107 protein-coding genes and 2 riboswitches (2 of these 109 only partly in view) are annotated in these 109,909 nt (G+C 69.1%); of the genes, 44 read left to right on the top strand and 63 right to left on the bottom strand.

What is annotated here, in order from left to right:
* Both AC1RGU_RS07085 and AC1RGU_RS07080 read left to right on the top strand, forming a co-directional pair.
* Positions 1–767: the 3' portion of a LysR family transcriptional regulator gene (locus AC1RGU_RS07085; protein WP_492695636.1), read on the top strand. The gene continues 160 nt to the left of window position 1, outside the view; 767 of the gene's 927 nt are visible here — the last part of the coding sequence; its start codon lies beyond the left edge, outside the window; its stop codon occupies positions 765–767.
* Between the two features lie 95 nt (positions 768–862).
* Positions 863–2,128 carry an MFS transporter gene (locus tag AC1RGU_RS07080; RefSeq protein WP_492695634.1) on the top strand — a complete coding sequence of 422 codons (1,266 nt, stop codon included), beginning with the start codon at positions 863–865 and terminating at the stop codon, positions 2,126–2,128.
* Here AC1RGU_RS07080 and mmsB read toward each other — a convergent pair.
* Genes mmsB through AC1RGU_RS07055 form a run of 5 tightly spaced genes read right to left on the bottom strand, consistent with a single transcriptional unit; the run spans position 2,113 to position 7,265 of the window.
* On the bottom strand, positions 2,113–3,009 hold the full coding sequence (mmsB, locus tag AC1RGU_RS07075; protein ID WP_062476455.1) for a 3-hydroxyisobutyrate dehydrogenase: 897 nt from the start codon (positions 3,007–3,009) through the stop codon (positions 2,113–2,115). The genes AC1RGU_RS07080 and mmsB overlap by 16 nt on opposite strands.
* A gap of 40 nt (positions 3,010–3,049) precedes the next feature.
* Positions 3,050–4,168: an enoyl-CoA hydratase/isomerase family protein gene (locus tag AC1RGU_RS07070; protein ID WP_492695632.1), complete on the bottom strand. Its 1,119-nt coding sequence runs from the start codon at positions 4,166–4,168 to the stop codon at positions 3,050–3,052.
* A 27-nt stretch (positions 4,169–4,195) separates the two neighbouring features.
* On the bottom strand, positions 4,196–5,350 hold the full coding sequence (locus AC1RGU_RS07065) for an acyl-CoA dehydrogenase family protein (RefSeq protein ID WP_095744914.1): 1,155 nt from the start codon (positions 5,348–5,350) through the stop codon (positions 4,196–4,198).
* Positions 5,347–5,745: a lysozyme inhibitor LprI family protein gene (locus AC1RGU_RS07060; RefSeq protein WP_492695630.1), complete on the bottom strand. Its 399-nt coding sequence runs from the start codon at positions 5,743–5,745 to the stop codon at positions 5,347–5,349. Before AC1RGU_RS07060 ends, AC1RGU_RS07065 begins: the two co-directional genes overlap by 4 nt.
* Positions 5,742–7,265 carry a CoA-acylating methylmalonate-semialdehyde dehydrogenase gene (locus AC1RGU_RS07055; RefSeq protein WP_095947476.1) on the bottom strand — a complete coding sequence of 508 codons (1,524 nt, stop codon included), beginning with the start codon at positions 7,263–7,265 and terminating at the stop codon, positions 5,742–5,744. The genes AC1RGU_RS07060 and AC1RGU_RS07055 overlap by 4 nt, the downstream gene beginning before the upstream one ends.
* A 152-nt stretch (positions 7,266–7,417) precedes the next feature.
* On the opposite strand from AC1RGU_RS07055, the gene AC1RGU_RS07050 reads away from it, so the two are divergent.
* Positions 7,418–8,326, top strand: a complete 909-nt coding sequence (locus AC1RGU_RS07050; RefSeq protein WP_062476442.1) for a LysR family transcriptional regulator — start codon at positions 7,418–7,420, stop codon at positions 8,324–8,326.
* A gap of 13 nt (positions 8,327–8,339) precedes the next feature.
* Here AC1RGU_RS07050 and AC1RGU_RS07045 read toward each other — a convergent pair whose 3' ends face one another.
* The 4 genes from AC1RGU_RS07045 to AC1RGU_RS07030 form a co-directional block, all read right to left on the bottom strand.
* On the bottom strand, positions 8,340–9,413 hold the full coding sequence (locus tag AC1RGU_RS07045) for a DUF4241 domain-containing protein (protein WP_492695628.1): 1,074 nt from the start codon (positions 9,411–9,413) through the stop codon (positions 8,340–8,342).
* A gap of 12 nt (positions 9,414–9,425) precedes the next feature.
* Positions 9,426–10,823, bottom strand: a complete 1,398-nt coding sequence (locus AC1RGU_RS07040) for a CoA transferase (RefSeq protein ID WP_492695626.1) — start codon at positions 10,821–10,823, stop codon at positions 9,426–9,428.
* A 106-nt stretch (positions 10,824–10,929) separates the two neighbouring features.
* Positions 10,930–11,568 (bottom strand): 3-oxoacid CoA-transferase subunit B, encoded by a 639-nt coding sequence (locus tag AC1RGU_RS07035; protein WP_056573812.1) that lies wholly within the window; start codon positions 11,566–11,568, stop codon positions 10,930–10,932.
* Between the two features lies 1 nt (position 11,569).
* Positions 11,570–12,373 carry a CoA transferase subunit A gene (locus tag AC1RGU_RS07030; RefSeq protein WP_062476435.1) on the bottom strand — a complete coding sequence of 268 codons (804 nt, stop codon included), beginning with the start codon at positions 12,371–12,373 and terminating at the stop codon, positions 11,570–11,572.
* A 93-nt stretch (positions 12,374–12,466) separates the two neighbouring features.
* Between AC1RGU_RS07030 and AC1RGU_RS07025 the strand changes: the two genes are divergently transcribed.
* On the top strand, positions 12,467–13,033 hold the full coding sequence (locus AC1RGU_RS07025) for a LuxR C-terminal-related transcriptional regulator (RefSeq protein WP_062476432.1): 567 nt from the start codon (positions 12,467–12,469) through the stop codon (positions 13,031–13,033).
* Positions 13,034–13,173: 140 nt separating this feature from the next.
* On the opposite strand, the gene AC1RGU_RS07020 is transcribed toward AC1RGU_RS07025, so the two are convergent.
* The gene (locus AC1RGU_RS07020) at positions 13,174–13,635 is read right to left on the bottom strand and encodes a GNAT family N-acetyltransferase (RefSeq protein WP_492685355.1); all 462 of its coding nucleotides are present in this window, start codon (positions 13,633–13,635) and stop codon (positions 13,174–13,176) included.
* Positions 13,636–13,824: 189 nt separating this feature from the next.
* Between AC1RGU_RS07020 and AC1RGU_RS07015 the strand changes: the two genes are divergently transcribed.
* Positions 13,825–13,971, top strand: coding sequence for a hypothetical protein (locus AC1RGU_RS07015; RefSeq protein WP_167395007.1), 147 nt, complete (start codon positions 13,825–13,827; stop codon positions 13,969–13,971).
* 16 nt (positions 13,972–13,987) lie between these two features.
* Here AC1RGU_RS07015 and AC1RGU_RS07010 read toward each other — a convergent pair whose 3' ends face one another.
* The 13 genes from AC1RGU_RS07010 to AC1RGU_RS06950 form a co-directional block, all read right to left on the bottom strand.
* Positions 13,988–14,953, bottom strand: coding sequence for a Bug family tripartite tricarboxylate transporter substrate binding protein (locus AC1RGU_RS07010; protein WP_492695624.1), 966 nt, complete (start codon positions 14,951–14,953; stop codon positions 13,988–13,990).
* 47 nt (positions 14,954–15,000) lie between these two features.
* Positions 15,001–15,381 (bottom strand): VOC family protein, encoded by a 381-nt coding sequence (locus tag AC1RGU_RS07005; protein WP_492695622.1) that lies wholly within the window; start codon positions 15,379–15,381, stop codon positions 15,001–15,003.
* A complete protein-coding gene (locus tag AC1RGU_RS07000; RefSeq protein ID WP_492695620.1) occupies positions 15,378–16,361 on the bottom strand; it encodes a hydroxymethylglutaryl-CoA lyase in 984 nt (327 codons plus the stop codon). The genes AC1RGU_RS07005 and AC1RGU_RS07000 overlap by 4 nt, the downstream gene beginning before the upstream one ends.
* Positions 16,358–17,533, bottom strand: a complete 1,176-nt coding sequence (locus tag AC1RGU_RS06995) for a CaiB/BaiF CoA transferase family protein (RefSeq protein WP_492695618.1) — start codon at positions 17,531–17,533, stop codon at positions 16,358–16,360. Before AC1RGU_RS06995 ends, AC1RGU_RS07000 begins: the two co-directional genes overlap by 4 nt.
* 110 nt (positions 17,534–17,643) lie before the next feature.
* On the bottom strand, positions 17,644–18,417 hold the full coding sequence (locus AC1RGU_RS06990; protein ID WP_447743447.1) for a hypothetical protein: 774 nt from the start codon (positions 18,415–18,417) through the stop codon (positions 17,644–17,646).
* Positions 18,417–19,115 (bottom strand): phospholipase D-like domain-containing protein, encoded by a 699-nt coding sequence (locus AC1RGU_RS06985; protein WP_487847245.1) that lies wholly within the window; start codon positions 19,113–19,115, stop codon positions 18,417–18,419. Before AC1RGU_RS06985 ends, AC1RGU_RS06990 begins: the two co-directional genes overlap by 1 nt.
* Positions 19,115–24,382 (bottom strand): DNA repair ATPase, encoded by a 5,268-nt coding sequence (locus AC1RGU_RS06980; RefSeq protein WP_492695616.1) that lies wholly within the window; start codon positions 24,380–24,382, stop codon positions 19,115–19,117. The genes AC1RGU_RS06985 and AC1RGU_RS06980 overlap by 1 nt, the downstream gene beginning before the upstream one ends.
* Before the next feature lie 12 nt (positions 24,383–24,394).
* Positions 24,395–24,940: a TFIIB-type zinc ribbon-containing protein gene (locus AC1RGU_RS06975; protein ID WP_062476404.1), complete on the bottom strand. Its 546-nt coding sequence runs from the start codon at positions 24,938–24,940 to the stop codon at positions 24,395–24,397.
* A gap of 14 nt (positions 24,941–24,954) precedes the next feature.
* Complete coding sequence (locus AC1RGU_RS06970; protein ID WP_062476401.1) at positions 24,955–27,123, bottom strand: flotillin family protein; 2,169 nt, start codon at positions 27,121–27,123, stop codon at positions 24,955–24,957.
* Between the two features lie 121 nt (positions 27,124–27,244).
* Complete coding sequence (locus AC1RGU_RS06965) at positions 27,245–27,889, bottom strand: OB-fold-containig protein (RefSeq protein WP_070059349.1); 645 nt, start codon at positions 27,887–27,889, stop codon at positions 27,245–27,247.
* A gap of 42 nt (positions 27,890–27,931) precedes the next feature.
* A complete protein-coding gene (locus tag AC1RGU_RS06960) occupies positions 27,932–28,291 on the bottom strand; it encodes a hypothetical protein (RefSeq protein ID WP_062476395.1) in 360 nt (119 codons plus the stop codon).
* Between the two features lie 2 nt (positions 28,292–28,293).
* Positions 28,294–29,016 carry a PspA/IM30 family protein gene (locus tag AC1RGU_RS06955; protein ID WP_492678311.1) on the bottom strand — a complete coding sequence of 241 codons (723 nt, stop codon included), beginning with the start codon at positions 29,014–29,016 and terminating at the stop codon, positions 28,294–28,296.
* A gap of 12 nt (positions 29,017–29,028) precedes the next feature.
* Positions 29,029–29,445 (bottom strand): YjfI family protein, encoded by a 417-nt coding sequence (locus AC1RGU_RS06950; protein WP_062476391.1) that lies wholly within the window; start codon positions 29,443–29,445, stop codon positions 29,029–29,031.
* A gap of 141 nt (positions 29,446–29,586) precedes the next feature.
* On the opposite strand from AC1RGU_RS06950, the gene AC1RGU_RS06945 reads away from it, so the two are divergent.
* A complete protein-coding gene (locus tag AC1RGU_RS06945) occupies positions 29,587–30,504 on the top strand; it encodes a LysR family transcriptional regulator (RefSeq protein WP_492695614.1) in 918 nt (305 codons plus the stop codon).
* 15 nt (positions 30,505–30,519) lie between these two features.
* On the opposite strand, the gene AC1RGU_RS06940 is transcribed toward AC1RGU_RS06945, so the two are convergent.
* Complete coding sequence (locus AC1RGU_RS06940; protein ID WP_062476386.1) at positions 30,520–30,897, bottom strand: DUF779 domain-containing protein; 378 nt, start codon at positions 30,895–30,897, stop codon at positions 30,520–30,522.
* Positions 30,897–32,417, bottom strand: a complete 1,521-nt coding sequence (gene adh, locus AC1RGU_RS06935; protein ID WP_492695613.1) for an aldehyde dehydrogenase — start codon at positions 32,415–32,417, stop codon at positions 30,897–30,899. The genes AC1RGU_RS06940 and adh overlap by 1 nt, the downstream gene beginning before the upstream one ends.
* Before the next feature lie 232 nt (positions 32,418–32,649).
* Here adh and AC1RGU_RS06930 point away from each other — a divergent pair, with 232 nt between their 5' ends.
* Together AC1RGU_RS06930 and AC1RGU_RS06925 are read left to right on the top strand one after the other, a co-directional pair.
* Positions 32,650–34,545, top strand: a complete 1,896-nt coding sequence (locus AC1RGU_RS06930; protein ID WP_492695611.1) for a sigma-54-dependent Fis family transcriptional regulator — start codon at positions 32,650–32,652, stop codon at positions 34,543–34,545.
* 56 nt (positions 34,546–34,601) lie between these two features.
* Complete coding sequence (locus AC1RGU_RS06925; RefSeq protein ID WP_492695609.1) at positions 34,602–35,432, top strand: class I SAM-dependent methyltransferase; 831 nt, start codon at positions 34,602–34,604, stop codon at positions 35,430–35,432.
* 7 nt (positions 35,433–35,439) lie between these two features.
* Here the strand turns inward: AC1RGU_RS06925 and AC1RGU_RS06920 are convergent, their stop codons facing one another.
* Positions 35,440–36,240, bottom strand: a complete 801-nt coding sequence (locus AC1RGU_RS06920; protein ID WP_492695607.1) for a DUF1266 domain-containing protein — start codon at positions 36,238–36,240, stop codon at positions 35,440–35,442.
* A 40-nt stretch (positions 36,241–36,280) separates the two neighbouring features.
* Positions 36,281–37,282, bottom strand: a complete 1,002-nt coding sequence (locus tag AC1RGU_RS06915) for a hypothetical protein (protein ID WP_492695605.1) — start codon at positions 37,280–37,282, stop codon at positions 36,281–36,283.
* Positions 37,283–37,612: 330 nt separating this feature from the next.
* Between AC1RGU_RS06915 and AC1RGU_RS06910 the strand changes: the two genes are divergently transcribed.
* The 3 genes from AC1RGU_RS06910 to AC1RGU_RS06900 all read left to right on the top strand — a co-directional run bounded on the left by AC1RGU_RS06910 (position 37,613) and on the right by AC1RGU_RS06900 (position 42,578).
* Positions 37,613–37,999 carry a DUF4259 domain-containing protein gene (locus AC1RGU_RS06910; protein ID WP_492695603.1) on the top strand — a complete coding sequence of 129 codons (387 nt, stop codon included), beginning with the start codon at positions 37,613–37,615 and terminating at the stop codon, positions 37,997–37,999.
* A gap of 220 nt (positions 38,000–38,219) precedes the next feature.
* A complete protein-coding gene (locus AC1RGU_RS06905) occupies positions 38,220–41,384 on the top strand; it encodes a hypothetical protein (protein WP_492740792.1) in 3,165 nt (1,054 codons plus the stop codon).
* Between the two features lie 150 nt (positions 41,385–41,534).
* A complete protein-coding gene (locus AC1RGU_RS06900; RefSeq protein ID WP_492695599.1) occupies positions 41,535–42,578 on the top strand; it encodes an RNA methyltransferase in 1,044 nt (347 codons plus the stop codon).
* Here the strand turns inward: AC1RGU_RS06900 and AC1RGU_RS06895 are convergent.
* Positions 42,571–43,323, bottom strand: a complete 753-nt coding sequence (locus AC1RGU_RS06895) for an alpha/beta fold hydrolase (protein WP_492695597.1) — start codon at positions 43,321–43,323, stop codon at positions 42,571–42,573. The two genes, AC1RGU_RS06900 and AC1RGU_RS06895, sit on opposite strands and share 8 nt — an antisense overlap.
* A 238-nt stretch (positions 43,324–43,561) precedes the next feature.
* On the opposite strand from AC1RGU_RS06895, the gene AC1RGU_RS06890 reads away from it, so the two are divergent.
* Positions 43,562–45,160 (top strand): OpgD/OpgG family glucan biosynthesis protein, encoded by a 1,599-nt coding sequence (locus AC1RGU_RS06890; RefSeq protein WP_492695595.1) that lies wholly within the window; start codon positions 43,562–43,564, stop codon positions 45,158–45,160.
* Positions 45,161–45,185: 25 nt separating this feature from the next.
* Here AC1RGU_RS06890 and AC1RGU_RS06885 read toward each other — a convergent pair whose 3' ends face one another.
* The 3 genes from AC1RGU_RS06885 to AC1RGU_RS06875 form a co-directional block, all read right to left on the bottom strand.
* On the bottom strand, positions 45,186–45,680 hold the full coding sequence (locus AC1RGU_RS06885; RefSeq protein WP_492695593.1) for a pentapeptide repeat-containing protein: 495 nt from the start codon (positions 45,678–45,680) through the stop codon (positions 45,186–45,188).
* 134 nt (positions 45,681–45,814) lie between these two features.
* A complete protein-coding gene (locus AC1RGU_RS06880; RefSeq protein ID WP_492695591.1) occupies positions 45,815–46,045 on the bottom strand; it encodes a hypothetical protein in 231 nt (76 codons plus the stop codon).
* Between the two features lie 170 nt (positions 46,046–46,215).
* Positions 46,216–46,629, bottom strand: coding sequence for an FKBP-type peptidyl-prolyl cis-trans isomerase (locus tag AC1RGU_RS06875; RefSeq protein WP_307694011.1), 414 nt, complete (start codon positions 46,627–46,629; stop codon positions 46,216–46,218).
* 136 nt (positions 46,630–46,765) lie between these two features.
* Here AC1RGU_RS06875 and eat point away from each other — a divergent pair, with 136 nt between their 5' ends.
* Genes eat through AC1RGU_RS06855 form a run of 4 tightly spaced genes read left to right on the top strand, consistent with a single transcriptional unit; the run spans position 46,766 to position 50,966 of the window.
* Positions 46,766–48,172: an ethanolamine permease gene (gene eat / locus AC1RGU_RS06870; protein WP_492695589.1), complete on the top strand. Its 1,407-nt coding sequence runs from the start codon at positions 46,766–46,768 to the stop codon at positions 48,170–48,172.
* Between the two features lie 9 nt (positions 48,173–48,181).
* Positions 48,182–49,576: an ethanolamine ammonia-lyase subunit EutB gene (locus AC1RGU_RS06865; protein ID WP_492695587.1), complete on the top strand. Its 1,395-nt coding sequence runs from the start codon at positions 48,182–48,184 to the stop codon at positions 49,574–49,576.
* Complete coding sequence (eutC, locus tag AC1RGU_RS06860) at positions 49,573–50,388, top strand: ethanolamine ammonia-lyase subunit EutC (protein WP_492695585.1); 816 nt, start codon at positions 49,573–49,575, stop codon at positions 50,386–50,388. Before AC1RGU_RS06865 ends, eutC begins: the two co-directional genes overlap by 4 nt.
* Positions 50,385–50,966, top strand: coding sequence for a peroxidase-related enzyme (locus AC1RGU_RS06855; protein ID WP_062474448.1), 582 nt, complete (start codon positions 50,385–50,387; stop codon positions 50,964–50,966). The genes eutC and AC1RGU_RS06855 overlap by 4 nt, the downstream gene beginning before the upstream one ends.
* Positions 50,967–50,988: 22 nt before the next feature.
* Here the strand turns inward: AC1RGU_RS06855 and AC1RGU_RS06850 are convergent, their stop codons facing one another.
* From AC1RGU_RS06850 to AC1RGU_RS06840, 3 genes are read right to left on the bottom strand one after another with little or no spacing between them, the layout of a single operon-like run.
* Positions 50,989–52,752: a phosphoethanolamine transferase gene (locus AC1RGU_RS06850; protein WP_492695583.1), complete on the bottom strand. Its 1,764-nt coding sequence runs from the start codon at positions 52,750–52,752 to the stop codon at positions 50,989–50,991.
* 57 nt (positions 52,753–52,809) lie between these two features.
* Positions 52,810–53,385 (bottom strand): phosphatase PAP2 family protein, encoded by a 576-nt coding sequence (locus tag AC1RGU_RS06845; protein ID WP_070059370.1) that lies wholly within the window; start codon positions 53,383–53,385, stop codon positions 52,810–52,812.
* On the bottom strand, positions 53,372–54,082 hold the full coding sequence (locus tag AC1RGU_RS06840; RefSeq protein WP_492695581.1) for a phosphatase PAP2 family protein: 711 nt from the start codon (positions 54,080–54,082) through the stop codon (positions 53,372–53,374). Before AC1RGU_RS06840 ends, AC1RGU_RS06845 begins: the two co-directional genes overlap by 14 nt.
* Positions 54,083–54,220: 138 nt before the next feature.
* Between AC1RGU_RS06840 and AC1RGU_RS06835 the strand changes: the two genes are divergently transcribed.
* Positions 54,221–54,895 (top strand): response regulator, encoded by a 675-nt coding sequence (locus tag AC1RGU_RS06835; RefSeq protein ID WP_062474437.1) that lies wholly within the window; start codon positions 54,221–54,223, stop codon positions 54,893–54,895.
* A complete protein-coding gene (locus tag AC1RGU_RS06830) occupies positions 54,892–56,250 on the top strand; it encodes a sensor histidine kinase (RefSeq protein ID WP_492695579.1) in 1,359 nt (452 codons plus the stop codon). The genes AC1RGU_RS06835 and AC1RGU_RS06830 overlap by 4 nt, the downstream gene beginning before the upstream one ends.
* Positions 56,251–56,270: 20 nt before the next feature.
* Here the strand turns inward: AC1RGU_RS06830 and AC1RGU_RS06825 are convergent, their stop codons facing one another.
* The 3 genes from AC1RGU_RS06825 to AC1RGU_RS06815 all read right to left on the bottom strand — a co-directional run bounded on the left by AC1RGU_RS06825 (position 56,271) and on the right by AC1RGU_RS06815 (position 58,386).
* Positions 56,271–56,693: an acyl-CoA thioesterase gene (locus tag AC1RGU_RS06825; protein WP_070059373.1), complete on the bottom strand. Its 423-nt coding sequence runs from the start codon at positions 56,691–56,693 to the stop codon at positions 56,271–56,273.
* Positions 56,690–57,526, bottom strand: coding sequence for a DMT family transporter (locus AC1RGU_RS06820; protein WP_492678263.1), 837 nt, complete (start codon positions 57,524–57,526; stop codon positions 56,690–56,692). The genes AC1RGU_RS06825 and AC1RGU_RS06820 overlap by 4 nt, the downstream gene beginning before the upstream one ends.
* Before the next feature lie 77 nt (positions 57,527–57,603).
* Positions 57,604–58,386 (bottom strand): SDR family oxidoreductase, encoded by a 783-nt coding sequence (locus AC1RGU_RS06815; RefSeq protein WP_159272254.1) that lies wholly within the window; start codon positions 58,384–58,386, stop codon positions 57,604–57,606.
* Positions 58,387–58,526: 140 nt separating this feature from the next.
* Here AC1RGU_RS06815 and AC1RGU_RS06810 point away from each other — a divergent pair, with 140 nt between their 5' ends.
* Positions 58,527–60,230, top strand: a complete 1,704-nt coding sequence (locus AC1RGU_RS06810; RefSeq protein WP_062474428.1) for an electron transfer flavoprotein-ubiquinone oxidoreductase — start codon at positions 58,527–58,529, stop codon at positions 60,228–60,230.
* A gap of 56 nt (positions 60,231–60,286) precedes the next feature.
* Here the strand turns inward: AC1RGU_RS06810 and AC1RGU_RS06805 are convergent, their stop codons facing one another.
* Positions 60,287–61,348, bottom strand: coding sequence for a hypothetical protein (locus AC1RGU_RS06805; RefSeq protein WP_492695578.1), 1,062 nt, complete (start codon positions 61,346–61,348; stop codon positions 60,287–60,289).
* A gap of 65 nt (positions 61,349–61,413) precedes the next feature.
* Between AC1RGU_RS06805 and denD the strand changes: the two genes are divergently transcribed.
* The 4 genes from denD (at position 61,414) to AC1RGU_RS06785 (ending at position 65,356) form a co-directional block, all read left to right on the top strand.
* Entirely contained in the window at positions 61,414–62,430 is a 1,017-nt protein-coding gene (denD, locus tag AC1RGU_RS06800; protein ID WP_070059377.1) for a D-erythronate dehydrogenase, read from the top strand.
* Positions 62,431–62,485: 55 nt separating this feature from the next.
* Positions 62,486–63,460 carry a TRAP transporter substrate-binding protein gene (locus tag AC1RGU_RS06795; RefSeq protein WP_139706933.1) on the top strand — a complete coding sequence of 325 codons (975 nt, stop codon included), beginning with the start codon at positions 62,486–62,488 and terminating at the stop codon, positions 63,458–63,460.
* 80 nt (positions 63,461–63,540) lie between these two features.
* Entirely contained in the window at positions 63,541–64,053 is a 513-nt protein-coding gene (locus AC1RGU_RS06790) for a TRAP transporter small permease (RefSeq protein ID WP_354346484.1), read from the top strand.
* Between the two features lie 10 nt (positions 64,054–64,063).
* On the top strand, positions 64,064–65,356 hold the full coding sequence (locus tag AC1RGU_RS06785; RefSeq protein ID WP_062474420.1) for a TRAP transporter large permease: 1,293 nt from the start codon (positions 64,064–64,066) through the stop codon (positions 65,354–65,356).
* Positions 65,357–65,392: 36 nt separating this feature from the next.
* Here AC1RGU_RS06785 and AC1RGU_RS06780 read toward each other — a convergent pair whose 3' ends face one another.
* On the bottom strand, positions 65,393–66,172 hold the full coding sequence (locus AC1RGU_RS06780) for an AraC family transcriptional regulator (protein WP_492695575.1): 780 nt from the start codon (positions 66,170–66,172) through the stop codon (positions 65,393–65,395).
* Between the two features lie 108 nt (positions 66,173–66,280).
* Here AC1RGU_RS06780 and AC1RGU_RS06775 point away from each other — a divergent pair, with 108 nt between their 5' ends.
* From AC1RGU_RS06775 to gcvP, 8 genes are all read left to right on the top strand, one after another.
* Entirely contained in the window at positions 66,281–67,474 is a 1,194-nt protein-coding gene (locus tag AC1RGU_RS06775) for an MFS transporter (protein WP_492695573.1), read from the top strand.
* 260 nt (positions 67,475–67,734) lie between these two features.
* Positions 67,735–68,226, top strand: coding sequence for a L,D-transpeptidase Cds6 family protein (locus tag AC1RGU_RS06770; RefSeq protein WP_492695571.1), 492 nt, complete (start codon positions 67,735–67,737; stop codon positions 68,224–68,226).
* A gap of 96 nt (positions 68,227–68,322) precedes the next feature.
* The gene (locus tag AC1RGU_RS06765; protein ID WP_492695569.1) at positions 68,323–68,859 is read left to right on the top strand and encodes a hypothetical protein; all 537 of its coding nucleotides are present in this window, start codon (positions 68,323–68,325) and stop codon (positions 68,857–68,859) included.
* Between the two features lie 163 nt (positions 68,860–69,022).
* Positions 69,023–69,520: a hypothetical protein gene (locus AC1RGU_RS06760; protein ID WP_307583950.1), complete on the top strand. Its 498-nt coding sequence runs from the start codon at positions 69,023–69,025 to the stop codon at positions 69,518–69,520.
* Between the two features lie 83 nt (positions 69,521–69,603).
* Positions 69,604–69,990 (top strand): hypothetical protein, encoded by a 387-nt coding sequence (locus tag AC1RGU_RS06755; RefSeq protein WP_095947434.1) that lies wholly within the window; start codon positions 69,604–69,606, stop codon positions 69,988–69,990.
* A gap of 61 nt (positions 69,991–70,051) precedes the next feature.
* Positions 70,052–70,142: riboswitch (glycine riboswitch) on the top strand.
* Positions 70,143–70,154: 12 nt separating this feature from the next.
* Positions 70,155–70,259, top strand: a riboswitch (glycine riboswitch).
* A gap of 47 nt (positions 70,260–70,306) precedes the next feature.
* Positions 70,307–71,488: a glycine cleavage system aminomethyltransferase GcvT gene (gene gcvT / locus AC1RGU_RS06750; RefSeq protein WP_492695566.1), complete on the top strand. Its 1,182-nt coding sequence runs from the start codon at positions 70,307–70,309 to the stop codon at positions 71,486–71,488.
* 71 nt (positions 71,489–71,559) lie between these two features.
* On the top strand, positions 71,560–71,931 hold the full coding sequence (gene gcvH, locus AC1RGU_RS06745; protein WP_062474411.1) for a glycine cleavage system protein GcvH: 372 nt from the start codon (positions 71,560–71,562) through the stop codon (positions 71,929–71,931).
* A gap of 58 nt (positions 71,932–71,989) precedes the next feature.
* Positions 71,990–74,899 (top strand): aminomethyl-transferring glycine dehydrogenase, encoded by a 2,910-nt coding sequence (gcvP, locus tag AC1RGU_RS06740; RefSeq protein ID WP_492695564.1) that lies wholly within the window; start codon positions 71,990–71,992, stop codon positions 74,897–74,899.
* A 31-nt stretch (positions 74,900–74,930) separates the two neighbouring features.
* Here gcvP and AC1RGU_RS06735 read toward each other — a convergent pair whose 3' ends face one another.
* The 3 genes from AC1RGU_RS06735 to AC1RGU_RS06725 form a co-directional block, all read right to left on the bottom strand.
* A complete protein-coding gene (locus tag AC1RGU_RS06735; RefSeq protein WP_062474407.1) occupies positions 74,931–75,179 on the bottom strand; it encodes a hypothetical protein in 249 nt (82 codons plus the stop codon).
* Between the two features lie 108 nt (positions 75,180–75,287).
* A complete protein-coding gene (locus AC1RGU_RS06730; RefSeq protein WP_492695562.1) occupies positions 75,288–76,199 on the bottom strand; it encodes a DUF3014 domain-containing protein in 912 nt (303 codons plus the stop codon).
* Between the two features lie 142 nt (positions 76,200–76,341).
* A complete protein-coding gene (locus AC1RGU_RS06725) occupies positions 76,342–77,460 on the bottom strand; it encodes a DUF2855 family protein (RefSeq protein WP_492695560.1) in 1,119 nt (372 codons plus the stop codon).
* Positions 77,461–77,510: 50 nt separating this feature from the next.
* Between AC1RGU_RS06725 and AC1RGU_RS06720 the strand changes: the two genes are divergently transcribed.
* The gene (locus AC1RGU_RS06720) at positions 77,511–78,131 is read left to right on the top strand and encodes a TetR/AcrR family transcriptional regulator (protein WP_492695558.1); all 621 of its coding nucleotides are present in this window, start codon (positions 77,511–77,513) and stop codon (positions 78,129–78,131) included.
* Here the strand turns inward: AC1RGU_RS06720 and AC1RGU_RS06715 are convergent.
* From AC1RGU_RS06715 to AC1RGU_RS06695, 5 genes are all read right to left on the bottom strand, one after another.
* On the bottom strand, positions 78,106–78,783 hold the full coding sequence (locus AC1RGU_RS06715; RefSeq protein ID WP_492695556.1) for an alpha/beta hydrolase: 678 nt from the start codon (positions 78,781–78,783) through the stop codon (positions 78,106–78,108). The genes AC1RGU_RS06720 and AC1RGU_RS06715 overlap by 26 nt on opposite strands.
* 39 nt (positions 78,784–78,822) lie before the next feature.
* On the bottom strand, positions 78,823–79,863 hold the full coding sequence (locus AC1RGU_RS06710; protein ID WP_492695554.1) for an NAD(P)H-dependent flavin oxidoreductase: 1,041 nt from the start codon (positions 79,861–79,863) through the stop codon (positions 78,823–78,825).
* 103 nt (positions 79,864–79,966) lie between these two features.
* Complete coding sequence (locus AC1RGU_RS06705) at positions 79,967–80,464, bottom strand: hypothetical protein (protein ID WP_492695552.1); 498 nt, start codon at positions 80,462–80,464, stop codon at positions 79,967–79,969.
* Positions 80,465–80,471: 7 nt separating this feature from the next.
* Positions 80,472–81,773, bottom strand: a complete 1,302-nt coding sequence (locus AC1RGU_RS06700; protein ID WP_062474398.1) for a UDP-N-acetylglucosamine 1-carboxyvinyltransferase — start codon at positions 81,771–81,773, stop codon at positions 80,472–80,474.
* Between the two features lie 157 nt (positions 81,774–81,930).
* Entirely contained in the window at positions 81,931–82,848 is a 918-nt protein-coding gene (locus tag AC1RGU_RS06695; protein ID WP_095947426.1) for a protein NO VEIN domain-containing protein, read from the bottom strand.
* A 111-nt stretch (positions 82,849–82,959) separates the two neighbouring features.
* On the opposite strand from AC1RGU_RS06695, the gene AC1RGU_RS06690 reads away from it, so the two are divergent.
* Complete coding sequence (locus AC1RGU_RS06690; protein ID WP_492695550.1) at positions 82,960–83,679, top strand: hypothetical protein; 720 nt, start codon at positions 82,960–82,962, stop codon at positions 83,677–83,679.
* 3 nt (positions 83,680–83,682) lie between these two features.
* Here AC1RGU_RS06690 and AC1RGU_RS06685 read toward each other — a convergent pair whose 3' ends face one another.
* Positions 83,683–84,000 (bottom strand): hemagglutinin, encoded by a 318-nt coding sequence (locus AC1RGU_RS06685; protein ID WP_492695548.1) that lies wholly within the window; start codon positions 83,998–84,000, stop codon positions 83,683–83,685.
* A 91-nt stretch (positions 84,001–84,091) separates the two neighbouring features.
* Between AC1RGU_RS06685 and AC1RGU_RS06680 the strand changes: the two genes are divergently transcribed.
* On the top strand, positions 84,092–84,331 hold the full coding sequence (locus AC1RGU_RS06680) for a DUF7661 family protein (RefSeq protein WP_492695546.1): 240 nt from the start codon (positions 84,092–84,094) through the stop codon (positions 84,329–84,331).
* 11 nt (positions 84,332–84,342) lie between these two features.
* Here AC1RGU_RS06680 and AC1RGU_RS06675 read toward each other — a convergent pair whose 3' ends face one another.
* The gene (locus tag AC1RGU_RS06675; RefSeq protein ID WP_492695544.1) at positions 84,343–84,612 is read right to left on the bottom strand and encodes a hypothetical protein; all 270 of its coding nucleotides are present in this window, start codon (positions 84,610–84,612) and stop codon (positions 84,343–84,345) included.
* Between the two features lie 107 nt (positions 84,613–84,719).
* Between AC1RGU_RS06675 and AC1RGU_RS06670 the strand changes: the two genes are divergently transcribed.
* The 3 genes from AC1RGU_RS06670 (at position 84,720) to AC1RGU_RS06660 (ending at position 88,865) form a co-directional block, all read left to right on the top strand.
* Positions 84,720–86,816 carry a S8 family serine peptidase gene (locus AC1RGU_RS06670; protein WP_492695542.1) on the top strand — a complete coding sequence of 699 codons (2,097 nt, stop codon included), beginning with the start codon at positions 84,720–84,722 and terminating at the stop codon, positions 86,814–86,816.
* Between the two features lie 101 nt (positions 86,817–86,917).
* Complete coding sequence (locus AC1RGU_RS06665) at positions 86,918–87,169, top strand: cell division protein FtsQ/DivIB (protein WP_307694038.1); 252 nt, start codon at positions 86,918–86,920, stop codon at positions 87,167–87,169.
* Positions 87,170–87,260: 91 nt separating this feature from the next.
* Positions 87,261–88,865, top strand: coding sequence for a phospholipase D-like domain-containing protein (locus tag AC1RGU_RS06660; RefSeq protein WP_492695540.1), 1,605 nt, complete (start codon positions 87,261–87,263; stop codon positions 88,863–88,865).
* On the opposite strand, the gene AC1RGU_RS06655 is transcribed toward AC1RGU_RS06660, so the two are convergent.
* Complete coding sequence (locus tag AC1RGU_RS06655; protein WP_492695538.1) at positions 88,856–89,827, bottom strand: LysR family transcriptional regulator; 972 nt, start codon at positions 89,825–89,827, stop codon at positions 88,856–88,858. The genes AC1RGU_RS06660 and AC1RGU_RS06655 overlap by 10 nt on opposite strands.
* Positions 89,828–89,955: 128 nt before the next feature.
* Between AC1RGU_RS06655 and AC1RGU_RS06650 the strand changes: the two genes are divergently transcribed.
* Both AC1RGU_RS06650 and AC1RGU_RS06645 read left to right on the top strand, forming a co-directional pair.
* Entirely contained in the window at positions 89,956–91,176 is a 1,221-nt protein-coding gene (locus AC1RGU_RS06650; protein WP_492695536.1) for a M20 aminoacylase family protein, read from the top strand.
* 42 nt (positions 91,177–91,218) lie between these two features.
* Positions 91,219–92,211 carry a Bug family tripartite tricarboxylate transporter substrate binding protein gene (locus AC1RGU_RS06645; protein ID WP_492695534.1) on the top strand — a complete coding sequence of 331 codons (993 nt, stop codon included), beginning with the start codon at positions 91,219–91,221 and terminating at the stop codon, positions 92,209–92,211.
* 16 nt (positions 92,212–92,227) lie between these two features.
* Here the strand turns inward: AC1RGU_RS06645 and AC1RGU_RS06640 are convergent, their stop codons facing one another.
* Positions 92,228–92,428: a hypothetical protein gene (locus AC1RGU_RS06640; RefSeq protein ID WP_062474379.1), complete on the bottom strand. Its 201-nt coding sequence runs from the start codon at positions 92,426–92,428 to the stop codon at positions 92,228–92,230.
* 155 nt (positions 92,429–92,583) lie between these two features.
* On the opposite strand from AC1RGU_RS06640, the gene AC1RGU_RS06635 reads away from it, so the two are divergent.
* Entirely contained in the window at positions 92,584–92,874 is a 291-nt protein-coding gene (locus AC1RGU_RS06635; protein ID WP_062474377.1) for a hypothetical protein, read from the top strand.
* A 114-nt stretch (positions 92,875–92,988) separates the two neighbouring features.
* Positions 92,989–93,876, top strand: coding sequence for an amidohydrolase family protein (locus tag AC1RGU_RS06630; RefSeq protein ID WP_447743372.1), 888 nt, complete (start codon positions 92,989–92,991; stop codon positions 93,874–93,876).
* Positions 93,877–93,897: 21 nt separating this feature from the next.
* Here the strand turns inward: AC1RGU_RS06630 and AC1RGU_RS06625 are convergent, their stop codons facing one another.
* The 12 genes from AC1RGU_RS06625 to AC1RGU_RS06570 form a co-directional block, all read right to left on the bottom strand.
* Positions 93,898–94,653, bottom strand: coding sequence for a tRNA-uridine aminocarboxypropyltransferase (locus AC1RGU_RS06625; protein ID WP_492695532.1), 756 nt, complete (start codon positions 94,651–94,653; stop codon positions 93,898–93,900).
* Positions 94,654–94,709: 56 nt separating this feature from the next.
* The gene (locus AC1RGU_RS06620; RefSeq protein WP_492695531.1) at positions 94,710–95,933 is read right to left on the bottom strand and encodes a DUF1501 domain-containing protein; all 1,224 of its coding nucleotides are present in this window, start codon (positions 95,931–95,933) and stop codon (positions 94,710–94,712) included.
* 14 nt (positions 95,934–95,947) lie between these two features.
* Positions 95,948–97,543, bottom strand: a complete 1,596-nt coding sequence (locus AC1RGU_RS06615; protein ID WP_492695529.1) for a DUF1800 domain-containing protein — start codon at positions 97,541–97,543, stop codon at positions 95,948–95,950.
* A 115-nt stretch (positions 97,544–97,658) separates the two neighbouring features.
* Complete coding sequence (locus AC1RGU_RS06610; protein WP_492695527.1) at positions 97,659–98,333, bottom strand: DsbA family oxidoreductase; 675 nt, start codon at positions 98,331–98,333, stop codon at positions 97,659–97,661.
* A 47-nt stretch (positions 98,334–98,380) separates the two neighbouring features.
* Positions 98,381–99,802 carry an MFS transporter gene (locus tag AC1RGU_RS06605; protein WP_095744853.1) on the bottom strand — a complete coding sequence of 474 codons (1,422 nt, stop codon included), beginning with the start codon at positions 99,800–99,802 and terminating at the stop codon, positions 98,381–98,383.
* A gap of 49 nt (positions 99,803–99,851) precedes the next feature.
* Positions 99,852–101,753, bottom strand: coding sequence for a bifunctional sugar phosphate isomerase/epimerase/4-hydroxyphenylpyruvate dioxygenase family protein (locus AC1RGU_RS06600; RefSeq protein WP_492695525.1), 1,902 nt, complete (start codon positions 101,751–101,753; stop codon positions 99,852–99,854).
* 141 nt (positions 101,754–101,894) lie between these two features.
* Complete coding sequence (locus AC1RGU_RS06595; protein WP_492695523.1) at positions 101,895–102,671, bottom strand: alpha/beta fold hydrolase; 777 nt, start codon at positions 102,669–102,671, stop codon at positions 101,895–101,897.
* Complete coding sequence (locus AC1RGU_RS06590; RefSeq protein ID WP_369647519.1) at positions 102,668–103,909, bottom strand: multidrug effflux MFS transporter; 1,242 nt, start codon at positions 103,907–103,909, stop codon at positions 102,668–102,670. Before AC1RGU_RS06590 ends, AC1RGU_RS06595 begins: the two co-directional genes overlap by 4 nt.
* Positions 103,906–104,346 (bottom strand): carboxymuconolactone decarboxylase family protein, encoded by a 441-nt coding sequence (locus AC1RGU_RS06585; protein WP_159272283.1) that lies wholly within the window; start codon positions 104,344–104,346, stop codon positions 103,906–103,908. Before AC1RGU_RS06585 ends, AC1RGU_RS06590 begins: the two co-directional genes overlap by 4 nt.
* On the bottom strand, positions 104,343–105,557 hold the full coding sequence (pcaB, locus tag AC1RGU_RS06580; RefSeq protein WP_492695521.1) for a 3-carboxy-cis,cis-muconate cycloisomerase: 1,215 nt from the start codon (positions 105,555–105,557) through the stop codon (positions 104,343–104,345). Before pcaB ends, AC1RGU_RS06585 begins: the two co-directional genes overlap by 4 nt.
* A gap of 16 nt (positions 105,558–105,573) precedes the next feature.
* Positions 105,574–106,407: a shikimate dehydrogenase family protein gene (locus tag AC1RGU_RS06575; RefSeq protein ID WP_492695519.1), complete on the bottom strand. Its 834-nt coding sequence runs from the start codon at positions 106,405–106,407 to the stop codon at positions 105,574–105,576.
* A gap of 30 nt (positions 106,408–106,437) precedes the next feature.
* Positions 106,438–107,361 (bottom strand): shikimate dehydrogenase family protein, encoded by a 924-nt coding sequence (locus AC1RGU_RS06570; RefSeq protein WP_492695517.1) that lies wholly within the window; start codon positions 107,359–107,361, stop codon positions 106,438–106,440.
* Positions 107,362–107,560: 199 nt separating this feature from the next.
* On the opposite strand from AC1RGU_RS06570, the gene AC1RGU_RS06565 reads away from it, so the two are divergent.
* The 3 genes from AC1RGU_RS06565 to AC1RGU_RS06555 form a co-directional block, all read left to right on the top strand.
* Positions 107,561–108,355 (top strand): IclR family transcriptional regulator domain-containing protein, encoded by a 795-nt coding sequence (locus AC1RGU_RS06565; protein WP_056573982.1) that lies wholly within the window; start codon positions 107,561–107,563, stop codon positions 108,353–108,355.
* Positions 108,356–108,429: 74 nt separating this feature from the next.
* On the top strand, positions 108,430–109,437 hold the full coding sequence (locus AC1RGU_RS06560) for a Bug family tripartite tricarboxylate transporter substrate binding protein (protein ID WP_492695515.1): 1,008 nt from the start codon (positions 108,430–108,432) through the stop codon (positions 109,435–109,437).
* Between the two features lie 26 nt (positions 109,438–109,463).
* Positions 109,464–109,909, top strand: the 5' portion of a protein-coding gene (locus AC1RGU_RS06555) for a response regulator (RefSeq protein ID WP_062482520.1). Its footprint extends 220 nt past the window's final position; only the first 446 of its 666 coding nucleotides appear in the window; the start codon lies at positions 109,464–109,466; its stop codon lies beyond the right edge, outside the window.

The raw sequence follows: 109,909 nt of genomic DNA, 5'->3' as shown, positions 1-109,909 counted from the left end.
AGCGCAAGTCGGTGCCACCGCAGTTCAGCACCACGGGGCTGCGGCTGTTGCAGCTGGCCGACACCGCGCTGCCGCTCGTCGAAGAGGCCGAGCGCGACGTGGCGCGGCTCGCGTTGGGGCGCAGCGGGCAGCTGCGCATCGTGGTCGAGTGCCACACCTGCTTCGACTGGCTGATGCCCGCGATGGACGCCTTCCGCCAGCGCTGGCCCGAGATCGAACTCGACATCGTCTCGGGCTTCCACCCCGACCCGATCGCGCTCGTGATGCAGAACCGTGCCGAGGTGGCGATCGTCTCCGAGCAGGACCCCGATGAAACGGTCGACTACCACGCGCTGTTCCGCTTCGAGATCGTCGCGCTGCTGGCCAACGACCATGCGCTGACGGCCAAGGCGCACCTCACGGCCCGGCACTTCGCCGACCAGACGCTCATCACCTACCCCGTGCCCGACGAAATGCTCGACATCGTGCGCCAGGTGCTGGCGCCCGCCGGCGTCGAGCCCGCGCACCGGCGCACGACCGAGCTCACGGTGGCGATGCTGCAGCTGGTGGCCAGCGGGCGCGGCGTGGCCACGCTGCCGCTGTGGGCGGTGCAGAATTACCTCGACCGCGGCTACGTCACGGCGCGCCGCGTGGGCGCCCGGGGCCTGACGGGGCGGCTGTACATGGCCTGCACGCAGGCGACGTCGGCGCGGCCCTGGCTGGACGACTTCGTGCGCGTCACGCGCGAGAGCTGCTTCAAGAGCCTGCCGGGGATCGAATTGCTGTGAGCCCTGCGAGTCCGAGGGCGGGAGGATCACGTCCGAATCCGGCCAGTGCGTGGTGGTGCACGGCCTGAAGATCGACCACCACCACGGACCGCCCCATGACCTCTCCGAAGACCCTCGACGCCCCTGCCATTCCACGCCCCCGCTTCTTCCACGGCTGGCTCGTGGTCGCCGGCGCCTTCGCCGTCATGTTCGTGGGCTTCGGCTGCGCCTACACCTTCAGCGCCTTCCTCGATGCACTGCAGCGCGACTTCGGCGCCTCGCGCGGCGAGGTGTCGCTGGTGTTCTCGCTCGCGGGCTTCCTGTACTTCGGGCTGGGCGTGTTCAGCGGCCCGCTCGCCGACCGCTGGGGCGCGCGGCGGCTGGCGGTCGCGGGCATGGTGCTGGTCGGCCTCGGGCTGGTGCTCGCGGGGCAGGCGCGCAGCCTGACGCAGATCTTCTGGGCCTATGGGCTCGGCGTCGGCCTCGGCGTGGGTGCTTCGTACGTGCCGGTGCTGGGCGCGGTGCAGCGCTGGTTTGTGCGCCAGCGCGGCTTCGCCTCGGGGCTGGCTGTGAGCGGCATCGGCGTGGGCACGCTGGCGATGCCGCCGCTGGCCTCGTGGCTCATCGATACGCTGGGCTGGCGCGACGCCTACCTGGCGCTCGGCGTGCTTGCGGCCGTGGTGGGCGTGGGCATGGCGCTGCTGGTCGAGAACGATCCGCGCGCACGCGGCCTCGGGCCCGATGGCGAGCCACCGCAGGCGCAGGCCGCCACCGCGCTGCCGCCCGGCGCCTCGGTGCGCGAGGCCGTGGGCTCGGGCCGTTTCGCGGGGCTGTACGCGGCCTGCCTGATCAGCTCGTTCGGTTTGTTCGTGCCCTTCGTGCACCTGGTGCCCTACGCGCTCGACCACGGCGTGGCCGCGTCGTCGGCGGTGCTGCTGCTCGGCGCGATCGGCGTGGGCAGCACGGCGGGCCGCTTCTTCCTGGGCGGGCTGGCCGACCGCATGGGCCGCGACCATGCGCTGCCGCTGATGTCGGCGGGCATGGCGTTGTCGCTGGTGGTGTGGGCCGTGTCGGGCGGGTTCTGGGGGCTGGCCCTGTTCGCCTTCGCCTACGGCGTGTTCTACGGCGGCTTCGTGGCGCTGCTGCCCGCGCTGGTGATGGACTGGTTCGGCGGGCGCCACATCGGCGCGATCATCGGCATCCTGTACACCAGCGTGGCCATCGGCACGCTGATCGGGCCGAGCGCCGCGGGCTTCGCCTTCGACCTCACGCGCAGCTACCTGCTACCGATCCTCGTGGCGATCGGCGCCAACCTCGTGGCGGCCGGCCTGCTGCTCGCGATGGCGCGACGCGGCCGGCGCGCCGTTCAGCCGGCTTTCTGAACCAGCTTCAGCACGCTCGAGAAATCGAGCGCGCCGTGGCCGGCGAGGCTGTGCGCCGCGTACAGGCTGCGTGCCAGGCCGCCCAGCGGCGTGGCCGCTCGCACGGCGGTGGCGTTTTCCTGCGCCAGGCCCAGGTCCTTGAGCATCAGGTCGGTGCCGAAGCCGCCGGCGTAGTTCTTCGAGGCCGGCGCCGCTTCCATCACGCCGGGCACGGGGTTGTACTTCTCGAGCGCCCAGTTGCCGCCCGAGCTGCGGCGCATGATTTCGGACAGCACCTTCGGGTCGAGCCCGTTGGCCACGCCCAGCGCGAGCGCTTCCGAGGTGCCGATCATCAGAATGCCGAGCAGCATGTTGTTGCAGATCTTGGCGGTCTGCCCCGCACCGGCCGCGCCGGCGTGGAAGATGTTCGCGCCCATCTTCTCGAGCACCGGGCGCGCGCGCTCCAGGTCTTGGGTGTCGCCGCCGACCATGAAGGTCAGCGTGCCGGCAATGGCGCCGCCGGTGCCGCCCGACACGGGTGCATCGATCATCGCGACGCCCTTGGCGGCGGCGGCCTCGGCCACCTTGCGCGAGGTGGCGGCGGCGATGGTGCTGCTGTCGATCACGAGCGTGCCGGCCTGGATGCTGTCGAGCAGGCCGGGCTTGCCGGCGCCGCCGAGGAACAGGCCCTCGACATGCGCACTGGCGGGCAGCATGCTGATCACCACCTCGGCGCCGGCCACGGTCTCGGCGGCCGACTTCGCGATGGGCAGGCCTTCGGCAGCGAACTTCTTGCAGGCTTCGGCCGAGAGGTCGAAGGCGCTGAGCGTGTGACCTGCCTTGTGCAGGTTCAGGGCCATCGGGCCGCCCATGTTGCCCAGGCCGATGAATGCGATCTTCATGTGTCTTGTCTCCGTTGTTCTGTGCAGGGAATGGGGCCGATCAGGTCAGCGAGGCCAGTTCCGCCGGCATCTCGCCGCGCGGACGCAGGTGGTCTTCGACGAAGGCCGGCGTGATCTCTTCGAGCGTGGCGGGATTCCAGCGCGGGTTGCGGTCCTTGTCGACCAGCACGGCGCGGATGCCTTCGGCGAAATCCTTGTTCGCGCAGAAGCCCAGCGACGCCCAGTACTCGAGGCGGAACACCTCGGCCAGCGACATGCGCGGCACGCGCTGCCAGAGCTCGAAGCTCAGCGCGATGGAGCTCGGCGCGCCCTTGGTGAAGGTCTTCGATGCGGTCTGCAGCCACGCGTCGTCGCTTTGCACGTCGCGCAGGCGCTTGGCGATGTCGAGCAGGTCGTCGCCGGCCATCAGCGCGTTGATCGTGTCGTAGTGCTCGCGCACCTTCGAGGCGGGCATTTCGGCGCCCTCGCCCGCCTGGGCCAGGATGCGCGACAGCGTGGCACGGTCGGCCTTGGCGTCGCCGCCGGCCCACTGCGTGGCCGCGATGGCCTCGATCACCGCGCCCTTGCGCTCCTGCGGCACCAGCACGTCGGCCAGGCCGCAGAAGATGGTGTCGTGCGCGTTGATGTTGGCGGCCGTGAGCGCCAGGAACAGGCCCGTGCGGCCCGGCGTGCGGCGCAGGAACCAGCTGCCGCCCACGTCGGGGTACAGGCCGATGTTGATCTCGGGCATGGCGATGCGGCTTTGCAGCGTCATCACGCGGTGCGAGGCGCCCGCCAGCAGGCCCACGCCGCCGCCCATCACGATGCCGTGGCCCCAGCACAGGAAGGGCTTGGGGAAGGTGTGGATCAGGTGGTCGAGCTCGTACTCCTCGCGGAAGAAGTCTTCGGCGTAGGTGTTGCGTTCGGGGCCGCAGTCGAGCAGCGTCTGGTACAGCTGGCGCAGGTCGCCGCCGGCGCAGAAGGCCTTCTCGCCCGCCGCGTCGAGCAGCACGCCGACGATGCCGGCGTCGGCCGCCCACTCGCGCAGCTTGGGCGTGAGCAGGCGCACCATGTCCACGGACAGCGCGTTGAGCGAAGCCGGCGCATTGAGCGTGGCCACGGCAAAACGCTGGCCGCCGGCGGTCTTGATTTCGTTGAAGAGAACTACGTTGTCGGTCATTGTTTTCAGGTCCTGGGTGCGGCGAGGTCAGCGGATGTCGCTGTCGCCTTCCAGCAATTTTCGCGCAACGATGACGCGCATGATTTCGTTGGTGCCTTCGAGGATCTGGTGCACGCGCGTGTCGCGCACCAGGCGCTCGAGCGGGAACTCGCTCAGGTAGCCGTAGCCGCCGTGCAGTTGCAGCGCGTCGTTGCAGACATTGAAGCCCGCATCGGTCGCGAAGCGCTTGGCCATCGCGCAATAGGTGCTCGCATCCACATGGCCCGCGTCGAGCTTGCTGGCGGCCAGCCGCACCATCTGCCGCGCGGCCACCAGCTCGGTCGCCATGTCGGCCAGCTTGAACTGCAGCGCCTGGAAGCTCGCGATCGGCTTGCCGAACTGCTGGCGCTCGTGCAGGTAGCGGCGCGCCGCGTCGAGCGCGCCCTGCGCCGCGCCCACCGAACAGGTCGCGATGTTGATGCGCCCGCCGTCCAGGCCCTTCATGGCGATGCGAAAGCCCTCGCCTTCCTTGCCCAGCAGGTTCTGCGCGGGCACGCGCACGTTGTCGAAGTTGATGGTGCGCGTGGGCTGGCTGTTCCAGCCCATCTTGTGCTCCTTCTTGCCGTAGCTCACGCCCGGCGCGTCGGCCGGCACCGCGAAGGCCGAGATGCCGCTGGCGCCCGCGCCGCCCGTGCGGGCCATGAGCACCAGCACGTCGGTCGAGCCGGCGCCGGAGATGAAGGCCTTGTTGCCGTTGATCACGTACTCGGCACCTTGCAGTTCGGCGCGCGTCTTGAGCGACCCCGCGTCGGAGCCCGCGCCGGGCTCGGTCAGGCAGTACGACGCCAGCTTGCGCCCGCTCGTGAGGTCTTCGCCCCACTGCTGCGCCACCGCATCGGTGGCCCAGGTGCCGAGCATCCACGTCGCCATGTTGTGGATCGTGATGAAGGCCGTGGTCGACGGGTCGACCGCGGCCATTTCCTCGAACACCAGCGCCGAGTCGAGCCGCGGCAGGCCCAGGCCGCCGATGCGCTCGGGCGCGTACAGGCCGCAAAAGCCCAGCTCGCCGGCCTTGGCGATGGCTTCGCGCGGAAAGACCGCCTCGGCGTCCCACTGCGCGGCGTGCGGTGCGAACTCGGCCTGCGCGAAATCGCGCGCGGTCTGCGCAAAGGCGTTCTGTTCTTCGGACAGTTCGAAATTCATGGTTGACGACCCTTCCAGAGGTCCAGTTCGGCGGTGCGTTTGCGGGTCGATTTTTCCAGGCACGCGTTGAACACCAGCGGCCAGATCGAGCCGCCTTCGTTCGCCTTCGCAGCCCGCTTGCACCCGGGGTCGCGGCCCTTGAGCCAGGTCCGCTGTTCGGTGCGCAGCGCGACGCGCATCTGCGGCGAGAGCGTCTTCATCACCTCGCCGTAGCGGATGTTGAGCTCGGCGTCGGCCGCGCGGAAATCGCGCAGCGCGCAGTCGTTCATCTGCTGCTGGTTGCCGTTGGGGTTGCAGTCGACCGGCTCGTCGGAGCCGGCCGCCCGCGCCCCGCCGGCCAGCAGGGCAAGCGCCGCCGTGGCGGCCCAGGCTGCGACGCGAAGCCCCTGCCTCACTTGAGGCTGATCGTGGTGTTGACGCCGTGCGAGACGGTGCTGTCGTCGAACCAGCGTGCCGTCACGGTCTTGGTCTGCGTGTAGAACATGATGACCTGCTTGCCGTACGGGCCCAGGTCGCCGAGCTTGGAAGCGCGCGAACCGGTGAACGAGAACATCGGGACCGGCACCGGGATCGGCACGTTGATGCCGACCTGGCCCACGTCGATGTCTTCCTGGAAGCGGCGTGCCGCGGCGCCCGACTGCGTGAAGATCGCCGTGCCGTTGCCGTTCGGGTTGCTGTTGATCAGGTCGATGGCCTCGTCGATCGTCTCGGCGTCGGCGATGCACAGCACGGGGCCGAACACTTCCTGTTCGTAGATCGTCATGCCGGGCTTCACGCCGGTGAAGATCGTCGGGCCGACGAAGTTGCCCTTCTCGTAGCCGGGCACGGTGGGCTTGCGGCCGTCGAGCACGAGCTTGGCGCCGTCGGCTTCGCCGCGTTCGATGAGGCTGTTCACGCGGTCGTACGCTGCGCACGACACCAGCGGGCCCACGTCCACGCCCTTTTCAGTGCCCGCGCCGATCTTCAGCGTCTTCGCCTTCTCGATGAGTTCGGGCACCCAGTTGCGCGCCTCGCCCACCAGCACCGCGACCGACACGGCCATGCAGCGCTGACCGGCTGCACCGAAGCTCGCGCCGGCCAGTGCGTTGAGCGTCTGCTCCTTGTTGGCGTCGGGCATCACGATGGCGTGGTTCTTCGCGCCCATCATGCATTGCGCGCGCTTGCCGGCCAGCGTGGCGCGGTTGTAGACGTGCGTGCCGACCTTGGTCGAGCCGACGAAGCTGATCGCCTTGATGTCCTTGTGGTCGCAGATGCCGTTGACGACCGCTTCACCGCCGTGCACCACGTTCAGCACGCCGGGCGGCACGCCGGCTTCGAGCGCCAGTTCGCACAGGCGCATCGTGACCATCGGGTCTTGTTCGGAGGGCTTGAGCACGAAGGTGTTGCCGGTGACGATGGCCATCGGGAACATCCACAGCGGGATCATGGCGGGGAAGTTGAACGGCGTGATGCCGGCGCACACGCCCAGCGGCTGCAGCAGCGTGTAGGTGTCGACGCCGTTGGCCACGTTGTTGGCCAGCTCGCCCAGTTGCAGGTTGCCGATGTTCGAGGCGTGCTCGACCACTTCGAGGCCGCGGAACACGTCGCCTTCAGCGTCCGGCAGCGTCTTGCCCTGCTCGGCCGTGAGGATCGCGGCCAGCTCGCCCATGTTTTCGCGGATGAGCTGCTGCAGCTTCAGGAAGATGCGGGCGCGCGCGCCCAGGGGCGTCTTGCGCCAGGTCTTGAAGGCTTCCTTGGCGGAGGCCACGGCGGCGTCGAGTTCGGCTTGCGTGGCGAAGGGCACGCGGGCCAGCACCTGCTGCGTGGCCGGGTTGACGACGTCGCGCCATTCGGTGGTCTTCGATTCGACGAACTTGCCGCCGATCAGCAGCTTGACGGTGGCGACCTGGGTCGAGGGGGTGGTGGTGGCGTCCATGGGGGTTTGTCTCCTGTGAATACGGGACCGGTTCGAACCGGTGCAGCCTGCATCCTAGCTTTGCAGATTTGCCATGACAATAGACAAATATGCGTCATCGCTTTGCAAAAATGCAAAGCACCGCATCCCACCGCACACAAGGCCGGACGCACATGGACTGGGACAACCTGCGCTACTTTCTCGAACTCGCCCGCTCGGGCACGCTGATGAGCGCGGCGCGCCGGCTGGAGGTCGACCACACCACCGTCGCGCGGCGCATCCAGGCGCTCGAAAAAGAGGTGGGCGCACCCCTCTTTTCGCGCGAGGCCGGCGGCCACCGGCTCACCGAGGCGGGTCGCCGGCTGCAGCCGCAGGTCGAGGCGATGGAGAGCGCCTTCCAGGCCGTGGAGAGCACCGCGCCGGCGTCGCAGGAAGGCTTGTCGGGGCTGGTGCGCATCGGCGCCACCGAGGGCTTCGGCACCGTGGTGCTGGCGCCGCAGTTGGCATTGTTCGCGGTGCAGCACCCGAAGCTCACCATCGACCTGCTCGCGATGCCGCGGCTGGTGCACCTGTCGCGGCGCGAGGCCGACATCGTGATCTCGCTCGAGCGGCCGGCGCGCGGGCCGGTGGTGGTCACCAAGCTCACCGACTACACGCTGCGCCTGTACGCCTCCAAGCAGTACCTGGCCGCGCACAAGCCCATCAAGACCCGCGAAGACCTGCGCGGCCACACCTTCATCAGCTACGTGGACGACCTGCTGTTCAGCAAGGAGCTGCAGTACCTGGACGAACTGCACCGCCCCGACAGCTTTGCGCTGCGCAGCACCAGCGTGCTGGCGCAGCACCGGGCGGTGGCGGCGGGTGCGGGGATTGCGGTGCTGCCGGCGTTCATCGCGCAGGACGACCGCGCGCTCAAGCCGGTGCTGCCCGACGCGGCGAACTTCACGCGGACCTTCTGGATGTCGATGCCGGCGGAAACGAAGCACCTGGCGCGCATGCAGACCGTGTGGGAATTTCTGCGCGCGACGGCCACGGCGCAACAGCAGGTGCTGTTGCCCGACAGCGCGGCGAACGCCAGGTGACCGGTTCGCGCGCTCAGGAAAACAGGCGCTTCAGGAACCCAGGCTTGGCCGCCGGCGCCGGTGCCGGCGCCGCCGCCTTTTCGAGCAGCTCGATCAGCCCTTCCACGCGCGGCTTCTTGAGCCGGCGCGCGTAGTCGATGTAGCTCTCTTCCTCGTCCATGCGATAGAACTGCGGCGGCATCGGCAGTTGGCCTGGCAGCGCCGCCAGCAGCACGCGCAGCGCGTCCAGCTGGTTCATGCGGATGGCGCTCATGATCGCGGTCTCGCCGAGCGAAGGGACGATCTCGTTGGGCTGCGCGAGCCCGCTGGCGAGCAGGGGCTGGATCGCCGTTGCATCGCCCTGGACCGCCGCCGCGCCCTGCGCCTCGAGCGCCGCCAGTTTCTCGGGCGAAAGGCTGGCCACATAGGCGTCACTGCGCTTGTCGTCCTCGTCGCGCGCGTCACCGCCCTGCATGACCATGAAATCGGTCACGAGCGCCACGGGCTCGCCCGCGGCGTCGAGCGCCCAGAAGCTCGGGTAGCTGCCGTCGCCCCAGCCGGCGCTGAAGATCAGCACGTTGTTCGCGTTGCCCGTGCCCAGCGGGTAGTGGTCGGCGATGTCGGCCGAAGCGAGGTCGGCGCCGAGCACGTCGTCGTAGTAGCTCACGTACTCGGGGTTGGTGGCGGACTCGCGCGCCTCGCGCTCGGCCATGGCCTTGGCGCCGTCGGCGTCCATGAAGCAACCGACGCCGGCATCGACCGGGTAGCCGTAGAACTCATCGCTGCCGAGTTCGTCCTGCGATTGCCCTTCGAGCAACGCCGCCTCCCAGTGCAACTCGCTCGCCTGCAGGCTGCCGCGCTCACGCAGCCACAGCACGGCCAGCGCATGGCGGCCGCCGCCTTGCAGCACCTCGACGGGGAATGCGCCCCGCCCGCTCACGCTGCGAACGAAAGGCTCGCGCTCGGGTTGCACCAGCGGATCGCAGGCCACGATGCGGCCGCTCGTGAGGTGCAGGGCCCCGCAAGGCTGGCGCTGCAGATGCCGCGCGCGCAGCGCCTCGTCGTCAAGAAAAATGCTCTGGAGGTTGTCGATGTCTAGATAGGCCATGCGCCCAGTTTCTCATCCCCCGGCAGCGGTGGGCCACACCGGCGGATGGCTGCCCGGCGGCATCGACGGCCGTGGCCAGGCGGCCGGCGTGCGCGACAGCTGCGCGCTGTGGCGCACCGCCGCCAGTTCGCCGAAGCCCGAGGCCGAGGTCTCGACGTAGGGCGCGACATCGGCCCGCGCAATCGACAAACCGCCATCCACGCGGCCCAGCCCGCGCAGCCACTGGCCAGTCTGCGCCAGCGACACCTGCACATGCCAGCTGCCGCCCTCCTGCTGTTGGCGCCACAACGCGGCCGCGGCACCGAGGGCGATCAGGTAGCCGCTGGCTTCGTCGAGGATCTGCATCGGCATCGGGCGCGGCTTGCCGTCGCCCGCGGCCTCACCCTCCGCATGGTTGAAGCCCATGGCGGTCTGCACCAGCGAATCGAAGCCGCGCCGCCCGGCCCACGGCCCCTGCGTGCCATAGGCCGTGAGCGAGACGCAGACGATGCCCGGCCGCTCGCGCGCCAGCGCCTCGGGGCCAAAGCCCAGCGCCGCGATGCCGCCGGGGCGGTAGCCCTGCACGAAGACATGCGCATCGGCGACGAGGCCGTGCAGCACGGCGCGACCTTCGTCCGTGCACAGGTCCACGTGCGTCGAGAGCTTGCCCCGGCTGGTGTCGGCGATGGATTCGATGTTCGGCAGGTTCGGCGAATTGACCAGCATCACGTCGGCGCCATAGGCCGCCAGCGCCCGGCCGCCGACCGGTCCCGCGAGGATGCGCGTGAGGTCGAGCACGCGCAGGCCTTCGAGCGGGCGCTGGTCGCCCCGCAGCGGCGGCAGCGCGCGCGGCGGTGCATCGCCGATGCGCTCGATGGTGAAGAGCGGCTGCGCCGCGATCGCCTGCCCCTGCGGCGTGGCGTCCCACTCGTCGAAGCGGCGCAGCGCGGTCGCCACCAGGCCTTGCGCGGCGGCGGCCGTTTCGAAATCGATCGCGCGCCAGCCGGCCATCGCGGCCTCGGCGTCGGCGCGCGTGGCGTTGGCCGGGTCCAGCTTCATGAGGCACAGCGCGCCTTCGCGGTGGTGCTTGAAGTTGGCGTGGATGCGCACCCAGCCGTCGGCGCAGCGGTACACGCCCGAGAAGGTGTCCCACAGGTCGGGCACGCGGCCGTCGAGGCTGAACCAGCCCGTGCAGTCGAGCGCGGCGTGCAGCGTGTCGACCGCCACCTCTTGCCGCGCCACGCCGCGCCGGTGTCCCAGCTCGCAGGCCGCGAGCGCTGCGGCGGCGATGCTGGCCTGCGCCGCGAGGCCGACCGCAAAGGACGACGGCAGCACCGGGTCGGCACCCGTGAGCCGCGCGAAAGCCAGCGCCTCGGCGGGCAACCCCGCCAGTTGCCAGAGACCGGCCAGGACTTCTTCACTCGTTGCCATGCGTCGCCCCTTCAGGGAAGAAAAAGAAGAAATGAAAAAGGCAGGGTCCGCTTGCGCGGCCCTGCCCTTGTTGTTGTCGTTGCGTTCGCGACCTTGTGCGGATGGCTTACTGGATCAGCTTCGCACCGGTCTTGGCCTGCAGCGCGTCGAAGCTCACGCCCGGCGCCAGCTCGATCACCTTGAGGCCCTCAGGCACGACGTCCATCACGGCCAGGTCGGTGATGATGCGGTCGACCACGCCCACGCCGGTCAGCGGCAGCGAGCACTGCTCGAGGATCTTCAGGTCTTCGGTGCCGTCCTTCTTCTTGGCGACGTGTTCCATCAGCACGATCACGCGCTTCACGCCAGCCACGAGGTCCATGGCGCCGCCCATGCCCTTGACCATCTTGCCGGGGATCATCCAGTTGGCGAGGTCGCCCTTGGCGCTGACCTGCATCGCACCGAGGATCGACAGGTTGATCTTGCCGCCGCGGATCATCGCGAAGCTGTCATGGCTGCCGAAGATGGCCGAGCCGGGCAGCGTGGTGACGGTCTGCTTGCCGGCATTGATGAGGTCGGCGTCGACGTTGTCTTCGGTCGGGAACGGGCCGATGCCGAGCATGCCGTTTTCGCTCTGCAGCCAGACTTCCTTGGTGCCGGTGTGATTGGCCACCAGGGTCGGAATGCCGATGCCGAGGTTGACGTAGAAGCCGTCTTCGAGTTCTTGCGCGGCGCGGGCCGCCATCTGGTCTTGGGTCCAGGGCATCTCAGGCTCCTTCTTTCTTGTTGACGGCCTTCACGGCCGATTCGCTGCCGGCGGCGGCGGCCTGGGCGATGGCGGTCTGGGCCTCGACCTTGGCGGCGGCGGCATCGACCGAGGCGCTCACGGTGCGCTTCTCGATGCGCTTCTCGGGCGTGGCGTTGAGCACCAGGCGGTGCACGTAGATGCCCGGCAGGTGGATGTCGTCGGGGGCCAGCTCGCCCACTTCGACGATCTTCTCGACCTCGACGATGCAGACCTTGCCGGCCATGGCGGCGGCGGGGTTGAAGTTGCGCGCCGTGAGACGGAAGCGCAGGTTGCCGGCCTTGTCGGCCACGTCGGCCTTGACCAGCGCCACGTCGGGCACCAGCGAGTGCTCCATGACGTAGGTCTCGCCGCCGAACTCGCGCAGTTCCTTGCCTTCGGCCACTTGCGTGCCCACGCCGGTCTTCGTGAAGAACGCCGGAATGCCCGCGCCGCCGGCGCGCAGCTTCTCGGCCAGCGTGCCCTGGGGCGTGAATTCGAGGGCGAGTTCACCGGCCAGGTACTGGCGCTCGAACTCCTTGTTCTCGCCCACGTACGACGCGATCATCTTCTTGATCTGGCGCGTCTCTAGCAGCTTGCCGAGGCCGAAGCCGTCGACGCCCGCGTTGTTCGAGATGACGGTGAGGTTCTGCACGCCGGAATCCTTCAGCGCGTCGATCAGCGCTTCGGGAATGCCGCACAGGCCGAAGCCGCCGACCGCGAGCGTCTGCCCGTCGGCCACGACCCCCTTGAGTGCCGCGTCTGCGGAGGGATAAATCTTGTTCACTCGGGCTCCTTGATGGGTGGTGGAGAGTGGGTGGGAAAGGCTTCAACGATACTACCTACTCGTATACGTAGTATTTCGTAATGGTGACACCCGATGCCCGAGATCGATTACCGGCTGGCTTTTGAACATGCACCCGTCGGCATGGTGGTCTCGAGCAACCGCACCATCGTCGCCTGCAACCAGCGCGTGTGCGAAATTTTCGGCGCGGAGCCCTCTGCATTGGTCGGGCATTCGTTCAGCATCCTGTACCCCAGCGTGGCGGAGTTCGAGCGCATCGGCAAGCGCATGGAGCCCTTTTTGAACGCCAGCGGCCACTACGCCGACAACCGCATGATGAAGCGCCTGGGCGGGCTGCACGGTGCGCTGGCCGGGGAGACCTTCTGGTGCCACGTCACCGGCCATGCGATGAACCGCGCGGCGCCGCACGAAGCCGGCATCTGGACCTTCGAGGACCTGGGTTCGCGACGCGCGGTGAAGGCGGAGCTCACGCCGCGCGAGCGGGAGGTGGCGGCGCAGGTGATGCGCGGGCTGACTTCCAAAGAGATCGGGAAGGCTCTGGGCATCAGCCATCGCACGGTGGAGCTGCATCGGGCGCGGTTGATGCGCAAGTACGCGGCGGCGACGACTGCGGAGCTGGTGCAGAAGTTGATTGCGGGGTGATTCCTTCAGGGCGCGTGCACAGGCCACCGGGTACTTCCCTCCGCGAATGTCCCCCGGGGCTTCGCCCCTCCTCCTTGATTTCGCTGCGGGAAGCACCCAGTGTCCTGCGCACACCGAGTGCGGTCGTGGTGCGGGGCGCGCTAGAGCACCATCTCCATGCGGACCAGATCCCGCAGCGGAATGCCGTTCTGCTTCGTCGCCTTGCCCCAGCGGCGCACGAAGTAGTCGACGTCGACCCCGACGATGCGAAAGCCGAAGCGCTGGTAGAAGGCCAGCTCGCGCAGGCTGCTGTTGCCTGTGCCGACTTCGAGCCGGTGCGCGCCGCGCTGCCTGGCAAGAGCTTTCGCCTTCTTCAGCATCGCGGTGCCGATGCCCTGGCCCTTGTGGGCTTCAGCCACGGCGATGTTCATGATTTCCCACGTGTCGACGCGCGTGGCCATGAGCACCATCTGGCCGACAACCTCGCCGGCCTGTTCGGCCAGCCATTGCTCGCCGCGCAGCAGGTACTTTTCGATCTCGGGGCGCGGGCCGTCCGCGTCGAACAGGAGCGGCCAGGGCACGGCGTCCGCCGGGGTGGCCGTGCGCATCGTCAAACCCTTCATGCGAGTGTTTCGTTCTTTCCGTTGCATGACTCCATTCTGAGTTCTGGGCAGAAGTTCCCTGCCAGAGGCCCCGGATCGTTGCGAAAACGGAAACGCCGTGTCGACAAAACCCATGCGCCATCGCCCATCGAGAGGCCTATCGTGGAACCCACGCGAACACACCGTTCGCCCCACACAGGAGCAGACACCATGTCCACACCCCTTCATTCGGAAAAGAACCTCCTTCAGCAAACCAGGCTGTCCGTGGCCCAGGCCCGCGCGCTGGCCGGGCACCAGGTGCCCGTGGCGCTCGGCCTTGCGGCGGTGATCCTGTCGGTGCTGGGCGTCAAGCCCTGAGCCTGGCCGGGGGCCTTCACTCCGGCTTGATGTCGGCGCCCTTGATCACCTTCGACCAGGCTGCGAGTTCCTGGTCGACGAACCTGCCCAGCGTGGCCGGGTCCATGTAGGTCGCGAAGGCGCCCTGCTCGTCCACCTTCTTGCGGAAGGCCTCGCTCTCGACGATCTTCCTGATCTCGGCGCTGAGCTTGTTCACCACCTCGGGCGGCGTCTTCGCCGGGGCGAACACCGCGAACCACGACTCGACCTCGTAGCCCGGCAACCCGGCCTCGGCCGAGGTCGGCACGTTCGGCATCGACGCGTGCCGCTTGCTGCCCGTGTACGCCAGCGCCTTGATGCGCCCGCCCGCGAAGTGGCCGATGACCGAGGGCGGCGTGGTGATGAAGATGTCGACATTGCCCGCCACCAGATCGTTGATGGCCGGCCCCGAGCCCTTGTAGGGCACGTGCGTGGCCGGCTGCTTGGTCTGGCGCGACAGCAGCTCGCCCGCGATGTGCTGGATCGAGCCGTTGCCCGACGAGGCGTAGAACAGGCCGCCCTCCTTCTTCCTGCCGTACTCGATGAGTTCCTTCATCGAGGTCACCGGCAGCTTGCCGCTCACCGCGACCACGTGCGGCGCGCGCATCACCATCGCCACCGGCACGAAGTCTTTGGTCGGGCTCCAGCGCAGGTTCGGGTACAGCGACGGGTTGCCAACGTGGTAGCCCGAGTACTGCAGCAGCAGCGTGTAGCCGTCGGGCGCGGCGCGGGCCACGAACTCGGTGCCGATGTTGCCGCTGGCGCCGGGCTTGTTGTCGACCACGACCGGCTGGCCCAGCGCGCGCTGCAGCGGGTCGGCGACCAGCCGCGCCATGATGTCGGTGGAGCCCGCGGGTGCCGTGGGCACCACGAAGGTCAGGGGTTTGGAAGGCCAGGTGTCGGCGTGCGAGGCGGCAGCGGCCAGCGCGAGGCCGACCGCGAGCAGGCGGTGAGCGGGTTTCATGGGTTTGTCTCCGGTGGTTTTTGTGGACTGTCTTCAGGCTGTGCGCGTCAGGGGGCCAGCTCCGAAATCTCGATGAGATTCAGGTCGGGGTCGCGCACGTAGACCGAGCGGATGCGCGACGTGGCGCCCGTGCGCATCACGGGGCCCTCGAGGATCGGCACGCCCTGCGCTTGCAGCCGCGCAATGACTTCTTCGAGCGGCACGCTGGCGATGAAGCACAGGTCGAGCGAACCGGGCGTGGGCAGCTCGGCCTTCGGCTCGAACTCGTGGCCCTTCACGTGCAGGTTGATCTTCTGGTGGCCGAAGCGGAAGGCCTTGCGGCCGGCGCCGAAGGTTTCCAGCGTCATGCCCAGCGCCTCGATGTAGAAGCGCACGCAGGCTTCTTCGTTGGCGGTCGTGAGCACCAGGTGATCCAGGTGGTCGATCATGCGTTCTCCTTCTTGATGGGGCGCGCCTTTGCGCGTTCGACGATGGCGTTGAAATCGGCCGGCGGCGCATGCCGCGTCAGCCGGTGGCCGGCGCGCGAGACCTGACTCGACAGTTCGTGCAGCACGAGCGACTCGAGTTCAGCCGCAACGCCGATCAGGCCCTCAAGGTCCATGCCGGTGTCGTAGCCCATGCACTGCAGCATGTGGACCACGTCCTCGGTCGCGACGTTGCCCGTCGCGCCCGGCGCATAGGGACAGCCGCCGATGCCGCCGAGCGACATGTCGAGCCGGCGGATGCCCGCCTCGACCGCGGCGATGGTGTTCACCAGGCCCATGCCGCGCGTGTTGTGGAAGTGCGCCGTCCATTCCAGTGCCGGGTGCCGCGCGCGCACGGCCTCGCACACGGCTTGCACTTGCGTGGGATAGGCCATGCCGGTGGTGTCGCACAGCGTGAGGCCCTGCACGCCCAACGCCGCGAAGCGGTCGATCCATCCGAGCACCGTTGCCAGCGGCACCTCGCCTTCCATCGGGCAGCCGAACACGCAGGAGAGCGACACGTTCACCGGCACCCTCGCCTGCCTCGCCAGCGCGATCACCTCGGCCAGTTGCGCGAACGACTGCTCGCGCGTCATCCGCAGGTTGCTGAGGTTGTGCGTCTCGCTGACCGACATGACGATGTTGAACTCGCCAATGCGGCTTTCGAGCGCGCGCTCGGCGCCGCGCACATTCGGCACCAGCGCGGTGTAGACCACGCCCGGCCGGCGCGCGATGCGCTGCATCACTGCTTCGCCGTCGCGCAGCGCGGGAATCGCCTGGGCCGAAGTGAACGAAGTGACCTCGATCTTGGCGTAGCCGAGCGTGCCGAGCCGGTCGATCAACGCGACCTTGTCGTCCGTGGGGATGAAGCGGCTTTCCATCTGGAAGCCGTCGCGCGTGGCGACCTCGTTGATGAACAGCCGCGTGCCGTTTCCGGTTTTCATACGGTGGCCTCGCTGTCGGTGGCGCGCACCGGCCAGCCGGCGCCCTGCAGGTCCGCCGTGTGCTCACCCAGGCGCGGCGCCGCATGCGCAATGCGCCCCGGCGTGGCACTGAGCTTGGGCACCACGCCCGGCACCTTGAGCAGCGCACCGTCGGAGCCACGCGCTTGCACGATCATCTCGCGCGCCAGGTACTGCGGGTCGGTCGCGATGTCGGCCACCGTGTAGATGCGCCCGACCGGCACGCCCGCCGCGTCGAGCACGGCCAGCACCTCGTCGCGGCTGCGCTGCAGGGTCCAGGCTTCGATGGCGGCGTCGATCTCTTCGACACGCAGCACGCGGCCGTCGTTGTGCACGAGCCCTGCGTCGTTCTCGAGGTCCGCCCGGTCGATGGCGCGCATCAGCCGGCGGAAGATGCTGTCGCCGTTGCCCGCCACCAGCACGTAGTGGCCGTCGCTGCAGCGGTAGGCGTTGGTCGGCGCGATGCCCGGCAAGGCGCTGCCGGCCCGCTCCCGCACGGCGCCGAAGGCGTCGTACTCGGGCAACAGGCTTTCCATCACGTTGAAGACCGACTCGTAGAGCGCCACGTCGATGAACTGGCCCTCGCCGCCGTGCGCCGTGCGGTGGTGCAGCGCCGTGAGCACACCGATCACGCCATGCAGCGCGGCCAGCGTGTCGCCCAGCGAGACGCCTACGCGCACCGGCACCCGGCCGGGCTCGCCGCTGAGGTAGCGCAGCCCGCCCATCGATTCGCCGAGCACGCCGAAACCCGGCTTGTCGCGGTAGGGGCCGGTCTGCCCGTAGCCCGAGATGCGCAGCATGATGAGCCGCGGGTTCAGCGCATGCAGCTGCTCCCAGCCCAGGCCCCAGCCTTCGAGCGTGCCGGGTTTGAAGTTCTCGATGAGCACGTCGGCCTCGAGCGCCAGCGCGCGCACGGCCTCCTGCCCTTCGGCGCTGCGCAGATCGAGGCACACCGAGCGCTTGTTGCGCGACTGCACCTCCCACCACACCGAGGTGCCATCGCGCAGCAGCCGCCACTTGCGCAGCGGATCGCCGACGCCGGCGGGCTCGACCTTGATCACGTCGGCGCCGAACTCGGCGAGCGTCTTGCCGGCGAATGGGCCGGCGATGAGCTGGCCGAGCTCCAGCACCTTCAGGCCTTCGAGTGCGTTCATCTTTGTCTGTCTCCAGGTGGGTTGCCCCGACTCTAGGAACAGATGGCGATGAACGGAATTGCTCGGATGGCAGCAGGCCTTCGCGAAACGCGAAGACCCTGCGGTGCGCCCTACTTTTTCTTCAGCGTGGACGCAGGCCTGGCAACCACCAGCGGCTCGGCCGGCGTCTTCACCCAGCCGCGCAGCATCACGCCCAGGCAGATGCCGGCCGCGAAGATGAGCCAGTACACCCACGAAGGCAGGTTCTCCACACCGCTGTGCAGGTTCATGCCGAAGGCCGCGCCGACGGCCATGAGCGGAAAGGTCAGCGCGGCGATGGTGTTGAGCTTGTGCTGCGCACGGCTCATCTCGAGGGCCGAGTGCGCCTGCGCCTCGGCGGCGCGTGCGAGCCGGTAGTCGAGCGACATGCGCGTGTCGGCCAGCAGCAGCTCGAAGCCGCGTGCGATCTCCACCGCGAGGTCGCGCTGGTCGATGAGCATCAGGTCGCCCTTCACCGCATCGCGCGCGGCCTGCAGCGTGTCCTGCATGTTCCGGGCGGCGCGGGTGAGCGGGATCAGCGGCCCGAGGATCTGGAACAGGTCTTCCGAGGTCTCGGCGGCCTGGTGGCGGATCTCGAAGGTGCTGAACGCCGCGCGGTAGCTTTCGAGCAGCTTGGCGAGCGCGCGCTCGCCGGGGTTGTTGCCCTTGTGCAGCCACGCGCCGTCCGGCTTGCGCAGGAACACGATGGGCTTGCGTTCGGCGCCGGTGCCCGAGGGCGGCTCGTGCAGGATCACCATCAGATGCTCCTGCTCGTGGATGATGCGCTGCGCGCCGTAGGTGCTGCCGCCCAGCCGCTGCTGCATGGCGGCGGGCAGTTCCCAGTCGTAGTCGATTCGTCTTGGCATCAGGGGGCCTGCAGTTCTTTCCACAAGGTGTCGAATTCGTCCGCGAAGCGGCGCACCAGCGGCGGGTCGTTGCTCAGCACCAGGTTCTCCTCGTTGTACTCGCAGGCGCTGCGGGTCCAGTTGTAGCTGCCGTTGAGCAGCCGCGCGCCGTCGAAGATCGCGAACTTGTGGTGCATGTGGGCCTCGGTGCGGTCCACCGCCACCGGAATGCCGGCCGCGCGCAGCTGGCCGACGTCGCTGCCGCGGTCGTATTCCTTGTCGTTGTCGGTGATGAAGCGCACCGTCACGCCGCGCCGGTGCGCCGCCAGCACCTCGGCGGTGATGCGGTCGTCCGAGAGCGTGAACACGCACAGGTCGACCGCGCGCTTCGCCGTTCTCAGCTGCTGGTTGATCGCCTGCAGGCAGGCGGTGCCGGGGCTGAAGTAGGCCTGCGAGCGCACCGTGACGCTGTCGGGCGATCGGCCGGTGTCGATCGCGCGCACCACGCCTTCGAGCCACTTGAGCAGCGACAGCTGCTCGGGGTCGGCGGTGCGCGAGCGCACGAGGTCGAAGGCGCGGTTGCGCAGCTGACGCAGGCCGTCTTCGGGGGGCGAGGCCTCGCGCAGGGTGTGGACCAGCACGCGGCGCTCGTCGTCGCTCAAACGCGCGTCGACCATCGTCGCGTCGAGCTGGGCCAGCAGTTCGGGCAATGCGGACATCACTGATCCTTGTCGGTTTTGGGCGGAGATGGCGGCGGTGCCACACGCTTGGGCGCGGCCCGCGTGGCCTGCACCTCGGCGGCGAGGCGCTCCATGTCCTGCTTGATCGAGCGGTCGAGTTCGAGCCGACGTTCGGTGGCGGTCACCAGCGGCAGGATCAGCTCGCGGTAGGTCACGGCGATCTGCAGCATGGCATCGGCCAGGCGCTGGCTCTCGTTCGGCCCCTCTGCGACAGGCTTGGGCTCGGGCTTGAGCGCGTCGACCGCGCGCGCCACGTCGAGCATGCTGCTCGCGATGCGCTGGCTGCCGTCCACGTCGGCGCCGCCGAGCTTGCGCTGACGCACGAACTCGTCGCAGATGGCGGTCCAGCGGGCGCTCTCCTCCGGCGTCGGGCTGCCGAGCAGCTGGGCCAGGCGCAGCAGGTTTTCTTCCGCGCCGGTGGTCAGCGTCTGGGCCTCGCCGCGGTAGTGGTCGCGCAGCAGTGCGTCGAGCTCGTCGTCGCGCATCAGCGGCGTGATCTTGCCCGCGAGCTTGGTCATGTTGCGGTAGCTGCCCTGCAGCTTGAACGGCGGCGCGGTGCGGTAGCTCTCCTGCTGCGCAGCCGAGGCGATGTAGGCCAGGTTGACCTTCAGCAGCAGGTCTCGCGCGCGGAACAGGCGCTGCAGCAGCGCCTTGATCTCTTCCAGCTCGACCGAACTGTAGGCGTGCGAGAGCGCGCTGCTCGGCACGTCGTGGCCCTGCGCCATCTTCACCAGCAGCTGCACGTCCTTCGGATCGCGCGAGGCCAGCGGCATCAGCGTGGGGTTGGAGGTCAGGCTGTTCTCGATGTACGAGAGCGCGAACGCCGCCTCGCGGCCCGAGAGCACGTCGCCCAGGTTGTAGATGTCGGCGCGGTTGGCCAGCATGTCCGGGATCTTGAACACGTCGCCCGACTCGGTGTAGGGGTTGCCCGCCATCACGATCGCGAAGCGTTTGCCGCGCATGTCGTAGCTGCGCGGCTCGCCGTTCCACACACCCTCGATGCGGCGCGTGCCGTCGGCCAGCGCGATGAACTTCTGCAAAAACTCGGGGCTGGTGTGCTGGATGTCGTCCAGGTACAGCATCACGTTGCTGCCCATGGCCAGGCCCAGGTTGAGCTTTTCCAGCTCCTGCCGCGCGGCGCTGTTGGGCGCGTTCACCGGGTCGATGGCCGTGACGCCATGGCCGAGCGCCGGACAGTTGATGCGCACGAAGATCAGGCCGAGCCGGTCGGCCACGTACTCCATGAGCGTGGTCTTGCCGTAGCCGGGCGGCGAGATCAGCAGCAACAGGCCCATGCGGTCGGTGCGGCTGCCCTCGCCCGCCGAGCCGATCTGCTTGGCGAGGTTGTCGCCGATGATGGGCAGGTACAGCTCGTCGATCAGCTGGTTGCGCACGAAGGTCGACAACGGCTTGGCCTGGAACTGGCTCAGCTTGAGCCGCGCCTTCTCGCGCTCGAGCAGCTCGTGGCGCAGGCCGTGCAGCGCCTCGTAGCCCGGCACCGCGTGCAGGGTGTGGAACAGGAAGCGGCGCCAGAAGTCGTTGAGGTTCAACGTCAGGCGCCCTTCGGCGACGCGCGGGTGCTCGCCGCGCAGACCCTCGACGGTGCGGTCGAGCGCCGCATTGACGCGGGTGCGCTGCAACGGCATGGCCAGCACGCTGGCCGCGTCGTCGGTCCAGTCGACCGATTGCGGCGCCTGGTGCGTCGCGTACGCGCGCACCCAGTCGCGCGCCAGGCGCCAGCGCTCGGCCGGCGGTGCGGCATCGAGGTCGTGCTGCCACGCGTCGCGCCGGCCGCCGCGCTCCAGCTCGCGCAGCAGCGCCGCCGCAAGGTCTTCGCCTGCACCCGACACGGCCCAGGTCTCGCCGCCATGTGGGCCGGCAAGTTCGCGCACGAGGTATGCGGCGGCCTGGTCGCACAAGGTGGTCACGCGGCCGTCGTGCGCGTCGCGTGTTTCGTCGTTTGCGGTGTCGGCCACGGGCAGCAGGTCGGGCACCACGTCGCGGGCGAAGTGATTCAAGGCACGCGCGATGTCGGCTTCGAGCTGCTCCAGCGCATCGCGCCGGCCGAACAGCGCCAGCATCTGCATCGCGGCCCGTGCGCGGCGCAGCATCGATTCGCGGTGCGCGATCAGGTGGCCGTGCTGCCAGTAGAGCAAGGCCAGCGCGCGTTCGGTCGGGCCCCAGGCGAGCAGGCCCGCCTGGTCCTGCATGCCGACGAGCGCGCCCAGCAGGCGCATCGCGTCGTCGTCATGGACGCCCTTCTGGTAGCCCTCCTGGTAGCGCGCCGCGGCGAAGCGGCGCACCATGTCGAGCAGCTGCGGGTGCAGCGGGTCTTCGGCCAGCAGCGTGAGCACCTCGGCCCACGTGCGCTCGGCCTTGCCGTCGAGCAGCGCCTCCAGCAGCCGGCCGGCGAGGTATTCGGCGCGCGACAGCTCGGGGGTCTCGGACACCAGCGACTGGTCCCAGTAGCGCTGCAGCGGCAGCAGCCGGGGTTCATCGACCGGGCTCTGGTAGTCGGTGCCCGTCACCTGGTAGGCCATGCCCTCGTCGCGGGCCACGAGCGTCAGGTCGACCGGCTGGCGGTGCACGGTGAAGGCGTGGCGGCCCAGGCGCAGCGTGTCGCCGCCCTCGCTCACCAGCTCGCGCTTGTCGCGGATGGAACGCAGCGCCTGGTCGCGCGCGGTCTTCAGGCGGGTGTCGAGTTCGTCGGCCGGCACCGCGGCGCCCAACGTGCGCAGGTCGGCGATCAGCGTGTGCAGCTTGCCGATCATCGGGTCGGCCGCGAAGTAGCTGTGGACCTGCGTCAGGTCGCCGAACTGCGCGATGCGGCGCGGAATGCCGTCGAGGATGCGCCCTGCCGCGTCGACCACGCCCTGCGCGCGGCGCTGCCGGGCGTCGACCAGGCTCTGGCGGCGCGCGGACAGCGCCTCGTACACGGTCTCGCGCTTTTCGGCGATGTCGGCCAGGAAGTCTTCCTGCTCGGCGAAGCGGCCTTCGATTTCCTCCAGCTGGGCCAAGAGGCGGGTGAGCGCGTCGTCGCACTTCTCGGGCGTGTCGGCGAACTCCAGCGCGTTCTCGACCGCCTGGCTGAAGAGCTTGAACTGCGCGCCGAATTCGGCACGCGCCTCGGTCGCGCCCAGCGACTTGCGCCGCGCGCGCGCATCGGCGCGCATGCGGTTGATGTCGGCGTAGATCAGCGAGATGCGGTCGAGGATCGACGTGCGGATCACCGCGTCGCCGCCCGGCAGGCTGCCCAGCTGCTCGGTCAGCAGGTCGAGGCCGGCGGCCTGCTCGTCGAGCGTGGCCAGCATCTGCCCAAGCGCGGGCGAGGTAGCCAGGTTGGGCAGTTCGAGCGCGAGCTTGTCCAGCGCCTGGCGCTGGCCGTGGAAGGCCGTGTCGGCCGCCAGGAACTGCATCGCGCGCTCGCCGATGCGCTGCTGCTCGACCTCGAGCGCGGCGTCCATCGCGGCGATGCGTGGCAGGTCGGCGTATCGCAGCTCCTTGAGCATCTGCAGCGCGCCGCGCCGTTCGCGCAGCCGACCCAGCGCCTTCACGAAATCGTCGGGCGCGCGCCAGAGGGTGCTGGCAATGTCGACCAGCAGCGCATGCTGCTCGTCTTCCGCGCGGACCAACGCACGCGCGGTTTCGCGGCGGATGGTGTCGACCTTTTCGAACTCGGCCAGCGTGCTGCGCGCCACCTCGGCGATGCTGCGCAGCTCGCCCATGAGGCCGGTGGCCTCGGGCGCGTCGAGCCAGAAATAGGCGTCGCTCACGCGGGTGCACTGGCGGATCAGGTCTTCGTAGGCGGCGCGCGTGGGCGCCTGTTCGCGCACCGCGCGGGCGATGCCCATGAGATCGCTCACGCCGCGCACCAGCTCGGCGTTGCCGATCTTGCCGAAGAAGCCGGTGGCGGGCGGCTGCGCGCTCACGTGCTCTTCGCTGGCGAACGGCGTCTGCCACAGCTGCATCGGGTGCACGCGCGTGGGCTCGCCGTCTTCGCCGTTGAACACCAGGATGCGGCCGTCGGCAAAGCGCGCGTAGCCGTTGGCGATGATCGGCGTGGCGAGCTTCTTGTCGATCAGGTTGTAGTTGAACAGCGCATAGCGCCCGGGCTTCGGGTCGTAGAAGACATAGGCCACGTCCTCGCCGTTGGGCGAGCGCAGCATGCGCTTGAAACGCAGGTTTTCCACCACCTCGGCCGGCAGGTCGAAGCGCTTGTACTCGCCCGACTGCAGGTAGTAGCCACCCGGAAAGATGATGCCGTGGTCTTCGGGCAGTTGCACGCAGGAGCCGCCGATGGCGTCAATGCGCTCGACCTGCTGCGTGCGGATGTTGAACACCAGGTAGCGCGTGACCTGCTCGCGGTAGGGCTTCACGCGCAGCAGGATCAGCATGCCCAGCTTGGCCCAGGCGATCTCGGCGTCGGTGAGCGACTGGCTCTTGTCCTCCACCGGCTCGCTGTAGATGCCCAAGCCGGTCTCGGTGTTGTTCTCGATCTTGACCGTGAGGTCGCCGCCCAGCGTCTCGACGAACACCGTGTCGAGCACGTTCACGTGCGGGTGCTTGCCGCCGACGTGGTCTTCGCGCGTGGCCACGGTCCACTCGAAGTCGTGGCTCGCGGGCAAGGCGATGTCGCGCTCGCCGCGGTTGTCGATGTAATTGATGTTGCCGTTGCGCTCGATGGCCCAGCGGAACACGCGCACGTCGTGCAGCTGCTGGCCGATCTGGAACGAGGCCAGAAGCTTGTCCTGCGTGACGCGCAGCTGCAGCAGCGTGGCCTGCTTGTAGTAGGCGTAGAGCTCGCGGAAGTCGGAGGCGAAACGCGCGTCTTCCAGGAAGGTGCCGGCCAGCGGCACGGGCTGCAGCTCGTCGTTCTCGGTGGCGGCCTCGCCCGGCGATGCGAGCCGGTACAGGCCGAACACGTCGCCCACGGCCGTTTCCTTGCGCAGGCCGATGAAGACGTTGTAGCCGAACAGCAGCAGGTCGCCGATGCGCACGATGTCGCGCGCCACGGCGTTGTTCTCGGTGCGCGCGCGGGTGCGCAGGATCAGCGCCTGGTCGGAGCGGCCGAACTCGGCCAGCCGCTGCTCGTTGAGCGCCTGCGTCTTCTTGAGCAGGCCCTCGCCCTGGGTTTCGAGCCGCTTCTTCAGCAGGTCGTAGCTGCCGCTGCCGGAGACCAGCGCTTCGGTAGGGTCGATGGGGGCCTGGGCGCCGGGCGGCGCTGCGGTGTCGTCGGTGGGTTGCATGGATCGGCGCGGTCAGTCCGCGCGCAGCAGTGCGAGCAATTCGTCGCGGTGAGGCTGGGTGTCGAGCCAGGCGCGGATGCGGTCCAGCTCGTCGATGCAGTCGTCGCCATAGCGGCGGCGCAGCGCGGCCAGGCGCGCCTCGCGCACCTCCTCGGTCTGCAGCCGGCGCTGCCAGCCGTCGGACAGCAGCTCGTCGAGCCGGCCGGCCAGGCCACGGCTCACGAGGGCGCGCCATTCGCCCTGGTCGAACCAGAGGTTCTGGCAGGCCACGCAGCGGTCGATGCGGAAGTCAGGCCCCGCGCTCACGCGCAGGCGCTGCATCAACCGCTCGCATTCCGGGCAGTGGCGCACGGCGGCGACGTCGAACACCTCGATCACCTCGTCGTCGACCTCATGCGGCACGCGCTTCGGGTCGGCGGCCTTCCAGCTGCGCCAGTCGTCCATGTCCATCACCATGCCGTGGCAGTCGCCGCACTGCACGCCGAGCAAGGCTTCGGCGAGCGCGACGGGCTGCATCGCGGCATGGGCGGCGCAACTGCACTTCAGGTTCGGGTTCATTGCGCGCCCCCGGCTCAGTTGCGGAAGGAGGAGATCAGGTTCTGCAGCGCCGACTTCTGGCTTTCGGTGCCGTCGTTGGCGATCTTGCTCATCAGCGAGGCCACGCTGAGGTTCTGGATTTCGCCCGACGAATTGCCCAGCGCGCCGACGATGTCGCGCAGGTCCTTCACCACGTCACGCTCGCCCGAGAGTTGCTCCTTGAAGGCGACCTGCACCGCCTGGCTCTTGGAGATGACACCGTCGATGCCCTTGCCCACGGAGAGCGAGCGCACGAAGCTGTCGAAGTAGTCGCCCGAGCCGCCCACGATGTCGATCTTGGCGTTGGCGAGCGCGGTGCCCAGCACGTCGGCCTGTTCCTTGGCGATGGAGGTCTGCGCGTCGATGCCCTTCATGGTTTCGATGTGCGACTTTTCCAGGCGCATGCGGAACTCTTCGTGGTCGCGGGTCTCGGGGCTCATGGACTTCATGGCCTCGAACTTCTCGTGCAGACCCTTGGCCTCGGCGTTGAAGCGCGCTTCGATCACCTGCGCATCGGCCTGGCCCGACTTGAGCGTGGCCTCGGCGTCGGCCGTGCGCACGTTGACTTCGGCGAGGCCCAGCTTTTCCTTGCCCGAGGCCTCGGCCTCGAACTTGGCGCGCATGCCGGCGGCTTCGGCCTGCGAACGGGCTTCGATGACCTGCGCGTCGGCCTGGCCGGCCTTGAGGATCGCGTCGGCATCGGCCTGGCGCACATGCACGTCGGCCAGGCCCAGCTTTTCCTTGCCCGATGCTTCGGCTTCAAAGCTTGCGAGCTTGGCCTGGGCCGTGGCAATTTCGACCTTGGCGGCGGCCAGGCCTGGTGCGGCGGAAATGGCTTCCACGCCCTCGGCTTCGCGCTTCTTCGATTCGGCGTCACGCTCGGCCACCTTGAGCTTGGCGTCGGCCAGCGTGAGTTCTTCGGCGGCCTTGTGGCGGGCGCGCTTTTCCTGCGTTTCGGCGGCCTTCACGTCGAGCACCATCTTCTCTTCGGCCTGGCCCTCGGCCATGATCACGACCGACTTCTTGGTGCGCTCGGCCTCGGCCACCACGCGCAGTTCCTTGATGGCCTCTTCCTGTTCGGCCACGGTGCGTTCGACCACGATGCGCTCGCGGATCACGTCGGCAATGGCCTTCTTCTGCACTTCGACGGCCTTGTCCTTCTCGATACGCTGCAGGGTCACTTCCTTCTCGCGATCGACGATCTCGAGGTCGCGGGCACGCGTGACCTTTTCTTCCTCGATGGCCACCGCGCGCTTGCGGTTGTTCTCGGCCACTTCCTTCTCGCGCTGCACGTTCTCCTGCTGCACCGAGACCGACTGTTCGGCCATGAGGCGGGCGGTTTCGGACTTGGTGCGCTCTTCGGACTGGATCTTGGAGGTCTCGGCTTCTTCGCGGGCGCGCACGCTGGCAATTTCACGCTGCTGGCGCGCGGTGGCGTCGGCCTGCTGGCGCTCGAGCTCGAGCAATGCCTCTTGCGTCTCGACGTTCTTCTTCTTGATCTGCATTTCCTCGTTGCGACGCAGCTCGTTGGTGCGCACGTGCTCGACCGCCGTCAGCTCGGTGATCTTCTTGATGCCCTGCGCATCGAGGATGTTGTTGGCGTCCAGCTCCGACAGCGGGGTCTGCTCGAGGTAGTCGATGGCGGCGTCTTCGAGCACGTAGCCCGAGAGGTCATTGCCGATCTGGCTGATGATCTCGTCGCGGAAGCCGTCGCGCGCCTGGTACAGGTCGACGAAGTCCATCGACTTGCCCACGGTCTTGAGCGCTTCGGAGAACTTGGCGGAGAACAGCTCTTCGAGCGTCTCGTGGTTGGAGGCCCGCGCACAGCCGATGCCCTGCGCCACCTTCAGAACGTCGTCGGCGGTCTTGTTGACGCGCACGAAGAACTTCACCTTGATGTCCGCGCGGATGTTGTCGCGGCAGATGAGGCCTTCGTTGCCCGAGCGGTCGATCTCGATGGTCTTGACCGAGATGTCCATCAGCTCGGCCTTGTGGATGATCGGGTAGACCATGCGGCCGGTGAAGGTCACCTCGGGCTCGGCGCGCAGCGTGTTCACGATGAGTGCGTGGCCCTGTTCGATCTTGCGATAGAACTTGGCGAACATCGCGAACAGGCCGAGGATGACGACGGCCAGTATGACCACGGCGAAGATGATGGGCTCCATTTTTTCTCCAGATGCTTTAAGAGCGAGCGAACGAACTTGGGTGAGGGATGCACGCGAGCAGAAGGTGTGAGTGAATCCGGCGTGGCCGATGAACGGACATGGCGGGTTCGTTCACGCCTTCTCAGACGATGTCTTCGTGCGCCGCGATGAGGTAGCGCGCGGCCACCTCGTCGTATTCGAGGATGAGCGCGTGCGAGCCGCGCTTGAGGGCGTTGGGCGTGGGCGCCCAGACGCGGATGTTGAGGCTGGCGCCGCGGCGCGCCACTTCGGCGCGGCCGTCCTTCTCGTTCACCACGCCGGTGACGACGCGGCAGACCTGGCCCACCAACGCCGCATTGCTCACGGCCGTGTGGCTCACGAAGAGGCCCTTGAGCGGGCGGATGGCCACCGCCGTCACCGGGATGGCAAGGGCCGCGCTGACCACCAGCAGCACCGTGCCGGCCACCAGCTTGAGCACCATCGTCGGCACCAGCGGCAGCAGCCACTCGCCGCCCAGGCACGAGAGCGTCCAGGCCACGAGCACCAGCAGGCTCACGGCCACCGAGAACGGCACGCCGTTCAGGCCGAAGGCGACCACGTAGCTCGCGATCTGGCCCATGTCGCTGGTGTCGCCATCGGCATGCGTCTGCAGGTCGACGTCGATCCCGCTGCTCTCGAAGTCGACCATGCCGACCACCGCGAGCACCCAATAGATCACCACGACGCCGAGCAGCACCGTGTAGATCGCGGTGGGGTACCCCGTCACCGCTCCCATGAAATCGCCCATTGATCCTCCCGCGTGCGGGTTGGTTGTTGTTCTCTTTTCTTCTTACCTGCCGCCCGGCTTCTTCGTGCCGGTGTTCTTCTTGTTCGCCTTGCCTGCAAAGGCAATCAGTTCGCGCGTGGCCCTCTCCTTGATGGCCAGGCGGTCGTCGGGTGACAGACCATACCGCGCCGCCAGAAATTCGTAGTCGGCCGTGTTCAACGACACCGTGAGACGCGGCCGCTTCGGCTTCGAGGTGGTCGCCAGGCCCAGCACCTGCCGGATCTGGTCGGGCGTGGACACATGCTGCTCGAAGGCCGCGGTGCGCACGGCCTCGAGCACGGCCTCTTCCACGTCGAAGGCCACCTGGACCGCGCGGATCGCCTCGTCCGAGCCCTGCCAGCGTACCGGCTTGACCCGCACCATCGTCACTCCTGAACCGGCTTGGACGGTTCGGACGGCTTGGCCTGCCGGGCGCGGATGCGCTCCATCACCTTGCCGGTGCGGTCGGCGTCGTTGCCGATGCCTGCCGCAGCCAGCTTCTTCTCGAGCGCGCTGTGGCCGAACTCGTCTTCCAGCTGCTGGCCCGCCGCCATGCGATCGGACAGGTCTTCGTGGCGCGAGCGGATGCGCTCCAGCGACTCGCGCGCGCTGGCCAGGCGCGAGCCGCCGCTGCCGATGTTCTCGGAGATCGACTGCGTGGCGCGGTAGACGCTCTCGGTGGTCTTGGCGATGCCGATCTCGCGCTCGTGCTCGCGGATGCGCGCCTCGGCCGACTTGATCAGGTCCTTGAGCCGCGACACCTGCAGCGCGTACGAGGCGTGAGCCTTGGCCTGCTCCTCGAGCTCCTGCTCGAGCGTGCCGACCTTGGCCGCCACATCGAGTGCGAGGCCTTCCTGGGTCTTGTTGAGCGCTTCGAGCGCCAGGCCTTCGTAGCGCGCGACCTCGCCCTTCAGGCGTTCGATTTCGCGGGCCGACTGCATCTCCTTGGCCATCACGCCGGTGAGGTCGCCCTTGGCCTTCTCGATGCTGTGCTTGGCGTCGATGATTTCCTGCTCGTAGATGCGCGTGGCATTGCTGTCGATCACGCTCTCGCCGATTTCGCGGGCGCTGCCGCGCAGCAAGGTGACCAGCTTCTTGATGACTGTCATGGTGATCTCCGCTTAGTTCAGGAATTCGGACAAGGCGTCGAGCGCATCGAGCGCGTTGTCGCTCAGCACGGCCACTTCGCGTGCGATGTCTTCGACGCTCGCGTTGCGCCCGAGCGCGCCGGTGAGCACGTAGCGTCCGCCCACGCGCCCGAAGGACGACAGCGGGACCGACGGGTTGAGGTCGAGCAGCGATTCGAGCAGCTCGGTGCGCCGCGCGGGCTTCACGTCTTCTTCGGTCCAGAGGTAGCAGATGCAGATGATCTGCATGTCGGAGCTGGTGACGAAGATCGGCAGCTCATCGCGCCCTTCGATGCTCACCTGCACCACCGGCGTGCTGCCCGGAATCGGCTGCAGCTGAACAGACAGCCCGCCCATCGCGGCGCCGGCCAGCACATCGAGGCCTTCGAGTTGATCCAGCAGTGATTGCATACCTCTCCTTTGGGTTGTCTACCGTGGGAAGCGCGCGATGCTTCGATGGATTCACTATAGGTGCAGCGACATAACATGTCAAAAATTCTTTTAACCCATGCGCATGACTTTCGGCACTGGCGCGCTCTCTAGAATCCGCCGATGGCCAGCACCATCAACCCCGCGCGTGTCGATTTCGTGACGCTGCGCCTGTTCTGCGCCGTGGCGCAGTCGGGCAGCATCACCAAGGGCGCGGAAGCGTGTCACCTCGCGCTCTCGGCGGCGAGCCGGCGCCTGTCCGACTTCGAAGCCGCCACGGGCTCCAAGCTGCTCGAACGCAGCGCCCAGGGCATCGCGCTCACACCGGCCGGGCATGTGGCGATGCAGCATGCGATGCGCCTCTTCCAGGGCTTCGAGCAGTTCAGCAACGAGCTGGGCGACTACGCCAGCGGCGTGCGCGGCCACGTGCGGCTGTGGGCCAACATGTCGGCACTGACGGAGTTCCTGCCGACCACGCTGGCGGCGTTCCTGGGACAGCATCCCGATATCCGCGTCGAGGTCGAGGAACAGCTCAGCGGCGACATCGTGCGCGCGCTGGTCGATGGCCTCGCCGACGTCGGCGTGTTCGCCGAGAACACGCCCGCCTACGGCCTCGACGTCGCGCCCTTCCAAACCGACGAGCTCGTGGTGCTGTGCGCCAGGCCGCATCCGCTGGCGCGCCTGCGTGCGAAGCAGGTCGACTTCAAGATCTGCCTGGCGCACGAGTTCGTGGGGCTGAACCGCAGCAGCTCGCTGCTCGAGCTGACCTCGCGCGCGGCCGAACAGGCCGGCATTCCGATGCGGCTGCGCGTGCAGGTGCGCAGCTTCGATGCGATGTGCCACATGATCGCGGCCAACCTCGGCATCGGCGTGGTGCCACTCGCCGCCTGCAAGGCGCAGGTGGCCGCGCTCGACCTGAAGGTGGTGCACCTCAAGGACGCGTGGGCCACGCGGCGCCTGCTGATGGCGACGAAGACGGGCGCGGCGCTGACGCCGGCGACGCAGCTGCTGGTGCGGCAGCTGCTCGCCTCGTCGAACTGACGACCGGCCGGGGCCCTACCCCGCCGCCTCCGCCTCGAGCACCGCCCACTCCGCCTCCGTGAACAGCCGCGAGCGCGTCAGGAAGCGCACCCCCAGCGGCCCTTCCAGCGAGAACATCCCGCCGCGCCCCGGCACCACGTCGATGATCAGCTGCGTGTGCTGCCAGTACTCGAACTGCGGCCCGCTGATGTAGAACGGCATGCCGCCGATGCGGCCCAGCAGCCGGTCGTAGTCGCCCACGATGAACTCGCCCTGCGCGTAGCACATGGGCGCGCTGCCGTCGCAGCAGCCGCCCGACTGATGGAACATCAGCGGGCCGTGCCGTGCGGCGAGGTCGTCGATGAGCGCGAGCGCCGCATCGGTCGCGGTGACGCGCAGGACCTCGCCGGTCATCAGAAGAAGCCCAGCTTGTTCTCGCTGTAGCTCACGAGCAGGTTCTTGGTCTGCTGGTAGTGGTCGAGCATCATCTTGTGGTTCTCGCGTCCGATGCCCGATTGCTTGTAGCCGCCGAAAGCCGCGTGCGCCGGGTACTGGTGGTAGCAGTTGGTCCACACGCGCCCCGCCTGGATGCCGCGGCCCATGCGGAAGGCGCGGTTCATGTCGCGGCTCCACACGCCGGCGCCCAGACCGTAGAGCGTGTCGTTGGCGATCGCCAGCGCTTCTTCCTCGTCCTTGAAGGTGGTGACCGACACGACCGGGCCGAAGATTTCCTCCTGGAAGATGCGCATCTTGTTGTGGCCGCGGAACACGGTCGGCTTCACGTAGTAGCCGTCGGCCAGGTCGCCGTCGAGTTGCTGGCGCTCGCCGCCGATGAGCACCTGCGCGCCCTCCTGCCGGCCGATGTCCAGGTACGACAGGATCTTTTCCAGCTGCTCGCTCGAGGCCTGCGCGCCGATCATGGTGGCCGCGTCGAGCGGGCTGCCCTGCTTGATGGCGGCCACGCGCTTCAGTGCGCGCTCCATGAAGCGGTCGTAGATCGACTCTTGAATGAGCGCGCGGCTCGGGCAGGTGCAGACCTCGCCCTGGTTCAGCGCGAACATCGTGAAGCCTTCGAGCGCCTTGTCGAAGAAGGCGTCGTCGCGCTCCATCACGTCGGCAAAGAAGATGTTGGGCGACTTGCCGCCCAGCTCCAGCGTGACCGGAATGAGGTTCTGGCTCGCGTACTGCGAGATCAGCCGGCCGGTGGTGGTCTCGCCGGTGAAGGCGATCTTGCCGATGCGGTTGCTCGACGCCAGCGGCTTGCCCGCCTCCACGCCGAAGCCGTTGACCACGTTGAGCACGCCCGGCGGCAGCAGGTCGCCGATGACCTCCAGCAGCACCAGGATCGACACCGGCGTCTGCTCGGCGGGCTTGAGCACCACGCAGTTGCCGGCTGCCAACGCGGGCGCGAGCTTCCACACGGCCATGAGGATCGGGAAGTTCCACGGAATGATCTGGCCGACCACGCCGATGGGCTCGTGAAAGTGGTACGCGAAGGTCTCGTGGTCGATCTCGCTGATGCCGCCCTCCTGCGAGCGCACGCACGAGGCAAAGTAGCGGAAGTGGTCGATGGCCAGCGGCAGGTCGGCGGCCATGGTCTCGCGGATCGGCTTGCCGTTGTCCCAGGTCTCGGCGGCGGCCAGCATGGCCAGGTTCTCCTGCATGCGGTCGGCGATGCGGTTCAGGATGTTGGCGCGCTCGGTGGTCGAGGTGCGGCCCCAGGCGCCCTTGGCCTTGTGGGCGGCGTCGAGCGCGCGGTCGATGTCGGCGGCGCTGGAGCGCGGCACTTCGCAGAAGACCTTGCCGGTGACGGGCGTGATGTTGCCGAAATACTGGTTCTCCACCGGCGCGACCCATTCGCCGCCGATGTAGTTGCCGTAGCGCTTCTTGAAAGGCACCGCGGTACCGAATTTGCCCGGTTCGAGCATGTCCATGGGTTGTCTCCGTTGGGTAAGGTGTGAACGGGCGCCGCGACATGCGGCGGCCCGCACAGGCACCGCAAGCGGCATACCCGCGCGGATCGGGACAATCCCCAAGCCCCGCGCCACAGGGGCGCGGCCCGCGCAGAGGGTTTCCATTCGCAATCTGCGACAGATGGGCGCGACGGCGGCGACTACGATGTCGCACAAGGCGAATCGCCGGCAACCCCCGTCCACGGAGTCACGCATGACGAGTGAAGCTTCCGCGCCATCGGTCAGCGTCGCGCAGGCGCGCGAGCTGTTCTTCGCGCAAGGCCGCGACCCGGCCCCGTGGATCGCGCCGCACATCTCGCGCTCGTGGCAGCGCAGCCGGCCGGTCGATCCGCACTGCATCGACCCGACGCCCATGGCGCCTTCGCTGCTCAACGAGCGGCGCGAGCAGGCGATGCGCCTGCTCAGCTGCGCGCAGCCCGAACTCGACGGGCTCGCCGAGCATGCGGTGGGCAACGGCTGCATCGTCGCGCTGTCGGACGCGAGCGGCCTGATCCTCGAAGAGATCGGCAGCCCCGACTTCCTGCCCAAGGCCCAGCGCGTGGCGCTGCAGCCCGGCGTGGAATGGTCGGAGAGCCACCGCGGCACCAACGCCATCGGCACGGCGCTGGCCGAGCGTGTGGCGCTGATGGTGCTGGGCGGCGAGCACTACCTGGCGCAGAACGGCCGGCTGGGCTGCGCGGCGGCGCCCATCTTCAGCGGACGCGGCGAGCTGGCCGGCGCGCTCGACATCTCGGGCGAGACCGCGCGCGTGAACCACCACGCCCTGGGCCTGGTGCGCATGGCGGCGCAGCAGGTCGAGCACCGCATGCTGCTGGCCGAGGCCTCGGGCCACGTGCTGCGCTTCCATGCGCGGCCGGCACTGATCGGCACCGCACGCGAAGGGCTGATGGTGATCGAGGGCGGGCGCATCGTGGCCGCCAACCGCGTTGCGCTCGACTTGTTCGGCCGTTCGTGGGAGGGCCTGCTCGACCTCGACGCCGAAGAATTCCTGGGCGCGCAGTGGCCGCGCATGGAGCACCGGCGCAGCCTGCTCACGCTGCCGGGCGGGCGGCAGATCGCAACGGTCATGGAGCGCACGGGCACGGCGAACAGCGGCACGGGCCGCTCCGGCGCGCGGCAGGTGATGACCGCGAACGCCGCCCCCGTCGACAACGACGACGTCGTGCGCCCGCTGCTGGCGCGCGCCGTGCGCGTGCTCAACGAAGGCGTGCCGGTGCTGGTGAATGGCGAGACCGGCAGCGGCAAGGAGGTGTTCTCGCGCCGCCTGCACGCCGCCAGCCGCCGCAGCGCGGGCCCGTTCGTGGCGGTCGACTGCGCCTCGCTGCCCGAGACGCTGATCGAGGCCGAGCTGTTCGGCTACGAAGAAGGCGCCTTCACCGGCGCGCGCCGCAAGGGCATGCCGGGGCGCATCCGCGAAGCGCACGGCGGCGTGCTGTTTCTCGACGAGATCGCCGAGATCCCGCTCGCGCTGCAGACGCGCCTGCTGCGCGTGCTCGAAGGCCGCGTGGTGACGCCGCTGGGCGGCGGCCAGGGCGTGGCGGTCGATTTCGATTTGATTTGCGCCACGCACGCCGGCCTGCCCGCGCTGGTCGAGGCGGGGCGCTTTCGCGCCGACCTGATGTACCGCGTGGCCGGCTTCACCGTCGCCCTGCCCGCGTTGCACGAACGCGCCGACCGGCGCGCGCTGATCGCGCGGCTGTTCCTCGAATCGGGCGGCGCCGCCAAGCACCTGTGCCTGGAGAACGACGCGCTCGAACGGCTGGCCGCCTACCGCTGGCCCGGCAACGTGCGCGAGCTGCGCAGCGTGCTGCGCGCCCTCGTGGCGCTGGCCGACCCGGGCGATGCGGTGACGGCCGATGCGCTGCCCGCGCACCTGCAAGACGCCGCCCCCCTCGCTGACTTCAACGAAGCCACCCTGTCGCAACCCGATGCACCCCTGCAGACCATCACGCGCCACGCCATCGATGAAGCCCTGCGCGCCTGCGACCACGACGTGGCGCGCGCCGCCCGTCGGCTCGGCGTGCACCGCAGTACCGTGTACCGCCACCTCGCGCGCCAGCGCCCGCCCGCGGGCAACACCAAAGACTGACTTGCCCGCACGCGCGGGAGCGGCCAGACTTTGCGCATGGCCCTGCCCCCGCATTCATGACCACCGGCAAATCCGCGCGCAAGCTCTCGGCCGTGCCGTCCACCTTGCGGATTCCGCTGGCCGCGCGGGCTTCGGGCGATGCGCTGTTTCCGCAGATGGCCGTGCGCGACGCCTACGCCGCCGGCATCCTCGAGCAGATCCGCGACGACGACCACGCCCTGCCCGACGACCGCACGACCATCTACGGCATCCTCGCGCGCACGCGGCGCTTTCGCAGCCTGGCGCAGGACTTCCTCCAGCTGCACCCGGGCGCGCGCGTCGTGAACCTGGGCTGCGGCCTGAGCCACTACTTCCAATGGCTGGACGACGGCAAGTCGCGCATGACCGACGCCGACCTGCCCGAGGTGCTGGCCCTGCGCCGCGAGCTGCTGCCCGAAACGCACCCGCGCCACGACCTGCGCGAACTCGACCTCACGGCGCCCGACTGGTGGGAGCAACTCGGTCTGCCGCGCAAGCGCCAGGCGCAGCCGGTCTTCCTGTTCACCGAGGGCGTGCTGATGTACCTCACGCCCGAGCAGGTGAACGCCGTGTTCACCACCTTCGGCGAGCGCGCGCCTGCGGGCTCGGTGCTGGCCTTCGACGCGATGTGCTGGCTGGCCGTGGGCCGCGCGCGCCAGCATCCTTCGGTGCGCGCGACCGGCGCGGAGTTCCAGTGGGGCCTGCGCCGGTACGAAGACCTCACGCAGCCCCATCCGCGCCTGCACCTGGACGGCACCTACCGCGTGATGGAGGGCATCGGCTGGCCCTACACGCTGTTCGCGCCGATGGTGCTGTTCTTTCTCGGCGTGCCGATCTATGCGGTGTACGCGCTGAGGGCGAAGGACTAGGGCTGCGTCAGGCGAAAGGCACGCTGCGCCACGGGCTGCGCGTGTCGCTCAGCAGCAGGCGGTTGGTGCGCAGCAGGTGCTCTTCGCGCGCATCGGAGTACTGCCAGATCAGGCCCGCCGCGATGTACGCGGCGCTCACCTGCGACCAGCTGGCATAGGCCGCGCGCACCTGCGATGCCAGGCCGCCAGCAAAGTCCGCGAACTCCGCGCGCTCGATGTAGCCCAGCTGCACGGCCCAGCGCGACAGGTTGGCCAGGCGCACCGCGTCCCAGGCCACAAGGTTCGTCAGCTGATCCGGCGCCACGCCGAAGTGCTTGCGCAGGGCGCTGACCCAGCTCTGGCTGCCGGTCATCAGCTGGCTCAGCTCGGCGCTCGAGTGCCCGGTCTGCGCGGACAGCGCCCGCATGTCCAGGTGCTCGCGCGCCTTGATCTGGAAGAACGCGGGAAACCACGCGTCCATGACCAGGCGCAGCACGCCCGGCGTGGATTGCACCGCCGCATCGATTGCACCGATGGCCTTCCAGGCCGGCAGGTACTTCGCGCGCTGCCCTTCCTCGGTCAGCCAGCGCGCGGTCTGCTCGAAGCTCGCGCGGTCGCTCACGTTCCACACCTGCGCGATGCCTTCGCGCAGGGTGTCGTTGTCCTTGCCGGTGAGCACCGCGTTCACGCAGTCGCCGTTGAAGGCCGACAGCGGCGTGCTCAACGTGACCAGCCATTGCTCCTGCGCGGGAAGCGCGGGCGCAGCGGCGTCGAACTTGAGCTTGTCGTTGTCGAGCATCGCGTGCGCGAGCGTGTCCTTGAACCCCATGAAAACTCCCCCGAAATTTGTTGAATGCCGCGCGGGCGGATCAGGCCTTCGATTGCAGGCGCGCGATCTCCTGCTGCAGGAACGCAAGGAACGGTGCGCGCAGCGATTCCTTCATGTGCGCGGGCAACGCCATCGGCGGGGTCGAGCCCGTCAGCAGCTGGTCGCCCTTCTCTCCGATCTGCAGCGCACGCACCTCCACCCGCTCCAGCGCGATGCGCAGCGGCGACTCCATCAGGTCCTTGCCGTACAGCGCCTGCGCGGTGAGCGCCACGCCGTAGGGGCCGCCGAACAGCGGAAAGTCGGCCAGCGCGAACTGCAGCGTCTCGCCCGCGGGAATCTGGAACTTGTCCGTCACCTTGCCCAGCTTCTTGGCGAGCTTCGGGTTGGCGGGGTCGAGCAAGGTGTCGGTCGCGCCGTGGTCGGCCACCAGCTCGGCCAGCGTCCAGACGCGCTGCTGCGCCTGCCGCTGGCTGCCGTTTTCCGCGTGGTACGCGAGCACCGCCGCGACCGTCGGCGCCAGCAGCTCGCCGCAGCGTTTGAGCAGCACCGGCTCGGGCGCGTCGGCCACGCCGGACCAGTCTTTCCACGCCTTGAAGCGCGCGAGCAGCGTCGAGACGAACGAAGGTGCATCGTCCGCGCGCGCAGGCAAGGCATGGCCCTGCGCCGGTGGCGGTGCGGCTGACAGCACGGTGAAGTCGTCCTGCACGTACACCGCCTGGTCGGTCAGCAGCAGCCCTTGCGAGGTGCGCTTGCCGCTGAGCCGGTTCATCGCGTGGTAGCCCAGGAAGAAGAGCGGAATCTCGTCGCCCAGCCACGGCCTGGGCAGGTACATCTGCTCGACCGCCTGCGCGAACACCTGCGGCGCATCCTCGTGATCGGGGTGGTCCGCCTGGTCGGGCAGGAAGGCAAAGGCCGACAGGTCGGCATGCAACGGTGCCTGCACCTGTTGCTGCACGCGTGTGCGCAAGGCATCGCCGTGGCGCGCGCGTTCGGGCGGCAACGCGCCCAGGTGATCGGTGAACGACGAAAAAACGAATGACATGCTGAATCTCTCCCTGAAACCGTGGTTGTGAATGGGTAAGCGGCCCGGCATCTGCTTCCGTGGGCCATGCACGGCAGATCGGCCGTGACCGCGGCGTGTCCTGGAAGGACACCGCCGCAACGCCGGCCCAAGGGAAGTGTTCCCCGGCGGCTCACGGACTGGATGATCACGCGCCCCCATGTCAGGAGCGCGGCCATGCTACTGGGAAGCGTCGCCTGGCATTCTGACGAATTCTGCGAGGCCGCGCGATCACGAGATTCGCGCCGCTAGCATCACCGCATCTTCAAACCGTGGCCGCACCGCGACACGCCACACACGGGAGTCAAACGAATGGGTACATGGTCGACAGCAGGCTTCGGCAACGACGAGGCACTCGATTGGCTGGCGGAACTGCAGGAAGCCGATGACGCGCTCGCCTTCATCCGCGAGACGCTGGATTCAGGTTCGACCGAAGGCACCGTCGCCGCGGCCGAAGTGCTGGCACTGCTCGCCGGACACGGCAGCGCCGATGCACACCCGGACGCCGTCGACTGGTGCGCCGGCAAGGCCGCGCCGCCCGCCGACCTGCGCAAGGCTGCCGCCGACGCGCTGCAGGCCATCCTCGACGACCCCGATGCAGACGGGCACGACACCTGGGCCGAGCTGGGCGAGGACGACGAGGACTACCTCGCGTGGCTCGCCAACCTGAAGAGCCTGCAGGTCCGGCTGCGCGGCTGACCCGCGCTGAACGCGCCCGGCGTTCCGGCCAAAGCGTGCGCCGTGTTACGTAACGAGTGGCGACAGCTGCCCGTTTTGCACCATTGGCCTGACAGGGCCATTCGCACAAAACTCTTTTTGAATCAACGAGATACGGCGTTTTCGGCCCGTCGCTGACGGATGAAGTCGAAGGCGGCACGCATGTTGCCCTCTGTAGTCATTTATTTGACGAGGAGGCCGCATGACCACCACCGTATCGCCGATCGCTTCGATCCCCGCCGCCGCCGAAAGCGGCGCCCCCGTGGTGCTTGCACAGGCCAGCGTCACCCCCCTGGGCCCCGTCGGATCGGGCGCCCCCATGGCCGCGCCCGCCGGGCCGACCAGCCTGGGCACCCTGTCCAACGCCACGCCCGGCACGGTCGTCATGCGCGACGGATTTCGCATGCCGGTGGACGGCAACCAGACCCTCATCGCCGGCGACCGCGTGATCGTGCCCGACGGCGGCCAGGCCAACGTGCTCTTCCCCGGCTCGGCCACCAACAAGGCGCCGCTGGCCGGCGTGTTTGCGGGCGGCACCGACGCCACCATCACCTCGACCAAGCTGTCCAGCGGCCTGGAGCAGGTGAACGTCGACGTGGCCGCGGGCAACCTCGATGTCACCTCGCCCGACAGCGACGCGGAAGCCGCGGCGCTCGCCGTGAGCAAGAAGACTGCGGCCGGCAGCGGCATCGGCCTGGGTGAATTCGCACTCGGCGCGCTGGGCGCCATCGGCTTGGGCGCCGCGCTGAGCGGCGGTGGTGGCGGCGACGGCGGCGGGTTCCCACTGTTCGTCTCGGGCATCGGCGACAGCGACGCGGATGCCGATTCGGATGCCGATGCAGACGCCGACGCCGACTCGGATGCAGACGCCGATGCCGATGCCGATTCGGACGCCGACGCGGATTCGGATGCAGACGCCGACGCTGATGCGGACGCCGATTCGGACGCGGATGCCGACGCCGACGCAGACCACCTGCTCGATCCGGGCGACGGCCTCGCCGGGCACCTGCTGGGCGCCCTCGACAACGCGCTCGGCCTGGGCGGCGGTGCGACCAACGTGCGCAGCGCCTCCGGCTCGTCGGGCACGCTGGCCTCGCTGATGCCCGTGGCCGACGGCCTCACCGACCTGGTCGACGACCTGCTCTCGCCGGTCACCGGCGATGAGTTCAAGCCCAACGATCCCAACGAGTTCGAACCGGTGGACAACGCGGTCGAAAACATTGCCGTTCACGTGGGCGGCGTGCTGACCCCCGTGGTCGACGGCCTGCTCGGCGATGGCCTGACCGACGCCCTCGTCGGCTCGCTGATCGGCCAGGTCGACTACCTGACCGACGCGCTGGGCAATGCGCTGGAGAACGTGCTGGGCAGCGAAGGCCTGCTCGGCGGCATCACCACCCCGCTGGGCCTGGACGGCCTCGTGGACGACCTGCTCGGCACGGACGGTGTCGTCGGCCAGGTGCTCGAGGGGCTGCTGGGTGACGGCAGCCTGCTGGGCAGCGTGCTCGGCGAAGACGGATTGATCGGGCAGTTGCTGGGCGATGACGGGCTGCTGGGAGGCGTGCTGGGCGATGGTGGTTTGCTGGGCGGCGTGCTCGGCGGCGAAGGCGGCCTGCTGGGCGGTGTGCTGGGTGACGACGGCCTGTTGGGCGGCTTGCTCGGTGGCGATGGAGGCCTGCTCGGCGGTGTGCTGGGCGATGACGGCCTGCTGGGTGGTGTCCTCGGCGGGGAAGGCGGCTTGCTTGGCGGCGTGCTGGGTGACAACGGCCTGTTGGGCGGCTTGCTCGGTGGCGATGGGGGTCTGCTCGGCGGCGTGCTGGGCGACGACGGCTTGCTGGGCGGTGTCCTCGGTGGCGAAGGCGGCTTGCTCGGGGGCGTCCTGGGTGACGATGGCCTGCTGGGTGGCGTCCTCGGCGGCGAGGGCGGCCTGCTTGGCGGCGTGCTGGGCGACGTCGGCCTGGTCAACGGCCTCCTCGGCGACGAAGGCATCCTGGGCGGCGTGCTCGGCGGCGACGGCGCCCTGTCCGGCCTGCTCGGCAGCGAAGGCCTCACCGGCGGACTGCTCGGTGGCGACGGACTCGTGGACAGCCTGCTCGGTCCCGACGGCGCGGTCGGCTCCCTGCTGAACGCGACCCCGCTGGCCGGCCTGCTCGGCGGCGAAGACGGCTTGCTCAGCGGCCTGGTGGGCGATGACGGGCTCCTGGGTGGCGTCCTCGGTGACGACGGCCTGCTGGGCGGTGTGCTGGGCGACGACGGCATCCTCGGTGCCGAAGGCCCGGTCGGCGGCCTGTTGAATGGCGTCCTCGGTGGCGACGGTGGCGGCCTGCTCGGCGGTGTGCTGGGTGACGATGGTTTGCTGGGCGGCCTGCTCGGCGGTGACGGCGGCCTCCTGGGTGGCCTGCTCGGCGGCGACGGTGGCCTGCTCGGCGGTGTGCTCGGTGACGACGGCCTGCTGGGTGGTGTCCTCGGTGGTGAGGGAGGCCTGCTCGGCGGCTTGCTGGGTGACGAAGGCCTGCTGGGCAGCCTGCTCAGCGGCGGCGACGGCGGATTGCTTGGCGGCGTGCTGGGTGATGACGGCTTGCTGGGCGGTGTCCTCGGCGGCGACGGCGGTTTGCTCGGCGGCGTGCTCGGTGACGACGGCCTCCTGGGTGGTGTCCTCGGCGGAGACGGCGGCTTGCTCGGCGGTGTGCTGGGTGACGACGGTCTCCTGGGCGGCGTCCTCGGCGGTGACGGCGGTCTGCTCGGCGGCGTGCTCGGTGACGACGGCCTGCTGGGTGGTGTCCTCGGTGGTGACGGTGGTCTGCTCGGTGGCGTGCTGGGTGACGATGGCCTGCTGGGCGGTGTCCTCGGCGGCGACGGCGGTCTGCTCGGTGGCGTGCTGGGCGACGACGGCCTGCTGGGTGGCGTCCTCGGCGGCGATGAAGGTGGCCTCCTCGGCGGCGTGCTCGGTGACGACGGCCTGCTGGGCGGCGTCCTCGGTGGCGGCGAAGGCGGCTTGCTCGGCGGCATCGTCGGCGAAGACGGCCTCGTGGGCAGCCTGCTCGGCGGCTTGCTCGGAGGCAAGAGCCCCGTCGCGGACATCCTGGAGCCGGTGTCGTCGGTGCTCTGCCATGCAAGCGATGCCGTGGCACCGGTCGTGGCCGAGGCCACGCAAGCCGCATCCGGCGCCGCGGTGCCCGCGGCCGACATCCTGGCCGGCGCCAGCTCGACAGTTGCCCCGGTGGTCGCCGAGGTGGTGAACACCGTCGAGCACGCGGTCACGCCGCTGGTGTGTGAGGTCGTGGCCCCGATCACCAGCCTGCTCGACCACAGCGGCACAGGCTCCGCGCTGGCGCCCGTGACGAACATCCTGCACGGCCTGCTGGGCTGACCGAAGGCGGGAGAGGCCGGCAGCGGCCCTCCCCATCGCACGCTTTCTCGCGCACCGAAGGCGCGGCGCCCGCCCCGGCGCGCCGCGCCTTCGCATGCCTGCCGTGCACAATCGGCGCTCCCCCGAGCCCCCTTTTGCCCCACGCCGCGCATGCGAATCCACGAACTGAAACGACGACTCCGCGAGGCCGGGGCCGGCCCCAGCCACGAGCAGCGCATCCTGCGGCTGTGGTCGCATGCGCTGCCGCGCAACAGCGGCAGGCGCCTGCCGGCCACCTTCTTCCCGTCGTCGCTGATGGAGGCCCTGCCGGCCATCGAGGCCGAACTGGCGGGCCTGGCGCGCATCCATGCGGTTCACCCTGGCGCCGACGGCTCCGAGCGGCTGCTCGTCGCACTGGCCGATGGCCAGACGGTCGAAAGCGTGCTGCTGCCGCGCGACGGCCTGTGCGTGTCGTCGCAGGTCGGCTGCGCCGTCGGGTGCCAGTTCTGCATGACGGGCCGCGACGGCCTGCTGCGCCAGGTCGAAAGCGCCGAGATCGTTGCGCAGGTCGCGCTCGCGCGCCTGCGCCGGCCCGTGCGCAAGGTGGTGTTCATGGGCATGGGTGAACCGGCCCACAACCTCGACAACGTGATCGAGGCCATCGATCTGCTCGGCACCGTGGGCAACATCGGCCACAAGAACCTGGTGTTCTCCACCGTCGGCGATCCGCGCGTGTTCGAGCGGCTGCTGCAGGCGCGCGTGCGGCCCGCGCTGGCGCTCTCGCTGCACACGACCAATGCCGAGCTGCGCCGCAAGCTCCTGCCGCGCGCGCCGAACCTGACACCCGAAGCCCTCATCGACGCGGGCGAGCACTACGCCCGCGCCACCGGCTACCCCATCCAGTACCAGTGGACGCTGCTCGAAGGCGTGAACGACGGGCCCGAGGAAGTCGAAGGCATCGTTCGGCTGCTGTCGGGCAAGTACGGCGTGCTGAACATGATCCCGTTCAACACGGTGGAGGGCGTGGCCTTCGGCCGCCCGTCGCGCGAGCGCTGCGAGCAGATGGCCCGCACGCTGCACGAACGCGGCATCCTCACGAAGCTGCGCTACTCGGCCGGCCAGGACGTCGACGGCGGCTGCGGCCAGCTGCGGGCGCGCGCGGCCGAAGTGCGAGTGACGGTGCCGATCCGCCGCGCCGACGAGCGGCTCAGCTGAGCGAGGCCATCCAGTCCCACACCGCGCCGGGCGCCTCGACCATCACGTTGTGGCCATGCGGGCCCAGGTCGCGGGCATCGGGGTCGAGGGAGCGGGTCTGCTCGAGGGTGACCAGCGCATCGTGGCGGCCCTGGCCGAGGTGAATCGGGCAGCGTGCCAGTCCGACGAGTTCAGACAGCGGCGGCTTGCCCACGGCATTGGCGCGCGGGTCCATAGCGAGGCGCCATCCCTCGTCCTCTTGCGTCACGCCGCGCGCCACGACGGGCGCCGTCGCGTCGGCGATCGCGGCCAGGCCAGAGACCTTCAGGTAGCGGTCAACTGCCTCTTCTTTCGTCGCGAAACGCTTGGTAGGCTGCGTCGCCAGCGTCTCCATGCGGCGGACTTCTTCATCGCTCCATCCGACCTTGATGCCCGCCGCGAACACCGCGTGCGGCACGACGCCAAACCATCCCGTCGCGAAAGCCAGGCCGATCACGCCGCCCAGTGAATGGCCGAGCACCACGAGGCGGCCTTCCGGCTGCAGATGCGGCAGCACCGCGCGCGCCACAGTGGCGGCGTGCTGGCCGATGACATAGGAAGCCTGCCGGTCCGACGCGCCGTGCCCGGGCAGGTCGAGCGCCAGCCAACGGCCGCGCCATCGCGCATCCGCCTGCGCGCACAGCGGCGACCACACCGCGCCTGTCGCGCCCATGCCGTGCAGCAGCACCAGCAGGTCCGGGCCTTCGCCGCCTTGTTCCGTGTACATGTCCTTTGTCTCCTGGCACTTTCGATGGCGCGAGAATACCCGGCGACGCACCGAAAAGGGCCCGACCGGCACCCGCTGCCGCAAGACAGCGCGGGGCCTTGTCCGGCCCCGTTTGCGCGGAATGGCTGACGCGCCGTACCCTGTGGTCCGGGGCATGCTTGGCGTTGTTTTCCCCCGTCTCCCCGACGCTTCTCTTTTCCCTTCTCCTCCAAAGGCTTTCGCCGCCCCTCAAGAACCCATGCTTGATCGCCGATCCTTCCTCGCCGCCGGCAGTGCCGCCGCCGCACTCGCCGCCCTGGGACTGCCCGAAGAGGCGCTGGCCGCCAACGGCCTGCAACTGAGCCAGCCAGCGCCCTTCTCCTTCGATGCGCTCGTCGCGCAGGCCAAGCGCCTCGCGGCCCGCCCCTACACCGCCGCCGCGCCGCTGGCGCCGCAGGTGCTGGAGCGCATCGACTACGACGCGCACGGCAAGATCCGCTTCGACCCCGCCAACGCCCTCTTCCGCGACGGGCCCGGCGCCTTTCCGGTCACGTTCTTCCACCTCGGCCGCTTCTTCCAGACCCCGGTGCGCATGCACGTGCTGGAGACCGCCGGCGGCGACAGCTTTGCGCGCGAGGTGCTCTACAGCCCCACGTACTTCTCGATGCCCGCCGACAGCCCCGCGCGCGCCCTGCCCGAGGGCGCGGGCTTCGCGGGCTTTCGCCTGCAGGAAAGTCGCCTGGGCGACCAGGGCAAGCTCGACTGGCAGAAGAACGACTGGGTCGCCTTTCTCGGCGCCTCGTACTTCCGCGCCATCGGCGAGCTCTACCAGTACGGCCTGTCGGCGCGCGGCATCGCGCTCGACGTCGCGGTGCCCGACAAGCCCGAGGAGTTCCCGAACTTCACGCGCTTCTATTTCGAGACACCCGCTGCGGGCAACACCACCTCGATGACCGTCTACGCGCTGCTCGAGGGGCCGAGCGTCACGGGCGTGTTCAAGTTCGTCATGCAGCGCGGCAAGGCCGTGATCATGGACATCGACGCGCGCGTTTTCCTGCGCCGCGACGTGTCGCGCCTGGGCCTGGTGCCGCTCACGTCGATGTACTGGTACTCGGAGACCATCAAACCCACCGCCATCGACTGGCGCCCCGAGGTGCACGACTCCGACGGCCTCGCGATCTGGAACGGCGCGGGCGAACGCATCTGGCGCCCACTCAACAACCCCACGCAGACCCGCGCCTCCGCGTTCGCCGACACCCGGCCGCGCGGCTTCGGCCTGTTGCAGCGCGACCGCAACTTCGATCACTACCAGGACGGCGTCAACTACGAGAGGCGCCCGAGCCTGTGGATCGAACCGTTGGGCGACTGGGGCGAAGGCTCGGTCCAGCTCATCGAGATCCCGACCGACGACGAGATCCACGACAACACCGTCGCCTTCTGGGTGCCCAAGGCCGATGCAAAAGCCGGCGCGAGCTACAGCCTGCAGTACCGGCTGCACTGGACCGACCAGGAGCCCTTTCCGTCACCGCTCGCGCGCTGCGTCGCCACCCGCATCGGCCGCGGTGGCCAACCGGGCCAGCCGCGCCCGCAGGGCGTGCGCAAGTTCATGGTGGAGTTCATCGGGCAGCCGCTCACCACGGTGCCCTTCGGCGTGAAACCCGAACTGGTGCTCACCGCGCCGCGCGGCAAGTTCTCCTACGTCTTCGCCGAAGCCGTGCCGAACGGCGTGCCGGGCCACTGGCGTGCGCAGTTCGACTTCACGCCCGAGGGCACGGAGCCAGTAGACATGCGGCTGTATCTGAAGAACGGGGATCAGACGTTGACGGAGACCTGGCTGTACCAGTACCAGCCGGGGTGAGCGGGAGCGGCTGCATCCTGCAGCCTCAGTTAATGCGCGCGTTGGTCAGCTGCATGTCTTCGAACTGACTGCCCGTGAAGTCGACCTGCTCGCCCTGCAGGTTGGTCGCACTCACTTGCGTGCCTCTGCACTCGAGCAACTTCAGACCTGACCAATGGCTCGCATCGAAGTTCAGTTCGGTCCAGTTGCATCGAGTGAAGGTGCAATCACTGAGCGTGCTGGCCTTGAGCTGCGACGCACTGAAAGTACAGTCGATGAAGGTGCATCCGCTGATCGCGATGCGCTCCATGTCGCACTGGCTGAAGGAGCAACCGCTGAACTGGCATGCGGTCCAGACGGCGTCCTGAAAAGTGGTCGATGTGAAGCTGCTGCCGCTGAAGGCGCTGGACGAGAAGGTGATCAAGTTCAGGTCCAAGCCAGCGTAGGCATTGCCGTCGCTCTGGCCAGAAAGACCCGCTGGCGCACCGCCTGCGCCTTTTCGCCACTTGTCGTGGTCCTCGATGATTTGTTTGGCGCTCATGGTGCCCTCAACCTATCCGACCGCACATGACGAAACACACGAACGCCCAATAGAGCCCGCAAAGCACGACGAGGAGCGCAAGAACCACCCACAGGATGGTTCCAGCCACCGATCCTGGCTTTTTCTTTTCCTGCTTAGCCATGTTGGGCAACTCCCTGCGCATCGCGGCCGAGATCGGCAGCCTCGCTCGCGCCCAGGTTGAGTGCGTCGGGGCTCATGAGCAGCAGCTCGTACTCGAACAGGCGGTTGACGCCTTCGCGCCCATACAAACGAACCGGCTCGAGCGCCGGACGCCCCAGAAACACCGGAATGGCGGTGCTGTTGATGTCGAGCGTGCGCGTTGGCGCTGCACTGAATGCGGACATGTGTTCCTCCCAGAACCCGCTCCTGTGGATCAGGGGTCAGGCCGCGGATTGTGGGAGGCCCATGCGCGCAAAAACAGGGGGAAAGAATCGGGCAACTATTGCGTGGCGAGCAGCGTGACGGACTGCACGCGTCGCTCATTGCCCAGGCCGGTCCTGACCGGCCCCGGCCGCTATCGCTTCGTGACCGACACCAGCTCGACTTCGAAATTCAGCGTCGCATTCGGCGGAATCAGGCCGTTGCCCGCACCGCGCGCACCGTAAGCAATCGACGCCGGGCAGGTCAGCTTGGCCTTGCCGCCCGGCTTCATCTTCTGCACGCCTTCGGTCCAGCACGGGATCACGCCGTTGAGCGGGAACTCGGTGGGTTCGCCGCGCTTGTACGAGCTGTCGAACTCCTTGCCGCTGTCGGGGAAGGTGCCGCGGTAGTGCACCTTGACCACGTCGGTGGCGGCGGGCGATGCGCCAGTGCCTTCCTTGAGCGACTGGTAGATCAGGCCGCTGGGCGTGGTGACCGCCGCGGACTGCGCAAAGGCTGCGGGAATGGCAAGGACGGACACGAGCGCGGCACAGACAAATGACTTCACGAAACACCTCGGTGGTTGAAAAGCTGCCGATTATGGACAGCCCCGGTGAAGCCGCCTGTACGCCGATGTATCCGATGGAACGGCCCTTGCTTTGGGAGGGGTGCACTGTCACCATCCGCCCAGAGAGGAAGCCCCCATGCGCTCCAACGACGCTCCGCCGGCCCCCGTCGCCGGCACCGGTCATCTCAAGAAAGTCCTCGGTCCCGTCCAGTTGTGGGGCATCGCGGTCGGCCTCGTCATCTCGGGTGAGTACTTTGGTTGGAGCTACGGCTGGAACACGGCCGGCACGCTCGGCTTCCTGGTCGCCACGGTGCTGGTGGCGACGATGTACACGACCTTCATCTTCAGCTTCACCGAGCTCTCGACCGCCATCCCGCACGCGGGCGGCCCCTTCGCCTATGCGCGGCGCGCCTTCGGGCCGCGCGGCGGTTTCGTGGCGGGCTTCGCGACGCTGATCGAATTCGTCTTCGCGCCGCCAGCCATCGCGCTGGCCATCGGCGCCTACCTCAACGTGCAGTTCCCGGGCATCAACCCGAAGTGGTTCGCGGTGGGGGCCTACGTGGTCTTCATCGGGCTGAACTGGATCGGCATCGGCATCGCGGCCGCGTTCGAGCTGTTCGTCACGGTGCTCGCGATCTTCGAGCTGCTGGTGTTCATGGGCGTGGTCGCGCCGGGCTGGTCGATGGCGAACTTCGTGGCCAACGGATGGGCCGGCGGCAATGTGCTGAACGGCGCGGCGGTGTCGGGCATCTTCGCGTCGATCCCGTTCGCGATCTGGTTCTTCCTGGCCATCGAGGGCGCGGCCATGGCGGCCGAAGAGGCGCGCGATCCGCACCGCACGATTCCGCTGGCCTACACCACCGGCATCGTCACGCTGGTGCTGCTGGCGTTCGGCGTGATGATCTTCGCGGGCGGCGTGGGCGACTGGCGCCAGCTCGCGAACATCAACGACCCGCTGCCACAGGCGATGAAGGCGGTGGTGGGGGCCAACAGCGGCTGGCTGCACATGCTGGTGTGGATCGGCCTGTTCGGCCTGGTCGCCTCGTTCCACGGCATCCTCATGGGCTACTCGCGCCAGATCTTCGCGCTCGCGCGCGCCGGCTACCTGCCGGCCTACTTCGCCGGCCTGAGCCCGCGCTTCGACACGCCGCACCGCGCCTTGCTGGCCGGCGGCGTGGTGGGCATCGCCGCCATCTTCAGCGACGAGTGGGTGCAGTTCGGCGGACAGACGCTCACGGCCAACATCGTGACTATGGCCGTGCTCGGCGCGATCGTGATGTACCTGATCTCGATGGCCGCGCTGTTCAAGCTGCGGCGCACCGAGCCCGACCTGCTGCGCACCTACCGCGCGCCCTTCTACCCCGTGTTCCCGGCCGTCGCGCTCGGGCTCGGGCTGGTGTGCCTGGGCGCGATGGTCTGGTTCAACCCGATGCTCACGGTGCTGTTCCTCGTGCTGATGGCGGCCGCCTACGGCTACTTCCTGCTCACCTCGGCGCAGCGCGATGCCGCCGCGCCGGACGCGATGCTGTCTTCCACGCCCTGACAAACAAAGATGCGCTATCGCACCACCATTGCCGGCCAGGGCTTCGCCTTCGACGATCTGCGGCAGGTGCTCGCCTGCGCCAGCCCCGCGCGCTCGGGCGACTACCTCGCGGGCCTCGGCGCTGCCACCGCGCAGCAGCGCATGGCGGCGCGCCACGTGCTGGCCGACACGCCGCTCAAGCAGTTCCTCACCGAGGCGCTGATTCCCTACGAGCAGGACAACATCACGCGGCTCATCATCGACACGCACGACGCGCAGGCCTTCGCGCCGGTGGCACACCTCACGGTCGGCGACTTCCGCAACTGGCTGCTGTCGGAACAGGCCACCACAGAGGCACTCGCCGCGCTCGCACCAGGCCTCACGCCCGAGATGGTGGCGGCCGTGTCCAAGCTCATGCGCAACCAGGACCTGGTCGCGGTCGCGAAGAAGTGCCACGTCGTCACGCGCTTTCGCGACACCATCGGCCTGCCCGGCCACCTGGCCGTGCGCCTGCAGCCCAACCACCCCACCGACGACCTGCGCGGCGTGGCCGCCTCCACGCTCGACGGCCTGCTCTACGGCGCGGGCGACGCGGTGATCGGCATCAACCCCGTGTCCGACAGCCTGCCGGTGCTCGGGCGCCTGCTGCACATGCTCGACGAGGTGATCCAGCGTTTCGAGATCCCCACGCAAAGCTGCGTGCTCACGCACGTGACCAACACGCTGAAGCTCGCCGAGGCCGGCGCGCCGGTGGACCTCGTGTTCCAGTCGATCGCCGGCACCGAGAAAGCGAACCTCTCGTTCGGCGTGACGCCCGCGCTGCTCGACGAGGCCCACGCCGCGGCGCAGTCGCTCGCGCGCGGCACCGTCGGCAACAACCTCATGTACTTCGAGACCGGCCAGGGCAGTGCGCTCTCGGCCAACGCCCATTTCGGCGTCGACCAGCAGACCTGCGAGGTGCGCGCCTATGCGCTGGCGCGGCGCTACCGGCCGCTGCTCATCAACACCGTGGTCGGCTTCATCGGCCCCGAGTACCTGTACGACGGCAAGCAGATCATCCGCGCCGGGCTCGAAGACCACTTCAGCGGCAAGCTGATGGGCCTGCCGATCGGCTGCGACATCTGCTACACCAACCACGCCGAAGCCGACCAGGACGACATGGACACGCTGCTCGTGCTGCTGGGCACGGCGGGCATCAACTTCATCATGGGCATCCCGGGCGCCGACGACGTGATGCTCAACTACCAGAGCACCTCGTTCCACGACGCCCTCTTCCTGCGCGAGACGCTGGGTCTGAAGCGCGCGCCCGAGTTCGAGGCCTGGCTGCAACGCATGCAGATCACCGACACCACCGGGCGGCTCGCACCGCCCACGGCCAACCGGCTGTTGAGCGACATGGGCGGGCTCTCCGCGCTGGCGCCATGAGCGATTCGCCCGTCACCCCCAACCCCTGGGCGCAATGGCGCGCCGCCACGCCCGCACGGCTCGCACTCGGCCGCGCCGGTGCCGGCATGCCCACCGACGAAACGCTGCGCTTCGGCTGGGCCCACGCGATGGCACGCGACGCGATCCATGCGGCGCTCGATGTCGACGCGCTCGACGCCGCGCTGCGCGCCGACCAATGGCACGTGAACCGTGTGCGCAGCCGCGCCCCCGACCGCACCACCTACCTGCGCCGCCCCGACCTGGGCCGCCAGCTCGATGCCGAAGACGCCGCACGCCTGCGCGACGGCCGGCCCGCGGGCGGCTGCGACGTCTGCCTCGTGATCGGTGACGGCCTCTCCTCACTCGCCGTCGCCCGCCACGCCGTGCCGCTGCTCGCCGCGCTGCGCCCGCAGTTGCCGCCCGGCACGCGCGTGTCGCCCGTGTTCATCGCCACGCAGGCGCGCGTGGCGCTGGCCGACGAGCTGGGCGAAGCGGTCGGCGCAGCGCTGTCGGTCATGCTGATCGGTGAACGCCCGGGCCTGAGCTCGCCCGACAGCCTCGGCATCTACCTGACCCATTCGCCACGCCGCGGCCGGCACGACGCCGAACGCAACTGCATCTCGAACGTGCGGCCCGAGGGGCTGTCGTACGCGCAGGCCGCCTTCAAGCTCGCGTGGCTGGTGCGCGAGTCGCTGCGCCGGGGGTTGAGCGGTGTGGGGCTCAAGGATGAGAGCGACCTGGCGGTGCTGGCTGCAAGCCCGGACGCCGTTGCCTATGATCCCGGGACCGATCCCCAGGAGACAAGCAGATGAACGCCCCCCGCTACCCCCTCGCCGAACTGAAAGACCTGCCCGACGACATCCGCACCGCGATCCTCGCCGTGCAGGAAAAGGCCGGCTTCGTGCCCAACGTGTTCCTCGGCCTTGCGCGCCGCCCCGCCGAGTGGCGGGCCTTCTTCGCGTACCACGACGCGCTGATGCTCAAGGAAGAAGGCTCGCTCACCAAGGGCGACCGCGAGATGATCGTCACCGCCACCAGCGCGGTCAATCAATGCCTGTACTGCGTGGTGGCGCACGGCGCGTTGCTGCGCATCTACGAGAAGAAACCGCTGGTGGCCGACCAGGTGGCGGTGAATTACCGCAAGGCCGACATCACGCAGCGCCAGCGCGCGATGCTCGACTTTGCGATGAAGGTCTGCGAACGCTCGCACGAGATCGACGACCGCGACTTCGGGCCGCTGCACGCGCACGGCTTCGACGACGAGGACATCTGGGACATCGCGGCCATCACCGCCTTCTTCGGCTTGAGCAACCGCCTGGCCAGCTTCAGCGGCATGCAGCCGAACCCGGAGTTCTTCCTGATGGGCCGGCTGCCGCGCGAAAAGAAGTAAGAAGCCGAAGCTGCGGGCGCGCTCAGGCCTTGCCGCGGCACGAGGCCAGCGCGTCGAGCGCGGGCTTGTAGGTGGGCGTGGTCACGTCCATGAGGCCCAGCACCGTGTGATAGAGGTTGTCGTGCGTGAGCGGCGCGTCCAGGCCCGCCTCCATGCACGAGCGCGAGAGCTTGCGGCGCTCGCTCATGCCGTCGCCGAACCAGGTGACCATGGGCACGTGCTTTTGCGCATCGGGCGCGAAGCTGTAGGGCACGCCGTGCAGGAACAGCCCGTATTCGCCCAGCGACTCGCCGTGGTCGCTCATGTACAGCAGCGCCGTGTCGTACTGCTTCGATTGGGTCTGGAGCCAGTCGATGGTCTGGCCGAGGAAGTGGTCGGTCTGCGCGATCGAGTTGTCGTAGACGTTCATCAGCTCGGCATGCGCGCACTCGGCCAGCGCGTTGGTCTTGCACTCGGGCGTGAAGCGCTTCAGCTCGGGCGCCGAGCGCTTGTAGTAGGCCGGGCCGTGGCTGCCCATCTGGTGCATGACGAGCACGACGCCCTTGGCGCGGCGCTCGGCGGGCAGCGCGGCGATGCGTTCGTCCAGCCCCTTGAGCATCACGTTGTCGAGGCACTCCTCGCCGTCGCACAGGGCCTTCTTGGTGGCCGCATCGAGCCCGTCGAAGGCCGAGGCGTTCGGGATGCGCGCGCACACGCCCTTGCAGCCGGCCTGGTTGTCGAGCCAGAACACGGCCAGGCCCGAGGCCTGCAGCACGTCCATGAGGTTCTCGTACTCGTCCTTGCGCGACTCGTAGCCGCTCTTGCCCAGGGGCGAGAACATGCAGGGCACCGAGGCCAGCGTGTTGGTGCCGCACGAGCGCACCTCGCGGTAGCTCAGCACGTTGCGCTTGGCGAGCTCGGGCGTGGTGTCGCGGGCGTAGCCGTTCAAGCCGAAGTGGTCGGACCGCGCGGTTTCGCCCACCACCACGACGAACAGCGGCGGGCGCTTCTGCGCCGCATAGCTCGCGCCCAGCGCCGTGCCTGCGGTGATCGGGATCAGCTTGCTGCTGCGCTTGAACATCGGCTTGAGCACCACGGCGCCGGCCGAGTACAGGCTGGCGATCGGGTTCATCATGTAGCGCAGGTGCACGTTGTTGCGCATCAGCGGCGCGAGCTGCCGGTTCATGGCCACGGCCGTGACCACCGCCACGACGGCGGCCAGCACCAGCAGCAGTGCGTTGCGCCAGACGTGCGACAGCAGCCCCATCGACACGATGCGCACGCGCCAGATCGCCCAGGCCGCGGGCAGCACGACCACGAGCACGTTGAAGGCCATGCGCCCGCTCAACAGGTCGCGCGCTTCGTTGGGGTCGGTCTGGAACGCGTTGGCGATCATGCTCGGGTCCATCACCACGCGGTACTGGAGCATGTAGTGCTGCGCCACCGCGGCGATCACGACCACGAGCAGCCACAGCGGCTTCATCCAGCGCGACCAGGCCGTGAGCGACAGCATCGCCACGGTGCCGCAGAAGGTGAGCATGCCCAGCGCGGCGATGGTCGGCATGTAGGTGCTGGGCGCGCCGCCCAGGCGGGCCAGGTCGTTCAGCAGCGGCCAGTTGGCGGTGAGGCCGAGGTACAGGCTGAGCCAGACGATCACCTGCCGCGTCGAGCGGGGCTGCGAGATCCAGCGGTCGATGCGTTGCCAGAAAGTGCCGGCGGCGCCCGCATCCGACAGCGGCGCGGGGCGGGATTCAGACCGGCTGGGAGCACGCGCCAGCAGCGCGGAGTCGAGACGCGAAACAGACATGCCGCCAATGTAGGCAGCGTGCCTGAAGAGAGCCTGAACAGTTCATTCAGAGCGCATTCAGGCTCGGCCGATGCGCGCGCGGCGCAGCAGACGCAGGCGCGGGCTGCGCGACACCGCGCGGCCGGCGGGGCGGCTGATGCCGCGCTCCACCACGATCGAGACCAGCGCCGCCAGGATCGCGGCGGCCGTCACGTCGGTCGGGAAATGCAGGCCCAGGTACAGCCGGCTCCAGGCCACCACCACCGCCGCCACCAGGGCCAGCCGCATCGGCGTGCGCCATGGCAGGCACCACAGCGAGAAGGCGGCAGCGAAGGTGCCGGCCGCATGCAGGCTGGGGAAGCCCGGGCGCGCACCCTGCGGCACCCACTGGATGCCCAGGCCGTAGAACGCGGGCCGCGGGAACGGCAGCACCGAGCGGAACACGTTCACCACCAGCCACACGACGAGCACGCTGACCAGTGCGGTGAAGAAGGCGTGGCGCCAGCGGCGATCGAAGGCCGCTGCGGCCGCGATGGACAGCGCCAGCAGGGTCGGCAGCACGTCGGACGCGAACATCGCGAACCGCAAGCTCCACGCCGGCGCGGAGGCCGAGGCGTTGATCCAGCTGAACAGGGCGAAATCAAGGGCTTGCATGCAGGGGCGCGGTGCGCTCGATGGGAGGAGACGTGCGGCGGCGCGTCGCCACCAGCTCGATGAGGAAGCCGACGCTCCAGCAGACCCAGGCGGTCCACAGCGTGTGGCTCATGTAATGCGCGCCGCGCATCTGCTGCGCCACGCCCAGAACGAGCCCGGCGACCAGCGCCACGCACAGCCACACGATGGCCCCACGCGGCGCTACATGCCGCAGCACGAAATACCCGCCGAGGTAGGCAAAGGCGGCCGACGCATGGCCGGCCGGGAAGCAGCCGCCCGGCCCGCCGTCGTCCTGGCCCCAGGCCCAGTGCGACACGTAGCGCGCCACGCCGCCGAACTCCTTCAGGTCCCAGGGGCAGCTGGTGTCGCTCGCGTGCTTGATCAGGCTCACGGCCAGCACCGAGGCCAGCACCGTCAGCGCCAGCTGCACGCGGGCGCCCGTGCCCAGGCGCCGCAGCACGCCCACGGGCCAGCGGATGGCGGCGAACAGGCCGATCACCAGCAGCCAGCTGAGGTTTCTCGCGCCCTCGTGCATCACGTGGACCAGGAAGGGGTTCTCGCGCCAGGGAAAGCCCATCGGCGTGCCGGCCAGGCGGGCCAGCGGCAGGTCGCCGCCAAGGGCGTCCCAGATCATCAGCAGGGCCAGGGCAAGCAAGGTCAGGGCTCCGAGACGGAGATGCGGGGTACGACGGGTCATGAAGAAAAACAGGCCTCGGAACAGACTGGCGCGAGCCTACGCACGCGGGATGAACCCAGTCTGAAGCGACCTGAACGATTCCTGACGCGATCGCCAGAGGGGCGGCGCTAGACTTCGAGTTTTTGTAAGGGCCACCGCGTGCGAATCTTGCTGGTCGAAGATGACAGTTCGTTGGCAGACGCGGTCTGCAGCTACCTCGTCGCCAAGGCGTTCGTCGTCGACGTGGCCCCCAGCCTGGCCGAGGCGCGCGGCGCCCTGCTCTCGGTGCAGTACGCGGCGGTGCTGCTCGACCTGCACCTGGGCGACGGCGACGGCCTCTCTTTGCTGCCGCAGGTGCGCGCGCTGCGCGAGCCGCCCATCGTCATCGTGCTCACGGCCCGCGACCAGGTCACCGACCGCATCCGCGGCCTCGATGCCGGCGCCGACGACTACCTCATCAAGCCCTACGACCCGGCCGAGCTGCTCGCGCGGCTGCGCGCCGTGGAACGCCGGCGCAGCGCCAACACCTCGCCGGTGCTGCAGCTGGGCACGCTGGAGATCGACCTGGCGCACGACCGCGTGCGCAAGGACGGCGTGCCCGTCGTGCTCACGCAGAAGGAATGGGCCCTGCTGCGCGTGATGGCCACGCGGCCCGAGCGCATCCACACGCGCGACAACCTGGCCGATGCGCTGTACGGCTTCGGCGACGAGGCCGACAGCAACACGCTCGAGGTGTTCATCAGCCGGCTGCGGCGCAAGCTCGGGCGCAGCCACATCCAGACGCTGCGCGGCCTGGGCTACCGGCTGTCGTTCTCTGCGGACGACGAGGAATGACCGGCACCTTGCTGCACGACCGCCGCGATTCGCTGGCCGGGCGCCTCACGCGCACGCTGATCCTGTGGGTCGGCGGCGTGTGGCTGCTGTGCGTGCTCGCCGTGGTCTGGTACGTGGACCGCGAGATCAACCACAACTTCGACAACGAGCTGGTGGAGGTGTCGCACCGCATGTTCGACATGGCGGTGCAGGAGCTCGAGAAGCTGCGCCTGCGCCATGAAAGCGGCAAGCAGGACACGCCGCTGATTGCACCCAAGCAGCTGTTCTCCGAAGACGCCGTGATGTACCAGGTGGTCGACGTGCACGAGCATGTGCTGCTGCGCTCGGCCGAGGCGCCCGACGACGCCTTCGACGTGCCGCTGGCCGCCGGCTTCGCCAACAACCAGACCTGGCGCATCTACACCGTGCGCCACCCCACGCTGGGCCTGTACTTCCAGGTGGCCGACCCGCTCGACGAGCGCCGCCGCGCGCTGAACCGCACGCTGTTCGGCCTGATCATCCCGCTCGGCGCGGTGCTGCCGTTGCTGGCGCTGGTGCTGCGCCGCGTGGCGCGCACCGAGCTGCGCGTGCTGCAGCAGCTGGCCGCCGAGATCGAGAAGCGCAACGGCGCGGACCTGCGCCCCATCACCCTGCCCGGCCTGCCGCAGGAGCTGCGCGCAGTGGGCGACCATGTCAACCGGCTGCTGCAGCGGCTGTCGCAGTCGCTCGACGTGGAGCGCGCGCTGGCCGCCAATGCCGCGCACGAGCTGCGCACGCCGCTGGCCGCCGCGCGGCTGCGGCTGCAGACCGCGCTCGACCACGACCTGAAGCGCACCGACGTCGAAGGCGCGCTGCAGGCGCTGCAGATGCTGAGCCACCGCGCCGAAAAACTGCTGCAGCTGTCGCGCGCCGAATCGGGCGCCTCGCTCGCGCGGGCGCGGGTCGACCTGGTGCAGCTGGCGGGCACGGTGGCACAGGAGTTCTGGCAAGACCCGCAGATCAACGAACGCCTGAAGCTCAAGGTGCCCGACAGCGCGGCGCCCGTGGCCTTCGGCGACGTCGATGCGCTGGCGATCGCGTTGCGCAACCTCGTGGAGAACGCGCTGCGCTACAGCGGCGACGGCCGCGTGACGATCGAGGTGGCGGCGCCGTGCGTGCTGGTGGTGCGCGATGCCGGCCCCGGCGTCAGCGCCGAGCAGCTGCGGTCGCTGCACCAGCGCCATGTGCGCCACGGCTCGGACCGCGCCGGCTACGGCCTGGGCATGTCGATCGTGGGCACCATCGTCGAGAAGCACAACGCGACGCTGGAGCTGGCCTCGCCGCCGCCCGGCATGGCGCGCGGTTTCGAGGCGCGCATCGTGCTGCGGCCGGCCTGAGATTTTTCGTCAGCGCGCTTTCAGTCGCTGACGATCTCGCGCAGCCAGTCGGGCAGCGCCAGCGCCTTCTGCTTCGGAAAATCGACCCAGATGGTGGTGGCGCCGCCGGCCGCGCAGAGCACGTCGGGCGCGTCTTCGCGGACCATGGTGGCCCAGCTTTCGAAGGTGGTGCGCCCGGGGTCGCTCACGTACATCTTGATCCGCACGTTGCCCGGGTACTCGATCTGGCGGTAGAAGTTGCAGAAGGCGTTGACGATCACCATGCCTTCGCCGCCCGGCGTGGGCTCGACACCGAGCGAGCGGATCCAGTCGATGCGCGCCGTTTCGAGGTAGCGGAAGTAGGTGCCGTTGTTCAGGTGGCCCATGGCGTCCATGTCGCCCCAGCGGATGGGGATCGACATCTCGTACACGAGCTTCTTCTTTTCGGGGATTTCGATTCTCATCGGTGGGCCTTGATGGATGCGAGGATGCCCAGGACGAACAGCGCCGCCGCCACCCATTCGGTGGCCTGCGGCCAGCGGCCGTCCCAGAGGAAGGAATAGAGCAAGGCGAACAGCGTCTCGCTCACGATGAGCTGGCCGCACAGGCTGGCCGAAAGGCGCTGGCTCGCGACGTTCCAGAGAATGGTCGCGAGCCACGACGAGCCGAAGCCGCTCGCCAGCGCGATCCAGATGAACAGCATGCCGTCGGGTTGCGACTGCAGCGTGGCGACATCGCTGCCCGCCACCGCCCACAGCAACAAGGCCCCGAGGCCGGTGGCGATGCCCAGCCAGTTGGCCCAGTCGGCCGCGTGCACCTCGCGGTGCCGTTGCAGCCAGGCGGCGTTGAGCAGGCCGTAGACCGTCCAGCTCACCATCGAACACAGCGCCAGCGCAATGCCCCAGCCGAAGCGCGCGCCGCCGCCACCACCGCCCGCGCCGTGCTGCGCCGACCACGCGCCCCAGATCATCAGCGCGATGCCCGCACCCGTGAGCAGCAGGCCGGGCAGCAAGGCCCGCATGTGCAGGCCCGCGGGCCGGCCCAGCAGCATCATCCAGACGGGGATCGTGCCGATGATGAGGCTGGGCACCTCGGTGCCCGCCGCCGCGATGCCGAAGGCCAGCAGCAGGTAGTAGCCGCTGAAGCCCAGCACGCTGAGGCCGAGCGCCGCCAGCGCCTGCCGGCCCGTGGGCCAGCGCACGGCCGCGGGCCGCGCGAACACCGCCAGCGCCGACACCGCGCCGAACACCGCGAAGCGCGCCGCCGTGATGTCGACCATGCCGAAGTGGCCGACCATGCGCGGCGCCACGAACACCAGGCCCCAGAGCGCGCCCGCGCCCAGGCCGGCGGCAATGCCGATCCAGGCTCGGGGGCTCAGAGGGCGAACCCGTCGTCGGCCGCGATGACAGCGCCGTTCACGAAATGGCTCTCGCCGCTGGCCAGCAGCACGATCAGGCCGTCGAGGTCTTCGGGCTTGCCCACGCGCTTGCGCGGCAGCATGCTGACCAGCTTGGCACCACCTTCGGTGCTCCAGTGCTCCTCGTTGAGCTCGGTCGTGATGTAGCCCGGGCACAGCGCGTTCACGTTGATGCCGAAGCGGCCCCATTCGAGCGCCATGGCCTTGGTCATCTGCACCACGGTGGCCTTGCTCATGCAGTAGGTGCCGATCTGCGGCATGACCTTCAGCGCCGCTGACGACGCGATGTTGATGATGCGTCCGCCGATGTAGGTGCCCGGCGCCTTGCCCTGGGCGCGCGCCAGCATGCGCTTGCCGACCTCCTGCGCGACGAAGAAGGAGCCCTTCACGTTGGTGTCGAAGATGTAGTCGTAGTCCTCGGGCGTGACGTCCTGCAGGCGCTGCGTGGCGCTCACGCCCGAGTTGTTGACCAGGACGTCGATGGGCCCCACTTCGGTCTCGGCGCGCGCCACGGCGGCCTTGATGCTGCCGATGTCGGTCACGTCGAGCTCGACCACGTGGGCGTCATGGCCCTCGCCTTCGATGCGTGCGCGCAGCTCCTTGAGCTTCTCGACGCGGCGGCTGGCCAGCACCACGGCGGCGCCGGCACGGGCCAGTGTCTTGGCGAACTGGGCGCCCAGTCCGCTGGAGGCGCCGGTGACGAAAGCCACGCGGCCGGAGAGATCGATGCTGTAAGCCATGAGCTGAATCCTGTGGAGTCGCGCAGGTGACGCAAGGCGCCTCGCCTGCCGGCGACAAGGCCCCCGCCGGACGCCGCATAAAATGCCCGGCGAACCGGGACGCCCCCGCGCCTCTAAAAATCATTATCGACCCAACCCACATGACGCACGACGAAATCCTCGCCCAGTTCGGCCCTCGCGAAGCCATGGAATACGACGTGGTCGTGGTCGGCGGCGGCCCCGCCGGCCTCTCGACCGCGATCCGCCTCAAGCAGCTCGCCGCCCAGCAGGAGAAGGAAATCTCCGTCGTGGTGCTCGAGAAGGGTTCCGAGCCCGGCGCGCACATCCTGTCGGGCGCCATCATGGACCCGCGCGCGCTCAACGAGCTGCTGCCCGACTGGGAGGAACTCGGCGCCCCGCTGAACCAGCCCGTGACCGACGACGCCATGGTGTTCCTGAGCGAGAAGTCGGGCCTGCGCACGCCCAACGCCTTCCTGCCGGCCTGCTTCCAGAACCACGGCAACTACATCATCAGCCTGGGCGCCTTCACCAAGTGGCTGGCGCAGCAGGCCGAGAACCTGGGCGTGGAAATCTTCCCGGGCTTCCCGGCCGCCGAAGTGCTCTACAACGAGAACGGCTCGGTGCGCGGCGTGGCCACCGGCAACATGGGCGTCGGCAAGGACGGCGAGCCCACCGAGAACTTCCAGCTTGGCATGGAGCTGCTGGGCAAGTACACGGTGTTCGCCGAAGGCGCGCGCGGCCACCTGGGCCGCCAGCTGATCGCCAAGTTCAAGCTCGACGAAGGCCGCGACCCGCAGACCTACGGCCTGGGCGTCAAGGAAGTCTGGGAAATCGATCCCAAGCGCCACCAGCCCGGCTTCGTGCTGCACACGGCCGGCTGGCCGATGGACAACAACACCTACGGCGGCGCATTCCTCTATCACATGGAGGACAACAAGGTCACGATGGGCTTCATCACGGGCCTGGACTACAGCAACCCGTACCTGAGCCCGTTCGAGGAAATGCAGCGCTGGAAGCTGCACCCCAACATCCGCTGGTACCTCGAGGGCGACGAAGCCAAGGGCATCAAGCCCGCCAAGCGCATCGGCTACGGCGCGCGCGCCATCACGGCCGGCGGCCTGATGTCGCTGCCCAAGACGGTGTTCCCGGGCGGCGCGCTGGTCGGCTGCGAGGCCGGCTACCTGAACGTGAGCCGCATCAAGGGCAGCCACGCCGCCATCAAGACCGGCATGCTGTGCGCCGAAGCCGCGTTCGACGCGGTCATGGCCGGCCGCCAGCACGACGAACTCACGGCCTACCCCGCCGCGTTCGAGAAGAGCTGGCTCTACACCGAGCTGAACAAGGCGCGCAACTTCAAGGCCTGGTTCAAGAAGGGCCTGGGCATCGCGACGGTCATGAACGGTGTCGAGCAGTGGCTGCTCAAGGGCCACATCCCATGGACCCTGCGCCGCAACAAGCCCGACCACCAGTATCTGAAGCCGGCCGCCGAGTGCAAGCCCATCGTCTATCCGAAGCCGGACGGCAAGCTCACCTTCGACCGCCTCTCCAGCGTGTTCATCAGCAACACGAACCATGAAGAGCAGCAACCCGCCCACCTGACGCTGAAGGACGCCTCGGTGCCGGTCAACGTCAACCTCGCCAAGTTCGCCGGCCCCGAAAGCCGCTACTGCCCGGCCGGCGTGTACGAGTTCGTGCCCGACGAAGCCAGCGCCGGCAAGGAGCGCCTGCAGATCAACGCGCAGAACTGCGTGCACTGCAAGACCTGCGACATCAAGGACCCGACGCAGAACATCGTCTGGGTCACGCCTGAAGGCGGTGGCGGCCCGAACTACGTGGGCATGTAAGGCGCCCCTCAAGACACATCAGAAAGCCCTCTTCGGAGGGCTTTTTTCATGGCGCTTCAGGCGAGGTACGCGGCGACCTCGTCGGGCGTGAGGAAGTGCACCAGCGACACCTGCGGGTTCTGCTCGGCGTGCAGCACGTGGGTGAACCCGTTCCAGCCGCGCGCGGGCTTGTCGTCCGTCTCCAGCGCGACGAGCACCAGCCGCCCCTGCCGGCGCGCGTTCTCGCGCAGCGTGCCCTCCCCCCAGGACCACGCCATGCGGTCCACCAGCTCGCCCTGGGCGAAGGCCGTCGCCTGCAGCCAGAGGAAGGCGGCGGCATCGCTGTCCGCGTCGCGGCGCGTGCGCGGCGGCTGCCGGATGCCCAACGTCTGGGCGTGCGTTTCCATCAGGTCCTGCAGCAGCGAGAAGGCGTGGAAGTTGTTGTTGATGCCCTGGGCGCGAACGACCATGCCCGCGCGCGACGCCGGCAGCAGAACCACCAGTTCGTCCTCGTACGACAGCTGGGCCGCGGCGCGCAGGAAGTGCAAGGCCTCGAAGGACAGCGAGTCGTTGGCGTACATCGCCTCGATGTGCGCGAGCAGGCCTGCGTCCGCCACCAGCGACTGGTGATTGCGCACGTCGCGCACCACCATGGTCATGAGCGGCAGCACCAGCAGGTCGACCGCGCGCTGCAGCGCATCGACCTCGAAACGCGCCTGCGGCGACAGTGCCGCGAGCGCCGCTTCGGCGGCCTGCCAGGCGGCGAGTTCCGCCTCGTCCTGCGGTTCTTCGTCGTCTTCGTCGGGTTCGTAAGGCTGCGCCGCGCAGTAAGGCGCCAGCGACGCCAGCAGGCGCCCCATCAGCTGCCGCACGGCGTCGAACATGAGCTGCGGATCGGCGCCGTTCTCGACCAGCGCGCCGCAGAACACCGCCAGCAACGCGGCCCGGTGCGGATGCAGCTCGCCGAGCTGCGCGACGGCGGCCCGCAGCACCTCGTCCTTCGCCGAGCCCTCCACCACCTCGAAGTAGAGCCCACGGACCTCCGGCCGCTTGAAGAAGGAGGCCTGGGTGTCGAGGTCGGCGTCCTGGAGCACAGGCAAACGCAGGGTGGCGAGGAGATCGGGAGGCAGCATGGGCATGCGCAAATTGTGCGATACCACCGACGCTATCCTCGCGACACAAGCACACAAGGAGACAGGACCCCATGCACATCGTCATCACCGGCGGCGCCGGCTTTCTCGGCGCACGCCTGGCGCGCACCCTCCTGGCCCTGGGCCAGCTGTCGCTCGCCGGCGCCCCCGCCCGCGACATCGCCCGCATCACGCTGGTCGACCGCGCGCCGCCGCCGCCCGACCTCGCGGCCAACCCGCGCATCGCGGCCGCCACCGGCGACCTCAACGCCCAGCTGGCCGACGACGGCGCCACCTTCTGGCGCGAGGCCGACGCGGTGTTCCACCTCGCGGCCGCCGTCAGCGGCGAATGCGAGGCCGACTTCGACCTGGGCATGCGCAGCAACTTCGCCGCCACGCACGGCCTGCTCGAGAAGCTGCGCGCGCTCGGCACGCGCCCGGTGCTGGTGTTCTCCAGCTCGCTCGCCGTGTTCGGCGATTCACCCGAACAGCCGCTGCCCGCGCTCATCGACGACCACACGCTGCCCACGCCGCAGACCAGCTACGGCATCCAGAAATTCATCGGCGAGCAGCTGGTGGCCGACTACACGCGCAAGGGCTTCGTGCAGGGGCGCAGCGTGCGCCTCATGACGGTGAGCGTGCGCCCCGGCCTGCCCAACGGCGCGGCCTCGGGCTTCTTCAGCGGCATGATCCGCGAGCCGCTCGCCGGCCTGCGCGCGGCCTGCCCGGTGCCCGACGAGACGCCCGTGGCCATCGCCTCGCCGGCCCGGACCATCGAAGGCATCGTGCGCGCCGCCGAGGCCAGCGACGCCGACTGGGGCCCGCGCACCGCGCTCAACCTGCCCTCGCTGGCCACCACCGTGGGCGAAATGGCCGCCGCGCTCGAACGCGTGGCGGGCCGCGCCGCCACCGACCTGCTCGACCGCACACCCGACGCCGCCATCCGCCGCATCGTCAAGACCTGGCCCGGGCGCTTCGACACGCCGCGCGCCCGGGCCCTCGGCCTCACGGCCGACGAGAGCTTCGACGCGGTGATCCGCGCCTACGTCCGTGAAAGTCCCGACGCGGTCAAACTGGTTATTGGTGCATAGTCATTTCCTGACCTGCGCCTGACGCGCTTTCGACCCCCAACTCCCCGGAGACACCATGAAATTCGGCCACATCGCCGCCGCCTGCCTTTCGCTCGCCCTGGGCAGCGCCGCCCTCGCGCAGCAACCCACCGTTCTCAAGATCGGCTATGCGACGTCCAAGGAATCGCATTACGGCGTGGGCTCCACCGTGTTCTGCGAAGAGGTCGAGAAGAACACCCAGAACCGCTTCAAGTGCCAGCACTTCGCCAACTCGGCGCTGGGCGGCGAGCGCGAGCAGATCGAGGCAATCCAGCTCGGCACGCAAGACCTGCTGAACACCTCGACCGGCCCCGTGGGCAACTTCGTGCCCGAGGTCAAGATCGTCGACATCCCCTTCCTGTTCCGCGACTACGACCACGCCCGCAAGGTCATGGACGGCCCCATCGGCCAGGACATCCTGACCAAGTTCCCGAGCAAGGGCATCATCGCGCTGGCCTGGACCGAAAACGGCTTCCGCCACATGACGAACAGCAAGCGCGACATCGTCAAGCCCACCGACGCGGCCGGCCTGAAGATGCGCACGATGGAAAACAAGGTGCACATGGACGGCTACCGCACCTTCGGCATCCTGCCCACGCCGATGGCCTTCCCGGAACTGTTCGGCGCGCTGCAGCAAGGCACGGTCGACGGCCAGGAAAACCCGATTCCCGTGATCCTGTCCTCGAAGTTCTCGCAGGTGCAAAAGCACCTGTCGCTCACCGGCCACGTCTACTCGCCGGCGCTGCTGCTGCTGTCGCCCAAGGTGTGGAACAAGCTCTCGGATGCCGACAAGAAGGTGTTCACCGAAGCGGCGAAGAAGGCCTCGATCGCACAGCGCAAGAAGGTCAACGACGACGAGAACAACGGCATCGCCCAGCTTGAGAAAGACGGCATGAAGGTCACGCGCACCGTCGACGGCGCGGCCTTCCGCGAAGCCCTGAAGCCGGCCTACGTGGGCTACGCCAAGGAATTCGGCGCCGACAACATCAAGAAGATCACGGACGTCAAGTAAGACCGCTCCGCCCCGACCGCGCCCGGCCCGCCTCAGTGTGCCGGGCGCTTCGCATTTCCGACACCACAGAGAACCACAACGTGCAAGCCTTCGAGCGCTACTTTCTCGCCGCCAACCGGTGGGCGCTGATCCTCCTGCTGGCGGCCATGTCCGTCATCATCTTCACCAACGTCGTGCTGCGCTACACCACGAACCAGTCGATCGAATGGGCCGAAGAGGTGTCGCGCCACATGATGATCTGGCTCACCTTCCTGGGCGCCGGACCGGTGCTGCGCTACGGCGGCCACATCGCCGTCGAGAACCTTCAGGATGCCCTGCCCCGGCCCGCGGCCGTGGCGGTTCGCATCGTGGTGGCCGGGCTGCTGTTCGCCTTCTTCGGCTTCATGGTCTGGTACGGCTGGCTCTACATGGAACGCACGATGTTCCAGCTCACCGCCGTGACACAGATTCCGTTCGCCTACATCTACAGCGCGATGCTGATCGGCGGCGTGCTGCTGATCGTGCACTGGCTGCTGGTGGTGCGCGGCTATGTGCTGCACCGCGAGTTCGCGTCCGACGCGCATTTCGACGCCAACGCGTCGGCCTCGCTGTAAGGAGCAGACCATGGATGCCAGCATTGTCCTGATCGTCTCCGCCTGCGTGTTCCTGGCCATCGGCGTGCCCGTGGCCTTCGCGCTCGGCCTGGCCACGGCCGCCACCCTGATCCTCGCGGAAAGCTACCCGCTGATGGTGCTGCTGAAGGAAACCTTCACCGGCATCGACAGCTTCCCGTTGATGGCCGTGCCCTTCTTCATCCTGGCCGCCGAACTGATGAGCGGCGGCTCGCTCACCGAGGTGCTGCTGCGCTTTGCGGGCCAGTTCGTCGGCCACCGCCGCGGCGGGCTGGGCTACACCAACGTGGTGTCGCTGACCTTCTTCTCGGGCATCTCGGGCTCGGCGCTGGCCGACGCGGCCGGCCCCGGCTCGATGCTCATCAAGATGATGGACAAGGCCGGCTACGACCGCTCGTACGCGGCGGCGCTGACGGCCTCCACGGCCATCGTGGGGCCGATCATTCCGCCCTCGATCATCATGATCATCTACGCGCTGCAGGACGAGACCGTGTCGGTCGGCCAGCTGTTCGTGGCCGGCATCGTGCCGGGCATCCTGATCGCGGTGGCGATGTGCGTCGTGAACTTCTACGTCTCGAAGAAGCGCAACTACAAGGGCGACGGCCAGACACCGCCGCTGCGCGAGATTCTCATCACGACCTGGAAGGCGATTCCCGCCATCCTGCTGCCGGTGGTGATCCTGGGCGGCATGCGCGCCGGCTGGTTCACGCCCACCGAAGCCTCGGTGGTGGCGGTGTTCTACGCGCTGGTGTGCGGCAAGTTCATCTACCGCACGCTCGAGTGGAAGATGCTGCCCGACATCCTGTCGCGCTCGGCCCTCCTGTCGGCGTCGGTGCTGATCATCATCGGGCTGTCGGCCTCGTTCGCCTGGGTGCTGACCATCGAGGGCATTCCGCAGCAGATGGCCGAATGGCTCATCAGCATGAACCTCTCGCCGTGGATGTTCCTGATCATCGTCAACGTGTTCCTGCTGCTGTTCGGCATCTTCATCGAGCCGCTGCCGGGCGTGATGGTGCTGGCGCCGATTCTTGCGCCGGTGGCGATCAAGCTGGGCGTCGACCCGGTGCACTTCGCGATGATCGTGATCTTCAACCTCACGCTGGGCATGATCACGCCGCCGGTGGGCGGGCTGCTGTTCGTGACCTGCAACGTGTCGAAGGTGCCGATGTCGGCGCTGGTGAAGGAACTGGTGCCCTTCCTGTGGGCGCACGGCGCGGTGCTGATGCTGCTGACCTTCGTGCCGATGCTCAGCACCTGGCTGCCGCGCGCGCTCGGGTTCAAGTAGCGGCGCAGGCCGCTCCCGTCCGCGCCCCCACTCGCCTCAGGCCGGCGGGTGCAGGTACTGGCTCGGCGGCACGCCGAGCGTGCGGCGGAACATCGCGGTGAAGGCGCTCGGGCTCTCGTAGCCATGCGCCAGCGCCACCTCCAGGATCGACGCGCCCGCGGCCAGCCGCGGCAGGCTCAGCAGCAGCCGCGTCTGGCGGCACCACGCACCGAAGGTCATGCCGGTCTCGCGTTCGAACAACCGCGCCAGCGTGCGCGCGTTCATGTGCAGCCGCGCGGCCCAGCCGTCGAGCGTGGCGGGCTGCGCGGGGTCGCGGATCAGCGCCTCGCACAGCGCGGCCAGGCGTGCGTGGCGCGGCATCGGCACATGCAGCGACAGCGCGGGCGCGGCCTCGATCTCGTCGAGGATGAGCTCCATCACGCGCTCGTCGCGCCCGCCCGGCGGGTAGTCCAGCGGCAGCGACACGGCCGCCACGATCAGCTCGCGCAGCAACGCACCCACATGGATCACGCGGCACTCGGCGCCCAGGTCGGCGCGCGTGCCGGGCTCGACGAAGACGGTGCGCATCTTCACCTCGCCCGCCATGCGGATCTGGTGCGTCATGCCCGGCGGCACCCAGACGCCGCGCCCCGGCGGCACCACCCAGCTGCCGGCCGCGGCGCCGACCATCATCACGCCCGAGATCGCGTGGATGAGCTGCCCGCGCCGGTGCGCATGCGGCGGAATGAAGGCGTCGCCCGCCGGATCGGTGGCCAGCACGGCCACCGCGCGCGGGGTCGATTCGCCCTCGTCGGGGCGCAGATTCAGTTTGTCCATTTCACGACGATGTTTGCACATTCGTAGCGAGAACATCTTTCCGTGTCTTCCTACGATGGCTTTTCCTCCCTTTTTCTCAAACCGGACATCGAAGAAAGAAGCCATCGCATGAACACGCGCCGACTCGGGCTGCTCACCGGCACCCATGCCGTCAACGACCTCTACCAGGGCCTCGTGCCCGCGCTGCTGCCCTTCATGGTGCTGGAGCGCGGCTACAGCTACACGGCCGTGAGCGGCCTGATGCTGGCGGCCACCGGGCTGTCGAGCGTGGTGCAGCCGCTGTTCGGCCTGTACGCCGACCGCCACCCGCGCGCCTGGCTGGTGCCCGTGGGCTTCCTGGTGGCAGCGCTGGGCGTGGTGCTGGCGGGCCTGAGCCAGAGCTACCTGCTGACCTGGATCGCGGTCGCGCTGTGCGGGCTGGGCATCGCGGCCTACCACCCGCCCGCCACCGTGGCCGCGCGCGCGGCCGGCGGCGCCTCGCAGAAGGCGATGAGCGTGTTCTCGGTGGGCGGCACCATCGGCGCCTCGTTCGCGCCCGTGCTGGCGGCCACGGTGGTCGGCGGCGGCAGCCTGTCGCGCAGTTACCTGCTGGGCATTCCCGCGGTGGCGATGGGCGTGGTGTGGGTCGCAGCGAACGCGCGGCGCGGTGCCGTCGCCAACAACGCGGCAGCCGCGGCGGCGCGCGCCGCGCAGGCCCGCGCCCAGGTGCTGAAACCGCACAACGACTGGCGCGCCTTCAGCCTGCTGGTGGCGACCATCGTGGGCTGGTCGATCCCCTACGTCACGGTGCTGTCGATGCTCTCGCTGCGCATCACGCGCGACCTGCACGGCAGCACCTTCCAGGGCGCCGCGGCGCTCACCGCCTTCACCGCCGCAGGGGCCGTGGGCACGCTGGCCGGCGGCTGGCTCGGCGACCGCATCGGGCGCATGGGCACGATCCGCTGCGGCTACCTGCTCGCGCTGCCGGCCATGGCGGGCCTCGTGCTCGCCTCCACGCCCGGCGCGGCGCTGGCCTGCACGGCGTGGCTCGGCATGAGCATGTTCCTGCCCTTCGCCGCGCAGGTGACGCTCGCGCAGGACTACCTGCCGCGCAACCCGGCGACCGCCAGCGGCATCACGCTCGGCCTCGCGCTTTCGGTCGGCGGGCTGGTGTCGCCGCTGTTCGGCCTGCTGTCCGATGCACGCGGACTCGGCGTGACGCTCACGGTGGTGCTGTGCGTGCTGTGCGTGGCGACCGTGCTGGCCTTGCGGCTGCGCAACCGCACGGTGCAGGTGATGGCGGGCGAGGCTGCGGCGGCCTGAGTTGAGTTCCTTTCCCGCGCAACGGCAGCGCCCACCGTGCACAGGGCACTGGGTGCTTCCCGCAGCGAAATCAAGGAGGAGCCGAAGGCGGGGGACATTCGCGGAGGGAAGTACCCGGTGTCCTGTGCACACGCCCTGATCCACGAACCACCGAAATCCGTGGGCGATTCAACGCCGCACGCGCTCTCTTTCACTGCCAGAATCGACGCAAGCTTCGACGTCGAGCCTGACAGACAAGAAGAAGGAAAGAGAAGGACGCCATGCACCGAATCGTCGCCCAGGGCAGCAGCCTTGTCGCTGCCGGCTTGCTGGCCACCGCCGGTATCGCGGCCACGCCGGCCACCGCACCCGTTGCGCCCGTTGCAGCCGTTGCACCAGCAGCCGCCCCCGCCAACCCCACCAATCCCGTCACCCACCTCGCCGAAGTGGAAAGCGCCGTGCGCACCTGGGCCGCCGCCTGGTCCGCACGCGACGTGGAGCGCTACCTCGCCGCCTACGCGAGCGACTTCACCCCCGCGCGCGGCCAGACCCGCGAGCGCTGGGAGGCCGACCGGCGCGCCCGCATCACGGGCAAGTCGCGCATCAGCGTGGGCATCGAGGGGCTGGTGATCAGCGTTCAGGGCACCTCGGCCAGCGCGCAGTTCCGGCAGGTCTACAGCGCCGACGCGCTCACCGAAACCGACCGCAAGACCCTCGAGCTGCAGCGCGTGGGCACGCGCTGGCTGATCCGCAAGGAGAGCGCGGGCAACTGACGCGCACCCCCTTGTCCCTGTAAGGCAAATGGTTCACGAAGATGTCACCACTTGCAACGATGCTGCAGCCTTCGACCTCCGAAAGCTGTGGCCGCCATGTTCCCCACCAAGACCGAGAAGGCACGCGACGAACTCCAGGCCGGGCAGCGCACGCTCAGCCAGCGTGAGCGCGCCCTGCTGCTCATGGCCGACGGCCGGCGCTCGCTGACCGACTTCAGCCCGCTGTTCCCCAGCCGCGTCGAGGCCGAACAGGCGATCCACGGGCTGATGCAGCGGGGCTATCTGCAAGACGCGCGACCGGTCGCGCCGCCTCCCGCACCGGCCCCCACGCCCGTCCCCGCCGCCGAGCCGATCCAGGTCGCCACCTCGGCCGACAGCTTCGACGGCAAGCGCTCGCTGGCCACCACGCGCATGTTCCTGTTCGACATCTGCGAGCGCATGTTCGTGCGCCGCGACCCGCGCTTCGCCAACCAGATGCGCGACGCCCTGCGCGAGGCCCGCGACCGCGAGGCCATGCTGACCATCGCCGCGCTGATGCTCTCCGAGATCGAGAAGGCCGCCGGCCCCGAGCGCGCCGACTCGCTGCGCGAGCGCATCGACAAGCTGCTGCCGCCGGCGGAAACCGTGCACTGAGGCTCGAATCCCCGGCCCGCGCCCCCCTACGTAAGGTTGCATGAAGCGCATTGCATAAAAGCCAAACCAAGGTCATCGAACGCTCCATGTGAGCTGCTCCGATCAGTGCGTCGATACGCAATTGCCCTTCGACTACGGCAGCGCACCTGGCCTAAACTGCGCCATGCAGTTTGAAAAAGAAGAACTCGAAACCGGGGCGCTTCGGCAATTTTCGGAAGCACTTTCCTCCGAGCTAGGAGCGTCTCGCTTTCATTTCAAGGAACTGCGGAAACCTCCCGAACCAGACGCTTATTGTGAGCTCGACGGAGAAGCTGTCTACGTCGAGGTCGGTCACGTGTATGGCACAACATCCGATGTAAAACAGCTTCTTGGACGAACGGGCTCGTTAGCACCCTCGCAAGAGGAGAGGATGACATCCGCAATGGTTCCATTGGATATCCGCGTACTGACCCCGTTAAACCGTCTTTTGGCGGATAAAGCAATCAAGAGGTATCGCGCGTCTAGAGTCTGGCTTTTGATTCGCTCGGCCTTCCCCTTGTGGGACTTCTGCGATTTCCAAGAACAGCGGTCCCGGATCTTGGTCCCGGCCGAACACCCCTTTGAGCAAATCTGGCTGCTATGCGGAGCACAAGCCTCGTCCGGAATATTGCGTCTTGCGTAGCTTGCATCCGGCTCAAAATTCGATGTTCCAGGCCTTCAGCTGGTTCATCAATCGAATGAGTTTTCAGCCCTTCTGGAGAGAGTATGAGCATTGCCCTGTTCCTTGACCTCACAGGCTTATTTTTTGGCTTGGCTAGTGGTTTTTCGTTTAGCTATGGCGTTCTAGCGATGAAGAGAGAATCGCTTCAAATTATTGCCAGCTCCTTCTACGACGGGGGGCAGCAACAGGCGGCGGAACTCGGGCAGCAGAAAGCAGACTTTGGTTATGGCGCCGGCTTTCTTTGCATTTCCTTCTTCCTTCAATTACTTGCGAAGTTAGACCCTGTCCTACCTCAGGCGCGGTGGCCAAACTATTGGCTAGGTCTCATCGTCAGCGTGGTTGTCGTTGCTCTGGTGGTAATTGCATGCATCCCTTCCTGGAAAAAAGCTAGATCAGCGGCCATCGGCGCCGCCGAAAAAATGAACAGCTAGCTCTGACTGACTTCGTCGCGAGGACGTTCGATCAGACCCTGACCCCGCACGATCCACTACACTCGCCGGGTCAGGAGAGAGCCCCGCGCGACGGGGCCGCCGAAGGCGCAGGGGTTCCCCGAACGCTCAGGCAAAAGGACTGACAAGACGCCGGCAACCACCGGCGTTTCCTTGCTGGAGAGAGGCCGTGGCATTGCATGCGGCCCACCGAAGGAGCAAACCCCGATCGTGGGGCGAATCTCTCAGGTAAAGCGGACAGCAGGGGTGGCCCGTGGCGTTGCAGCCATGGATTTCGACTGCCCCTTTGGAGTGCCCCGTGGCCGCTTCCTCCGCTTCCGCTTCTTCGGATACTCAACTTCTCAAGACCCCGCTGTACGACCTCCACGTCGAGTTGGGCGCCCGCATGGTGCCCTTCGCCGGCTATTCGATGCCGGTCCAGTACCCCGCCGGCCTCATGGCCGAGCACAAGCACACGCGCGATGCGGCCGGCCTGTTCGACATCTCGCACATGGGCCAGCTGCGCCTGGTCGGCCCCGACGCCGCCGCCGCCTTCGAAACCCTGATGCCCGTCGATGTGGTCGATCTGCCCGCCGGCAAGCAGCGCTACGGCCTGCTGCTGAACGACGAGGGCGGCATCCTCGACGACCTGATGTTCTTCAACGAAGGCAATGGCTCGCTCTTCGTGATCGTGAACGGCGCCTGCAAGGTGGCCGACATCGCCCACATCCAGGCCAGGATCGGCGCTCGCTGCGAAGTGCAGCCCCTGCCCGACCATGCCCTGCTCGCACTGCAGGGCCCGCAGGCCGCGGCCACGCTGGCGCGCCTGTCGCCCGGCATCGAGCGCTTCGTGTTCATGACCGGCGGCGCGGTGCAGATCGGCGGCATCGCCGCCTTCGTCACCCGCAGCGGCTACACCGGCGAAGACGGCTTCGAGATCTCGGTGGCCGCAAAGGACGCCGACGCCCTCGCCCGCCTGCTGCTGGCCCAGCCCGAAGTGAAGCCCGTCGGCCTGGGCGCGCGCAACTCGCTGCGGCTCGAAGCCGGCCTGTGCCTGTACGGCAACGACATCGACACCACCACCACCCCGGTCGAAGCCTCCCTCAACTGGGCGATCCAGAAGGTGCGCCGCGCCGGCGGTGCGCGCGAAGGCGGCTTTCCGGGCGCGGCCAAGGTGCTGGCCCAGCTCGCCGCCGTCGCCTCGGGCGCGGCCGGCCACACCGACCACAAGACGCTCACGCGCAAGCGCGTCGGCCTCGTGGCACTGGAACGCATCCCGGTGCGCGACGGTACGCTGCTGCAGTCGCTCGAAGGCCACGACATCGGCGCCGTCACCAGCGGCCTGCTCGGCCCCACGGCCGACCGCTGCGTGGCCATGGGCTACGTGGCCGCCGCCTTCGCCGAACCCGGCACGCGCGTGCAGGCCATCGTGCGCGGCAAGCCGGTGCCGATGGAAGTCTCGACCATGCCTTTCGTGCCGACGCGCTACTACCGCGGCTGACCGACACTGAACCCCGCAGACCCGGCTAGGCTCTGCACCCCGATTCCATTTTTTCCACGAGGAGTTTTTTCATGAGCATCAAATACACCAAGGACCACGAATGGGTGGCGGCCGAAGGCGGCGCCGCCACCGTCGGCATCACCGTGCATGCGCAGGACGCGCTGGGCGACGTGGTGTTCGTCGACCTGCCTGAAGTGGGCAAGACCTTCGCGCAGGGCGAGGTCGCCGGTGTGGTCGAGTCGGTGAAGGCCGCCGCCGATGTGTTCATGCCCGTGTCGGGCGAGATCACCGAAGTCAACGAAGCGCTGCGCGCCGACCCGTCGCTGGCCAACAGCGACCCGCTGGCCGCCGGCTGGTTCTTCAAGGTCAAGCTGAGCGAGCCCGCGCAGCTCGACGCCCTGCTCGACGCCGCCAGCTACGACAAGTTCGCCGCCGAATCCTGATCCGCTGAACAGCAGCTTCTTCGCACCTTCGTTCCTTCTCCCCCGAGCCTTCACCGCCATGCCGATTCCCGCCCTTCCCTCTTTGCAAGAACTAGAGAACGCCGAAGAATTCCTCGCCCGCCACATCGGCATCGATGCGGCGGACGAGGCGCGCATGCTGCCGGTGATCGGCTCGGAGACGCGCGCGGAGCTCATCGACGGCATCGTGCCCGCGGCCATCCGCCGCGCCCGGCCGATGCGCCTGCCCGCGCCGGTCACCGAGGCCGACGCGCTGGCCGAGCTGAAGGCGCTGGCGTCGAAGAACAAGGTGTTCAAGAGCTTCATCGGCCAGGGCTATTACGGCACGCACACGCCAGGCGTGATCCTGCGCAACATCCTGGAGAACCCCGCCTGGTACACCGCCTACACGCCCTACCAGGCCGAGATCTCGCAGGGCCGCATGGAAGCCCTGCTCAACTTCCAGACGATGGTGTGCGACCTCACGGGCATGGCCATCGCCAACGCCTCGATGCTCGACGAAGCCACGGCCGCCGCCGAGGCGATGACGCTCGCCAAGCGCAGCGTGAAAAGCAAGAGCAACGTGTTCCTCGTGTCGGGCGACTGCCATCCGCAGACCATCGAAGTCATCAAGACGCGCGCCGCGCCGCTGGGCATCGAGGTCAAGGTGAGCACCGTGTCGGAAACGCTGCCGCACCTGATGGTGAGCGGCGAGTTCTTCGGCGTGCTCGCGCAGTACCCCGCCACCACCGGCCACGTGCACGACCTGCGCCCGCTCGCGGGCCACGCGCACCAGTGCGACGCCGCCTTCATCGTCGCGGCCGACCTGCTGGCGCTCACGCTGCTGGTCGCCCCCGGCGAGTTCGATGCCGACATCGTCTGCGGCACCACGCAGCGCCTCGGCATGCCGCTGTGCAACGGCGGCCCGCACGCCGCCTACCTGGCCTGCCGCGATTCGTTCAAGCGCTCGCTGCCCGGCCGCCTCGTCGGCGTGAGCGTCGACACGCACGGCCAGCCGGCCTACCGCCTTGCGCTGCAGACGCGCGAACAGCACATCCGCCGCGAGAAGGCCACCTCGAACATCTGCACCGCGCAGGTGCTGCCGGCCGTGGTCGCCAGCATGTACGCCGTGTACCACGGCCCCGACGGCCTCACGCGCATCGCGCAGCGCGTGGCCGTGCTCACCGCCATCCTCGCCAAGGGCCTGTCGCAGATGGGCCGCGAGCCGGTGAACACCACCGCCTTCGACTCACTGACGATCCGCACCGGCGACGACACGGCCGCGATCATCGAACGCGCGCAGGCCGGCGGCGTCAACCTGCGCCAGCGCCTGCAACAGCACCTGGGCATCTCGCTGGACGAAACCACCACGCGCGCCGACATCGAAACCCTGTGGGCGCTGTTCGTGCCCGCCGGCACCGCGATGCCGCGCTTCGACGAGCTGGCCGCCAACACCACGCCGCTGATTCCCGAGGACCTGCGCCGCACCAGCGCCTTCCTCACGCACCCGGTGTTCAACACCCACAAGAGCGAAACGGCGATGCTGCGCTACATCCGCAGCCTGTCGGACAAGGACCTCGCGCTCGACCGCAGCATGATCCCGCTGGGCAGCTGCACCATGAAGCTCAACGCGACCAGCGAGATGATCCCCATCACCTGGCCCGAGTTCGCGAACATCCACCCCTTCGCGCCCGCCGACCAGCTGCAGGGCTACGCCCAGCTCGACGCGCAGCTGCGCGCCTGGCTGTGCGAGGCCACCGGCTACGCGGGCATCAGCCTGCAGCCCAACGCGGGCTCGCAGGGCGAGTACGCGGGCCTGCTGGCCATCAAGTCCTTCCATGAAGCCAAGGGCCAGGGCCACCGCAACATCTGCCTGATTCCCTCGTCGGCGCACGGCACCAACCCGGCCAGCGCCCAGATGGTGGGCCTGCAGGTGGTGGTGACGGCCTGCGACGCACAGGGCAACGTCGACATGGACGACCTCAAGCGCGCCTGCGAGAAGCACAACGCCCACCTGGCCGCCGTGATGATCACCTACCCCAGCACGCACGGCGTGTTCGAGACGCGCGTGAAGGAACTGTGCGAGCTCGTGCATGAGCACGGCGGCCGCGTGTACGTCGATGGCGCCAACATGAACGCGCTGGTCGGCGTGGCCGCGCCGGGCGAGTTCGGCGGCGACGTGAGCCACCTGAACCTGCACAAGACCTTCTGCATCCCGCACGGCGGCGGCGGCCCGGGCGTGGGCCCGGTCTGCGTGGTCGAAGACCTCGTGCCCTACCTGCCGGGCCATGCCACGGCCGGCGTGCCCTCGAACGGCGTGGGCGCCGTGTCGGCCGCGCCGCTGGGCAACGCAGCCGTGCTGCCGATCAGCTGGATGTACTGCCGCATGATGGGCGCCAAGGGCCTGCAGGCCGCGACCGAGACGGCCATCCTGAGCGCCAACTACATCAGCGCGCGCCTGAAGGACCACTACCCCACGCTGTACGCGAGCCCCAACGGCCACGTCGCGCACGAGTGCATCCTGGACCTGCGCCCGCTGAAGGACACCAGCGGCGTCACCGCCGAAGACGTGGCCAAGCGCCTCATCGACTACGGCTTCCACGCGCCCACGCTGAGCTTCCCCGTGCCCGGCACGCTGATGGTGGAGCCCACCGAAAGCGAACCGCTGGCCGAGCTCGACCGTTTCGTCGACGCGATGATCGCCATCCGCGGCGAGATCCGCCGCGTCGAAGAAGGCGTCTGGTCGAAGGACGACAACCCGCTCAAGCACGCGCCGCACACCGCCGCCAGCCTGCTTGGCACGGAGTGGAGCCACCCGTACTCGCGCGAACTGGGCGCGTTCCCGCTGGCCGAACTCAAGCAGGCCAAGTACTGGCCGCCGATCGGGCGCGTCGACAACGTCTACGGCGACCGCAACCTGTTCTGCAGCTGCGTGCCGGTGGGCGAGTACCAGGAAACCGAAGAGGCCTGATGAAAGCGCGGCGGCGCAAGCCGCCCGCCGCTCAGCCTTCGCGGCGGTACATCGCCCACTTCACGGTGAGCAGGTCCGCGGCGATCTTCGCGGCGTTCACGCCCGCGTAGGTTTCGGACGGATCGAACGCGAAGGCCGCCTGGTAGCGCTTGATGTGCGCATAGTCCCGGTCGAAGGTCATCGGGCCCATGAGTTCGGTCGGGTCGGTGCCGGCGGGAAGCGCCAGGAATTTCCCGGGGTCGGTGGTGCTCTGGTAAAGATCGACGCTCATCAGGTTCATGGCTTGCCCTCGAAGTCGTAGGCGCAAATCATCTCGGCCCTTCGCGCCGCATGCAATCGGCCCGCGCCTACAGGGCGTGCAGGCGGGGCGCTGTCAGTGCATCACGCCTCAGGGCTGCTTCTTCTTCGCGATCTCGCCGGTGGCGATCTGCGCGCGCAGCCCGCGCAGGCTGGCCTTCATCTTGCGCTCGTTCTCGGGCCCCATGCGCACCAGGATCTTCTGGCCGGCCGAGAGCGATTCGAGCTTCGGATCGGCGTATTCGTAGCGCACCCAGGGCCGCTGCGAGGGAATGTCGCCCTTCACCTCGACCAGCTTCACCTGCACCGGCCCCGTGGGCTCGGGCGCCTGCAGCAGGTGGTCGATCACGGCGATGAAGCGGTCGTTGAAATAGCGGCCCGGATAGCCCAGCTCTTCGTACGCCTGCTGGAACAGCGGGTACAGCCGCGCATACACCGCCGCCGCCTTGGCCGGATCGACCGCCCCGGCCAGCATCACGATGCCGTTGTAGCGCGCGGCGTTGTTCGCCGCGATGGTCTGCACGCCGCCCTGCTGCGGCCCCTCGGTGATGAAGCGCTGCGGCGCGGGCTGCACGGGCCACTTGCTGGCGGGCGCCTGCTCGCGCGGCAGGTTGTCGACGGTGGCGACGAAGCGCCGCACCACGCCGTCGGACTGCAGGTAGGCCGCCACGGCCTTGCCGCCCAGCAGCTCGGTGAGCGCCTTCATCACGCGCGCATCGGAACTGGCCAGCGCGGGCAGCGCGGCATCGGGCGGGGCCAGCGCCTCGACCGGGTTCTGCGGGCCCTTCGGCTCTTCGGCCTTGGGCGGCTCGGGGGGCGCGTCGTTCGGGGCGACGGCCACGGGCGCGGTCGGCAGCGGCGCCAGTTGCTGCTGCTGGTACCAGCGCCAGCCGAAATAAGCCGCCACCAGCACGACCAGCGCCAGGCCGACGATGGTGCCCATCGGTGCTTCCTTGCGGGGTCGGAATTCGGGGGTGTCGCGGGGGGAGTCGGCGTCGGACATGGGCGGTTTCCTTTTGCGGGATGGCAGTGGGGAGACGAAAGGCAATGGTGCACCAGGATGGCCTGCACGGCCCGCACGATCGCCACGTTCTCGTAACCCCCTGTGACGCCCCACCCGCGCCGAAGTTCAGTCGCTCAGCCCGTCACGCGCCGCCAATGCGCACCACATGCGCCTCGCGCGGATCGACGCGGCCCGCGTGCAGGTCGGCAATCACCGCCTGCGCATGCGCGAAGCCGCGGCCCTGGGCCAGCGTCATCCAGCGGTTGCCCGGGCGGCTGAGCTCGGCGATGAAGCGGCCCTGCGCATCGTTGAAGCGGCGGTTGACCTCCTGCGGCCCCCAGTCGGCATTGCGCTTGCGGATCTGCACGGGCGCGAAGTAGAGCTTCGGCGTGGGGCCGGGCAGCGCGCTGGTGTCGCCGAGGAATTCGGTCTTCTGCGCCGAGCCCGCATAGCAGTCGTACACCAGCGATTCGCCGAAGTGGTGGTGCACGGTGGCGCGCAGCGCGTCGTGGCCCGCGAAGTCGACGTACAGCGTGGGCACGTCGGCCGCGAGCGTGGCGATCTCGCCGTAGGCCACCGTGCGGTCGTAGCAGCCCAGCGCCTCGACGAAGGCGCGGTTGCCTTCGGAGGTGGCCGCGATCAGCTGCAGGCCCTCGCGGCGGCCGAGGCAGAAGGCCGTGCCGAACGCCGTCTTGCTCGATGCGCTCGACACCACGACCTGCGTCGCGCCGAAGAAGGCGTTGTCTTCGAGAAAGTCGGCCAGCATGAACGAGGTGATGAACAGCGGACGCACCAGCATCTGGTAGTCCTCCAGCGCGGCGACGTAGCCCGCGTCGTGGCTGCAGCGCATGTACTGGTTGTAGGCCGACACCAGCTCGCTGCGGTGCGCCGCGCCGTCGTAGAAGCCGCGCGGCGTCACGCGCACCGGCTGCATGCGCAGGTGGCTCGCGATGGGAAAGTAGCCGTAGAAGCGCTCGCCCACCGCCACGCCTTCGACATTCGAGGCCACCACGTCGGCAAAGCCCCAGGCCGGCATGTGGCCCCAGTCAGCATCGCCGGTGGGAAAGAACTGCCAGTACTTCATCACCGCATCGCCGAAGGCCGCATAGGTGATGTTGTTGGTGGTGAGCGAGAAGCGCTCGATCTTCATCAGCACCTCGCCCGGCTGCAAACTGCCGGCGTCTTCCGAAGTGACGATGCGGGTGGTTCCGAGTGCGTTCTTGCGCGTTTCGAGGCGGGTTAAAGTGAATGCGTTGTTCATTCGCAAACTGTAGGACGGCCCGCTTCGCCGCGGGTTCGGAAACCCGGTCCATGCCCGCCGCACCCCGCTCCAAGCCCCTGAAACGCCCCACGCAGGCGCGCGGCAAGTTCACCGTGCAGGCCATCTACGACGCCTTTGTTCGGATTTGGCGCACGCAGGGCTGGGAAGGCGTGACCACGCGCGCCGTGGCGCTCGAAACCGGCATCGCCGTCGGCACCTTCTACGACTACTTTCCCGACAAGGAAGCCCTGCTCTCGGGCTATGTGCGCCACTGCGTCGAGGCGCTGCTGGCGCGGCTCGACGCGAACGTGATCGCGCCTTCAGGCATCGACTGGCGCGAACGCGTCACACGCCTCGTGCGCCTCACCTGCGACACGCGCATCGACGACTTGCCCGCCTTCGACCACGAGATGCTGATGCTCGAGCACCGCGTGGCCGAGCCCAAGCACCACCGGCGCGTGTATGACGAACTGCTCGCACGCTGGACGCAGGCCTTCGCCGCCTGCCGCGACCTGCAGCCGCCGCCCTCGCCCGCCACCGTGCAGGCGTTGCTGACCGCCGCCTGGGGCGGGCGCCGCTACCGGCTGCTGGTGCAGCCCGACGACGCGGCGAGTGACGCGTGGGTCGCCGAGATGGAAGCGATGGTCAGGGCGCGGCTGTTGGCGCGCTGAGCGCCTGCAGCCACGCCAGCGTGCCCTGCAGCTCGGCCGGGCGGATCTCGTGCGCGCCCGGGAAGTCCGAACCCGACAGCGCCAGCGGCAGCCCGCGCGCCAGCTCGCGCGTGGCCTGTGCGGCGCTCGGCGGAATCACGTTGTCGGCGCTGCCGTGGCTCACCCACAGCGCCTTGCCCGCGAAGGCCTCGGGCGGCGCGATGTGCGGCACCACCTCGGGCAGCAGCCGGCTGTGCCACACCAACGCGGCGCGCAGCTTCCCGGGCTGCGTGAGCAGCAGCGACAACGACATGATCCCGCCCTGGCTGAAGCCGCCGACCACCACGCGCTCGGGCGGGATGCCCAGCTGCTGCGACGCCGACGTGACCATCTCGCCGATGAGGAAGCGGCTTTCGCGCTCCTGTTCTTCGTCGATGCGGCGCCCGCCGTCGGCCAGCACCTGGAACTCGAACCACGCGTAGGAACCGGGCGACAGCACATACGGCGCGCGCAGGCTCAGCACGTGGAACTGCGGCGGCATCATGCGCGCCAGGCCGAACAGGTCCTGCTCGTTGCTGCCCACGCCGTGCATCAGCACGAGCAGCCAGGGTTCAGGGCCGCCCGAGGGTGCGGGATGGTGCAGGAACTGCAGGGGCAGATGGAGCGATGTCATGGGTCGGAAGGGCTCGAAAAAAATGACGGACGGCGCGGCTCAGCGAAAGCCCTTGGCCAGCGCGCGCGTGACCTCGGCCGAGGACACCTCGCGGCAGCCGGTGGCGTTCTGCCCCGACCACAGCGGAGAAAAATCGCCGCTGCCCTGCGCCTCGGCCTTGGCGCGCAGCGGCGCGATGCCCGAGGTGGCGAGCGGAAATTCCGGCGCCGGGCCGATGGGGCCCAGCTCGCGCATCACGCGGTTGACGATGCCGCGCGCGGGTCGGCCGGTGAACAGGTTGGTGAGCGCCGTGTGGCGCGCGGCCTCGCTCTTCAGCGCCGCGCGGTGCAGCGCGCTGGTCATGGCCTCGGGCGTCAGCAGGTAGGCCGTGCCGACCTGCACGCCGGCCGCGCCCAGTGCCATGGCCGCAGCCACGCCGTCGGCATCTGCAATGCCGCCGGCGGCGATCACCGGCACCTTCAATGCGCGCACCAGCTGCGGCAGCAGCGCGAAGGTGCCGAGCTGTTTCGTGAGGTCGTGCGACAGGAAATGGCCGCGGTGCCCGCCGGCCTCCAGCCCCTGCGCGATGACCGCGTCGACGCCCTTCGCCTCGAGCCACAGCGCTTCATCGACGGTGGTGGCCGAGACCAGCACCTTCGCGCCCCAGCCGCGCACCTTGGCCAGCAGCGACTCGGGCGGCAGCCCGAAATGGAAGCTCACCACTGGCGGCTTGAACTCGGCCAGCAGGTCGGCCACCTCGGCGCTGAAAGGGTTGCGCCCGGGGCCGGTCGGGATGCCCGCGGGGTCGATGCCGAACTCGGCGTAGTACGGCCCCAGCGCGGCGCGCCAGGCGGCCTCGCGTGCCTCGTCCGGCGTGGGCGGGGTGTGGGCGAAGAAATTGACGTTGAAGGGCTTGTCGGTGCCCGCGCGGATCGCCGCGAGTTCGCTGCGCATCGCGTCGGGGCCGAGCATCGCGCACGGCAGCGACCCCAGCGCGCCCTCGTTGCACACCGCGATCGCCATCGCGCTGGCCTGCGCGCCGGCCATCGGCGCCTGGATCAATGGAAGTTCGGTGCCGAGGATCTGTTGCAACGTCGTCATTCGGGGTGCGCTCCTGTGTCCGTGTGTCGAATGACGGCATTCTCCGGCGAAGCCGGTGGGCGCTGTGGCTGCGGGGTCATCGCGGGCGCAGCCGCCCGCCGGCTCAGCGCGCCTTGCCGAAGTCCTTCAGCTTGAAATCGGTGTCGTCCTGGTAGCCGTACAGGCGGCACACCGCGCGGAAGTCTTCCACCGCAAAGCCGGTCCATGTGTAGTTGCGGGCACGGCGGCCCGTCTGGCGGTTCTGCACATCGAAGGACAGCGAGGCCTTCGGCTCCGGCAGGTTGATCGTCTTGTGCAGGCTGGGCACGAACTTGAAATCTTGCGTCTCGAAGCGCTTGGAGGCACCGAGTGCCGTGCGCACGACGATGGCCTCGGGCGTGAACTCGTAGCGCGACACGAACAGGTAGTCGCGCCGCACCGCGACGATGACCACGAGCGCCAGCAGCAGCGTCACCGCATAGAACAGCGGCGTGTTGATCGTGCGGTCGACCAGGAAGCGGTAGGCGTAGTTGAACACCAGCGAGGTCAGGCCGACCATCAGCACCAGCTGCCCGAGCTGCATCAGCAGCCACTTGGCCCTGTGCGAGACGGAAACGATCACGGCCGCTTCACTCCTCGCTGGTCCACTCCACCTGCACGCCCAGGCTGCGCAGGTTTTCCACGAAGCGCGGATGCGCGCGCCGGATCGGCGTGGCGTTGCGGATCTCGGACTTGCCCTCGATGCTCGCGGCCACCATGAACAGCGCGATCGCCACGCGGATGATGTAGGGACTCTCGACCACCGCCGGTGTGAGCGCGTGGCCGCCGAAGGTGATGAGCCGGTGCGGGTCGGACGAGAACACGTGCGCGCCGAACTTGGACAGCTCGCCGGTCCAGCCCAGCGCACCGTCGTACACCTTGTTCCAGAACATCGCGTTGCCCTGCGCACGCACGCCCAGCGCAATGAAGATCGGCAGCAGGTCGACCGGGAAGTACGGCCACGGCGCGGCCTCCACCTTGGTGAGCACGTTGCTGGTGAACGGCGTCTGCACCTTCAGCGGGCCGCTGCGGATGGCGCGCGACCAGCCGTCGGCATGCTCGATCTGCACGCCGAACTTGGCAAAGGTGCGGTCGATGAGCGGAAAGTTGCCCGGCGCGCTGTTGCGCACCACGACGTCGCCGCCGGTGATCGCGCCCAGCGCCAGGAAGGTGGTGATCTCGTGGAAGTCTTCGTCGAAGCGGAACTCGCCGCCGCCCAGCGCGCCGCCGCCATGCACCGTGAGCCGCGAGGTGCCCATGCCCTCGATGCGCACGCCGATCATGGCCATGAAGCGGCAGAACTCCTGCACGTGCGGCTCCGAGGCCGCGTTGGTGAGCGTCGAGGTGCCGCCCGCGGCGGCCGCGCACAGCACGAAGTTCTCGGTGGTCGTCACCGAGGCGTAGTCCAGCCAGTGGTCGGTAGGCGTGAGCCGGCCGGGCGCGTACACCAGCAGCGAGCCCTCGGTGCGCTCCACCTGGCCGCCAAAGCGCTGGAACACCTCGACGTGCGGATCGATCTCGCGCACGCCCAGCGTGCAGCCCTTGACGTTGTCTTCCAGCCGCGCCACGCCGAAGCGCGCCAGCAGCGGCGGCACCAGCATGATCGACGAGCGCATCTCCTCCGGCAGGCGGTGGAGCGCCGCATCGAAGGTGGTGGCGCGGTGGTGCAGCTCGAGCGTGCCGCTCTCGTGGTCCATGCGGACCTCGCTGCCCAGCGTGCGGAAGATGTCGAGGATCTTGCGCACGTCGGTGATGTCGGGCACCCCGTGCAGCCGCAGCGGTTCGCCGGTGAGCAAGGTGGCGCACAGCACCGGCAGCACCGCGTTCTTGTTGGCGGAGGGAATGATGCGGCCGCGAAGGGGCGTACCGCCGTGCACGATGAGGTTGGACATGAAGGGGGGCGAACAGAGGGGGCGAAGGCACGAACTGTTCGCGCCGGACGGCGGAACTTTACCGTTGGAAACGACGGGTTTCCGGGGGCTCAGTTGTAAGAATTTGGAAACGCCCGCGGCGCGCCGGTGCGGCCGCGGCGTTTGCCTGGGAGGCCGGTCAGGCCTTGCGCTGGAAGCCCGGCGCCTGGTCGACTTCGGTCGGCTTGTAGATCTTGTGCGCCGCCGTCGCGCTGCCCGCGTCGGCCACCACCAGCAGGCGCCACAGCGGCTCGCGCACGGCGCACAGGCTTTCCTCGGGCGTGAGCGCGAAGGTCGGCAGCGCCGGGGCGGTGCCCTTCACGACCACCTTGAGCAGCATCGCGCCCTTGGCGTTCGACACCTCGATGTCGTAGCCCAGCGCCTTGCTGGTGACGTCTTCCGCGTTGTAGCCGTAGCCCTTGAAGTGGCCCATGACGTAGGCCATGGCGGCGGCCTGCACGGCGTCGGTCGTGGTCGGGCCGGCCGGGGCCGCGTCGGCGTCGTCGGCCGCCGGCACGCCGCCACGGGCCTTGGCGGCCGTGATGTCGGCCTCGGTCGGCACCCAGCCGCGCGCACCGCGCACCAGCACCGCGAGCTGCTGCTCGGGCTCCCAGCTCGCGACGTGCCATTCGGCATCGTCGCGCACGCGGGTCGACACCTTGGCGCTCTTGTTGCTCTCGAGCTCGGCAATGGCCACGCGGTTGGTCTGCAGCACGGCGCGGAAGCCCTGGCCGGCGTCGAAGGTGCGCTTGAGCAGGGCCAGGCGGTCCTTGGCGCGCTGCGCCTGCTGGGCGCTGCGCACGCCGCCGCCGGGGCGGCGCTGGGCGTCGAGCGATTCCAGGTAGAACCAGCGGCCACCGGCCGCGACGCTCACGTACTCGCCCCAGATGGTGGCGATGACGTTGTCGCCGGTGGCGAGCCAGGCGTGCTCGAACGGCTTGTCGCGTGCGTCGAACACCCCCATCTTGGCGACGATTTCGACCGGCGTGAGGCGCGGTCCGGAGAGCCGCATCTCATCGATGGCAGCGAGCACGGAGGGGTCGACTTCCTTGTCCATTCAGCGGAATTCTGGCGAGTTGGGAGGGGGTGGGAGTATGCCGCATCGGCCGTCGCTCCCCGGTGCCCGGCGCCGCGCCGCGTGTACCCTCCGTGCCTTGAAAGCCCTCGCATGCACGACCTGCTGACCTCCTATTTCTGGCACGGCGACACGCTGCGCAGCCGCAGCGTGAGCGGCATCGTGCACGCGGCCCTGCTCGACGTGCCCGAGCCCCCAGCCCGCCTCGTAGCCGACTGGCAGCGGGAGATCGCCACGAACGTGCTGCTCGAACCCGGCGATGTCGAACCGATGCCGCTGGCCCGCGCGCGCACGCGCTGGCCCGACTACGCGCAGTGCGTGCAGGCGATGTCCGGCTGGCTGGGCACGCTGGGCCTGCCCGCCTCGCTGCTGCCTGCCAGCGACGTCGCCCTGATGGTGTGCCGCGGGGCCCGCTACCACCACGACGGCGCGCAGTACGGTGGCGCGGCCTTCTGCAACCTGTTCCTCAGCGAGGACAAGGGCCTGGACGTGCACTTTCCCGTCACGGGCCATCGCATTCCGCTCACCCGGGGCACGGCCCTGCTGTTCGACACCGGCCAGCCCCACGCGGTCGTGCCGCGCGGCAGCGACCACGGTTTCGATGCGGCCGACTTCCCGTCTTCGCTCGATCGCACGCAGCTGTTCCTGACCTGGGAGCTGTCGATCGAAGACGCGCAGGTGGCGCGCCTGCTCGGCGTCGGCTTCGATGTCGATCCGGTCACCGCGTCGCGGCTCGGTGAAGAACAGGTGCGGGTGAACGGCGAACCGGCCGAGGTCTGCGCGAGCTCGGGCCGCTGGCGCAGCGCCGAGTAGCGATCAATCGCCTTGGCGGTAGTGGTTCCCCGGCCGCGCCGCCGAATCGATGATGTCCCGCCACGACTTTCCCGCGCTTCGCAGTTGCTCGATCGACGGGCCCAGCGTGTTGCCGTAGCGGCTGTGCGACCTGGCTTCGAGGGCCTGCAGCTCGTGCGAGGGCGTCAGCGCGCGGTAGTGCAGCTTGAGATCGTCCCGCTGCGCGAAGATCCAGCGCGCCACCTGTTCTTCACTCACACCGCCGGCCAGCATCCGCTCGGCAGCAGGACCGAGCGCGGCCACGGCCGCTTCGTAGGTCTTGCGTACGTTGGGGTCTGCCATGCGGACTCTGGAGTGGATGTGACGGGCGAGTCGGCCCATTGTGCATACGACGAGGGCGCTACAGTCGCTGTCCCCTCATCTCTTTTCGTGCATGCCCGAAGCCCCGACGATGCGCCACCTCTTCAACGTGTTCGGCCGTACCCTGCGCGTCGAAATGACCGATGCCCGCTGGCGCAGCCACTGGGTCGGCGCCGACGGAAAACTGGGCCTCGCCCAGCTCGCGATTCCGCCCGACGTGGCGCCGGCCGACCTCGCGCAGTACCTCTACGACATCTACCACGAGAACGCGACGCCGACGAACGGCGATGTCTTCGAGATCGGTGCGAAGTGAGCCCGGCGTTGCTATCGCTGCGCGGCCTTCGATGACGCGCGCAACATCAGCCAAGCCACGCCGCCGAACGCCAGCACGAACACCAACAGCGGCCCCACCTCCCTGGCCCTGAAGCCCTCGCTCGCGAGGTTGCCAAGCAAGGTCCACGGCACCAGCGGAAACGCGAGCAGCACCACCACCGCGGGCACATGCGCGTGCAGCGGAAACAGAACCAGCGCAAGGCCGGTCGACAGCAGGCTCGCCACCAGGTACGCGAGCAGAAGCTTGAACACCACTTTCATGCGGCGATTCTGACCGCCTCCTTGCCCAAGCCGGGGTGACAGATGACACGGCAATCTGCTACACCTCGCGGTACCCACCCGTGCCCCTGCGCAAGGAGATCCGACCGATGGCCCCAGCCAAGAAGCGCGTCGCCGCGAAGAAGCCCTCGCCCGCTGATACGAAAGTCCCCAGGATGCCGCACGGGGTGCTGACGCCGGCGCTGTCGTCCGGCAGCGTGCGGCTGCACGTGACCGGGCAGATCAAGCTGCTCAACAGCTGGGTCGATCTTCCGCCCGAGATGGCCGCCGCGATGGTGGCGCAGTCGGCCCACGCCGATGCGCCCGCCGCGGGCCACCTGCCGGGCGAAGCCTCCCCCGCCCTCACCGCCGCACTCGCAGGCACGGCCGACGCGCTGTGCACGCGGCTCTCGCCGGTGTCGACCTTCGGGCTCGCACAACTGCAACGCCTGCCGATGGACGTCGAGACCTCGATGGACCCGCGCCTCCAACTGGCGGTGATGAACCGCCGCGCGGGCAAGCAGAGCATGCCGATCTCGTCCGCCGACGGCGACTCGGTGCCGGTGGTGGCGCGCGTCACCAGCCATGCCGAGTGGGCCGACATTCCCGACGTCGATGCGGGCTCCGACATCGGGACCGCCGACGACGGCACGGTGCTCGTCACGGGCCGCATTCCGCTGGGCAAGGCCGAGGCGATCCGCCAGCATCCGGCCGTGCTCAGCATGAAGGCCTCGCAGCCCGTGCTGCCGGCGCTGAACAACACGATCGCCTCGATGGGGGTACAGGCCGACAACCCCGCGCTCGCCGGCACGGCGGGCGGCGCCGGCGTGGTGATCGGCGTGGTCGATTCGGGCGGCGACTTCGCGCACCAGAACTTCCTGAAAGCCAACGGCAAGACGCGCCTGCTGGCGCTGTGGCAGCAAGGCGCGCCGGCCAAGGCGAACAGCCCCTACGGCTACGGCCGGCTCTTCGAGGCGGCGGACATCGACAAGGCGCTGAAGAAGGCCGACCCGTACAAGGCGCTGGGCTACGACCCCGGTGCGGGCATGCCGGGCAGCCCGGGTTCGCACGGCACGCATGTGATGGACATCGCCGGCGGCAACGGCCGGGGGTCGCTGCAACCCGGCGTGGCGCCCAAGGCCGACCTGATCTTCGTCGAGATGTCGGCCCGCGACATCGCCTGGACCGGCCACAACGCCGTGTTCAGCTCCTTCGGCGATTCGGTGCAGATGCTCGAGGCGGTGAAGTTCATCTTCGACCGCGCCGGCGACAGGCCCTGCGTCGTCAACCTGAGCCTGGGCACCAACGGCGGCCCGCACGACGGCACCTCGCTGGTCGAGCAGGGTTTCGACGCGCTCGTGTCGCAAAAGCCCAACCGCGCGATCGTGCTGGCGGCCGGCAATTCGCAGGAAGACAACACGCACACGGCGGGCACGGTGCCCGGCAACGGGCACCTCGATGTGTCGTGGACCCTGGTCAACGGCAAGGGCGGCGAGTTCGAACTCTGGTACGGCGGCAGCCAGCGCCTGCGCGCCGAGCTGCTGGGCCCCGATGGCGAGGTGCTGGCCAGCGTCGCACCGGGCGAAAACTTTCCGCTCGGCGCGGGCAACGGCGAGATCGCCGCGTTCCTCAGCAGCCGCATCACCGACCCGAACAACAAGGACAACGTGATCGGCATCTGGCTCGCACCCAACTGGCCCGACGGCGAGTTCAAGGTGCGGCTGCACGCCCTGGCCGCCGACGACGTGCCGTTTCACGCCTGGATCGAGCGCCTGGACAGCGGCCAGTCGTACTTCGGCCAGCCGGTGAAGTCGCACCTGTTGGGCTCGCTGTCGACGGGAAAACTGTCGATCGTGGTCGGCGCGTACGACGCGCGCAAGACGGGCGAGCCCGCCGCCAGCTTCTCGAGCGCGGGCCCGACGCGCGACGGCCGGCCCAAGCCCGAGGTCAGCGCCCCCGGCGTGCAGGTGAAGGCCGCGCAGTCGCGCACGAAGGACGGCATGGTGAAGAAGTCGGGCACCAGCATGGCGGCGCCGGCGGTGACGGGGCTGGTCGCGCTGATGCTGGCCAAGGCCCACAAAGCGGGCAAGAAGCTGACCATCGCCGACATCCGCGCCAGGCTGAAGGCGGGCGTCAAGCCCGGCGCCGGGCCGGCCGGCTGGGACCCGCAGCGCGGCGACGGCCGGGCCGGCAGCGGCGCGATCTGACGCTCCACCCGAAGACCTCGCCATGACCCCCACGCCCGGTGCGGTTGTGCCGAACCCGAGCGGGGGGTGTAATCTGTGTTCCCGCCCCCATCTGCCCTCTCATGCCCATCGATTTGCGCTCGCTCAAGAAGCTCGACTTTTCGGCCGCCCCCGCGCCGGTGTCGGGCGAGCGCGTCGTCGTGCTGGTCAAGCTGTGCGAGGGCGCCGAGCGGCCGGACTACATCGCCGCGCGTGCCGACATCTCGCCGGGCCTGTTCTCGGCCGAGATTCCGATCGACAAGCTCCAGCAGCTCGAAGCCGACCCGGCCGTCGAGTCGGTCGAGCTGTCGCGCCGGCTGCCCAACATCTCCTGACACGCGGCCCCGCGGGGTCGCTGCCTTCGCGCATGCCATGCCGGCAGGCGCCCGCACACGCGTGCCCCACAACCCCTCCCAAGGAACACCCATGAAAGTGCTCGACGATGCCGCGCGCGCGGCGGTCCGGTCGGTGATCGCCACCCACCAGGCGCAGCTGGCCGCCCTGCCCGGCTACGTGGCGGCGGAGCCGGGCTTTCCGCTGGTCGATGGCCGCTTCCTGCGCGAGCCCGCCGTGATCGTGCTGGTCGACCGCAAGCGGCCCTTGTCGGAGGTGCCCGTGGCCGAGCGCGCGCCCCGGCAGCTCGGCCCGTACCGCGTCTGCGTGATGCAGGCCGACCCGGCGCGGCAGCTGGCCGCCAGTGCGGACTTCGAGGACACGGTGAACGCGCTCGCCGAAGCCGCCGTCGGCCTCGTCTACAAGCCGCCTGCGGGCCAGCCCATCGACAAGGTCTACAACGTGAAGCAGCCCTTCCTGTGCCACGTCGGCCCCGATGCGGGGTGGCCGGTGCTGAGGCCCTTTCTCGAAGGCACCACGCGCTCGCTGTCGGTGGCGATGTACGACTTCAACGCCGACCACGTCGCCCAGGTCTTCATCGACCTCGTGCGCGACGGCGGCATCGCGGCGGCGCTGAGCTGGGACGACGGCATGACGAAGGAAGAACAGGCCATCCGCAAGAAGCTTCGCAAGCTGCAGCAGGAGGCCGACTTCAGGGCCTGGCTCGTGCAGTGCGGCAAGGGCCGCCGCTTCGCCAGCGCGTACCACGAGAAAGTGGCGGTGCGCGACGGCAAGGCCTTCTGGCTCTCCAGCGGCAACTGGAGCAAGCGCAGCCAGCCCGACATCGACCCCGTGGCCACGCCCGCGCAGGCCAAGGGCATGTTCAGCAAGGGCAACCGCGAGTGGCACGTGATCTGCAACGACGCCGCGCTCTCGAAGGTGTTCGAGAAATACATCCTGCACGACCTCAAGGCCTCCGAGAAGGAAGAAGCCGACGGCGCCGCCGACGCAGCGCTGGACGTCGCGCCCAAGCTCACGTTGCCCGACGTGTTCGTGCCGCTCGATCACCTGCTGGAACAGGCCGTGGCTTTCGCAGGCCCCGTCGTGCCGGTCGAACCCGCGCGGCTGCCGGCGGTGAAGACCACGGTGAAAGTGCAGCCCGTGCTCACGCCAGACAACTACCTGCCGCACATCAATGCCCTCATCGACAGCGCACAGACTTCGCTGTACCTGCAGTTCGCCTACATGACCTGGAGCGATGCGGACAAGGACGCGGACTTTCGCGCGCTGCTGCGCAAGCTCGCGCAGCGCAGCACCGAGCCGGACCTCGACCTGCGCATCATCCTGGGCAGCACCAGCGCGGCCGACAACATCCGCAAGCTGGTCGAGGCGGGCTGCAACCAGGACGTGTTCCGCGTCCAGGGCAGCATCCACAACAAGGGCATCATCGTGGACGGCCAGGCGGTGCTGGTGAGCAGCACCAACTGGTCGGGCGACGGCGTGCTGCGCAACCGCGACGCCGGGCTGATCATCCACAACGAAGACGTGGCGCAGTACTACCAGCAGGTTTTTCTCGACGACTGGGACTCGCGCGCCAAGAGCCGCGTGGACGACGACCCGCCGGTGACGCTGGCCTCAGCCGGCGCGCCCACGCCGCCGGGCATGGTGCGCATGTCGTGGAGCGACTATCACGGGTGAGGCGCCGCCTCGATGAAATCCACCGAGTGCAGCACCCGCCGCAGCTCCGGATCGTCCGAGCCCTGCCACGCCGGCAGCTGCGCCAGGAAGTGCGCAATGAAGCGCGCCGCCGCGTGCGACGGCGCCTCCTGCGCGCGGCGCACGATGCCCACGACGTTGCTGTGGAAGCGCTCGCGCAGCTGCAAGGTCACGAGCGCATGGCGCAGGCTCTCGGTTTCCACCAGCGGCCAGGGACAGAAGGTGAGCATGTCGGTCTTGCGCACGAGGCCCAGCATCATCGACGGCGAATGCGCCAGCTGGATGCGCTGCACGGGCGCGGCCAGGCCGTGCTGGCGGAACAGGTTGTCGAGAAAGCTCGCGCCCTCGCCCGGCGTGAAGTTGAGCACCCAGTCGTCCTGCAGCAGCTCGGCCATCGACTGCGCACCGGCCCGCGGATGGCCGCGGCGCGCCACCACCGTCATGTCGTAGCGGAACAGCGGCTGCGCCTGCAGCCCCTGCATGGCCTCGTCGGGGCCGATGCGGCCGATCAGCAGGTCGAGGCTGCCCTCGCGCAGCCGCGGGTAGCTGAGTGCGGACAGGCCGTCGAACATTTCGAGCTGCACGTGCGGCAGCTCTTCGCGGAACAGCGACACCACGCGCGGCAGCAGGGTCTGCGTGATCCAGGGCGTGATGGCCACGGTCAGGCGCTGCTGCGCGCCGGTGTCGCGGTGGCGTGAGAGCGTGTCTTCGGCCTGGCGCAGTTGGGCCAGCACGCGCTGCGCATGCTCCAGCAGCTCCAGGCCGGCCGGCGTGAAGGCGATGCCGCCGCCGTGGCGCGTGAACAGCGCCACCTGCGCATGCGCCTCCAGTTCGCGCAGGCCCTGCGTGACCGTGGCCTGGGTGACGCCCAGTGCCCGCGCGGCGGCGCGGATGCTGCCTTCGGAGGCGACGGCGGCGAGATAGCGGAGCTGGTGCAGCTTCATGGCGGCCGATTATCCGCAGCCATCGGTGGCGACAGGCGCCGCCCACCTCCGCATGGCGGCGCCTGTCTGCCCCGGCGGGCAGCGAATTCCTAGACTCGCCGCAAGACAGCAAGGAGACAGATTTCCCCATGACGACCTACACCGTCGACAACGCCGCCGCCCTCGAGAGCGTGCTGCCCGCCGTGCGCGAGGTCGCGCCCGAGATGGTCGGCCTGCGCCACCAGATTCACGCCCACCCCGAGCTGGCCTACGAAGAGCACGTCACCAGCGAGCTGGTGGCCACGCGCCTGGCCGAGTGGGGCTACGAGGTGCACCGCGGCCTGGCCGGCACCGGCGTGGTCGCCACGCTGACATGCGGCACGGGCACGCGGCGCCTGGGCCTGCGCGCCGACATGGACGCGCTGCCGATCCAGGAAACGACCGGCCTGCCCTACGCCAGCCAGGTGCCCGGCAAGATGCACGCCTGCGGCCACGACGGCCACACCAGCATCCTGCTGGCCGCCGCGCGCGTCATCGCGCAGGAGCGCGGCTTCGACGGCACGCTGCACCTGATCTTCCAGCCGGCCGAGGAAGGCCTGGGTGGCGGGCGCCGCATGGTCGAAGAAGGCCTGTTCGAGCGCTTTCCCTGCGACGCCATCTTCGCGCTGCACAACATGCCCGGCTTTCCGGCGGGCAAGTTCGGCTTCAAGGAAGGCTCGTTCATGGCCTCGTCCGACTCGGTGACCATCACGGTGACGGGGCGCGGCGGGCACGGCTCGGCGCCGCACCTGTCGGCCGACCCGGTGGTGGCGGCGGCGCATATCGTCGTGGCGCTGCAGACCATCGTGTCGCGCAACGTCGACCCGCGCGAGATGGCGGTGGTGTCGGTGGGCGCGATCCACGGCGGCGACGCGCCCAACGTGATTGCCGACAGCGTGCAGATGCGCCTCACGGTGCGCGCCTACCGCCCCGAGATCCGTGCCATGCTGCGCGAGCGCATCACCGAGTTGGCGCAGGCGCAGGCCGCCACGCTCGGCGTGAAGGCCGAGGTGGACTACCACTGGCGCTACCCCGCGCTGGTGAACGACGAAGAGTCCACGCGCTTCGCACGGCAGGTCGCACACGACTGGCTGGGCGACGACGGCCTGCTGCCGCCGCTGGCGCCGCTCACGGGCAGCGAAGACTTCTCCTTCATGCTCGAGCGCTGCCCCGGCAGCTACCTGATCGTGGGCAACGGCGAAGGCGAGCACCACCGCACCGGCGGCTGCATGGTCCACAACCCCGGCTACGACTTCAACGACGCGATCCTGCCGATCGCGGCCAGCTACTGGGTGCAGCTGGTGCGGCGCTTCCTCACCGCGCAGGCCTGAGCGGGCCTCTTCCTTTTCCCACTTCCCCGTACTGGAACCGCGATGACCCGTCTTGCTTCTTCCGTTTCGCGCCGCGTGGCACTGAGCGCACTCGGCGCCGCCGCCTTCTGTGCCGCCGCCCCCGCGTTCGCGCAGGGTACCTACCCCGCCAAGCCCATCAAGCTGCTGGTCGGCTACGCGCCGGGCGGTTCGGTCGACATGGCCGCGCGCGTGGCGGCGGACATCCTGTCGGCCAAGCTCGGTGCGACGGTGGTGGTCGAGAACGTGACCGGCGCCGCAGGCGTGGTCGCGGCGCAGCGCGCGGTGAGCAGCCCCGCCGACGGCTACACGCTGCTGGCCGGCTCCAGCAACGAGATGGCGGCCACGGTGCTGGTGAACCCAGCGCAGCGCTACGACCCGGTGAAAGACCTGACCCCCGTCAGCCTGCTCGCCTTCGCGCCCGTGCTGCTGGTGGCGAGTCCGAAGGTGGGCGTGAAGAACCTCGACGAGTTCATCGCCCTGGCCAAGCGCAACCCCGGCAAGTACAGCTACGGCAGCTCAGGCGTGGGCTCGACACTGCACTTCGTGGGCGAGCAGATCAAGCAGCGCGCGGGCCTGTTCCTCACGCACATTCCCTACCGCGGCACCGCGCCGCTCACGAGCGACCTGGTCGGCGGCACGCTGGACTTCGCGATCGTGTCGCCCACCGCCGCGGCGCCCTTCCTGCAGGGCGGGCGGATCGTGCCGCTGGGCGTGTCGTCGGCCAAGCGCTTTCCCGGCCTGCCGCAGGTGCCGGCGCTCGGCGAGCATCCGCAGCTGAAGGGCTATGAGCTGAGCGGCTGGTTCGCGCTCGCGGGCCCGAAGGACCTGCCCGCGCCCATCGTGCAGAGCCTGCGCGCGGCGCTGCAGGCCGGCCTGGCCGACCCGGCGATCCGCCGACGGCTGGAAGAAGGCGGCTCCATTCCCGCCACGGGCAAGGAAAACCTCGGGCAGATCATGCGCGAGGACACGGCCAAGTACACGACGCTGGTGAAGTTCGCGAACATGCGCGACTGAGGCCCGCCGGGTCGTTTCAGCGCGGGGCGTCGCCGCCCTGGCGCTCCTCCACCCACCACTTCGCCTGCGCAGCATTCATCGCGCGCGCGTTGACAATCATTTCCTCGATCTGCGCACGCGTGGCCGGCGAATCGACCATCCACGCGGTCTGCACGGCATGCGCGGGCCCGCCTTCGGCGAGCCGGTATTCCAGACAAAAACGAACCTCATTGCTCATCGGTGATCGAACCCTCTCTTCGCCACCGATTCTGTCTGACTCAAGTGAAACAGAACGCTTCTTCGATGCGTCGCAGCCACAGGAACCGATGGCGTTTTGAGGCCATTCGTTCACAATGATTGCACCGTTGTTGCAGCGGAAAGGAGTGTGAAACCATGTTCGACTTCTTGTTTCGGCCCACCCACACGGCCTATTTGAAACGTGCCTCGGCACTGCTCGAAGAGGCGCAGATGGCACGCATCGAACACCAGGCTGCCGCAGAGCATCACAGCGCCCTCGCCCGCATGTACGCGGAACGTGCCCGGCGGCTCGAGAACGAGCTGTACCGGCAACCTCGCGCCGCGGAGCACGGCACCGAGGCAGTGGCGGTCGCGGTGGAAGACCGCCCGCAGCTGTACTCGCTGGATGGCAGCCGCAAGGCGACGACGCACCCGGCCGGCAGCTGACGCCGGCCCGCGCGATCGCCTCGAGGTCGCGCCCGGCGACAAGGGCGCGGCTGTGCCGATGCGGTGATCCGGGGTGATGTAATCCGGCTCCCCGGCCTTCACCGCGAGAACCCCATGCGCTTCATTGCCTGCATCGCCGCCTGCGCGGCCCTGGCCCTGTCCCAAGCCCACGCGCAAACCGCCGCGCCTTACGACGGCCCGCTGTTCGACACCCACCTGCACTACAACCAGGAAGCCTGGGACGGCACCGCCGGCCCCTTCCCGCCCACCGAGGCGCTCGCGCGCATGCAGCGCAACCAGGTGAAGGCCATCATCGCGAACTCGCGGCCCAACGCCGGCACGCAGACCCTGGCCGCCGCACGCGAGACCCGCGCCGCCGGCGTCACCGTGGTGCCCTTCGTGCGCCTGTACCGCAACCGCGACGACTACAACAACTGGTTCCGCGACGAAAGCATCCACGAGATGGTGCTGGCCGAACTGGCGCGCGGCACCGCCAGCGGCCCCTACCGCGGGCTCGGCGAATTCCACCTGTACGAGAGCGCCAACGCCAACGGCCCGGTCGCGAAGAAACTCATCGCGCTGGCCGAGGAGAAAAAGCTCGCCGTGCTCGCGCACGTGGACGATGTGGCCGTCGACCTGCTGATGGCGAACGCGCCGTCGAAGGGCCGTGCGCTGCGCCTCATCTGGGCCCACACCGGCATCGGCGGCACGCCGGTCGAGCGCGTGCAGGCGATGCTGGAGCGCTACCCGCTGCTGATGGGCGAACTCTCGTACCGCCCCGGACTGACCTGCGAGGGCGGACGCCTGTGCCCCGAATGGCGCGCGCTGATCCTCAAGCACCCCGATCGCTTCATGGTCGGCTCCGACACCTGGGTCAACCAGCGCTGGAGCGCCTACGACGAAATCATGCGCGGCTACCGCACCTGGCTGGGCGACCTGCCGCCCGCCGTGGCGCAGCGCATCGCCTGGGGCAACGCGGCGGCGCTGTTCGACCTGCGCTGAGGCCGGCCCGCGCAGGAGGTCTCAGGCGGCCTGATCGCGCAGCGCGGCCACCTCGCGCAGCCGCTGGTGCGCGGCGCCGTCCCACGCCACCGGCTGCTGGTTCTTCGCGCACAGGTAGTGGTGCGTGAACACGCCCAGATAGGCGTCCAGCGTCTGCTGCGCGGCCTGCTCGCCGGCCAGGTCCATGCACATCGCCGCCACCTCGCTGGTGCAGAAGTGGTCGCCGCGGCCGGAGTTGCGCAGCTTGTACTGCGTGATCTGCTCGGGCTGCAGGCTCAGCACCGGCAGCCGGTCGAGGTAGGGGCTGCGGCGAAACATCTTGCGCGCCTCGGCCCAGGTCGCGTCGAACAGAATGAACAGCGGGCGCTTCGCGCTGCCGCCACCGGCCGTATCAGGCGATGCAGGAACACCCAGCACCACGCGCTCGGGCGCCGCGTACTGCCCCGGGAACACCACGTAGGGCTGCCATTGCGGGTCGTCCAGCAGCGCCAGCAGCGCGGGATCGGTCTCGGTGCGGGCCCAGCCGAAGGCGAAGGTGTCGGCCACCACATCGGCCACCAGCCACCCCGTGTTGGTGGGCTTGAGCGGCTCGATGTCGGCCATGAGCAGGCACACCCCCGCGCGCGTGGCCACCGGAGGACGCACGGCGCACATGCAATGGCTGGGCACCAGGCGGCAGCCCGCACAGCGCTCGCGCTTGAAACCGCCACGGGCAAGAAAAGGCTTGGCGCTGCGCGCCAGGCGCGCGGCGCGAAGGAGGGAGACGGCGTGAGGCATGCACCGATTCTCGGTGGCGTGGCCGCCAGCGCCGTGCGGCGGCACGCGCCGGCTCGCTAGACCAGCCGCAGGTCCTTCACCGCCGCACCGCCGAACACCCGCGCCACCTGCGCCGTCGACAGCCCATACATCCGCTGGAACAACCCGCCCAGCACCGCCCGGTACTCGTTGAGCACCGCGTGGTCGCGGTTCTGGAACAGCGTGGCCTGCGTCAGCGGCTGCTGTTCGCCCACGACGCGCCCGCCCGCCTGTGCGGCCAGGCCGCCGCCGAGCACCCAGTACACGGTGCCGTGCCCGTGGTCGGTGCCGCGGTTGCCGTTCTCGCGGAAGGTGCGGCCGAACTCGCTGACGACGACCACCACGGTCTGGCGCCAGGCAGGCTCGCCCATTTCCTGCGCGAAGCCGGCGACGCCGCGGCCCAGCTCTTCGAAGCGGTTGGCCAGGTAGCCCTTGGCCGCGCCCTGCCCCACGTGGGTGTCCCAGCCGCCGACGTCGACAAAGCCGATGTCGTAGCGCTCGCGCATCAACAGCGCCATGCGGCGCGCGACCTGCTCGAAGCCCTTGGGGCTCATGGCGTTGCGGCTGGCGGCGTCCATCTCGGCCTGCATGGCGCGCACCACCTCGTCGCGCACCTGGAAGCCCTCGGCCACGGGCTGCGCGAGCGCGGTGTTGCGGTACATCGACGCAATGATCTGGCTCTGCCGCGCATCGAGGGCCTGCCGCGCCACGCCCGCGAGCGCCATGTTGGCGGCCTTGGCGTCGTCGCCGCGCAGCACGATGGGCAGCTGGTCGGTGAAGGCGATGGGCGACACGTCGGCCAGCGGCCCGGCGCCGAGCACGCCGGCCAGCCGGTTGAGAAAGCCCGAGCGGTAGTCGCGCCGCGCGTTGTCGGGCGCCACGCCCAGCTCGATCGCGTCCTGCGTCTCGAAGTGGCTGCGCGTGAGGTCGTCGGTGCCGGCGAAGGCAATGAAGGCCGCCTGCTTGCGCTGGTACAGCGGCAGCACGCTCTGCGCGAGCGCGGGGTGCAGGCCCCAGTCGCCGCCGTCCAGCGGCAACGCACCGTCGGGCGTGCCGGGCCGGGGGATGGCGATGTTGGGCCGCGAGGCGTAATAGAAGTCGCTGTTCGCGGTGGGCACCAGCAGGCTGGTGCTGTCGTAGGCGCCGCGCAGGAACACGACGAGCAGCTTGGTGCCCTCGGCCGCGGGCGCGGCGACCACGCGCGCGGCGGCGCCGGCCAGCGGCGTGGCGGCGATGAGTTGCAGCAGGTGTCGACGTTGCATGACGGTCCCTCTTTTCAACGCCGCATCAGCTCGGGCGATGCGAGCAGGAAGGTGTTCCACTCCGGCGGGTTCTTCGCCTGCGCAAGCGCCTGCTGCGTGTCGGCGCTCAGGCCGGGCTGCAGCGCATGCACGGCGCGCGACTCGGCCAGCGGCGGAAACGGCGGCTTCTCGAGCGGCGCCTTGTCGTCGGTGCGGAACAGCACGGCGCCGCCCGTGCCGATGGCGCGCGCAATCTCGAAGCGGGTGTTCATCTGGCCCGCGCTGGCCCAGGCGGCCTCGTTGAGCGGGTAGCCGTCGGGCGTCTCGTGGGCGTACAGGGTCTCGCCCATGCGGTTGATCCAGCCGATCATCGGCGTGGTGTTGAGCACCACGCGCTCGTCGTAGGCCAGCCGCACGCCCGCCACCACGTAGTGCACGGGGTCGCGGAACTTGCGGCCCAGCGAGGCGGCGAACTCGCGCGATTCGAACAGCGTCTGCAGGGTGGCCGCAATGTCGCCGTCGCTGCGCGTGAAGGTGGCGGCCATGCGATCGACCAGCGCGGGCGGCGGCTCGTCGGCCACGAAGTACACGGCGAGCTTGCGCGAGATAAAGCGCGCGGTGGCCGGCGCGCGCGCCAGGCGGTCGAGCGCCTCGTCGGTCTCGGCCAGGCCGCGCGCTTGAATGGGCTGGCCCAGGAAGATCTTGGGGCCGTAGTCGTGCCGGTTCGGGTGGAACTCGAACAGGCCCTGGCGCACGTAGTCGGCGCGCACGGCCGGGCGCACCGCGGGCGGCGCCGCGTCGGGCGGCTGCACGCTGACACCCACGCCGGTCAGCACGCGCGCCAGCTCCTGCACGTCGGCCTGCGTGTAGCCGCCGCCCACGCCCAGCGTGTGCAGCTCCATGAGCTCGCGCGCGTAGTTCTCGTTGATGCGGTTGGCGGCGTTCTGCGCGTTGTCGAGGTAGCGCAGCATGGCCGGGTGCCGCGCGGTGGCGCCCAGCAGGTCGCGGAACTTGCCGAGCGCGTGCGGGCGGATGGCGTTCTCTTCGTAGTCGCCGACCATCGCGCGCACCAGGTCCTTGCGGATGCTGACGCTGAAGTGGTTCATCCAGAACCAGGTCATCTGCTCCTGCAGCTGGTTGGGCGAGTACAGCGCGCGCAGCAGGAAGCGCTGCTGCGCCTCGCGCGCGAGGGTGTTGAGTTCCTGCTGGTAGGCCGTGCGTGCGGCCTTCTTCGCTTCTTCGTCGGGCAAGGCATCGGCGGCCTTGCGCCGGGCATCGAGCGCGAAGACGAGCTGATCGAGCGGCGTGCGCGAGATGGCCATGGCGTCGATCTGTGCCTGCGCCGCCGCGGGCAGCGGACGCGGCGCGGGACGCAGCTGGCGGCCCATCCAGCGCGGCAGGCCGTCGCGCGCCGGCTCGGCCTGGCTGCCGGCGTTGGCGCCCCAACTCACGCGGTCGAGCCAGCGCAGCTGCGCGGCGGGCGTGTCGGCGGCATGGCCCAGCGCCGTGAGCGGCGGGCCCTCGGGACGCAGCAGGCCGGTGGAGCAGGCGGTGAGCGCCAGCACGGCGACCAGCGTCACGGCGATCGCGCGCGAACGGTGCAGCTTCGGAAACGGCATGCGGTCGATCATGCGCCCTTCAACCGCTTCGCGATGTAGGCGGTTGACCGACCTCGGGCCGCGCTCAGGTAAAGCTGAAGGTCAGCTTCGTTTCAGGACGAAACGACGGGGCCGAGGCCCCGCACGTTCAGGCCTTGGCCGTGCTGCTGGGCTCCGCGCCCGCAATCTGCCGCAGCGCGCGCTCGAACACCTCGACCGGCTGGCCGCCGGAGATCAGGTGCTGGTCGTTGATGATGATCGCGGGCACCGAATGGATGCCGGCGTCGGTGTACAGGCGCTCGCGTTCGCGGGTTTCCTGCGCGAACTCGTCGCCGGCCAGGATCTCGCGGGCCCGCGCCGCGTCCAGCCCTGCCTCGGTCGCCGCGCGCACCAGCACCTCGATGTCCGAAGGGTTCTGGCTGTCGGTGAAGTAGGCCTTCAGCAGCAGCTTCTTGAGCGCCACCTGCTTGGCCGGGTCTTCCAGTTCGGCCCAGTGCAGCAGGCGGTGGGCGTTGAAGGTGTTGTACACGCGGGGCCGGCCCCCGGCGCTGAACTCGAAGCCGACGGCCGCACCGCGCTGGCGGATCGCCTCGCGGGCCTGGGCCTGCTGCTCGCGCGAGGAACCGTACTTCTGGTTCAGGTGCTCGAAGGTGTCCTGGCCTTCGGGCGGCATCTGCGGGTTCAGCTCGAAGGGCTGGAAATGCAGTTCGGCCGTGACCTCCGGCGCCACCCGTTTCAGGGCGGCCTCGAGTGAGCCGAGGCCCACGGCGCACCAGGGGCAGGACACATCGGAAACGAAATCGATCTTGAGATGGGCGGTCATGGCGCCATTCTTCATGGCGCCACAACCCCTTTGTGCGCGCGGGGTCTTCAGGCCATGGCCTTGCGGCGCTCGCGCTCCGTGCGGGCGCTGGCCAGCGTTTCTTCGCGCAGCCGGTCGTACTCGGCCTTGTCGACCGGCACCGCGTTCGGGTTGCCCAGGTCGTGCATGTGGACGCGGTAGGTCTCGCGGGCGCTCATGGCGGCCAGCGCGGCCAGCACGGTCACGGCGAAGGTGATCGCACCCACGGTGAACCAGATGTTGGTCGAGCCCGGAGGCGCCACGGCGGCGAACAGCGCCGGCAGCAGCGCGGTGAAGGTGGTGCCGATATTCTGCGAGATGGCCATGGCCGACACGCGGTTGCGGGTGCGGAACAGCTCCGGGTAGAAGCTCGGGAAGGTCGCGTTGTAGCCCTGGTACACGATGCCCCACATCAAGAGCGACATGCAGATGGCCAGCGGCACGTTCTTGATGCTGATGGCGTACAGGTACACGAACGACAGCAGGCCCGAAGCCAGTGCGCCCACGATGATCGGCGGCTTGCGGCCGATGCGGTCCGACAGGTTGCCCACGAACGGGATCACCAGCACGGCCAGGATGTTGCCCAGCACGGGAATCCACAGGTACACGTCTTTCTGGAAGCCGATGCCGTAGGCGGCCTGCACCGCGTAGGCCGCGCCGAACACGGTGGCGACCACGGGAATCACGTTCATCAGCGCCATGCAGATCACGCGCAGCATGTCGCCCCAGCTGTCGGTCAGCGCCTGGACGATCGGCGCCTTGGCCACTTCGCCCTTCTGGTCGACTTCGGCGAAGGCCGGCGTTTCGTCGACCTCGCGGCGGATGATGTAGCCGGCCACGATCACGATGAAGCTCAGCAGGAACGGAATGCGCCAGCCCCACGAGTTGAAGGACTCTTCAGGCATGTAGTGCGCCAGCGGCAGGAACACGGCGGCCGCCAGGATCTGGCCGGCCTGCACGCCCTGCAAGGTGAAGCTCGCGAAGAAGCCGCGGCGCCCGAACGGTGCGTGCTCCAGGATCATCGAGCTCGCGCCCGAGATCTCGCCGGCCACCGCGAAGCCCTGCACCAGGCGCAGGAACACCAGCAGCGCCGGCGCCAGCAGGCCGACCTGGTCGTAGGTCGGCAACAGGCCCACGGCCACGGTCGAGAAGCCCATCAGGAACATGCACAGCACCAGCACCTGCTTGCGCCCGTGCGTGTCGCCCCAGTGGCCGAGCACGAAGGCGCCGATGGGGCGCGCGACATAGCCCACGCCGTAGGTCGCGAGCGACGCAATGATGGCCGTGGTCGGGTCGCCCTTGGGAAAGAAGATCTGCGGAAAGATCAGCGCCGCGGCGGTGGCGTAGATGAAGAAGTCGTAGTACTCCAGCGCCGAGCCGATCCAGCCGCTGGCGGCGGCTTTCCTCGACTGGTGCTTGCCTTGCGGCTCTTTGGCGGATGGGTGGGCCATGGGTTGTCTCCAGTGGTGTGACGAAGGTGTCGGATGCGAGGGGAAAAAATCAGTCTTTTTGTTGGGGCTGCTGCGCCTGCGACGCCATGCGCGCGGGTGCGTTGAGCGCGCCATAGGCGTCGTAGCCGCCCACGCGCTGCGCGACCTCGAAGAAAAGGCCGCCGTCGAAACTCTCGGTGTAGATGTGCAGGTAGTCGCCGGCCGCCGAGCGGTCGAACAGCACGCCCGCTTCGCGCATGCGCGCCAGCAGCTCGGGCGCCACGTCGATGCGCGTGGCCAGGTCGTCGTAGTAGTTGTCCGAGATCGGCACGAAGCGCGTGCCGTTGGCGCGCAGCCGGGCCACGGTGTCGAAGATGTCGTCGCAGTCGAGCGCGATGTGGTGCACCGCGCCGCCACCGGTCACGCTCAGCGTGCGCGCGGTGCGCGTGCGCTGGCTCAGCGACACGTTCAGCACCAGGCGCAGGCTGCGGTCGACATTGGCCACGCCGCGGCTGCGAATCAGCCCGAAGGGGTCGGCCAGCTCCAGGCTCTCGCCGGGCTCCAGGCCGAGCACGGCGCGCGTGAACAGCACCCAGGTGTCGAGCTGGTCGAGCGCCAGGCCCAGCGCGACGTGGTCGATGCGCGTGAGGCCGGCATCGCTGTCGCCCGGCCCCGCGTCCTCGAGGATGAAGTCGGTCTCGTACAGCCCGTTGGCGCCCAGCGCCTCGGGCACGAAATGGATCAGGTTGCCACCCGGCGCCACGATGGCTGGCACGCGCAGCTCGTTCGGCCCCACCGGGCTGTCGTGGCGCTGCGAGCGCATGGCGCTGGCGCGGCCCACGGCCGCGAGCGGGTCGGCGCAGCGCACGCCCAGCGCGCAGACCGAGGTGCCGTGCGCCTCGAAACGGCGGCGCGCAAACGAGTCCGGCTGCGCGTTGACGATGAAGTGGATGCCGCCCTGGCGGTACAGCGTGACGGCCTTGGAGCGATGGCGCCCGACACGGCGAAAGCCCAGCTGCCCGAGCAGCGCGCCGAGCGTGGCGGCCGAGGCCTCGTCGGCCGCGAACTCGATGAACGACAGGCCCGAGAGCGCCGGCGCGGGCGGCGGATTGAACAGCTCCACGCGCTGCGGCTGCACGGGGGCATTCCCGTTGGCGAGCCGCTCGCGCGTTTCGCTTTCGAGGTACAGCAGCGAGCGCATCGCATCGACGGCGGTGCGGCGGTTCGGCGTCTCGCGGAAGATGTCGTTGAAGATCTCCAGCGACAGCGGCCCGGTGTAGCCCGCGCGCAGCACCTGCTCGAAGAAGCCGACCACGTCGAAATCGCCCTGCCCCGGGAACGAGCGGTGGTGGCGCGCCCACTGCAGCACGTCCATCGACAACAGCGGCGCATCGGCCATCTGCACGAAGAAGATCTTCTCGCCCGGAATGGCGGCGATGCCCGCCGGATCGTCCTTCAGCGACAGCGTGTGGAAGCTGTCGAGGATCAGCCCGAGGTGCGGGTGGTCGGCGCGCTGCACGATGTCCCAGGCCTGGGCGTAGCGCGAGGTGTGGCGGCCCCAGGCCAGCGCCTCGAAGCCCACGCGCAGGTTGCGGCGCGCGGCGCGTTCGGCCAGTTCGTGCAGCTGGGCGGCGGCGCGCGCCGGGTCGTTCACCGACAGCGGCGAGGTGTTGGAGCAGCACAGCACCAGCGGCGCGCCCATGGCTTCCATGAGGTCGAACTTGCGTTCGGCGCGCTCCAGGCTGCGGTGGAACTGCGCTTCGGGCATGCCTTCGAAGTCGCGGAAGGGCTGGTACAGGTCGATAGCCAGGCCCAGGTCGGCCACGATGCGGCGCAGCTCGGCGGCGGTGCCGCGGAAGTTGACGAAGTCGGCTTCGAACAGCTCGATGCCGTCGAAGCCCGCGGCCGCGATGGCTTCGAGCTTCTGGCGGAGGGTGCCGCTGAGCGAGACGGTGGCAATGGCGCGGTGCATGGGGATGGACTGTAGAAAGAGCCCGGGCGCGCCACAACGCAAATCAGCCCCGCCTGATCGATGATCGCACGCTACCGATCATCATTCGCACGAAATAGGGGTTACACCTAGCCCGCGCGGGGGTGCGGGCCGGGCGTTTTTTCAGAGGCTGCGCCAGTAATCGATCAGCATCTGCGCGAACTCGACCGGGCGCTCCACCGCGCTCAGGTGCGCGGCGTCGATGGTCGCCAGCCGCGCGCCCGGGATCTGCGCCACCATGGCCTCGGACATGGCCAGGGGCGTGGCCTCGTCCTGCAGCCCGCCGATCACCAACGTGGGCGTGGCGATGCGGCGGTTGCTGTCGCGAAAGTCGATGGCGGCCACGGCGTTGCAGCTCTCGATGTAGCCCTGCGCGTCGGTGCGCACCAGCGTGTCGTGCAGCGTGCGCGCGGCCACCGCGCCCTCGGGCGTGGCGGCGTAGGCCGGCGTGAGCCAGCGCGCCACGGCGCCCGGCGCGATGGCGGCCACGCCCTTGGCGGCCACGGTTTCCGCGCGCAGGCGCCACGGGGCCTGGTCGGGGTAGTGCGCGGCCGAATTGGCGATCACCACGGTCTTGAGCTGCGCGGCGTGCCGCACCGCCAGCGCCTGCGCGGTCATGCCGCCCATCGACAGGCCCACGAAGTGCACGGGCTCGCCGCCCGTCTCGCGCGCGATCAGCTCGGACGCGTCCTGCGCCAGCGTTTCCACGCGCAGCACGCCGGGCACCACCTCGGAGCCGCCGTGGTTGCGGTGGTCGTAGCGGATCACCGTGTGGGCGCGCGCGAGCTGCGCGGCCACGCCGTCCCACATGTGCAGGTCGCAGCCGAGCGCATGGCTGAGCACGACGAAGGGGCCGTCGCCTTCGCGCACGACATTCAGGCGGGGGGAGGAAGTGGTCATGGTGTGGAGTCCTTCTGGGGAGAGGATGGAGAAGCAGGTTGCGCAAGGCGCGGCAGCCACAGGAACGCGATGGCCAGCAGCACGGTGCCGGCCATCAGCATCGGCACCACCATCGGCCAGGCGCCGTACGAAAAACTCGTGTCGACGAACAGCGCGGCGACCTGCCCCACGCAGAACGCGACCATCATCATGCCGAAACCGGACCACGACACGGCCCGCCCCGCCAGGTGCGGCAGGTCGCCCACGGCGCCGGCCTGCCCGCAGGGCTGGTGGATGCCGTGGCCGAGGCAGTACACGGCGTGGCCCGCCAGCAGCGGCACCGCGCTGTGCGGCATCAGCCAGCAGCCCAGCGCCTGGATCACGGCGCCGGTGATGCTCAGCACCGCGCCCAGGCGCACGGTGCGCATCGGCCCGAAGCGGCGCAGCAGGCTGCGGCACATCGTGGTGCTGAAGATGTAGACCAGCGAGCCGCCGGCCGGAATCCAGCCGTACCACGCAGGCGACCAGCCGAGGTAGCCGATGTAGACCATCGGCGAAAGCAGCAAGAAGCAGAACAGCCCGCCGTAGGTGGCCGCCGCCACCGAGGCCCAGGCGCGGAAGGCGCGGCTCGCGAACACGGCGCGCGTGCTGCCGCGCGGCGCGGACGATTCGCCTCCGGCCAGTGGCTTGCGCGTTTCGCCGAACGAGCGCCAGCACAGCGCGAACAGCGCCAGTGAATAGACCGCCATCGCGACCATCACCCAGCGCCAGCCTGCGCCCTGCACCAGCCAGGCGCCCAGCAGCGGCGCCACCAGCCCGACCATGCCCAGCCCCGTGAGGCCCCGTGCCATGACGTGCGGGCCCTCGTGCGCCGGATACAGGTCGCGCACCGCGGCGCGTGAGCACACGAGAATCGCCGCCATCGAAAAACCCTGCAGCGTGCGCCAGCCCGCGAGCACCGCCACGCTGCCCGCAAAGGCGCCGCCGAAAGCGGCGACCACATAGCAGGCCAGCCCCGCCAGCAGCACCGGCCGTCGGCCGAAGCGGTCGGCCAGCGGGCCGCACAGCAGCTGCGCAAAGCCGAAGGCCAGCACGAACAGCGTGAGGCTGGTGCTGGCTGAGCCCAGCTCCTTCGCGATGGCGGGGAGCGCGGGCAGATAGCTGTCGGTGGCCACCGGTTGCGCGGCCAGCAGCAGCGGCAGCAGCAAGGTGAAACTGACGTCGAACCGGCCCTTCTTCGGGGCGACCGGCGCGTTCACTGCGCCGCGGACGGAGCAGCGGGTGCTGCGGGCAGCAGGCCCTTCTCGCGCAGGATGTTCGTCGCGATGCCGAAGGCGTGGTTGGCCACCGGCACGCCGCAGTAGATCGCGGCCATCATGATCACTTCCTTGATCTCGTCGGGCGTGAGGCGCGACTCGGGCGGGCCGTCGAGCGCGGCGCGCACGTGCATGGCGAACTCTTCGTACGCATGGATGCCCAGCATCATCGACAGCACCATGAAGCGGCGCGTCTTGTCGCCCAGCGCGGGGCGGCCCCAGATGTCGTTCCACGCGTGGCGCGTGATCAGTTCCTGGAACTCGGCGTTGAAGCCGTTGCGGTTGGCGAGCGACTTGTCGACCCAGGCGTCGCCGAGCACGCGGCGGCGGTTGACGAGGCCGTCTTCGTAAGGATTGCTCGGGGTGTCGGGGGCGGTCATGGCGAGAGTTCCTTGTCGGATGAGAGTTGGGCTTGCAGGGCTTTCACCTGCGCCAGTGCGGTCTGCCCCGCGTTCACGGCGAGCGCGGGGTCGAACCATTCGTCGGCCGCGTCGCGCGGCAGCTCGGCGCGCAGCCGGTCGATGTTGGCGCGCATGCGCGTGGCATCGACCTGCAGGCCGGGCAAGGCGCCGGCCATGGCGCGCACGCTGCCGTGCGCCGACATCAACAGCTGCGGCCATTCGGCCAGCTCAGCCTGCCAGGCGCCGAGCGCGCGTTCGTGCTGCTGCGGCATGGCGCCGAGCAAGGCGGCCACGCGTTGCGGCGCGCGGTGCGCGGCAGCAATGGCGACCATCGAGGCCACAGGGTTGCGCTTGTGCGGCATCGCCGACGAGCCACCGCGCCCGGGTTCGCTGGGCTCGGCGACCTCGGCCACTTCGTACTGGCCGAGCAGCGAAATGTCGACCGCGACCTTGCCCAGGCTGCCCGTGAGCAGGCCGAGCTCGCAACCAAGCGCGACCCATTCGTCGCGCTGCGTGTGCCACGTCGCGCCGGGGTCGCCCAGGCCGAGTTCCTTGGCCATGCGCTGGCGCACTGCGGCGCCCTGCCCCTTCATCTGCGCCAGCGTGCCGACGGCGCCGCCGAGCTGCAGCTGCAGCGCGTGCTTCGCGGCGGCGCGCAGGCGGGTGCGGCTGCGCACCAGCGGCGCGGCCCAGCCGGCGCACTTGAAGCCGAAGCTGGTGACCGAGGCCGGCTGCATCAGCGTGCGCGCGAGCATCGGCGTGTCGGCATGCTGCACGGCCAGGCGCAGCAGCGCGTCGGCGGCCTTGGCCAGGTCGGCCTCGACCAGTGCGACGGCTTCGCGCGTGACCAGCGCCATCGCGCTGTCGATCACGTCCTGGCTGGTGCTGCCGAAATGCACGAAGGGCACAGCCTCGGCATTGAACAGGCCCACCGCTTCGCGCAGTGCCTTCACCAGCGGGATGGCGACGCTGCCCGCGCGTCCGCTCTCGCGCACGATCTTGGCCACGTCGAACAGCTCGACCTTGCAGCTGCCGACGATCGAATGCGCGGCGCTCTCGGGGATCAGCCCCTCGGCCGCCTGCGCGCGCGCGAGCGCGGCCTCGAAGCGCAGCATGGCGTCGACGAAGGCGCGGTCGCTGAAGGCGCCCAGCGTTTCGGAGGTGGAAAGGAAGCCTTCAAAAATGCTCATGCGTGTTCCGGTGTTTTCAGTATTTCAATTGCGCAACGGCGCGCAGCTCTTCGGGCGAGGCGGTGCCGAAACCGAAGAACTCAAGGTAGGCTGGGATCATCTCGAACAGCATGTCAGTGCCGACCTGCACCTGGCAGCCCTTGGCCTTGGCGGCCTGCAGCAGCGGCGTGTACTCGGTCTTCATGACGACCTCGCCGACGAAGGTCTCGGGCGCGATGCGGTCCACGTCGAAGGGCAGCGGGTCGGTGTCCTTCATGCCCAGCGGCGTGGCGTTGACGACGATGTCGAAGCCCGCCGGGTCCTTCGAGCCGGTGGTGACCTTCATCTGCGGATAGTGTTCGCGCAGCCGCGCGGCCAGCGCCTGCGCCGAGGCATCGCTCATGTCGAACAGCATCAGCTCGGCCGCGCCGGCTGCCGCGATCGAAGCCGCAATGGCCGACCCGACACCGCCCGTGCCCGACACCAGCACGCGCGTGCCCTTGAACAGGCGCCCCTTGCGCTCCACGCCGCGCACGAATCCTGCGCCGTCGAACTGGTCGCCCAGCAGGCTGCCGTCGGGCCGCTTGAGCACGGCGTTGCAGGCGCCCGCGACGCGCGCGGTGGGCGTGACCTCGTCGACCAGCGACATCGTCCTGACCTTGTGCGGCATCGTCACCAACGCGCCGCGCAGGTTCGAGAACTTGAAGATCTGCGCGAGCGACACCGCGTAGTCCTCGGGCTTCACGCCCATGGGCACGACGACCGCGTCGATGCCCTGCTTGTCGAACCAGGGGTTGTAGATCATCGGCGCCTTGAAGGCTTCGGTGGGGTAGCCGATGTGGGCGATGAGCGTGGTCTTGCCGGAGATCATGGGAGTCGTCTTGTTCAGGAAGGTACGGGGTCAGGCCACGCTCGGGGATTGGTAGCGCAATGGCGTTGCGATCTCAGCGTGCATCGCCGGCGGATAGATGAGCTCGCGCAAAAAGTCGGCGTCGGCCTGCATCGCATCCGCCGCGTCGATGTGACCGAAGTAGCGGAAGTAGTGCGGCATCTGCTGCACCAGCATCTCGAAGCCGGCCTGCGCATTCAGGCCGCGCGCCCGCGCCGCACGCACCAGCGGCGTGGGCTGGTTGCGCAGCAGGATGTCGAACAGCGCCGCGTGCGGTTCCATGCGCGCCACGTCCAGCGGCAGCGCGTCGTCTTCGGCCAGGCCCAGCGGTGTGGCGTTGATGACGAGGTCGTAGCCCTCGGGCGCGTTGCTGTCGACCGCGACCACGGTCGCATCGAAGAAAGCGTCGAGCTTGGCGGCCACGCCCGCGGCCTTGCCGGAGGCGGTGTCGAAGAAGGCGATGTGCTCGGCGCCGTTCACCGTGCCGCCTTCGGCCAGCGCCACGCCGATGGCCGCGGCGCTCACGCCCGCGCCCAGGATCAGCACGCGCTTGCCGCGAAACGGCACGTTGCAGCGATCGAGCGCGCCGATCAGGCCCTCGCCGTCGAACAGGTCGCCCTCGAGCTGGTCGCCTTCGGTGCGGCGCACCACGTTGACCGAGCCGGCCACGCGGCCGAACAGGCCGCAGCCGTCGAGCAGGTCGACCACGCGCGGCTTGTGCGGCGGCGCGATCACCATGCCGCGCACGTTGCGCGCCAGGAAGGCCGACTTCATGAACACCGCGAAGTCGCGCACCGGCACCTGCATGGGCACCAGCACCGCGTCGATGCCGTAGCGCGCGAAGGCCACGTTGAACATGCGCGGCAGCCGCACGTTGCGGACCGGGTCGCCGGGGATGAGGTAGGCCTGGGTGCTGCCGGTGATGAATGGGCTCATGGGCGTGCTTCCGTTCGTCAATCGCTCGTTTCGGGGCGGAACAGCGGGCTTTATAGTCCCTTCGCGCGCGGCCTGCTGACATACGAGACGCAAAACGCTCGATGATCGATCTTTCAAGTTCGTTAATCGATCAAATTGCGGGTTTTTACTTAGCCATTCGGGCCTCGCCACCGCGCCGGACGCGGGCACACTTCCGCCCATGAACAGCACCAGCCCCGACGACTCGACGCCGCCCGCCGGCCTGGACAAGCGCGACTGGATCGCCGGGCTGGAGCGCGGCGTGAGCATCATCGAGGCCTTCGACGACGCCAACCCGCGCCTCACGGCCAGCCAGGCCGGCCAGCGCACGAACATGACGCGCACCGCCGCGCGGCGCTACCTGCTCACCCTGCAGCACATGGGCTACGTGGCCAGCGACGGCAAGCTGTTCTGGCTCACGCCGCGCGTGCTGCGCCTGGGGCAGTCGTACCTCGAATCGGCCCGCCTGCCGCGCGTGGTGCAGCCTTTTCTGCAACGCGTGGCGGCCGGCACCAACGAGATCGCCTACCTCAGCGTGATGGACGGCGACGAGGTGGTCTACATCGCGCGCAACGGTCCCAACCGCAGCATGAGCACCGGCTACGTGCTCGGCGCGCGCGTGCCGGCGCAGGTGACGGCCTCGGGCATGCTGATGCTGGCGCTGCGCAGCGACGCCGAGCTGAACGACTGGCTGGCCACGCGCCAGCTCACGGTGTTCACCTCGCACACCATCGCGAGCATGGAGCGCATGAAGCTCGAGCTGGCACGCATCCGCGCCCAGGGCTGGGCGCTGTCGGAGCAGCAGCTCGACCTGAACTCGCGCGGCATCGCCGTGCCGCTGCGCGACCGCCACGGCACGCTGGTGGGCGCGCTCAACATCACGATGCCGATGGGGCACGAGAGTTCGGAAGACGCGGTGGCCCGTGTGCTGCCGGTGCTGCGTGAGACGGCGCAGGCGATGCGCAACCTGATCTGAGGCACTGACAGCATTCCGACAGCATCCGCCCGGCAGGATGCGGGCTTCCATCCAAAAAACACTGGAGACAAGCCATGTCCGACCGCTTCCCCACCGACGTTCCCCTGAGCCGCCGCCACTGGCTGCAAGCCGGCGGCGCCCTCACCCTCGGCGGCCTGCTGCCTTCGATGGCCTCGGCGCAAGACGCCTGGCCCAGCAAGTCGATCCGCTTCGTCGTGCCCTTCGCGCCGGGCGGCAGCTCGGAGATCGTGGCGCGCTCCACCGCCGCCGAGCTGTCGCGCACGCTGGGCCAGAGCGTGTTCGTCGACAATAAGCCCGGCGCGGCCGGCAACATCGCCATGAGCGAAGTGGCGCGCGCCACCGACCAGCACACGCTGATCCTCGGCCACATCGGCACGCTGGCCGTGAACCCCTACATCTTCGCCAAGCTGCCCTACGACGCGAACAAGGACTTCAAGCCCGTGAGCCTGCTGGCCAAGGTGCCCAGCCTGTACGTGGTGCACCCCGACGTGCCGGCGAAGAACCTCAAGGAATTCATCGCCTACGCCAAGAGCAAGCCCGGCAAGCTCAGCTACGGCTCGGCCGGCAACGGCAGCGCGGGCCACCTGGCCTTCGAGTACCTGAAGATGACGGCCGACGTGTTCATGCTGCACGTGCCCTACCGCGGCACCGGCCCGATGGTGACCGACCTGCTCTCGGGCCGGCTCGACGCCTCGGCCATCGGCGCGGCGGCGATCATTCCGTTCATCAAGGCCGGCAAGGTGCGCTGCATCGCCACCGGCTCGGCCAAGCGTCTGGCACAGCTGCCCGACGTGCCGACCGTGGCCGAGCAAGGCTTCCCCGGCTTCGAGATGACGCAGTGGTACGGCATGCTCGCGCCGGCCAGCATCACGCCCGCGCAGATGACCAAGCTCTCGGCCGAGACCATGAAGGCCGTGAAATCGCCCGACTCGATGCAGCGCCTCACGGCCGATGCGGCCGAGGCCGTGGGCGGCACGCCGGAGCAGTTCGCGCAGTTCATCACCGCAGAACAGAACCGCTGGCAAAAGGTCATCGCAAGGGCAAACATCAAGCCTGATTGACCGGTACAGGCCCTAGCATCGGCGCCATGCGCATCCTGCTGGCCGAAGACGAACACACCCTGGGCACCTGGCTCTGCAAGGCGCTGGAGCATGCGGGCATCCAGGTCGAATGGGTGGACGACGGCCGGCTGGCCGACCGGGCCCTGCAGCAGCGCGACCACGACGCGCTGGTGCTCGACCTGGGCTTGCCCGGCATGGACGGCCACACGGTGCTGCAGCGGCTGCGCGAACGCGACCAGCGGCTGCCGGCGCTGATCCTCACGGCGCGCGATTCGCTGGACGAGCGCGTCGCCTCCCTCAACGCGGGCGCCGACGACTTCCTCGCCAAGCCCTTCGCGCTGGCCGAACTCGAAGCGCGGCTGCACGCGCTGGTGCGCCGTGCGCGCGGCGTGGAGCATCCGCGCCTGGCCTGCGGGCCGCTGGTGTACGACGGCGCACGCCGGCAGTTCACGCTGGGCGGCGAGGCGCTCGC

The organism is Variovorax sp. GW823-FHT02B07 (assembly GCF_058797695.1).
This window is presented reverse-complemented; position numbering and strand designations above follow the sequence as displayed.

Bases quoted from the DNA above. Each gene is read 5' to 3' on its own strand.
- AC1RGU_RS07080 (WP_492695634.1), top strand. From the start codon at position 863: ATGACCTCTCCGAAGACCCTCGACGCCCCTGCCATTCCACGCCCCCGC.
- mmsB (WP_062476455.1), bottom strand. From the start codon at position 3,009: ATGAAGATCGCATTCATCGGCCTGGGCAACATGGGCGGCCCGATGGCC.
- AC1RGU_RS07070 (WP_492695632.1), bottom strand. From the start codon at position 4,168: ATGACCGACAACGTAGTTCTCTTCAACGAAATCAAGACCGCCGGCGGC.
- AC1RGU_RS07065 (WP_095744914.1), bottom strand. From the start codon at position 5,350: ATGAATTTCGAACTGTCCGAAGAACAGAACGCCTTTGCGCAGACCGCG.
- AC1RGU_RS07055 (WP_095947476.1), bottom strand. From the start codon at position 7,265: ATGGACGCCACCACCACCCCCTCGACCCAGGTCGCCACCGTCAAGCTG.
- AC1RGU_RS07050 (WP_062476442.1), top strand. From the start codon at position 7,418: ATGGACTGGGACAACCTGCGCTACTTTCTCGAACTCGCCCGCTCGGGC.
- AC1RGU_RS07045 (WP_492695628.1), bottom strand. From the start codon at position 9,413: ATGGCCTATCTAGACATCGACAACCTCCAGAGCATTTTTCTTGACGAC.
- AC1RGU_RS07040 (WP_492695626.1), bottom strand. From the start codon at position 10,823: ATGGCAACGAGTGAAGAAGTCCTGGCCGGTCTCTGGCAACTGGCGGGG.
- AC1RGU_RS07035 (WP_056573812.1), bottom strand. From the start codon at position 11,568: ATGCCCTGGACCCAAGACCAGATGGCGGCCCGCGCCGCGCAAGAACTC.
- AC1RGU_RS07025 (WP_062476432.1), top strand. From the start codon at position 12,467: ATGCCCGAGATCGATTACCGGCTGGCTTTTGAACATGCACCCGTCGGC.
- AC1RGU_RS07020 (WP_492685355.1), bottom strand. From the start codon at position 13,635: ATGAAGGGTTTGACGATGCGCACGGCCACCCCGGCGGACGCCGTGCCC.
- AC1RGU_RS07015 (WP_167395007.1), top strand. From the start codon at position 13,825: ATGTCCACACCCCTTCATTCGGAAAAGAACCTCCTTCAGCAAACCAGG.
- AC1RGU_RS07010 (WP_492695624.1), bottom strand. From the start codon at position 14,953: ATGAAACCCGCTCACCGCCTGCTCGCGGTCGGCCTCGCGCTGGCCGCT.
- AC1RGU_RS07005 (WP_492695622.1), bottom strand. From the start codon at position 15,381: ATGATCGACCACCTGGATCACCTGGTGCTCACGACCGCCAACGAAGAA.
- AC1RGU_RS07000 (WP_492695620.1), bottom strand. From the start codon at position 16,361: ATGAAAACCGGAAACGGCACGCGGCTGTTCATCAACGAGGTCGCCACG.
- AC1RGU_RS06995 (WP_492695618.1), bottom strand. From the start codon at position 17,533: ATGAACGCACTCGAAGGCCTGAAGGTGCTGGAGCTCGGCCAGCTCATC.
- AC1RGU_RS06990 (WP_447743447.1), bottom strand. From the start codon at position 18,417: ATGCCAAGACGAATCGACTACGACTGGGAACTGCCCGCCGCCATGCAG.
- AC1RGU_RS06985 (WP_487847245.1), bottom strand. From the start codon at position 19,115: ATGTCCGCATTGCCCGAACTGCTGGCCCAGCTCGACGCGACGATGGTC.
- AC1RGU_RS06980 (WP_492695616.1), bottom strand. From the start codon at position 24,382: ATGCAACCCACCGACGACACCGCAGCGCCGCCCGGCGCCCAGGCCCCC.
- AC1RGU_RS06975 (WP_062476404.1), bottom strand. From the start codon at position 24,940: ATGAACCCGAACCTGAAGTGCAGTTGCGCCGCCCATGCCGCGATGCAG.
- AC1RGU_RS06970 (WP_062476401.1), bottom strand. From the start codon at position 27,123: ATGGAGCCCATCATCTTCGCCGTGGTCATACTGGCCGTCGTCATCCTC.
- AC1RGU_RS06965 (WP_070059349.1), bottom strand. From the start codon at position 27,889: ATGGGCGATTTCATGGGAGCGGTGACGGGGTACCCCACCGCGATCTAC.
- AC1RGU_RS06960 (WP_062476395.1), bottom strand. From the start codon at position 28,291: ATGGTGCGGGTCAAGCCGGTACGCTGGCAGGGCTCGGACGAGGCGATC.
- AC1RGU_RS06955 (WP_492678311.1), bottom strand. From the start codon at position 29,016: ATGACAGTCATCAAGAAGCTGGTCACCTTGCTGCGCGGCAGCGCCCGC.
- AC1RGU_RS06950 (WP_062476391.1), bottom strand. From the start codon at position 29,445: ATGCAATCACTGCTGGATCAACTCGAAGGCCTCGATGTGCTGGCCGGC.
- AC1RGU_RS06945 (WP_492695614.1), top strand. From the start codon at position 29,587: ATGGCCAGCACCATCAACCCCGCGCGTGTCGATTTCGTGACGCTGCGC.
- AC1RGU_RS06940 (WP_062476386.1), bottom strand. From the start codon at position 30,897: ATGACCGGCGAGGTCCTGCGCGTCACCGCGACCGATGCGGCGCTCGCG.
- adh (WP_492695613.1), bottom strand. From the start codon at position 32,417: ATGGACATGCTCGAACCGGGCAAATTCGGTACCGCGGTGCCTTTCAAG.
- AC1RGU_RS06930 (WP_492695611.1), top strand. From the start codon at position 32,650: ATGACGAGTGAAGCTTCCGCGCCATCGGTCAGCGTCGCGCAGGCGCGC.
- AC1RGU_RS06925 (WP_492695609.1), top strand. From the start codon at position 34,602: ATGACCACCGGCAAATCCGCGCGCAAGCTCTCGGCCGTGCCGTCCACC.
- AC1RGU_RS06920 (WP_492695607.1), bottom strand. From the start codon at position 36,240: ATGGGGTTCAAGGACACGCTCGCGCACGCGATGCTCGACAACGACAAG.
- AC1RGU_RS06915 (WP_492695605.1), bottom strand. From the start codon at position 37,282: ATGTCATTCGTTTTTTCGTCGTTCACCGATCACCTGGGCGCGTTGCCG.
- AC1RGU_RS06910 (WP_492695603.1), top strand. From the start codon at position 37,613: ATGGGTACATGGTCGACAGCAGGCTTCGGCAACGACGAGGCACTCGAT.
- AC1RGU_RS06905 (WP_492740792.1), top strand. From the start codon at position 38,220: ATGACCACCACCGTATCGCCGATCGCTTCGATCCCCGCCGCCGCCGAA.
- AC1RGU_RS06900 (WP_492695599.1), top strand. From the start codon at position 41,535: ATGCGAATCCACGAACTGAAACGACGACTCCGCGAGGCCGGGGCCGGC.
- AC1RGU_RS06895 (WP_492695597.1), bottom strand. From the start codon at position 43,323: ATGTACACGGAACAAGGCGGCGAAGGCCCGGACCTGCTGGTGCTGCTG.
- AC1RGU_RS06890 (WP_492695595.1), top strand. From the start codon at position 43,562: ATGCTTGATCGCCGATCCTTCCTCGCCGCCGGCAGTGCCGCCGCCGCA.
- AC1RGU_RS06885 (WP_492695593.1), bottom strand. From the start codon at position 45,680: ATGAGCGCCAAACAAATCATCGAGGACCACGACAAGTGGCGAAAAGGC.
- AC1RGU_RS06880 (WP_492695591.1), bottom strand. From the start codon at position 46,045: ATGTCCGCATTCAGTGCAGCGCCAACGCGCACGCTCGACATCAACAGC.
- eat (WP_492695589.1), top strand. From the start codon at position 46,766: ATGCGCTCCAACGACGCTCCGCCGGCCCCCGTCGCCGGCACCGGTCAT.
- AC1RGU_RS06865 (WP_492695587.1), top strand. From the start codon at position 48,182: ATGCGCTATCGCACCACCATTGCCGGCCAGGGCTTCGCCTTCGACGAT.
- eutC (WP_492695585.1), top strand. From the start codon at position 49,573: ATGAGCGATTCGCCCGTCACCCCCAACCCCTGGGCGCAATGGCGCGCC.
- AC1RGU_RS06855 (WP_062474448.1), top strand. From the start codon at position 50,385: ATGAACGCCCCCCGCTACCCCCTCGCCGAACTGAAAGACCTGCCCGAC.
- AC1RGU_RS06850 (WP_492695583.1), bottom strand. From the start codon at position 52,752: ATGTCTGTTTCGCGTCTCGACTCCGCGCTGCTGGCGCGTGCTCCCAGC.
- AC1RGU_RS06845 (WP_070059370.1), bottom strand. From the start codon at position 53,385: ATGCAAGCCCTTGATTTCGCCCTGTTCAGCTGGATCAACGCCTCGGCC.
- AC1RGU_RS06840 (WP_492695581.1), bottom strand. From the start codon at position 54,082: ATGACCCGTCGTACCCCGCATCTCCGTCTCGGAGCCCTGACCTTGCTT.
- AC1RGU_RS06830 (WP_492695579.1), top strand. From the start codon at position 54,892: ATGACCGGCACCTTGCTGCACGACCGCCGCGATTCGCTGGCCGGGCGC.
- AC1RGU_RS06825 (WP_070059373.1), bottom strand. From the start codon at position 56,693: ATGAGAATCGAAATCCCCGAAAAGAAGAAGCTCGTGTACGAGATGTCG.
- AC1RGU_RS06820 (WP_492678263.1), bottom strand. From the start codon at position 57,526: ATGGTCGGCCACTTCGGCATGGTCGACATCACGGCGGCGCGCTTCGCG.
- AC1RGU_RS06815 (WP_159272254.1), bottom strand. From the start codon at position 58,386: ATGGCTTACAGCATCGATCTCTCCGGCCGCGTGGCTTTCGTCACCGGC.
- AC1RGU_RS06810 (WP_062474428.1), top strand. From the start codon at position 58,527: ATGACGCACGACGAAATCCTCGCCCAGTTCGGCCCTCGCGAAGCCATG.
- AC1RGU_RS06805 (WP_492695578.1), bottom strand. From the start codon at position 61,348: ATGCCCATGCTGCCTCCCGATCTCCTCGCCACCCTGCGTTTGCCTGTG.
- denD (WP_070059377.1), top strand. From the start codon at position 61,414: ATGCACATCGTCATCACCGGCGGCGCCGGCTTTCTCGGCGCACGCCTG.
- AC1RGU_RS06795 (WP_139706933.1), top strand. From the start codon at position 62,486: ATGAAATTCGGCCACATCGCCGCCGCCTGCCTTTCGCTCGCCCTGGGC.
- AC1RGU_RS06785 (WP_062474420.1), top strand. From the start codon at position 64,064: ATGGATGCCAGCATTGTCCTGATCGTCTCCGCCTGCGTGTTCCTGGCC.
- AC1RGU_RS06780 (WP_492695575.1), bottom strand. From the start codon at position 66,172: ATGGACAAACTGAATCTGCGCCCCGACGAGGGCGAATCGACCCCGCGC.
- AC1RGU_RS06775 (WP_492695573.1), top strand. From the start codon at position 66,281: ATGAACACGCGCCGACTCGGGCTGCTCACCGGCACCCATGCCGTCAAC.
- AC1RGU_RS06770 (WP_492695571.1), top strand. From the start codon at position 67,735: ATGCACCGAATCGTCGCCCAGGGCAGCAGCCTTGTCGCTGCCGGCTTG.
- AC1RGU_RS06765 (WP_492695569.1), top strand. From the start codon at position 68,323: ATGTTCCCCACCAAGACCGAGAAGGCACGCGACGAACTCCAGGCCGGG.
- AC1RGU_RS06760 (WP_307583950.1), top strand. From the start codon at position 69,023: ATGCAGTTTGAAAAAGAAGAACTCGAAACCGGGGCGCTTCGGCAATTT.
- AC1RGU_RS06755 (WP_095947434.1), top strand. From the start codon at position 69,604: ATGAGCATTGCCCTGTTCCTTGACCTCACAGGCTTATTTTTTGGCTTG.
- gcvH (WP_062474411.1), top strand. From the start codon at position 71,560: ATGAGCATCAAATACACCAAGGACCACGAATGGGTGGCGGCCGAAGGC.
- gcvP (WP_492695564.1), top strand. From the start codon at position 71,990: ATGCCGATTCCCGCCCTTCCCTCTTTGCAAGAACTAGAGAACGCCGAA.
- AC1RGU_RS06735 (WP_062474407.1), bottom strand. From the start codon at position 75,179: ATGAACCTGATGAGCGTCGATCTTTACCAGAGCACCACCGACCCCGGG.
- AC1RGU_RS06730 (WP_492695562.1), bottom strand. From the start codon at position 76,199: ATGTCCGACGCCGACTCCCCCCGCGACACCCCCGAATTCCGACCCCGC.
- AC1RGU_RS06725 (WP_492695560.1), bottom strand. From the start codon at position 77,460: ATGAACAACGCATTCACTTTAACCCGCCTCGAAACGCGCAAGAACGCA.
- AC1RGU_RS06720 (WP_492695558.1), top strand. From the start codon at position 77,511: ATGCCCGCCGCACCCCGCTCCAAGCCCCTGAAACGCCCCACGCAGGCG.
- AC1RGU_RS06715 (WP_492695556.1), bottom strand. From the start codon at position 78,783: ATGACATCGCTCCATCTGCCCCTGCAGTTCCTGCACCATCCCGCACCC.
- AC1RGU_RS06710 (WP_492695554.1), bottom strand. From the start codon at position 79,863: ATGACGACGTTGCAACAGATCCTCGGCACCGAACTTCCATTGATCCAG.
- AC1RGU_RS06700 (WP_062474398.1), bottom strand. From the start codon at position 81,773: ATGTCCAACCTCATCGTGCACGGCGGTACGCCCCTTCGCGGCCGCATC.
- AC1RGU_RS06695 (WP_095947426.1), bottom strand. From the start codon at position 82,848: ATGGACAAGGAAGTCGACCCCTCCGTGCTCGCTGCCATCGATGAGATG.
- AC1RGU_RS06690 (WP_492695550.1), top strand. From the start codon at position 82,960: ATGCACGACCTGCTGACCTCCTATTTCTGGCACGGCGACACGCTGCGC.
- AC1RGU_RS06685 (WP_492695548.1), bottom strand. From the start codon at position 84,000: ATGGCAGACCCCAACGTACGCAAGACCTACGAAGCGGCCGTGGCCGCG.
- AC1RGU_RS06680 (WP_492695546.1), top strand. From the start codon at position 84,092: ATGCCCGAAGCCCCGACGATGCGCCACCTCTTCAACGTGTTCGGCCGT.
- AC1RGU_RS06675 (WP_492695544.1), bottom strand. From the start codon at position 84,612: ATGAAAGTGGTGTTCAAGCTTCTGCTCGCGTACCTGGTGGCGAGCCTG.
- AC1RGU_RS06670 (WP_492695542.1), top strand. From the start codon at position 84,720: ATGGCCCCAGCCAAGAAGCGCGTCGCCGCGAAGAAGCCCTCGCCCGCT.
- AC1RGU_RS06665 (WP_307694038.1), top strand. From the start codon at position 86,918: ATGCCCATCGATTTGCGCTCGCTCAAGAAGCTCGACTTTTCGGCCGCC.
- AC1RGU_RS06660 (WP_492695540.1), top strand. From the start codon at position 87,261: ATGAAAGTGCTCGACGATGCCGCGCGCGCGGCGGTCCGGTCGGTGATC.
- AC1RGU_RS06655 (WP_492695538.1), bottom strand. From the start codon at position 89,827: ATGAAGCTGCACCAGCTCCGCTATCTCGCCGCCGTCGCCTCCGAAGGC.
- AC1RGU_RS06650 (WP_492695536.1), top strand. From the start codon at position 89,956: ATGACGACCTACACCGTCGACAACGCCGCCGCCCTCGAGAGCGTGCTG.
- AC1RGU_RS06645 (WP_492695534.1), top strand. From the start codon at position 91,219: ATGACCCGTCTTGCTTCTTCCGTTTCGCGCCGCGTGGCACTGAGCGCA.
- AC1RGU_RS06640 (WP_062474379.1), bottom strand. From the start codon at position 92,428: ATGAGCAATGAGGTTCGTTTTTGTCTGGAATACCGGCTCGCCGAAGGC.
- AC1RGU_RS06635 (WP_062474377.1), top strand. From the start codon at position 92,584: ATGTTCGACTTCTTGTTTCGGCCCACCCACACGGCCTATTTGAAACGT.
- AC1RGU_RS06630 (WP_447743372.1), top strand. From the start codon at position 92,989: ATGCGCTTCATTGCCTGCATCGCCGCCTGCGCGGCCCTGGCCCTGTCC.
- AC1RGU_RS06625 (WP_492695532.1), bottom strand. From the start codon at position 94,653: ATGCCTCACGCCGTCTCCCTCCTTCGCGCCGCGCGCCTGGCGCGCAGC.
- AC1RGU_RS06620 (WP_492695531.1), bottom strand. From the start codon at position 95,933: ATGCAACGTCGACACCTGCTGCAACTCATCGCCGCCACGCCGCTGGCC.
- AC1RGU_RS06615 (WP_492695529.1), bottom strand. From the start codon at position 97,543: ATGATCGACCGCATGCCGTTTCCGAAGCTGCACCGTTCGCGCGCGATC.
- AC1RGU_RS06610 (WP_492695527.1), bottom strand. From the start codon at position 98,333: ATGACCGCCCATCTCAAGATCGATTTCGTTTCCGATGTGTCCTGCCCC.
- AC1RGU_RS06605 (WP_095744853.1), bottom strand. From the start codon at position 99,802: ATGGCCCACCCATCCGCCAAAGAGCCGCAAGGCAAGCACCAGTCGAGG.
- AC1RGU_RS06600 (WP_492695525.1), bottom strand. From the start codon at position 101,753: ATGCACCGCGCCATTGCCACCGTCTCGCTCAGCGGCACCCTCCGCCAG.
- AC1RGU_RS06595 (WP_492695523.1), bottom strand. From the start codon at position 102,671: ATGACCACTTCCTCCCCCCGCCTGAATGTCGTGCGCGAAGGCGACGGC.
- AC1RGU_RS06585 (WP_159272283.1), bottom strand. From the start codon at position 104,346: ATGACCGCCCCCGACACCCCGAGCAATCCTTACGAAGACGGCCTCGTC.
- pcaB (WP_492695521.1), bottom strand. From the start codon at position 105,557: ATGAGCATTTTTGAAGGCTTCCTTTCCACCTCCGAAACGCTGGGCGCC.
- AC1RGU_RS06575 (WP_492695519.1), bottom strand. From the start codon at position 106,407: ATGATCTCCGGCAAGACCACGCTCATCGCCCACATCGGCTACCCCACC.
- AC1RGU_RS06570 (WP_492695517.1), bottom strand. From the start codon at position 107,361: ATGAGCCCATTCATCACCGGCAGCACCCAGGCCTACCTCATCCCCGGC.
- AC1RGU_RS06565 (WP_056573982.1), top strand. From the start codon at position 107,561: ATGAACAGCACCAGCCCCGACGACTCGACGCCGCCCGCCGGCCTGGAC.
- AC1RGU_RS06560 (WP_492695515.1), top strand. From the start codon at position 108,430: ATGTCCGACCGCTTCCCCACCGACGTTCCCCTGAGCCGCCGCCACTGG.